Source organism: Nitratireductor luteus (assembly GCF_026162365.1).
Taxonomy (GTDB): domain Bacteria; phylum Pseudomonadota; class Alphaproteobacteria; order Rhizobiales; family Rhizobiaceae; genus Chelativorans; species Chelativorans luteus.
Window position 1 is genome coordinate 1 of record NZ_JAOANW010000017.1, and the last position, 105531, is coordinate 105531.

109 protein-coding genes and 3 tRNA genes are annotated in these 105531 nt (G+C 62.3%); 55 read left to right on the forward strand and 57 right to left on the reverse strand.

The window, feature by feature from the left end:
- The 6 genes from N1058_RS20570 to N1058_RS20595 form a co-directional block, all read right to left on the reverse strand.
- On the reverse strand, window positions 1-198 hold a 198-nt coding region (locus N1058_RS20570), incomplete at its 3' end, for a hypothetical protein (protein ID WP_265519478.1).
- A gap of 611 nt (window positions 199-809) precedes the next feature.
- Window positions 810-1484 (reverse strand): hypothetical protein, encoded by a 675-nt coding sequence (locus N1058_RS20575; protein WP_265519479.1) that lies wholly within the window; start codon window positions 1482-1484, stop codon window positions 810-812.
- 96 nt (window positions 1485-1580) lie between these two features.
- Window positions 1581-2009, reverse strand: a complete 429-nt coding sequence (locus tag N1058_RS20580; RefSeq protein ID WP_265519480.1) for a hypothetical protein — start codon at window positions 2007-2009, stop codon at window positions 1581-1583.
- Between the two features lie 2 nt (window positions 2010-2011).
- Window positions 2012-2284 (reverse strand): hypothetical protein, encoded by a 273-nt coding sequence (locus N1058_RS20585; RefSeq protein ID WP_265519481.1) that lies wholly within the window; start codon window positions 2282-2284, stop codon window positions 2012-2014.
- A gap of 347 nt (window positions 2285-2631) precedes the next feature.
- Window positions 2632-2982, reverse strand: a complete 351-nt coding sequence (locus tag N1058_RS20590) for a hypothetical protein (RefSeq protein ID WP_265519482.1) — start codon at window positions 2980-2982, stop codon at window positions 2632-2634.
- Window positions 2983-3131: 149 nt separating this feature from the next.
- Window positions 3132-3584 (reverse strand): hypothetical protein, encoded by a 453-nt coding sequence (locus tag N1058_RS20595; protein ID WP_265519483.1) that lies wholly within the window; start codon window positions 3582-3584, stop codon window positions 3132-3134.
- A 95-nt stretch (window positions 3585-3679) separates the two neighbouring features.
- Between N1058_RS20595 and N1058_RS20600 the strand changes: the two genes are divergently transcribed.
- Window positions 3680-4261, forward strand: a complete 582-nt coding sequence (locus N1058_RS20600; RefSeq protein WP_265519484.1) for a hypothetical protein — start codon at window positions 3680-3682, stop codon at window positions 4259-4261.
- A 93-nt stretch (window positions 4262-4354) separates the two neighbouring features.
- On the opposite strand, the gene N1058_RS20605 is transcribed toward N1058_RS20600, so the two are convergent.
- From N1058_RS20605 to N1058_RS20690, 18 genes are all read right to left on the reverse strand, one after another.
- Window positions 4355-4549, reverse strand: coding sequence for a hypothetical protein (locus tag N1058_RS20605; RefSeq protein WP_265519485.1), 195 nt, complete (start codon window positions 4547-4549; stop codon window positions 4355-4357).
- Between the two features lie 113 nt (window positions 4550-4662).
- A complete protein-coding gene (locus tag N1058_RS20610; RefSeq protein ID WP_265519486.1) occupies window positions 4663-5622 on the reverse strand; it encodes a hypothetical protein in 960 nt (319 codons plus the stop codon).
- Window positions 5623-5676: 54 nt separating this feature from the next.
- A complete protein-coding gene (locus tag N1058_RS20615; protein ID WP_265519487.1) occupies window positions 5677-6120 on the reverse strand; it encodes a hypothetical protein in 444 nt (147 codons plus the stop codon).
- A gap of 76 nt (window positions 6121-6196) precedes the next feature.
- Window positions 6197-8509, reverse strand: a complete 2313-nt coding sequence (locus N1058_RS20620) for a tape measure protein (RefSeq protein ID WP_265519488.1) — start codon at window positions 8507-8509, stop codon at window positions 6197-6199.
- Window positions 8510-8518: 9 nt separating this feature from the next.
- Complete coding sequence (locus N1058_RS20625) at window positions 8519-10138, reverse strand: terminase large subunit (protein ID WP_265519489.1); 1620 nt, start codon at window positions 10136-10138, stop codon at window positions 8519-8521.
- Entirely contained in the window at window positions 10138-10542 is a 405-nt protein-coding gene (locus tag N1058_RS20630; RefSeq protein ID WP_265519490.1) for a phage terminase small subunit P27 family, read from the reverse strand. The genes N1058_RS20625 and N1058_RS20630 overlap by 1 nt, the downstream gene beginning before the upstream one ends.
- Window positions 10539-10853 (reverse strand): phage head closure protein, encoded by a 315-nt coding sequence (locus tag N1058_RS20635; protein ID WP_265519491.1) that lies wholly within the window; start codon window positions 10851-10853, stop codon window positions 10539-10541. Before N1058_RS20635 ends, N1058_RS20630 begins: the two co-directional genes overlap by 4 nt.
- A 1-nt stretch (window position 10854) precedes the next feature.
- Window positions 10855-11274, reverse strand: a complete 420-nt coding sequence (locus tag N1058_RS20640; protein ID WP_265519492.1) for a DUF3168 domain-containing protein — start codon at window positions 11272-11274, stop codon at window positions 10855-10857.
- Complete coding sequence (locus N1058_RS20645; RefSeq protein ID WP_265519493.1) at window positions 11271-11696, reverse strand: HK97-gp10 family putative phage morphogenesis protein; 426 nt, start codon at window positions 11694-11696, stop codon at window positions 11271-11273. The genes N1058_RS20640 and N1058_RS20645 overlap by 4 nt, the downstream gene beginning before the upstream one ends.
- Window positions 11686-11967: a head-tail connector protein gene (locus N1058_RS20650; protein WP_265519494.1), complete on the reverse strand. Its 282-nt coding sequence runs from the start codon at window positions 11965-11967 to the stop codon at window positions 11686-11688. Before N1058_RS20650 ends, N1058_RS20645 begins: the two co-directional genes overlap by 11 nt.
- A 61-nt stretch (window positions 11968-12028) precedes the next feature.
- Complete coding sequence (locus tag N1058_RS20655; protein WP_265519495.1) at window positions 12029-12571, reverse strand: hypothetical protein; 543 nt, start codon at window positions 12569-12571, stop codon at window positions 12029-12031.
- Window positions 12568-12906 (reverse strand): HNH endonuclease, encoded by a 339-nt coding sequence (locus N1058_RS20660; protein WP_265519496.1) that lies wholly within the window; start codon window positions 12904-12906, stop codon window positions 12568-12570. The genes N1058_RS20655 and N1058_RS20660 overlap by 4 nt, the downstream gene beginning before the upstream one ends.
- Complete coding sequence (locus N1058_RS20665; RefSeq protein ID WP_265519497.1) at window positions 12903-13532, reverse strand: hypothetical protein; 630 nt, start codon at window positions 13530-13532, stop codon at window positions 12903-12905. Before N1058_RS20665 ends, N1058_RS20660 begins: the two co-directional genes overlap by 4 nt.
- 3 nt (window positions 13533-13535) lie before the next feature.
- Window positions 13536-15065: a phage major capsid protein gene (locus N1058_RS20670; RefSeq protein ID WP_265519498.1), complete on the reverse strand. Its 1530-nt coding sequence runs from the start codon at window positions 15063-15065 to the stop codon at window positions 13536-13538.
- Window positions 15062-15457 (reverse strand): gene transfer agent family protein, encoded by a 396-nt coding sequence (locus N1058_RS20675; RefSeq protein ID WP_265519499.1) that lies wholly within the window; start codon window positions 15455-15457, stop codon window positions 15062-15064. Before N1058_RS20675 ends, N1058_RS20670 begins: the two co-directional genes overlap by 4 nt.
- Window positions 15458-16702, reverse strand: a complete 1245-nt coding sequence (locus N1058_RS20680) for a phage portal protein (RefSeq protein ID WP_265519500.1) — start codon at window positions 16700-16702, stop codon at window positions 15458-15460. It lies immediately after the preceding gene.
- A 117-nt stretch (window positions 16703-16819) separates the two neighbouring features.
- Window positions 16820-18385, reverse strand: a complete 1566-nt coding sequence (locus tag N1058_RS20685) for a site-specific integrase (protein WP_265519501.1) — start codon at window positions 18383-18385, stop codon at window positions 16820-16822.
- A gap of 92 nt (window positions 18386-18477) precedes the next feature.
- Window positions 18478-18553, reverse strand: a tRNA-Val gene (locus N1058_RS20690).
- Between the two features lie 216 nt (window positions 18554-18769).
- On the opposite strand from N1058_RS20690, the gene N1058_RS20695 reads away from it, so the two are divergent.
- Window positions 18770-18846 (forward strand) — tRNA-Asp (locus N1058_RS20695).
- Window positions 18847-18994: 148 nt separating this feature from the next.
- Here the strand turns inward: N1058_RS20695 and N1058_RS20700 are convergent.
- Together N1058_RS20700 and N1058_RS20705 are read right to left on the reverse strand one after the other, a co-directional pair.
- A complete protein-coding gene (locus N1058_RS20700) occupies window positions 18995-19645 on the reverse strand; it encodes a hypothetical protein (RefSeq protein WP_265519502.1) in 651 nt (216 codons plus the stop codon).
- Window positions 19646-19854: 209 nt separating this feature from the next.
- Window positions 19855-21150, reverse strand: coding sequence for a winged helix-turn-helix domain-containing protein (locus tag N1058_RS20705; protein WP_265519579.1), 1296 nt, complete (start codon window positions 21148-21150; stop codon window positions 19855-19857).
- Window positions 21151-21593: 443 nt separating this feature from the next.
- On the opposite strand from N1058_RS20705, the gene N1058_RS20710 reads away from it, so the two are divergent.
- The 22 genes from N1058_RS20710 (at window position 21594) to N1058_RS20815 (ending at window position 44194) form a co-directional block, all read left to right on the forward strand.
- Window positions 21594-21959: an NADH-quinone oxidoreductase subunit A gene (locus N1058_RS20710; protein WP_265519503.1), complete on the forward strand. Its 366-nt coding sequence runs from the start codon at window positions 21594-21596 to the stop codon at window positions 21957-21959.
- Window positions 21950-22525 (forward strand): NuoB/complex I 20 kDa subunit family protein, encoded by a 576-nt coding sequence (locus tag N1058_RS20715; RefSeq protein WP_265519504.1) that lies wholly within the window; start codon window positions 21950-21952, stop codon window positions 22523-22525. The genes N1058_RS20710 and N1058_RS20715 overlap by 10 nt, the downstream gene beginning before the upstream one ends.
- Before the next feature lie 9 nt (window positions 22526-22534).
- Window positions 22535-23137: an NADH-quinone oxidoreductase subunit C gene (locus N1058_RS20720; RefSeq protein WP_265519505.1), complete on the forward strand. Its 603-nt coding sequence runs from the start codon at window positions 22535-22537 to the stop codon at window positions 23135-23137.
- 17 nt (window positions 23138-23154) lie between these two features.
- Window positions 23155-24345, forward strand: coding sequence for an NADH-quinone oxidoreductase subunit D (locus tag N1058_RS20725; protein WP_265519506.1), 1191 nt, complete (start codon window positions 23155-23157; stop codon window positions 24343-24345).
- The gene (locus tag N1058_RS20730) at window positions 24345-25616 is read left to right on the forward strand and encodes an NADH-quinone oxidoreductase subunit E (RefSeq protein WP_265519507.1); all 1272 of its coding nucleotides are present in this window, start codon (window positions 24345-24347) and stop codon (window positions 25614-25616) included. Before N1058_RS20725 ends, N1058_RS20730 begins: the two co-directional genes overlap by 1 nt.
- A 10-nt stretch (window positions 25617-25626) precedes the next feature.
- Window positions 25627-26931, forward strand: a complete 1305-nt coding sequence (gene nuoF, locus N1058_RS20735; RefSeq protein ID WP_265519508.1) for an NADH-quinone oxidoreductase subunit NuoF — start codon at window positions 25627-25629, stop codon at window positions 26929-26931.
- 4 nt (window positions 26932-26935) lie between these two features.
- Window positions 26936-27250 carry a pentapeptide repeat-containing protein gene (locus N1058_RS20740; RefSeq protein ID WP_265519509.1) on the forward strand — a complete coding sequence of 105 codons (315 nt, stop codon included), beginning with the start codon at window positions 26936-26938 and terminating at the stop codon, window positions 27248-27250.
- Window positions 27250-29331 carry an NADH-quinone oxidoreductase subunit NuoG gene (nuoG, locus tag N1058_RS20745; protein ID WP_265519510.1) on the forward strand — a complete coding sequence of 694 codons (2082 nt, stop codon included), beginning with the start codon at window positions 27250-27252 and terminating at the stop codon, window positions 29329-29331. Before N1058_RS20740 ends, nuoG begins: the two co-directional genes overlap by 1 nt.
- A gap of 10 nt (window positions 29332-29341) precedes the next feature.
- On the forward strand, window positions 29342-30385 hold the full coding sequence (nuoH, locus tag N1058_RS20750; RefSeq protein WP_265519511.1) for an NADH-quinone oxidoreductase subunit NuoH: 1044 nt from the start codon (window positions 29342-29344) through the stop codon (window positions 30383-30385).
- Window positions 30386-30425: 40 nt separating this feature from the next.
- Window positions 30426-30917 carry an NADH-quinone oxidoreductase subunit NuoI gene (nuoI, locus tag N1058_RS20755; protein ID WP_265519512.1) on the forward strand — a complete coding sequence of 164 codons (492 nt, stop codon included), beginning with the start codon at window positions 30426-30428 and terminating at the stop codon, window positions 30915-30917.
- 118 nt (window positions 30918-31035) lie between these two features.
- Entirely contained in the window at window positions 31036-31656 is a 621-nt protein-coding gene (locus tag N1058_RS20760; protein ID WP_265519513.1) for an NADH-quinone oxidoreductase subunit J, read from the forward strand.
- A gap of 2 nt (window positions 31657-31658) precedes the next feature.
- Window positions 31659-31967 (forward strand): NADH-quinone oxidoreductase subunit NuoK, encoded by a 309-nt coding sequence (gene nuoK / locus N1058_RS20765; protein WP_265519514.1) that lies wholly within the window; start codon window positions 31659-31661, stop codon window positions 31965-31967.
- Between the two features lie 11 nt (window positions 31968-31978).
- On the forward strand, window positions 31979-33976 hold the full coding sequence (gene nuoL / locus N1058_RS20770; RefSeq protein ID WP_265519515.1) for an NADH-quinone oxidoreductase subunit L: 1998 nt from the start codon (window positions 31979-31981) through the stop codon (window positions 33974-33976).
- Between the two features lie 3 nt (window positions 33977-33979).
- A complete protein-coding gene (locus tag N1058_RS20775; protein ID WP_265519516.1) occupies window positions 33980-35485 on the forward strand; it encodes an NADH-quinone oxidoreductase subunit M in 1506 nt (501 codons plus the stop codon).
- A gap of 16 nt (window positions 35486-35501) precedes the next feature.
- Window positions 35502-36938 (forward strand): NADH-quinone oxidoreductase subunit NuoN, encoded by a 1437-nt coding sequence (nuoN, locus tag N1058_RS20780; RefSeq protein ID WP_265519517.1) that lies wholly within the window; start codon window positions 35502-35504, stop codon window positions 36936-36938.
- A 5-nt stretch (window positions 36939-36943) separates the two neighbouring features.
- Window positions 36944-37768 (forward strand): biotin--[acetyl-CoA-carboxylase] ligase, encoded by an 825-nt coding sequence (locus N1058_RS20785; RefSeq protein ID WP_265519518.1) that lies wholly within the window; start codon window positions 36944-36946, stop codon window positions 37766-37768.
- Between the two features lie 181 nt (window positions 37769-37949).
- A complete protein-coding gene (locus N1058_RS20790; protein WP_265519580.1) occupies window positions 37950-39557 on the forward strand; it encodes a ribonuclease J in 1608 nt (535 codons plus the stop codon).
- 14 nt (window positions 39558-39571) lie between these two features.
- Window positions 39572-39976 carry a methylmalonyl-CoA epimerase gene (gene mce / locus N1058_RS20795; protein ID WP_265519519.1) on the forward strand — a complete coding sequence of 135 codons (405 nt, stop codon included), beginning with the start codon at window positions 39572-39574 and terminating at the stop codon, window positions 39974-39976.
- Window positions 39977-40085: 109 nt separating this feature from the next.
- The gene (locus N1058_RS20800) at window positions 40086-40355 is read left to right on the forward strand and encodes a DUF1467 family protein (RefSeq protein WP_265519520.1); all 270 of its coding nucleotides are present in this window, start codon (window positions 40086-40088) and stop codon (window positions 40353-40355) included.
- 535 nt (window positions 40356-40890) lie between these two features.
- Window positions 40891-42219: a proline--tRNA ligase gene (gene proS, locus N1058_RS20805; RefSeq protein ID WP_265519521.1), complete on the forward strand. Its 1329-nt coding sequence runs from the start codon at window positions 40891-40893 to the stop codon at window positions 42217-42219.
- On the forward strand, window positions 42216-43511 hold the full coding sequence (locus tag N1058_RS20810) for a lipoprotein-releasing ABC transporter permease subunit (protein ID WP_265519522.1): 1296 nt from the start codon (window positions 42216-42218) through the stop codon (window positions 43509-43511). Before proS ends, N1058_RS20810 begins: the two co-directional genes overlap by 4 nt.
- The gene (locus N1058_RS20815; RefSeq protein ID WP_265519581.1) at window positions 43511-44194 is read left to right on the forward strand and encodes an ABC transporter ATP-binding protein; all 684 of its coding nucleotides are present in this window, start codon (window positions 43511-43513) and stop codon (window positions 44192-44194) included. The genes N1058_RS20810 and N1058_RS20815 overlap by 1 nt, the downstream gene beginning before the upstream one ends.
- A gap of 433 nt (window positions 44195-44627) precedes the next feature.
- On the opposite strand, the gene ggt is transcribed toward N1058_RS20815, so the two are convergent.
- Both ggt and lipB read right to left on the reverse strand, forming a co-directional pair.
- The gene (gene ggt / locus N1058_RS20820; RefSeq protein ID WP_265519523.1) at window positions 44628-46400 is read right to left on the reverse strand and encodes a gamma-glutamyltransferase; all 1773 of its coding nucleotides are present in this window, start codon (window positions 46398-46400) and stop codon (window positions 44628-44630) included.
- Window positions 46401-46436: 36 nt separating this feature from the next.
- Window positions 46437-47180 carry a lipoyl(octanoyl) transferase LipB gene (gene lipB / locus N1058_RS20825; RefSeq protein WP_265519524.1) on the reverse strand — a complete coding sequence of 248 codons (744 nt, stop codon included), beginning with the start codon at window positions 47178-47180 and terminating at the stop codon, window positions 46437-46439.
- Window positions 47181-47437: 257 nt separating this feature from the next.
- Here lipB and N1058_RS20830 point away from each other — a divergent pair.
- Window positions 47438-47522: transfer RNA gene (locus N1058_RS20830), tRNA-Leu, on the forward strand.
- A gap of 342 nt (window positions 47523-47864) precedes the next feature.
- Window positions 47865-49238 (forward strand): magnesium transporter, encoded by a 1374-nt coding sequence (mgtE, locus tag N1058_RS20835; RefSeq protein WP_265519582.1) that lies wholly within the window; start codon window positions 47865-47867, stop codon window positions 49236-49238.
- A gap of 8 nt (window positions 49239-49246) precedes the next feature.
- On the opposite strand, the gene N1058_RS20840 is transcribed toward mgtE, so the two are convergent.
- The gene (locus N1058_RS20840; RefSeq protein WP_265519525.1) at window positions 49247-50491 is read right to left on the reverse strand and encodes an MFS transporter; all 1245 of its coding nucleotides are present in this window, start codon (window positions 50489-50491) and stop codon (window positions 49247-49249) included.
- A gap of 412 nt (window positions 50492-50903) precedes the next feature.
- Here N1058_RS20840 and N1058_RS20845 point away from each other — a divergent pair, with 412 nt between their 5' ends.
- Window positions 50904-51290, forward strand: coding sequence for a MerR family transcriptional regulator (locus N1058_RS20845; RefSeq protein WP_265519526.1), 387 nt, complete (start codon window positions 50904-50906; stop codon window positions 51288-51290).
- Here N1058_RS20845 and N1058_RS20850 read toward each other — a convergent pair whose 3' ends face one another.
- Both N1058_RS20850 and N1058_RS20855 read right to left on the reverse strand, forming a co-directional pair.
- Complete coding sequence (locus N1058_RS20850; RefSeq protein WP_265519527.1) at window positions 51291-51770, reverse strand: methyltransferase family protein; 480 nt, start codon at window positions 51768-51770, stop codon at window positions 51291-51293.
- Window positions 51771-51938: 168 nt separating this feature from the next.
- Window positions 51939-52823 carry a heparan-alpha-glucosaminide N-acetyltransferase gene (locus N1058_RS20855; RefSeq protein WP_420848025.1) on the reverse strand — a complete coding sequence of 295 codons (885 nt, stop codon included), beginning with the start codon at window positions 52821-52823 and terminating at the stop codon, window positions 51939-51941.
- A 189-nt stretch (window positions 52824-53012) separates the two neighbouring features.
- Here N1058_RS20855 and N1058_RS20860 point away from each other — a divergent pair, with 189 nt between their 5' ends.
- The 3 genes from N1058_RS20860 to N1058_RS20870 all read left to right on the forward strand — a co-directional run bounded on the left by N1058_RS20860 (window position 53013) and on the right by N1058_RS20870 (window position 55976).
- Complete coding sequence (locus N1058_RS20860; RefSeq protein WP_265519529.1) at window positions 53013-53843, forward strand: aldo/keto reductase; 831 nt, start codon at window positions 53013-53015, stop codon at window positions 53841-53843.
- A gap of 193 nt (window positions 53844-54036) precedes the next feature.
- The gene (locus tag N1058_RS20865; protein ID WP_265519530.1) at window positions 54037-55110 is read left to right on the forward strand and encodes a GGDEF domain-containing protein; all 1074 of its coding nucleotides are present in this window, start codon (window positions 54037-54039) and stop codon (window positions 55108-55110) included.
- A gap of 203 nt (window positions 55111-55313) precedes the next feature.
- A complete protein-coding gene (locus N1058_RS20870) occupies window positions 55314-55976 on the forward strand; it encodes a YiaD family glycine zipper/OmpA-like lipoprotein (RefSeq protein ID WP_265519531.1) in 663 nt (220 codons plus the stop codon).
- Window positions 55977-56034: 58 nt separating this feature from the next.
- On the opposite strand, the gene N1058_RS20875 is transcribed toward N1058_RS20870, so the two are convergent.
- On the reverse strand, window positions 56035-56952 hold the full coding sequence (locus N1058_RS20875) for a pseudouridine-5'-phosphate glycosidase (RefSeq protein WP_265519532.1): 918 nt from the start codon (window positions 56950-56952) through the stop codon (window positions 56035-56037).
- Between the two features lie 20 nt (window positions 56953-56972).
- Window positions 56973-57914, reverse strand: a complete 942-nt coding sequence (locus tag N1058_RS20880) for a PfkB family carbohydrate kinase (RefSeq protein WP_265519533.1) — start codon at window positions 57912-57914, stop codon at window positions 56973-56975.
- Between the two features lie 244 nt (window positions 57915-58158).
- Here N1058_RS20880 and recA point away from each other — a divergent pair, with 244 nt between their 5' ends.
- Window positions 58159-59259 carry a recombinase RecA gene (gene recA / locus N1058_RS20885; protein ID WP_265519534.1) on the forward strand — a complete coding sequence of 367 codons (1101 nt, stop codon included), beginning with the start codon at window positions 58159-58161 and terminating at the stop codon, window positions 59257-59259.
- 179 nt (window positions 59260-59438) lie between these two features.
- The gene (gene alaS, locus N1058_RS20890) at window positions 59439-62099 is read left to right on the forward strand and encodes an alanine--tRNA ligase (protein WP_265519535.1); all 2661 of its coding nucleotides are present in this window, start codon (window positions 59439-59441) and stop codon (window positions 62097-62099) included.
- 91 nt (window positions 62100-62190) lie between these two features.
- Here alaS and N1058_RS20895 read toward each other — a convergent pair whose 3' ends face one another.
- Together N1058_RS20895 and N1058_RS20900 are read right to left on the reverse strand one after the other, a co-directional pair.
- Window positions 62191-63402, reverse strand: a complete 1212-nt coding sequence (locus N1058_RS20895; protein WP_265519536.1) for an NADP-dependent isocitrate dehydrogenase — start codon at window positions 63400-63402, stop codon at window positions 62191-62193.
- 148 nt (window positions 63403-63550) lie between these two features.
- Window positions 63551-63994 (reverse strand): helix-turn-helix domain-containing protein, encoded by a 444-nt coding sequence (locus tag N1058_RS20900; protein WP_265519537.1) that lies wholly within the window; start codon window positions 63992-63994, stop codon window positions 63551-63553.
- A gap of 79 nt (window positions 63995-64073) precedes the next feature.
- On the opposite strand from N1058_RS20900, the gene N1058_RS20905 reads away from it, so the two are divergent.
- From N1058_RS20905 to murI, 3 genes are all read left to right on the forward strand, one after another.
- On the forward strand, window positions 64074-65270 hold the full coding sequence (locus tag N1058_RS20905; protein WP_265519538.1) for an MFS transporter: 1197 nt from the start codon (window positions 64074-64076) through the stop codon (window positions 65268-65270).
- A gap of 114 nt (window positions 65271-65384) precedes the next feature.
- Window positions 65385-66197, forward strand: coding sequence for an RNA methyltransferase (locus N1058_RS20910; protein ID WP_265519539.1), 813 nt, complete (start codon window positions 65385-65387; stop codon window positions 66195-66197).
- The gene (murI, locus tag N1058_RS20915; protein WP_265519540.1) at window positions 66194-67015 is read left to right on the forward strand and encodes a glutamate racemase; all 822 of its coding nucleotides are present in this window, start codon (window positions 66194-66196) and stop codon (window positions 67013-67015) included. The genes N1058_RS20910 and murI overlap by 4 nt, the downstream gene beginning before the upstream one ends.
- Window positions 67016-67091: 76 nt before the next feature.
- On the opposite strand, the gene N1058_RS20920 is transcribed toward murI, so the two are convergent.
- Together N1058_RS20920 and N1058_RS20925 are read right to left on the reverse strand one after the other, a co-directional pair.
- Window positions 67092-68000, reverse strand: coding sequence for a LysR substrate-binding domain-containing protein (locus tag N1058_RS20920; RefSeq protein ID WP_265519541.1), 909 nt, complete (start codon window positions 67998-68000; stop codon window positions 67092-67094).
- Window positions 68001-68345: 345 nt separating this feature from the next.
- Complete coding sequence (locus N1058_RS20925) at window positions 68346-68909, reverse strand: cysteine hydrolase family protein (protein WP_265519542.1); 564 nt, start codon at window positions 68907-68909, stop codon at window positions 68346-68348.
- Between the two features lie 279 nt (window positions 68910-69188).
- On the opposite strand from N1058_RS20925, the gene rpsD reads away from it, so the two are divergent.
- Together rpsD and ttcA are read left to right on the forward strand one after the other, a co-directional pair.
- Window positions 69189-69806 (forward strand): 30S ribosomal protein S4, encoded by a 618-nt coding sequence (gene rpsD, locus N1058_RS20930; protein WP_265519543.1) that lies wholly within the window; start codon window positions 69189-69191, stop codon window positions 69804-69806.
- 93 nt (window positions 69807-69899) lie between these two features.
- Window positions 69900-70769 carry a tRNA 2-thiocytidine(32) synthetase TtcA gene (gene ttcA / locus N1058_RS20935; protein ID WP_265519544.1) on the forward strand — a complete coding sequence of 290 codons (870 nt, stop codon included), beginning with the start codon at window positions 69900-69902 and terminating at the stop codon, window positions 70767-70769.
- Here the strand turns inward: ttcA and N1058_RS20940 are convergent.
- The 4 genes from N1058_RS20940 to N1058_RS20955 all read right to left on the reverse strand — a co-directional run bounded on the left by N1058_RS20940 (window position 70753) and on the right by N1058_RS20955 (window position 73771).
- A complete protein-coding gene (locus N1058_RS20940) occupies window positions 70753-71952 on the reverse strand; it encodes a multidrug effflux MFS transporter (RefSeq protein ID WP_265519583.1) in 1200 nt (399 codons plus the stop codon). The two genes, ttcA and N1058_RS20940, sit on opposite strands and share 17 nt — an antisense overlap.
- A gap of 338 nt (window positions 71953-72290) precedes the next feature.
- Complete coding sequence (gene grxD / locus N1058_RS20945; protein ID WP_265519545.1) at window positions 72291-72626, reverse strand: Grx4 family monothiol glutaredoxin; 336 nt, start codon at window positions 72624-72626, stop codon at window positions 72291-72293.
- A gap of 193 nt (window positions 72627-72819) precedes the next feature.
- Window positions 72820-73053: a BolA family protein gene (locus tag N1058_RS20950; RefSeq protein WP_265519546.1), complete on the reverse strand. Its 234-nt coding sequence runs from the start codon at window positions 73051-73053 to the stop codon at window positions 72820-72822.
- A gap of 118 nt (window positions 73054-73171) precedes the next feature.
- Window positions 73172-73771 carry a TetR/AcrR family transcriptional regulator gene (locus tag N1058_RS20955; protein WP_265519547.1) on the reverse strand — a complete coding sequence of 200 codons (600 nt, stop codon included), beginning with the start codon at window positions 73769-73771 and terminating at the stop codon, window positions 73172-73174.
- 88 nt (window positions 73772-73859) lie between these two features.
- Here N1058_RS20955 and N1058_RS20960 point away from each other — a divergent pair, with 88 nt between their 5' ends.
- Window positions 73860-74360: an anthrone oxygenase family protein gene (locus N1058_RS20960; RefSeq protein WP_265519548.1), complete on the forward strand. Its 501-nt coding sequence runs from the start codon at window positions 73860-73862 to the stop codon at window positions 74358-74360.
- 52 nt (window positions 74361-74412) lie between these two features.
- Here N1058_RS20960 and purL read toward each other — a convergent pair whose 3' ends face one another.
- Together purL and N1058_RS20970 are read right to left on the reverse strand one after the other, a co-directional pair.
- Window positions 74413-76617 (reverse strand): phosphoribosylformylglycinamidine synthase subunit PurL, encoded by a 2205-nt coding sequence (gene purL, locus N1058_RS20965; protein WP_265519549.1) that lies wholly within the window; start codon window positions 76615-76617, stop codon window positions 74413-74415.
- 123 nt (window positions 76618-76740) lie between these two features.
- Window positions 76741-78162, reverse strand: a complete 1422-nt coding sequence (locus N1058_RS20970) for an aminotransferase-like domain-containing protein (protein WP_265519550.1) — start codon at window positions 78160-78162, stop codon at window positions 76741-76743.
- A gap of 145 nt (window positions 78163-78307) precedes the next feature.
- Here N1058_RS20970 and N1058_RS20975 point away from each other — a divergent pair, with 145 nt between their 5' ends.
- Window positions 78308-78475, forward strand: a complete 168-nt coding sequence (locus N1058_RS20975) for a DUF1127 domain-containing protein (RefSeq protein ID WP_265519551.1) — start codon at window positions 78308-78310, stop codon at window positions 78473-78475.
- A 19-nt stretch (window positions 78476-78494) separates the two neighbouring features.
- Here N1058_RS20975 and N1058_RS20980 read toward each other — a convergent pair whose 3' ends face one another.
- The 5 genes from N1058_RS20980 to purC form a co-directional block, all read right to left on the reverse strand.
- Window positions 78495-79127 carry a Pr6Pr family membrane protein gene (locus tag N1058_RS20980; protein WP_265519552.1) on the reverse strand — a complete coding sequence of 211 codons (633 nt, stop codon included), beginning with the start codon at window positions 79125-79127 and terminating at the stop codon, window positions 78495-78497.
- A gap of 117 nt (window positions 79128-79244) precedes the next feature.
- Window positions 79245-79631, reverse strand: a complete 387-nt coding sequence (locus N1058_RS20985) for a hypothetical protein (protein WP_265519553.1) — start codon at window positions 79629-79631, stop codon at window positions 79245-79247.
- 56 nt (window positions 79632-79687) lie between these two features.
- Window positions 79688-80356, reverse strand: coding sequence for a phosphoribosylformylglycinamidine synthase subunit PurQ (gene purQ / locus N1058_RS20990; protein WP_265519584.1), 669 nt, complete (start codon window positions 80354-80356; stop codon window positions 79688-79690).
- Window positions 80357-80379: 23 nt separating this feature from the next.
- Window positions 80380-80622, reverse strand: coding sequence for a phosphoribosylformylglycinamidine synthase subunit PurS (gene purS / locus N1058_RS20995; protein ID WP_265519554.1), 243 nt, complete (start codon window positions 80620-80622; stop codon window positions 80380-80382).
- Window positions 80623-80651: 29 nt separating this feature from the next.
- Entirely contained in the window at window positions 80652-81443 is a 792-nt protein-coding gene (gene purC, locus N1058_RS21000) for a phosphoribosylaminoimidazolesuccinocarboxamide synthase (RefSeq protein ID WP_265519555.1), read from the reverse strand.
- 263 nt (window positions 81444-81706) lie between these two features.
- On the opposite strand from purC, the gene N1058_RS21005 reads away from it, so the two are divergent.
- Together N1058_RS21005 and N1058_RS21010 are read left to right on the forward strand one after the other, a co-directional pair.
- A complete protein-coding gene (locus N1058_RS21005; protein ID WP_265519556.1) occupies window positions 81707-82027 on the forward strand; it encodes a DUF1476 domain-containing protein in 321 nt (106 codons plus the stop codon).
- Between the two features lie 8 nt (window positions 82028-82035).
- Window positions 82036-82824 (forward strand): HpcH/HpaI aldolase family protein, encoded by a 789-nt coding sequence (locus N1058_RS21010; protein WP_265519557.1) that lies wholly within the window; start codon window positions 82036-82038, stop codon window positions 82822-82824.
- On the opposite strand, the gene N1058_RS21015 is transcribed toward N1058_RS21010, so the two are convergent.
- Window positions 82821-83372 carry an RBBP9/YdeN family alpha/beta hydrolase gene (locus N1058_RS21015; protein WP_265519585.1) on the reverse strand — a complete coding sequence of 184 codons (552 nt, stop codon included), beginning with the start codon at window positions 83370-83372 and terminating at the stop codon, window positions 82821-82823. The two genes, N1058_RS21010 and N1058_RS21015, sit on opposite strands and share 4 nt — an antisense overlap.
- Before the next feature lie 238 nt (window positions 83373-83610).
- Between N1058_RS21015 and N1058_RS21020 the strand changes: the two genes are divergently transcribed.
- On the forward strand, window positions 83611-84417 hold the full coding sequence (locus N1058_RS21020) for a VOC family protein (RefSeq protein ID WP_265519558.1): 807 nt from the start codon (window positions 83611-83613) through the stop codon (window positions 84415-84417).
- Between the two features lie 22 nt (window positions 84418-84439).
- Here N1058_RS21020 and purB read toward each other — a convergent pair whose 3' ends face one another.
- From purB to N1058_RS21045, 5 genes are all read right to left on the reverse strand, one after another.
- Window positions 84440-85741 (reverse strand): adenylosuccinate lyase, encoded by a 1302-nt coding sequence (gene purB, locus N1058_RS21025; RefSeq protein ID WP_265519559.1) that lies wholly within the window; start codon window positions 85739-85741, stop codon window positions 84440-84442.
- Window positions 85742-85840: 99 nt separating this feature from the next.
- Complete coding sequence (locus N1058_RS21030) at window positions 85841-86368, reverse strand: hypothetical protein (protein ID WP_265519560.1); 528 nt, start codon at window positions 86366-86368, stop codon at window positions 85841-85843.
- A 19-nt stretch (window positions 86369-86387) separates the two neighbouring features.
- The gene (locus tag N1058_RS21035) at window positions 86388-87116 is read right to left on the reverse strand and encodes a DUF2259 domain-containing protein (protein WP_265519561.1); all 729 of its coding nucleotides are present in this window, start codon (window positions 87114-87116) and stop codon (window positions 86388-86390) included.
- 18 nt (window positions 87117-87134) lie between these two features.
- Window positions 87135-88148: a P1 family peptidase gene (locus N1058_RS21040; RefSeq protein ID WP_265519562.1), complete on the reverse strand. Its 1014-nt coding sequence runs from the start codon at window positions 88146-88148 to the stop codon at window positions 87135-87137.
- Window positions 88145-89215: a branched-chain amino acid ABC transporter substrate-binding protein gene (locus N1058_RS21045; RefSeq protein ID WP_265519563.1), complete on the reverse strand. Its 1071-nt coding sequence runs from the start codon at window positions 89213-89215 to the stop codon at window positions 88145-88147. Before N1058_RS21045 ends, N1058_RS21040 begins: the two co-directional genes overlap by 4 nt.
- Before the next feature lie 175 nt (window positions 89216-89390).
- On the opposite strand from N1058_RS21045, the gene N1058_RS21050 reads away from it, so the two are divergent.
- From N1058_RS21050 to N1058_RS21080, 7 genes are all read left to right on the forward strand, one after another.
- Window positions 89391-89885 (forward strand): flavin reductase, encoded by a 495-nt coding sequence (locus tag N1058_RS21050; protein WP_265519564.1) that lies wholly within the window; start codon window positions 89391-89393, stop codon window positions 89883-89885.
- Window positions 89886-89895: 10 nt separating this feature from the next.
- Entirely contained in the window at window positions 89896-90825 is a 930-nt protein-coding gene (locus N1058_RS21055) for an AAA family ATPase (protein WP_265519565.1), read from the forward strand.
- Between the two features lie 128 nt (window positions 90826-90953).
- Complete coding sequence (locus tag N1058_RS21060) at window positions 90954-92219, forward strand: vWA domain-containing protein (RefSeq protein WP_265519566.1); 1266 nt, start codon at window positions 90954-90956, stop codon at window positions 92217-92219.
- A 22-nt stretch (window positions 92220-92241) separates the two neighbouring features.
- Complete coding sequence (locus tag N1058_RS21065) at window positions 92242-92568, forward strand: XdhC family protein (RefSeq protein WP_265519567.1); 327 nt, start codon at window positions 92242-92244, stop codon at window positions 92566-92568.
- 4 nt (window positions 92569-92572) lie between these two features.
- The gene (locus N1058_RS21070) at window positions 92573-93280 is read left to right on the forward strand and encodes an XdhC family protein (protein WP_265519568.1); all 708 of its coding nucleotides are present in this window, start codon (window positions 92573-92575) and stop codon (window positions 93278-93280) included.
- Window positions 93277-94896: a molybdopterin-binding/glycosyltransferase family 2 protein gene (locus tag N1058_RS21075; RefSeq protein ID WP_265519569.1), complete on the forward strand. Its 1620-nt coding sequence runs from the start codon at window positions 93277-93279 to the stop codon at window positions 94894-94896. The genes N1058_RS21070 and N1058_RS21075 overlap by 4 nt, the downstream gene beginning before the upstream one ends.
- Window positions 94896-95771 (forward strand): alpha/beta hydrolase family protein, encoded by an 876-nt coding sequence (locus N1058_RS21080; RefSeq protein ID WP_265519570.1) that lies wholly within the window; start codon window positions 94896-94898, stop codon window positions 95769-95771. Before N1058_RS21075 ends, N1058_RS21080 begins: the two co-directional genes overlap by 1 nt.
- 6 nt (window positions 95772-95777) lie before the next feature.
- Here the strand turns inward: N1058_RS21080 and N1058_RS21085 are convergent, their stop codons facing one another.
- Complete coding sequence (locus N1058_RS21085) at window positions 95778-96809, reverse strand: DUF1176 domain-containing protein (RefSeq protein WP_265519571.1); 1032 nt, start codon at window positions 96807-96809, stop codon at window positions 95778-95780.
- 184 nt (window positions 96810-96993) lie between these two features.
- Between N1058_RS21085 and N1058_RS21090 the strand changes: the two genes are divergently transcribed.
- Window positions 96994-97437, forward strand: coding sequence for a hypothetical protein (locus tag N1058_RS21090; RefSeq protein ID WP_265519572.1), 444 nt, complete (start codon window positions 96994-96996; stop codon window positions 97435-97437).
- Here N1058_RS21090 and N1058_RS21095 read toward each other — a convergent pair.
- Window positions 97418-98815, reverse strand: coding sequence for an MATE family efflux transporter (locus tag N1058_RS21095; RefSeq protein ID WP_265519586.1), 1398 nt, complete (start codon window positions 98813-98815; stop codon window positions 97418-97420). The two genes, N1058_RS21090 and N1058_RS21095, sit on opposite strands and share 20 nt — an antisense overlap.
- A 315-nt stretch (window positions 98816-99130) precedes the next feature.
- Here N1058_RS21095 and N1058_RS21100 point away from each other — a divergent pair, with 315 nt between their 5' ends.
- The 3 genes from N1058_RS21100 to N1058_RS21110 all read left to right on the forward strand — a co-directional run bounded on the left by N1058_RS21100 (window position 99131) and on the right by N1058_RS21110 (window position 102025).
- Window positions 99131-100180 (forward strand): aldo/keto reductase, encoded by a 1050-nt coding sequence (locus N1058_RS21100; protein WP_265519573.1) that lies wholly within the window; start codon window positions 99131-99133, stop codon window positions 100178-100180.
- A gap of 184 nt (window positions 100181-100364) precedes the next feature.
- Complete coding sequence (locus N1058_RS21105; protein ID WP_265519574.1) at window positions 100365-101318, forward strand: alpha/beta fold hydrolase; 954 nt, start codon at window positions 100365-100367, stop codon at window positions 101316-101318.
- 242 nt (window positions 101319-101560) lie between these two features.
- Complete coding sequence (locus tag N1058_RS21110; RefSeq protein WP_265519575.1) at window positions 101561-102025, forward strand: aminoacyl-tRNA deacylase; 465 nt, start codon at window positions 101561-101563, stop codon at window positions 102023-102025.
- 60 nt (window positions 102026-102085) lie between these two features.
- On the opposite strand, the gene N1058_RS21115 is transcribed toward N1058_RS21110, so the two are convergent.
- A complete protein-coding gene (locus N1058_RS21115) occupies window positions 102086-102646 on the reverse strand; it encodes a type 1 glutamine amidotransferase domain-containing protein (RefSeq protein ID WP_265519576.1) in 561 nt (186 codons plus the stop codon).
- A gap of 269 nt (window positions 102647-102915) precedes the next feature.
- Here N1058_RS21115 and N1058_RS21120 point away from each other — a divergent pair, with 269 nt between their 5' ends.
- Both N1058_RS21120 and N1058_RS21125 read left to right on the forward strand, forming a co-directional pair.
- Window positions 102916-103911, forward strand: a complete 996-nt coding sequence (locus N1058_RS21120) for a glycoside hydrolase family 25 protein (RefSeq protein ID WP_265519577.1) — start codon at window positions 102916-102918, stop codon at window positions 103909-103911.
- A gap of 22 nt (window positions 103912-103933) precedes the next feature.
- On the forward strand, window positions 103934-104221 hold the full coding sequence (locus N1058_RS21125; protein WP_265519578.1) for a GIY-YIG nuclease family protein: 288 nt from the start codon (window positions 103934-103936) through the stop codon (window positions 104219-104221).
- The last annotated feature ends 1310 nt before the right edge of the window (window positions 104222-105531 follow it).

Consider the following 105531-nt stretch of genomic DNA (forward strand, 5'->3'; position numbering starts at 1 on the left):
GAGGGTGACGCTGCGCGTTGCCGTGTCGGGCGCGCCGAACAGCGGCGCCGTCACCAGGAGCCTTTCCAGCACCGTCACATCGCCGTTCGTCTGCGTCGTATCGGAAGCCTGATCCTCTTGTGCGAATGCCGCCTCGGCAAGGCTGACAGCGATAGATGTTAAGACAAAAAGCTGGACAAATGACAAACCAGTCCTCACGTCCCCCTCCTTTAAGAACAGAATGAGGCGCTGGCTGACTGGTTTCTAAGCTGGTTGGCTGGCGCAGAAAAAACCGGCTAAATCGCCGGAACGCGCCTAGTTACCGGCGTCCCTCATAAAAGACAAGCCAATGCATGCTCTTTGAAACGGCTATCCTTGTTCCGAATCCCCAACTCCTTGTCATCAACGACTGGCCGAAGCTCCTTCGGGATGACCAGCCGGGCGAAACAGCATCATTTCGATTAAGCAGATGAGGGGCCTTGCCGGCCATTTGGAGCGTCCAATTGCAACTGATTTTGTAACATCAGAATGGACACAACGCTTTGGAAGCCATGGTTTCCAGAGATTTCAAAGGATTGGAATGGTGGGCGATGAGAGACTCGAATTGTCAAATCTCTCATCGGAAATGGAGTTAAGGTGTGGAAATATATCTATAATTTGTGAAGGAATAAAGTCCTATTGTGACATTGTGACGAGCCAAAAAATGGGTGTTGGAGGGTCATTTCATTTTTTTGGTGGTCGTGGATTTGGCACTGGCGTAGTCGTTAAGGTCAAGCCGTTTTGAATGTGCACTCCCGGCCGGCCACTGGGCTTGGGTTTTTGCGGTTTGCTCATTCTAAGTTTTCTCCATCCTGCGTAGGTTCGGTTTCCGGCTTGGGGGCTGGCTGCGGCAAGGGTATTGGCAACATTGGTGGCGATATAGGAGTTACCCCCGTCTCATCTGGCGGGTAGCCTTCATCTGTAGGCAAAGGCCAAACGATATCACCATCATCTACCACTGCTGTCTGTTTTTCAGCCTGGGCTTCCGCCGAGCGAGCATTTGCCATCGCGAAAACCAGAAGGAATATGGCCCCAGCAGCAAAGAAGACAATGGCGAAACCATTCAGAGCTCGTGTTAGATGAAGCCAAAGTCCGCCCTCGTCCGTGCTAAGTTTTCCTTTCAACATTTCCTTATCCATCTTTTTTATAACAGAAGCAGCAGCAAGTGCACTTGTGCCATATGAAAATAGATTAAATGTTATGCACGCGAGAAATAGACTCCATGAGATTACAAGAGATTTAGTGTCAACTAAATTTCCTTTCTGCGCAAAGGTCGAAATCAGGAGAATCGACAAGCCGAGTGCACCAGTGGACATTGTAAGTATCGCTTTGTCGAACGTGTTGATCTGATTAGTTCGCAGTTCGTCAATATGCTTCCGGTGATTGATATAGACTTCCCAATTGCGTTCGTGGTCATCCGCAGCTTTTTTTCCGTTATCGCTGTTCGCTTCGGCTCGATTAATCAACGTAGCTCCCTCCCGAGCCTAAAGTGGTATACATTTCTGGCAGCGAGCAGCTTCAGAACCTCTAGATCAAAACATCGAGCGAACGCGCCGTATTGGTCACGGACGCATCAGGCGATTCATCGTGCGCGAGATATCAATGAAGCCAAACTTCTTGGCCATTACCTGTGCGAGCTTGCGAGCGCCTCCGGTTGCCGAATAGGAGATACCATCTTGTGCACTGGAATTTTTGGAATCACCGGCCCAATGCAACGAGAAACCAGCGTATTTTCCACGCCCGATAACCTGAAACTGATCTTCGAAAGGTCCGCTAAAATAAAAGTTGAATATGAATGATGGAAGATCGTCAAAAACGATGCTAGCGTCATCATCTCTAATGCTTTTATTGCTATCGATAAATTCTTTTTCTAGCTTTTCTTTAAGCGCGTTCTTCGGAAGTGTCATGAAATGCTTCTTGACATTGCCGCAGAGCATATTTAGGCGCACAGCGTCATCATTTATTTCTTTGCCAATTAAAAACCCAAACATGTTCAGTTCCCCAAATACATTTGTATTAGCTGCACGCGACGTTTTGCGCGGAACCACCACCCGCCCGATTCTTCCAAGGCTTCGAGGCGCACAAGGATTTCTATCGCAATCTCTGAATCATGCGATTCTTCGCGGGTCAAAAGGCGTTGGCCCATGAGGTGATTTGTTTCGGCAAGCAACTGTTCGGCTTGGGCCTTTAGCTCGGCTCGATCTTTGGCGGACGCATGGTCCACCACTGCTTGCGCCGCGTCCTGATCCGCCCGAGATAACGACATTTCTAACCCCTCCGCACGCATTGTAGGCTAAAAGAGCAATATCCAAAACAGAAGAGCACGCCGGGCGAGCGGCATGTCGGCATATGGGTGAGTGGTTGCGCCAACTGTTGGCCGTCTATCCGTTGGTAGGGGACTCGCTAATTCCCTCCCTATTAGGAAGAAACAACAGAAGGCAACGCCAATGACACTAACCCTTTCATTTGCTGTATCACTCGCAATCGACGCTCGCTTGCTCCTGGGCTTCGCCCTGCTGGCAAGGCTTCTGCAGTAGTCGAAATAGAAGAGGGCGCGGATTTAACCGCGCCCTCTTTGTTATGGTGCGCCGGGTGAGCGGCGGGCGTTGGCGTCTAGTCGCGCCATTCACGTCGCGAGACAGGCATGCGAGCTTCAGCAGTGCGCCAAGGCTTGGAGCCGCGATTTCCTCTCAAAGCTGGATTACCGGTCGGGTCGGTAACGACAACAGTATGAGGTAGAATATTCCGGTAAGCCTGGTTTTTATCCCATTCCCATTCAAAGCTAACGGTGTCGTTCTGAAACACCCATTTCTTCGTTCCTAGTGCGTAGAATGTATAACTATCTCCCGAGATGTCCAAAACATGCAAATGCCATGCGCGGGTATTTCCGCCCTTGCTGGGAGGTCGATACTTATCTTGTAAGAATGTCCGATAGCGGTCAACGGTGGCGTTCTGTATTCTCATTGATCGGCAACCCCCTGTGTCAAGCACGGGCGATGATACCGGACGAATCACGATGTGCAAAAGCCGTCGGGTAAGCGGCGGGCGCTAGATGACCAACCAGCCGAGCGGGCGAACCAGTCCGGTGCATTAAATCGGAACGCGGCCCACCTTCAGCCTGTCCTCATCAGGCAATAGGCCGTGAGCGCCGAGCCAAGTATGCAAAGCGCCGAGAAGATGCCGGCTGCGACGCCGCTCCAATGCGTCCGGTTGATCCATCGGTTTGTGCCATCATCAAATTTTGGCCAGTGCGCATCATCGTAGATCATGCCGGGATTCACGGCCTCATAGATGCGAGCGTGAAAGCTCCAATTCGCCCACACAAGAAAACCGCATAGAAAGGCCAGAAGCAGCCCGGTGACATGCCACCAGAACACTGAAGGCAGGACCGCGCTAGATAGCCGATCGTTCTGAGTGAGGAATACAATCGAAGCGCCATGGACCAGCAAGAGAGAGGCTATCAGCCATCTCCCATAGTCGGCATTTAGCTGGAATGCGTGCCGCTTGCTTTTCTGGTAATCCTCATAGGTGAGCTTCCGAACTTCGATGGCTTCTTCGCGCGTCATTGGCATGCTCGTCCCCTCCGCTCCGAATCTATGATTGACGCAACAACAGCCAAAAGAAAAGGTGGGCACAGGCGAAGCGCGGGATGTTAGAATCTATGAGCAAACGAGAACGGACGAAAACCTTCGGTCTGAAGACGCCGACAGACCTTTACCAGAAGCTGCTGTTCGATATCGAACGGCTACGGTCGGCGCGGTCATCCGAGGAAGCGCGATATGCCGCGTTCGATTGCGCTGTAGATTCTTGGCATCTTGTGGATTGGACACTTCATTTCGTCGATAGCGATAGACATGAGCTTCTATCTGGCCGGAAACGTCCCGGCCCTCCAGGAAAAGGCCGTCTTACCGTCGAGGCCAGCTTTGCACACGCGCAAAACAAACGCCTTCCTGCGCTGAAGTTTTGCCATATCCTCGCAAACAGCGTGAAACATCGCGAGGTCCGCAACGACTTGATGCCAAACCTTTGGACGGGAAGCACTGGAATTTTATCATGGTCGGAGCCTGCGAAAGACACTGGCGAGCGCGCGGTAACGGGCATTAGCCTGCTCACCTATCTCGAAATTGATGGCGAACGATATAAGGCCGTCGAGCTCTTTGAAGACATGGCTGACCAATGGCGGGCGTTCCTCATTGAGGAAGGGCTGTTTGAGTTCCGCACCGAACCACTTGAACACGAATAAGTCCGCCGGGTGAGCGGCGGACTTCTGGTAGGTCGGCGAGGATCGACCGTTCACGCGGCTTCGCTGTAGTCTCCCGGCGCAAGGTCGAAAGCCTCACCCTTCGCGGATCGATGCCCGCCAAATATCTAGCTGCTCGCCGAGTGCAAGCTTGATGGCGTCGAGATCAACATCCGGTAGCTTGAGCTCCAGTGTCTCGCCGGTCAGCATCTTGAACGTTACTTTCTGATTGCACCGCGCCGCGATCTTCTCAACGAGGTCGGCGTAATCTTGGTCCTGAAGGAATGCCATTCTGCTTGTTCTCCTGAAATAAACTGACCGGCGAGTTATGAAACGTATCGCCGGCCTTTGTCGAGCGAAAAATATCATATAATCAAAGAGTTAGGTCAGTAATGACTGACTGCCTATTGATCTAACTGACTCAGAACATGCAGGATTTTCTTGTGCTGGCCGCTGTAGATTTTTCCTGCGGCTGAGCGGACTTCATTCGACGCATAGACCCAATCGCCATTGATCGGCCGGGAACGATTTGCAAAGCGGCCCGTCAACGGCCGCATGAAGATCGCCTGCTTCGCCGCATAGAAGCTCCAGACAGCCGATGGCTGCTGTTTCGTGTGAGCTTGATGTTGCCGAACTTCAGCCCATTCACCGCCGGCGAGGCGAAGGGCTTTGCGGGCGGCCGGCAGTTCATCTTCGGCAATGGTAAGCTCGCCATGAGCATGCAGGTTATCTTCGGCATTGACCTCGAACCCGAACCAGAAAGGGACGGTGCGCCCAAGCGCTTCCTTCAATCGCCGGGCAATACGCTTCGACAACCAGCCGGCCGATGATGCCGCGTTCCTAACCTTGGCCTCCGTGTCGGCGTCCAGGCGCAGTGTGAAGGTCGAGAAGGGGCCGCTGGCGCGCGTGGCGTAGTGGAACCACTCAAGGGAAGCCTCGTCGCTAAGATCGCGCCACGGGGCCGCCTTTTGGAAGGCTCGGGGATAGTGGTTGAGTTCGACAGCGTATTGCCGCCAGAAGCGCGCCGCCCGGATTTCTTCTTCCACTGATAGGCGCTCAGGCAGGAAGGACGGGGAGGGTGATAGGGGTAGGTGTTTGGTCGTTAGGTGAAGGGTGGAGAAGCGGGGATGCGAGGGGGCGTGATAGGTAACTGAAGTCCTGCCATTGGCTGCTGCTGCTTCAAGCTCCGCGACCGCCTGGAAAACCGGGCGGAAGAGCGCATCGCGATAGACGGATTTAACCCGTGTGCGATTTACGTTTTTGTCAGAATTACCACCGTCCTCTTTTGCAGGAATAGGAATAATTTCTTCAGATTCCTGGCGACGCTCGATGCTGAAATTGCTATAATGATCCTTGTCAGCCAATGACATTCTCCTGAGTCCGGTCGCGTCGGGATACGTGGCCGGACTTTTTACATTCTATTCGGCAATCGCCTCACGGATCAGGCGGGCAAGGTCCAGCGCGACGGATGGCGCGAAGGTGCGGGCCTCCCCGGTGTGGATATTGCGAAGCCGGATCGACGGGCCGACGCGGGCAATCTCAACACCCGCATCAACGTCAAAAACGTTTGATGCCTTCTTACGGTTCGCCAATGCCTCAATCGTTTCCGCAACAAAAGTGGCAACTGCTACCTTCCATTGAAAATTGCCGAGACGAGCGGCCGATAGGGCAATCGTCCCGTCCTCAAGCTTGGACGCATCAGCAGAACCGCCAATGCCCAAACTGTCGGTGATGGCGAGGCGCTTGGCTTCCACCGTGACAAGCTCACCGATCAAATCGGAAACGGAAACACTCTTGTGAGCGGCGACGGCCTTCAGTTGGTCGGCGCGTTCGGTGGGGATGCGAAGGAGCGTGGTAGACATAGGATATCCTGCTTGCAATTGACTTGTTAACAGGATGTAGTGATTCGATGTTGTTTATTCAAGGCCAGCGGAAGGATCAACGTCCGCGTTGATTGGCGAAGTTGCCCGGCCGCGTAGCCTTGCGCATCTCGTCGCTGACCACGCCGCGCACGGTGGTTTCCATCTGCTTCGCCATCTTCTGCGCAAGCTCGCTGTTTTGTTCCGGTGTTCCCGCCGATCCGTTCACGGTCACGGGCGCATTGATGCTGATTTGTTGGACGGGTGCGGCGTTCTGGTTCGCCGGCACATGCATGCGGCGAACGGCAGGGGAGTTGCCGACATAGCCGCCTTCGGCAAAGCCGGGAACGCGGGCGCTATTGAGGGTATCGAGCGCGGGAACGCCGATCCGGCGGGTCGCTTCCTGATTAAGGACATACTCACCACGATGGACGACGCCGGCGGGCTGATACTTGCCACCGTGGCCGGTGTAGCCGCCACGCGCGAAGCCCGGCGCATCGCCGGTCACTAGGCCACCACCGCTGAAGCCGAGGAAGCCGCTAAACATATTCATGAGCGGCTTCACAACAAGCATCTGCACAACCATGTCAATCAACCTGTCGGTGATCTTGCCAAGCGCATTGGCGAAGGCTTCCGACGCTGTCTTGCCCTGCCGAAGATCGGAGAGGAAGCCGGACGCAAGCGAGCCGCCGAAATTCGCCCATTCTTCGGCCTGCTGCTGCGCGTCCTCCTGCTTGTCGGCGAGTTCCTGCGCTTCCCGTGAGGCGTCGGCGTAACTCCGCGCCAGCGCATCAATCTGCGCCTCTAACTCTGGCGTGACGGCAATGCCGGCCTTCTGTGCTGCTGTAAGCAGCTCATGCTTCATGCGCGCCTGTTCGACGGCCGCAGCCTGTTCCTCATAGGTGCCGGTCGCGTTGCGGCGGGCCTCGCTTTCGGCGTGCATTGCAGTGATGCGTTCGCGGATTTGCTCAACCTCGCGCTCATAGGCATTTTCGCCGCTGCCACGGCCGGAACGTCCCTTGCGACCGCTGCCACTGCCGGCCGGCGGCGCATAATCGTTGATGGATACCGGCTTGACCTTCGCGCGCCGCTTGCCGCCGCGTGATGACGGCCCTTGCTGAAACGAGACTGCACCCTGCTCAGTCGTCAGGGGCTCGCCGGTGATAGGATGGTTTTGCTGTGTGAGCGGCATATCCGCCATTGCCGCACGCACCTGGGCGAGCTTTGCAACAACCTCGTCCAGCCGCGCCAGTGCTTCGGTGTTGTCAAATCCAAGCTCGCTGTTTTTCTCAATCGTCGCCTGTAGAAGCTCTACTTCGCGTTCAAGCGACTCGGCTTCCTCTTTGGCGGCCTTGGCGTCGAGATTGACGAGGTTGCCTTCCTCGTCGATGACGTCGAGCATCTGACCGAGGTTCTCCACAATGCTCTTGAAAACCTGAGAGTTGCCGATTTCGTCCAGGAACTTCACAACGGCATTGTGGGCGGCTTCGATCTCGCCAATGAAGCCGGACACGTCGAAGTTGGAAATCACGTCCGCAACCGTGGTGATGCCGTCCGCGAAGCGCTGGCTGGCGCCGGTGGACTTGTCGAATTCGCCGGCAACATCGATAAGGCTATTACCAAGGCGGGTGAACGCCTGCGAAATGGTGATCCGCGAATTCTCCGCCTGCTGCTGAAGGGTGACGCTGCCGGCCTGAAATGCCCGAAAGAAGGCTTCGCTGGAAATCTTGCCGTCAACCACAAGCTTGCGAAGCTGGGCAACGCTGCCGCCGGCTTCCTTCAGGCCGCGCGCGACGGTGCGGGCAATCGTCGGCGTGCCCTCTAAGATGCTGTTGAATTCTTCAGCACGCACCACGCCGCCGCCGAGCGCCTGACTAAGCTGAAGCAGGGAACCGGAAGCGGATTGCGCATCGGTGCCGGCAACGCGAAGGGCGGTCGCCACGTTGTCGGCGAAATCAAGAAGCTCTTCGGTCGAAACGTTCAATTCGGCTTGCGTGAGCGAGACCTTACTGAAGAGGTCGGTCAGCGCACCCATGGGTGCCGCGTTCTTCTGTGCCGACGCGAAAAGCCGCTGATAGACCTTGCTCAGCTTGTCGCCCTCAAGACCGGCGTTCTTCAGGCTGTTCTGTATCCGCGTGGCTGCGTCTACGAGCCGCTGCGCGCCACGCACCGTTGCACTGCCGGCAACGGCAAGCCCAAGGTTCCGGAAAACCCTGCCGATATTCACGGCGCTACCGCGCAAGCTGCGCTCCATGCGGTCGCCGGCCTGCTTGGCGCGCTGTTCCATCCGGCCGAAGTTCCTGCCGGTCACCTGCCTCGCGCGCGCCATATCGCGCTCATACTTGTCCATCTTTGCGACAAGCGTGACCAAGAGCTGTTGCTGGTCGTCCATCTGAATATCCTATGCTGCGTCCGCCGTGAGGCGGTCGAATTCGTCGGGGTCCATTTCGAGGAAGGATTTGCGGTTGTCGTTCGCAGCCGCGCGCGTCACGGCCATGACGGCAGCTACCGCGCCGTCAATTCGGTCGGTCTTCTTGCCTTTGTGCATGCGCACAAGGCCAGTGTCGTTCCGGCTGGCGACAACGGAATCGAAGTGATGGCGAAGGGCCGGGTGTCCACTATGGCGAAGCGCCCGGCCATTCACGACGCGCTCAAGGATGCCGATTGCCGGCCCCATGGTGAGCGGCCCTTGCCGCATCTCGACGGCCGGCAAGCCATCGTCATGCAGGTGCTGCATCGTCATGCGGGCAAGGTGAGGATCGAAGGCGATCTCGCGCACGTCGAAGCGGGCGCAAATCTCGCGAATGTGCTTTTCGACTTCTTCCGGTTCGATCACCGGCCCGTCGATGACGGTGACTAGGCCTTCATCGCGCCATTGCTCATAGGGAACGCCATCGCGTTCGGCACGGCCCTTGAGGTCTTCACCGGGCACGAAAAACCACGGATGCACGGTGATCGTGCCATCATCGTTTCGCCACGCGGCGACAACGGCGGTGAGGTCGCCATTCACCGACATATCGACGCCAAGGAAGCACGGGACTTCCTCAAGGTCGGCGAGGTCGAGCGGGATCTTGCCGGCGTCATAGACGGCCATGTCAAAAAGCGGGTCGCGGGAATGCGCCTGCCAGATATTCAGGTTGAATTGCTTGAAAGCCGCACGCTCGGCGGGCCGGTGCTCCGCTTCCTTGGCGGCCGAGCGCAAAGCATTGAGGTTCGGGAAGCCATACTTCAGGCCAGGATTGACGCGGTGCCATAGGGCTTCGTCCTGCCAATCGTTATCATTCGCGGCTTCAAAGATGATCGGCAGGAAGGCCGGATTGTCTATCTCGCCCAGCGCCACGCGGCGGGCATAGTCGTATTGATCGAAGCCGATGTTTTCCGAGCCGCGCCCAGCCGTGGTGGCGATCACCATAAGCGTGCCGCTGGTCTTCACCATGCCGGACTTTAGGGCTTCCCAAAGGTCGCGGCCCTTCCATACATGGATTTCATCGACCAGCACGAAAGCCGGCGTCTTGCCGTGCTGGGCCGCGCCGTCGCTGGAAATCGCCTGAAGCTCGACGCCTTGCGCCTTGAAGACGATCTTCTTTGCGCTGTTATGGGCGTCATAGATACGTGTGGCGGCGACAAGCCGTTTGTCCATGCGCACGATGTTCGCGGCTTCCTTGAAGCCGATGCCGGCTTGATCGCGGTCGGACGCTGCAAAGATCACCTGCCCGGCCGGAACACGTTCCGGCCCGATGGTATGGAGCAATGCTAGCGGCGCGGCGAGGCTGGTCTTACGGTTCCCGCGAGGGATCATCCAAAAGACGGTTTCCACGACGCGCCGGCCGTCTGCGTGGCGCGGCCCATAGATGCGGCGCACAATCCGTTCCTGCCAGTCGTAAAGCTGGAAAGCCGATTTCGGTGCGGTGCTGTTCGGGTGCTTCAGGCGGCGAAGGAATTCAACCGCCCGCTCGCCATGGCCTAGCGGGTCGTCAATCGGGGAGCCGTCGAAAATCCATGCGGGATAGGTGCTCGCCATCACGTCACCGCAAGCGGGTTGTCGTCGGCATCGTCATCGCCACCGATCATGGCGGCGCGCGAGCGGGCCGAAGGCGTCAAGCCGAGTTCCCCGGCGCACCGAAGTTGTTGCTGCTGCATGGCGGTGAGGATGCCGACCGCCGGGTGCCGCTTGCCGTTCGGCAGCACATAGCCTTCGGCCTGAAGCAGCGCGTGCATCTCGCGCATGGTGCCGCTGGCAATCACGAAATTCTCAAGGGCGGCGAGGTCCGCGACCGTAAGCACCTTGCGCTCGCGCACAAGGATCGGTGCCACGCGCCGCCATTCGGCCTTGGCTTCCTTGGATAGGTAGGCCGGCGCAGACGGCACGCGCGCAACTGGCGAGGTGCCGGGAACGATGGTCGAGGGCTTCAGGCCGCGCGTCATGACGTTGCCACCGCGCGAAGCTCAAGGCCACGCCTGCGGCCGATTTCGGTCACTTCTTTCAGGTCATAGGGCGCACCGGCATAGCTCACGCGGTCGGCGGTCGTGATGCCGGCAAGGTAACGAATGCGGAAAACGATGGTGCCGCTTTCAGCCTCGCCGAAGCCGGTCAGGAATTCGGATGCGGATTGCGTCACGACTTCCGCGCGCACCGTGGCAAGATTCGTCCAGGCGATGACAACCGAACCGGTCGGCGTCACGGTTTCGGTGAGGCGTTCAATAGATATGGTGCGATCAAGCTTGCCGGCGCGCATGTCAGAAGCTCCACCGCATGACCGCTTCCACCGTAAGCACGCCGTGGGTGTAGGATATTTCCGGGTCGGGATCGCGCATCCATCGGACGGCCGGCAGGCCGAATTCATCGAAGCTGAAGCCGGCCGCGTCCGGCGCTTCTTTCAGCGTGTTGCAGACGGCAAAGCCGATAGCCTTGGCCGTGTCGGAGCCGTCTTCCAGTGCCCACACATGCAGGTCGAGGAAGACGCGGGCGATATATTGCGAGCCGGATGCGTTGCCGAGAAAGATGGTCTGCCCGCCACTCATTATAATAGAGGGCAGATTGTCGGGTCGCGTCGAGCCGGCCCGGATATGAGCGGCAGGCACAAGCGCGGCCACTTCCGACGAGGCAATGAGCGCCGAACGAATAGCGGTCTGAAGGGCAAGGGTCGGCTCTATCATTTGGCGTTCCAACCGTCCTTGACGGCCTTCTTTGCGGCCCGGTTGATGCGGTTCTGAAGGCGCTTTTGGAGCAGGCGGAAGGCAGGCCAGAAGAACGGCTGCGCTTCGGTCTTGGCGGTGCCATGCTCGACAAGGTGTGGATAGCGCACGTCGCTGTTGCCGGCCGTCACCAGCACTTCGGTTTCGCCGGCCACGCGGGAACCGCCGGGCTGTGAATAGGGCGGCGTTGATTGGCCGGGCGGCGTGACTTCGATGCTGTCAGCAAGCGCGCCGGTGATCTTCGGCGCAATCGCCTTCTGTGCATTGGCAAGCTCATGGGCGGATTTCAGAAGCGCTGGCATGATGGCCTCGCGCGGTGCCTTCCTCGCCCGGTCGAAAGCGGCGAGCGTCGAGGCAAGCCCGTTGTCGGTCTTACCCGCCATCGGTCGCCCCTTCCTCACCGAACCAGTTTTCACGGTAGGAATCGGCAATGCTGGTTACGCCGTAGGGCGCAATTCGCATGGTGATGCCGAAGGCGACGGCCTCGCGCTGCTCAAAATAGAATGCGACCAGCTTCAGGACCGCGAGCTTCAAATCGTCCGGCAGCGGGTCGAGCGTCGAAAGCGGCGTGCCGATGTAGTTGCCGAGCCACGTTTCAGCAGCGCCAAGATAGAGCTGGATCAGCTCGTCATCGGTGTTTGTGTCGATATTCATGTGCGCTTTCGCAAGCGCAGGGGTCACGATGCTCATGCGTTTTCGGCCTTTTCGGGAAAAGTTATTTCGGGCCGCTCTTGTGCGGTGCTCCGGTTCCCTTTGAACCCTCTAAGTCGCAAGAGACCCCCCGCCACCTGCCGCTAGGCATGGCGAGCGCTTCCGCGAGCGTGCGGCCGTTGAACATGCGTGCAATCAAGGTGTCGTATTTGATGTCGACGTGCTTCGCCCACTCGGCGAGCGTCTTCGATACGCCATTGACGGTATGTTGCTGGGCACGAGCGCGAGGCTTCATCGTAAGCGCCTGCTCAATTGCCATGCCTGAGCGAATGCGGCGTGCGAGGGTCTGATAATCAACGCCGCAACAGGAAGCCCACTCGCTGAGCGACTTGCTTGCACCGTTGTAGGTGTAGAGCTTCGGTTTGCGGCTGGGGCGCGGGCGAGTGTTCAGGCTAGGCGGCGGCTCTTTGCCGATCCACTCGGCTACTCGCGCGGCTGCTTGCTGCCGGCGAGCTTCCGCACGGTGCAAGGCACGCTCGCGTGCGGCGCGGCACTCGGCTTCGTATTCCTGTCGGTCGATATGGCGGGCGCGTTCGGCGGGCGTCATTGGCCGCGCTCCTGCCGCTGCTTCACGCTGTTATGGCAGCGCGTGCATAGGGGTTGCCAGTTGCTGCGATTCCAGAACAAGGCGCGGTCGCCACGGTGCCGCACGATATGGTCAACGGTCGTGGCCGGGTTGCCGCACATACGGCAATATGGATGCGCGGCGAGATATTCGTCGCGCGCCTTCCGCCATACGTGATCATAGCCGCGCTGGCGTGCTGTCGGCCGGCGTGCATCGTGGCGCGCATTGCGCTCGTGGGTGGTCTGGCGCTGGCATTCGCAGCGGACGCCATACGGCACGACATTGCCACACTGGCACAAATGCGGTGGCCTGCTCATGATGCCCTCGCAATCTTCGCCTTGAGCGCGCGAAGGCCACCGCGATCAAAGGCGGGGTCGGAAGCTTGTGCATCGATCTGGCGAAGCTGTTCAGGCGTGTAAGGGGCAGATTGCTTGTCCTCGCCATCACCTTCCGGTGAGCCGTGGATGGCTTTCAGCTTCGCCATATGGCCGGCGAAGGCTTCGTTGATTTCGGTCGGCGTGGCGTTCCATGCGGTTTCGGGCGTCCAGCCGAGCCAGCCGGTCGCGGTGCGGTAAAGCTCGCGATAGACTTCCGGCCAAGGCATCGGCTTGGCGGTCGGATCGGTCTTGGCGGTGTCGTCGGGTGCGGGAATGAATGACGCGACAAGCGTGAGGATCGGCGCGGCGATGGTGTCGGCGACGATCTTCAAAGGGGTGGCGTCAAGCCGGGCAAGGAAGGCGCTCGCCTCATGCCGGTCGGTCGCGGCGGTCATGATGATGGCGCGGACGGTGCCAAGGTGGAAATCGGCAACGCGCCGGAACAGGCCGGCGAAGCCATCATGCAGCCGCTCAAGGTAGGAAGCAGCCCGCAATGACGGGCGCAGACGCACGGTGCTGACTCCGAGCGCAAGCGTGATCTCGTCATTTGCGGACTGCAAGGTCATGGCTTAGGGCACTGCGTTGATTAGGAGCTTGATCAGGGCTTCACCCATGACCACCTTGCCGCCGACACGGCGACGGCCGCCGAACACAACAATGTCCTCGCCAAAGCGGGTGCTGTAATCAGCATGGGGTTCAAAGGTGACGCGATCGGTGATCGTGTAGCCGCGCGCGAAATCGCCGAAGATGATCGGCGTTGCGTCTTCGGCAGCATCCGGCATGTAGTCACATTCATAAACCGGCTTGCCAAGCAATAGGCCCGGCTGGCCAGCCTGAAGGCCGGACTGCCAAAGCAGATTGCCGTCACTGTCGCGAAGACCGCGCACGACGCGCATGGTCTTCCGGTTCATCAACCAAGCGCCATTCAGCGCATAGGCCGACTTGACGCCATAGAAGGTATCAAGCAGGGCGTCGGTATCGATTGCGGTTGCTTCGACATTCTCGACTTCCGTCGAGGTAAGAACACCTTCGGCCTGCGTCGTGCCGTTGCCGGTGACGAACCATTCGCTTTCGAGCGTGCCGAATTCTGAAACGATATGCGACTGAAGGAAGTCCACCAGATTAACCGCGCTGTCCTCAAGGGCGGTGCGCGAAACGGGCGTCATGACACCCATGGCGAAATTCTTGATATCGATCTGTTCGAAGGTCGGTTCGGACTCCGGCTTCTGCTGCACTTCGGTTACACTGCCGGGCACAACGCGGTTAACCAGGCGTGGAATCTGGAGAAGCGAGCTTCCGACCGCGACGACGCGCGCAAGCTGCCGAACCGGCGAGGCAGGGCGAATCTTCTCAAGAATGGTCGCTGAAAAGTCGTCACGGACAAGATTGCCGGCGGTTCCGGGCGTGGCAACCGTCAACGCCTTCTTTTCAAGTAGAGACTCCCGAAGCTCCGCTTCGAACGCCTTCATGTTGTCGTTTGCGGCGGCCGGATGGTTGTCGTTGGCGGCAACCGGACGATTGGCCTTTGCCTCAAACTTGTCCATGCGGGCCTTGAGGGCGTCGAAGTCCTTCTTCTCAATCACCGGATCGGCCTTGGCTTCCGGTGCATTCTCAATCTCATCTTCCATTCTTTCAGTCCTTTCGTGGGATGCCGTGCCATCGGCGGCTTTGATCGACGTGATTTGCGCGCCCGGATGGCAAGGGACCGCGACAACTGAGATTTCATGGAGGGCGAGCGCCGTAATGGTCCGCCCGCGCTGGCGAGGCTTGGCGCTCTTGGTGACAAAGCCGATAGAAAGGCCGGTGACGGCCTTCGCCTTGATCAGTGCGTGAACCTCGCGGGCGCGCGCTACCTCATCGATAAGCAAGCGGCCCTTCACCGTGAGACCTTCGGCCGTTTCGGAGATGCTGTCCCAAACGCCGATGGACTGCGCTTGATCGTGTGCAAACAGCATCGGGACGATTGCCGGGGCGGTGATCGCGCCCTTTTCGATCACGTCGCCGACGCGATCCGGAGAGCCGAAGGGCCATGCGATGCCGGAAATCTCGCCGGCATCGTCAACGGTGAGCGTGGCCTTGATTTCGAGACGTTCGGTCATGCCGGCACGTCCGCGTAAGCGTCACGGATCGCGGCGGCGAGGTCGCCAGTCGCTGCGGCTTGTCGTAACTCGTCCTGGGCGTCATCGGCCGATGCCGGGCTGCCGCTCCATCGAGCTTCAAGAATGTCGAAGGCAAGGCCGAAGACTTCCACAACCGGCGTGGGCTTGGCGTAGGCATCAATGAGTGCCTGCGCTTCTTTGGGTGTCGTGCCGCCGCCGATTAGGCCGAGCCGGATCACTTCCAATATGTCGGCATAGCGAAACTGCCCGGCGAGGAACTGCTGATAGATCGCGCCGAAGCCGATGCCGGCCTTGCGCTCAAGCTCAAGAATCTGATCGGAGGGGAGGGCGAAGGTCTGTTCGCCATCGCCGAAAAAGGCGGTGTGCTTCATCTATGCTGCTTCCTTCGCCGGTTTGGCGTTGTCGTTGTCGCCGGCCGGCGGCGTGGTCGAGGTGTAGGGATTGGCAAGTTCGTCGCCGCCTTCCATGGCCGGAAGGTTCATGGCGGCGCGGACTTCGTTCGGCGTCATGGCGCGCATGGCGACCAGCTTGCCGAAGATTTCGGCCCGGCCGGCCGCGTCGGCGCGCTGAAGGTCGTCAATGACGAATTCGAAATAGAGGCTGTCGCGCTCGTCTTCGGTCAGAAGCACAGTGGCGTAAGCGTCTTGCCAGCGGTCGAGCCAAGGCCGCAAACAGAGTTGCAGGAACGACGCTGCTAGCTGCTCGGCATTGGACCATGTGGCGCGCTCAAGCTGATAGAGCATGGAGGGCGGCACGCCGAAGATGCGGGCGATCTCATTAATCTGCTCAAGCCGGTTCTCAAGGAATTGAGCATCCGTGCTAGGCATCGTCTGGGCCGTGTATTCGCGGCCACCGTCGAGCACCAGCGGGTCGCCGTTGTCATTGGCCTGCCACTTGCGCCACGACTTCAGGATATTGTTGATGGTGGTCGCGCCGGACGCATCGCCGGGAATCTTGTTCTTGTCAGTGATGACGCCGGACGGGCGAGCACCGGAACCGAAGAATTTTGAAGCGTGGCGCTCAAGCACCATGCCAACGCCGATGGCATCTTTGCCGAGCGTGACTGGCGAGACGCCGCCGAAGGCCGGAAGGTAAAGAACATCGCGGTAGGACAGGCGGACCTGCTTCCGGCCCTTCACATTCACGAGGTAATAGGGTTCACCGTCATCTTCGGTGCGGCGCTGCACGGTGCCGGGCGCGAGGCGGTGAAGCTCATAGGGTCGGTCGTCACCGACGCGGACAACCTGCGCATATCCAGCGCCGTGCAAGAGGGCATCGACGGTGAGGTCAACGCGAACCTGCCCGGCGCTGGTCCAAGGGTTGGCACGGTTGTGAACGATCCGATTGCCGCCATGGTCGTTGGCGGCTTCCTTGCTGTCGCCTTCGTCGCGATAGAGCTTGCAGGGAAGCGAGCCGACCGTTTCGGAGATCAGGCGGATAGCGTGAAGAACGGCCGGCACGCGCAAGGCGGTGCTGGCAGTAACGGTAACACCTGAAGCGGTAGGGAAGACGCCAAATAATTCAGCAATGGCAGGATCGGAAAGAGGCAATGCCTTCTGTTCCGATCCGAAACCAAGCGACTTCTTTACACTGCCGAACGCATTACCAAGCAACAAGAGATTACACCTAAGAGTGAACTTAGGAATATTGTCTCATGGATCGGTTTAGGAAAATAGTCTTAAATATCAACTATTTCGTCAGTCAGCTTTATTTATGCTGACTGACAAACTTTCTTACGCAATGGGAATTGGCTTTATCCTGTCCATGGCGTCGGCGAGGCCGGGAAGCATCACTTCGCTTCGCCCATAGTGCTCATGCGAGTGCCCAGACGTTCGGCCGGTGAGGTAGTTGCGGGCGTCGTCTTGCATGCCATCACGCCGGCACAAATCTTCAAACAAGTGCCGCCAGCCGTGGTTGGGGGATAGCTCCGGGCGCTTCTCAAACGGAACCAGTTCGCGAACCCATGAGCTAATGCGCGGCTGCACGTTGATTTCTTCCTTGCTCTCACCACGGAACAGCCGGCCGGCGTCGGCACGCTCGACAAGCTCAACCAAGCCTTCCGCGACAAGGGCCTTGTGGACCGGAATGCGGCGCTCGCTGCTGGCGTTCTTGAGGGATCGGTTGCCGGCGGTCGTCACCTTCCAAAACCAGCGGTCGCCCACCTTGAAGAAATCTTCCTTCCGCAGGCTAGCGGCCTCGCTGACACGCATGCCGGAATAGGCGCATAGCCACGGAATCCAGCGCAGCATTTGCTTAGTCTCTTTACGGGCAGCCGCAAGCACAACCTTTGCTTCGTCCATGGTGAAGGCGCGAAGGTATGAGGGCGTGGTGGTGTAGTCGGGTGTCTTGATGCCGGTGAGGGGATTGCCGGTCGGCAGGAAGTTTTCGGGGTCGTTCTGGCGTCCCCAATTCAGCACAGTGCGGACGTTCTGAAATTTCATCTTCACTGTGCGGTTGCCCAAGTGGCCGGCATCCTGCATGGCCTCAATCCAGTTCTTGCCTTCGACTGCCGTCACCGCCGCCGCATTCTTGGAATTGCGGAATGTGGCAAACTCGACCGCAGCATCGCGATACTTCTTCACGGTGCGGTCGGGGAGGGGCTTCGCATTCTTGCCGCGCGCCCGCAGCTTCACCTCGGCGTCAATGATGTCGTCGAAGGTGATGGGCGCGGCGGATTCCTCTTCAGTCGTTTCGCCCGCTAGCATCGGATGAGACGGCCTGCCGGTGAAGTCGCCGTGGTCGCGCTCATCCTGCCGCGCCATGGCCTCATAGTTGGCGAGGCAAAGCGCCTGGGCGGTTGCACGCCATTTAGGCGAGCCTTTCGCAGCCGATGTGTTGCCGGTCGTCTGTAGGCGCGCGATGCGGTCGCCTACTAGTTCTTCAAGTTCGTCGTCGGACAGGGAGCCGGAGAAACCATCTCGCAATCGCTGCGCCCGGTCGACGTCAACGCCAAGCATGGCGTAACGGTGATCGTGCTGGCGTATCTCGGCATCAAACTCTATCTGAGCTTCATACTCGCGGCGGGCGATCTCTTCGACGGAAAGAGGATAGCGCCCCGACGCCATGGCCTTGCCGTCCGCGTTGGCCTTCTGCTCTGCCAAGCCGATCTTGTATTGAAGGGTGGCAACGGCGGCAGCATGCTTCCTGATTGCTGTCCGCCTGTCGCCTCCAAGCTGGACCTCAAGCTCGCTTTTATCTGTATCGGGTGGCGGTAGAAACGGCCGCAAACGCGGCGGCACGACTATGCGAGCCGAATAACGGCCATTCCGTTCCTTCCAATACCGAATCTTTCCAGCCACCCAAGCACCCATTTTGTGACGAATTTTGTGACGCCAGAATGGGCGGAAAGCCTTGCGTGTCAAGGGCTTCTAACGATTTCAATGGGATAGGGTGGTGGGCGATGAGAGACTCGAACTCCCGACATCTTCGGTGTAAACGAAGCGCTCTACCAACTGAGCTAATCGCCCTTTGAGGCCGCAGCCCGTAAATGGACTGCCCTTCAAGCACGTCCGTTTAGGCGTTTCGCTCCGCAACCGCAAGATCAAATTGCCGCTTTGCGGCGGGTTTTCATCCCTGCCCGAAATTCATCCGGCAAAGCGTCACGGATGCGCTTGACAGCTTGGGCAATACCCCCTAATTCACCGCCACGACGCCGAACGAAGCATCGTTTGCGCGTCGCCCACGCGGGTGTAGCTCAGTTGGTTAGAGTGCCGGCCTGTCACGCCGGAGGTCGCGGGTTCGAGCCCCGTCACTCGCGCCACTTCTCAACGACTTGGAGAAGTGGCGCTCGCAAAAAGTCTGAACGCCTGTTCGACAATCAAATCCTTTTTCATGATCTGTTGGCCCCAGGGACGCCCGACCGTGCTTGCGGCATTCACCGGAGTTGAGCCGCCCGCGGGTCCTTGCCGCTAGAAGCGATAACGCAAGCCGATCGTGCTTGCGTTCGAGCCTTCGCCGAAATTGCCAAATGTCCCGTCTCCGCCCGACCTATGGTGAAGCCGGTAGACGAGTTCGAGATTCGGCGCCTGCCGGAACCTGAGCGCAATTTCCGGACTGACGAAGCCCAGAAAGGTCGCATCGCCATTGTAACGTTCTTCGCGTCGGCGCTCGATTTCGGTCGGACCGGTAACGACGCTGAAGCCGGCCGCCAGCCCCGGTGCAATTGCCACGTCGCCAACGACCAGGCCCTGATGGCGGAGTCTGAGGCCGGCCCAAAGCTCGCCGCTCGCATCCTCTTCGTCGCCAAAGCGGATCGCGGCACCTGCCACGCCGCCGAGCACGAAGCCCAGTCCGAGCTCGCTAAAGTCACGGCCCAAAGCTGCGCCAACCGTATAATTGTCCGCGTATTCAGCCTCCCAGAAACGGAGAGCACCGCCGAAGGTGTCTTCGGCAAAGACGCCGCCGAACAGGTGGACATCATTCTTTGTGGCCGGTGTCTCGGGGCTGACGAAAGGGTCGGTTGTCGCGAAATAGAGGAACCGATCGTCGTCCCCAGCACGCCCCGTACCGACTGACGCCGCCAGCAAGATTGCTGTGAGCGTGAATTTGATCTTGCTCATTTGCCCCCCTTCGAATCGCGCGTCAATAAAAAGCAGAGATCAAATTGGTAACTGCGGAAAGCTTCTCAAGGAAGGACTTTCAGAGATCTCGTTCATCAAGCCGGTTTGGTGTCATCCTGGCATGGACCAGGAATGCTGCGCTTGAATATCAGTTACGGGTGCTCACTTGGAGCCCGGTTGAAAACCAGGACGGACTTTTCACTGCCTCGCTATTGACCGATAAAAGTCCCGCGCCGACTCTCAATCTCCGAACTTTTGGTCGGGCTTTTATGGGCAAGTCGCTTTCCAGGAGCTTCGAAGTCAGAGGCTGCAGCCTTGAGATCTGACGCGAGATCGCCCCGGTCGCGGATCTCAACCCTTTCGAGCCCAAGCCAGGAAGCCATCTGCGCCAGTTCCTCGAAGAGTTCGACGGCTGTTTCAGGTGGAGCGTTGCTTTCCGCGAACGCACTCTGCACCTGCAGTGCGCCGCCTTGGCGGTCTGCCTTGAGGTCGACCCGGGCGACGATTCGTTCTCCCATGACAAACGGGAACACGTAATAGCCGTAAACGCGCTTTTCGGCAGGCGTGTAGATTTCGATCCGGTAGTGGAAATCGAACAGGCGCTCGGTGCGCGAACGCTCCCAGATCAGCGGGTCGAACGGCGCAAGCAGCGCCCGCACATCGACCTTGCGCGGCAGACGGGCGTCCCGGTGAAGATAGGCCTGCTTCGCCCAGCCCTTCACCGTGACCGGAACGAGCATGCCTTCTTCCACCAGTTCGTCAACTCGCGGGTGCGCATCGTCGGGAGCGAGACGGAAATAGTCGCGCAGATCGCTTGCCGTCGCCACGCCATGCGCCCTTGCCGCGATCTCCATCAGTTTGCGCTGCGCGTCCGCAGGGGAGGGCGTGGGGCGGGACGTGATATGCGGCGGCAACACCCGCTCGGGCAGGTCGTAGAGCCTCTCGAAATTGGGTCCGCGCGAATGTGTGGTCACCAGACCGGCCCAGAATAGCCATTCGAGCGCGCGCTTCGGTTCGCTCCATTCCCACCAGCCGCTGGCGCCCTTGTGGCCGTCGATGTCGGCGGCTGCGAGCGGGCCGTTTCGGTCCACCTCCCGCAGCACCTCGTCGATGACGGCGCGACGCTCGCGGCCGAATGTCGCGAGGCCGCCATAGATGCCGCGACCCTCCCGCGCGCGCTGCATGCGCCAGCGTAGCAGGGGTTCCATTTCCACCGGCAGCAGCGATGCTTCATGGGCCCAATATTCGAACAGCGCGCGCGGCCGCCGCGATTGGGCACGGTCGAGGATCGCCGTGTCATAAGCGCCGAGGCGGGAAAAGGCCGGCATATACTGGGCCCGTTGGGCGACATTGACGGAATCGATCTGGAACAGGCCGGTGTGGTCGAGAACCCGCAGCAGATGGCGGCGCTCCACCTGGCCGGCAGGCTTCCTTGCCGCAAAGCCCTGAGCGGCCAGAGCGATGCGCCGCGCCCGCAACTGCGTCAATTTTTCCTGCCCGGCCATCACGATCCCTTCCAGAAGGCTGCAAGCTAGCGCGGTGAAGTCCGGCAAACCACCCGTTTTGCAGGTCGCGGCGAATACTGCTGACATATCGGAAAGTGCAGGAGGGAGGGTTCACGCAACCGCTTCGCATTCCTAGATAAGCAGTTGTCGGCACACGCCGCCGATGAGCGCCGTCGATCAACGCTGCGTCGCCGCAGGCCAGGCTGGCATCTGTCGGAACATGCCCGCTTTCGGAACCGCGCGTGAAAGGCAATCGAGTGAGGCTGAGTGGAAACTTATGCCCCATTCTTGCCAAGGTTTGACTTGCGTCGCCAGACTGCCTGCGCTAACCCTCGCCGCGTTGCAACATGGGCTGTGCCGGGCCGCGTTTCTTGCCATCGCGGGACTGTGCGACACGCCCCAGTACGGAGCCTCGCATCAGGCGGGCAACGGAAAGTCGGACAATGAACGATCTCTTGAGTTCATATCTACCTATCATCATCTTCATGGGCGTTGCGTTGGGAATCTGCCTGGTGCTGATCGCCGCACCCTTCGTGGTGGCCTATAAGAATCCGGATCCGGAGAAGCTGTCGGCCTACGAATGCGGCTTCAACGCCTTCGACGATGCCCGCATGAAGTTTGATGTGCGCTTCTATCTGGTCGCCATCCTGTTCATCATCTTCGATCTCGAGGTGGCGTTCCTGTTTCCATGGGCGGTTTCGTTCGGCGCGGTAGGTTGGCTCGGTTTCTGGTCGATGATGGTATTCCTCGGTGTGCTGACAATCGGTTTCATCTACGAATGGAAGAAGGGAGCGCTGGAATGGGATTGAAGGACAACACCCTCGTCGCACCCGCGCCCAGAGGTATTCTCGACCCCAATACCGGCAATCCGGTGGGGCAGAACGATCCGTTCTATGCGGACATCAATTCGGAGCTGTCCGATAAGGGCTTTCTCGTAACCTCGTCGGAGGCGCTGATCACGTGGGCGCGCACCGGCTCGCTGATGTGGATGACCTTCGGGCTTGCCTGCTGCGCCGTGGAGATGATGCACGTCTCCATGCCGCGCTACGACGCCGAACGCTTCGGCATCGCCCCGCGCGCCTCTCCGCGCCAGTCCGACGTGATGATCGTGGCGGGCACCTTGACCAACAAGATGGCCCCCGCGCTGCGCAAGGTCTACGATCAGATGCCGGAGCCGCGCTACGTGATCTCGATGGGTTCCTGCGCCAATGGCGGCGGCTATTACCACTATTCCTATTCGGTGGTGCGCGGTTGCGACCGCATCGTGCCGGTCGATATCTACGTGCCGGGCTGCCCGCCTACGGCTGAAGCGCTGCTCTACGGCATTCTTCTTCTCCAGAAGAAGATCCGCCGCACCGGCACCATCGAGCGCTAGGAGACTTGCATGAGCGAAGCGCTTAAGGACCTTGCAGCCTACATCACCGAAAAGCTGGACGCCCAGATCCAGGACGCACTCATCGCCTGTGGCGAGCTGACGCTTCTGGTGGACGCGGGCGACATTGTCGACGTGCTGAACTTCCTGAAATCGGACGTCCAGTGCCAGTTCATCTCCTTCATCGATATTTCGGGCGTCGACTACCCGTCGCGAGACAAGCGCTTCGAGGTCGTCTACCATCTCCTGTCGCCCCGGCAGAACCAGCGCATCCGCGTCAAGATCTCCACCGACGAGGAGACGCCGGTGCCCTCCGTCGTAGACGTCTTTCCTGGTGCGGATTGGTTCGAGCGCGAGGTCTACGACCTTTACGGCGTGCTTTTCACCGGTCACCCGGACCTGCGTCGGCTGCTTACCGACTACGGCTTTGAAGGCCACCCCCTGCGCAAGGATTTCCCGCTGACCGGCTTCGTCGAAGTCCGCTATGACGGCGATGCCAGACGTGTGGTCTACGAGCCTGTCGAGCTTCGCCAGGAATTCCGCAATTTCGATTTCCTCTCGCCCTGGGAAGGGACGGAATACGTGCTTCCGGGCGATGAGAAGGCGAAGCAGTGAATGGTGGTTGCCGCTAAATGACCGAGCATTCCGTCCGCAATTTCAATATTAATTTCGGCCCGCAGCATCCGGCCGCGCATGGCGTTTTGCGCCTTGTGCTGGAGCTTGATGGCGAAGTGGTCGAGCGCGTCGATCCGCATATAGGTCTTTTGCATCGCGGCACCGAAAAGCTGATCGAGGCCAAGACCTATCTGCAGGCCATACCCTATTTCGATCGTCTCGACTATGTCGCGCCGATGAACCAGGAGCACGCCTTCGCGCTCGCCGTCGAGCGCCTCCTGGAGATCGAGGTGCCCATCCGCGGGCAGCTCATCCGCGTGCTCTACTCCGAGATCGGCCGCATCCTCTCGCACCTGTTGAACGTCACCACGCAGGCAATGGACGTCGGTGCGCTGACACCGCCGCTCTGGGGCTTTGAGGAACGCGAGAAACTGATGGTGTTCTACGAGCGCGCCTCGGGATCGCGCATGCACGCGGCCTATTTCCGCCCCGGCGGCGTGCATCAGGACATTCCGGACAAGCTTGTCGAGGATATCGGCAAGTGGATCGACCCGTTCCTGAAGACGGTCGACAATCTCGACGAGCTTCTGACCGGCAACCGCATTTTCAAGCAGCGCAATGTCGACATCGGCGTGGTGACGCTGGAGGACGCCTGGGCCTGGGGCTTCTCCGGCGTCATGGTGCGCGGCTCGGGTGCCGCATGGGACCTGCGCAAGAGCCAGCCCTACGAGTGCTACCGGCAGATGGAATTCGATATTCCCATCGGCAAGAACGGCGACTGTTACGACCGCTATCTGATCCGCATGGAAGAGATGCGCCAGTCGGCAAAGATCATGCGGCAGTGCGTCGACCGGCTTCTGGGCAAGAACCGCACCGGCCCCGTCTCCAACACCGACGGCAAGATCGTTCCGCCCAAGCGCCCTGCCATGAAGCGCTCGATGGAAGCGCTGATCCACCATTTCAAGCTCTACACCGAAGGTTATCGCGTGCCCCCCGGCGAGGTTTACGCCTGCGTGGAGGCGCCCAAGGGCGAGTTCGGGGTCTATCTCGTGGCCGACGGCACCAACAAGCCTTATCGCTGCAAGCTGCGCGCGCCGGGATTCGCCCATCTCCAGGCCATGGATTTCATGTGCCGTGGCCATCTCCTGGCCGACGTCTCCGCCGTGCTCGGCTCCCTCGACATCGTGTTTGGTGAGGTAGACAGATAATGTCAGTCCGCCGTCTCGCAGACGAATCCCTCCAGCCCGCTTCCTTTGCCTTTTCCCGCAATATGAGCTCGGAGGCGAAGCGCTGGATCAAGAAATACCCGAAGGGCCGCGAGCACTCGGCGGTGATCCCGCTTCTCATGCTCGCGCAGGAGCAGGAAGGCTGGGTGACGCGTCCTGCGGTCGAGCACGTGGCCGAAATGCTGGACATGCCGCTCATCCGGGTCTTGGAGGTGGCGACCTTCTACACCCAGTTCCAGCTCGCCCCCGTCGGCACCCGCGCCCACGTCCAGGTTTGCGGCACCACGCCCTGCATGCTGCGCGGGGCGGGCGAGCTCATTGATCTTTGCAAGTCGAAGATACATCCCGAGCCCTTGCATACCAACGAGGCCGGTACGCTCTCCTGGGAAGAAGTTGAGTGCCAGGGCGCCTGCGTGAACGCGCCCATGGTCATGATCTTCAAGGATACCTATGAAGATCTCACGGTGGAACGGCTTGAGGAGATCATCGACGCTTTTGAGGCCGGCAAGGGGGATACGGTCAAACCCGGACCGCAGATCGACCGCTTCTATTCTGCTCCCGCTTCCGGACTGACCAGCCTGACGGACGAGAAGGCCGTCACCCGAATGGCGGCAGACGGCCGCAAGCCTGCATCCAAAGCGCGCGGGGCGGCGGTGCCGCCGGCTCGCGCCGCCAAGCCCGAGACGGAGGCGCTGGAAACCGACGCAGCGATAAGGTCGCCATCGCCCGTAAAGGTCTCCAGCAACGGCGAGAAGAAGGCCAGCGTCAAGCCGCCGAAGGAGGACCCGACGCAGGCCGACCGGGTTGCGGAAGAAGCCGAGAAGACGACCCGCACGCGCCGCCATTCAGGCAAGCCGAAGTCGCCAGAGCCTGCAATGCGCGCGCCTGAGCTGAAGAAGGCCAAGGCATCGGCCGAGATGGAAAAAGGCCCCGAATCGCCTGCTCGCGGCAAGGAGCCCAGGCCTTCGCTGGAAGACAGGAACCGTCCGAAGGCCAAGCCCCGTCCGGCGCAGCCCGACGACCTGAAGATGATCTCCGGCGTCGGCCCCAAGATCGAGGGTATTCTCAACGATATCGGCATCTACACCTACGCGCAGGTCGCATCCTGGAAGAAGGCCGAACGCGAGTGGGTGGACGGCTATCTGCGCTTCAAGGGGCGCATCGAGCGTGAAGACTGGGTGAAGCAGGCCAAGGCGCTCGCCAAGGGCGGTGCCGCCGAATATGAGCGCGTCTTCGGCAAGAAGCCGCGTTGAGGAGAGTGTGATGCTGCAAGATAAAGACCGCATCTTCACCAATATCTACGGCCAGTTCGACAAGTCGTTGAAGGGTGCGATGGCGCGCGGCCATTGGGATGGCACCAAGGGCCTCATCGATAAGGGCCGCGACTGGATCGTCGGCGAGATGAAGGCTTCCGGCCTGCGCGGACGCGGCGGAGCGGGCTTTCCCACCGGTCTCAAATGGTCGTTCATGCCCAAGGAACCGGGCGAGCGGCCGCACTATCTCGTCGTAAACGCCGACGAATCGGAGCCCGGCACCTGCAAGGACCGCGACATCATGCGCCACGACCCGCACACGCTGGTCGAAGGCTGCCTGATCGCCGGCTTCGCCATGGGCGCCCACACCGCCTATATCTATGTGCGCGGCGAATTCATCCGCGAGCGCGAGGCGCTGCAGCGTGCCATCGACGAATGCTATGACGCCGGTCTCCTGGGCAAGAACAACAAGAACGGCTGGGATATGGACGTATTCGTCCATCACGGCGCCGGCGCCTATATCTGCGGCGAAGAGACGGCGCTGCTCGAGAGCCTGGAAGGCAAGAAGGGCCAGCCGCGCCTCAAGCCGCCTTTTCCGGCCAATGTCGGCCTCTATGGCTGCCCGACCACGGTCAACAACGTCGAATCCATCGCCGTCGCGCCGACTATACTGCGCCGCGGAGCATCCTGGTTCTCCTCTTTCGGTCGCGAGAACAACAAGGGCACCAAGCTCTTCTGCATTTCCGGCCATGTGGAAAACCCGTGTACGGTGGAAGAGGAAATGTCGATCCCGTTCCGCGAGCTGATCGAGCGCCATTGCGGCGGCATCAGCGGCGGCTGGGACAATCTCCTGGCCGTCATTCCGGGCGGTTCCTCGGTGCCGCTGGTGCCGGCCGATCAGATCATCGACACGCCGATGGATTTCGACGCGTTGCGCGACCTTAAATCCGGCCTGGGCACGGCGGCCGTCATTGTCATGGACAAATCCACCGACATCGTGAAGGCCATTGCCCGGCTCTCCTATTTCTACAAACACGAAAGCTGCGGCCAGTGCACGCCGTGCCGCGAGGGCACCGGCTGGATGTGGCGCGTGATGGAGCGGCTGGTGCGCGGCGAGGCGCAGAAGCACGAGATCGACATGCTGCTCGATGTGACGAAGCAGGTGGAAGGCCACACGATCTGCGCGCTTGGAGACGCTGCTGCCTGGCCGATCCAGGGCCTGATCAGGCATTTCCGCCCGGAAATCGAGCGGCGCATCGACGAGTTCACGCGCAACGCGCACCGTGCCGAACCGGCGCTGGTGGCGGCGGAGTAGGGCGATGGTCAAGGTTCACGAGACACGCGAAGGATTGGATGTGCGCGATGCATCCTGCGCCAATTCGACTTTTGACGATGTCAATCTGTCGAACTCTGCGTTCAACAACGTCAACCTGTCGGCTGCGCGGTGCACGCAAGTCAATCTGAGCAATGTGCGGGTGGAGGACGCGAACCTCTCCAACACGCTGTTCGTCAATGTGAACATGAGCAACGTGAAGATCGAAAACGCACAGATCGCGGGCATGCTGATCAATGGCGTCAAGGTCGAAGAGCTTTTCCGAGCTTACGAGGCGTCACGCCTGTCGGGAGTCGAATGATGGCTAAACTGAAAGTCGACGGCACGGAGATCGAGGTTCCCGATCACTACACGCTGCTGCAGGCCGCCGAGGAGGCGGGCGCGGAGGTGCCGCGCTTCTGTTACCATGAGCGTTTGTCCGTTGCCGGCAATTGTCGGATGTGCCTGGTTGAGGTGAAGGGCGGACCGCCCAAGCCCGCCGCCTCCTGCGCCATGGGCGTGCGCGATCTGCGCCCCGGTCCCAATGGCGAAGTGCCAGAAATCTTCACCAAGACGCCGATGGTCAAGAAAGCCCGCGAGGGCGTGATGGAGTTCCTGCTCATCAACCATCCGCTCGACTGCCCGATCTGCGACCAGGGCGGCGAGTGCGACCTGCAGGACCAGGCGATGGCCTATGGCGTGGATTCCTCGCGTTTCCACGAGAACAAGCGTGCCGTCGAAGACAAATATATCGGCCCGCTGGTCAAGACGATCATGACTCGCTGCATCCATTGCACGCGCTGCGTCCGTTTCACCACCGAAGTGGCGGGCATTTCCGAGCTTGGCGCCACCGGGCGCGGCGAGGACATGGAGATCACCACTTATCTGGAACAGGCGATGACGTCGGAGCTTCAGGGCAATGTGATCGACCTGTGCCCGGTCGGCGCGCTCACCTCCAAGCCCTATGCCTTCCAGGCACGCCCATGGGAGCTCGGCAAGACGCAGTCGATCGACATCATGGATGCCGTGGGCTCCGCCATCCGCGTCGACACGCGCGGCCGCGAGGTCATGCGCATCCTGCCGCGCGTCAACGAGGCGGTGAACGAGGAATGGATTTCCGACAAGACCCGCTTCGTTTGGGACGGGCTGCGCACGCAGCGTCTCGACCGGCCTTACGTGCGCAAGGGCCAGCGCCTGCAGCCGGCCACATGGCGCGAGGCCTTCGAGGCCGTCGCCGGGGCCGTTTCCAAGGCCGCGCCAGAGAAGATCGGCGCCATTGCCGGCGATCTGGCCGGTGTCGAGGAGATGTTCGCACTCAAGAAGCTGATGCAGTCTCTGGGCTCGCCCAATTACGACTGCCGGCAGGATGGCGCGGCCCTCGATCCGTCGCTGGGGCGGGCAAGCTATGTCTTCAATCCCACTATCGAGGGCATCGAAGATGCCGATGCTCTTCTGATTGTGGGCGCCAATCCGCGTTTCGAGGCTTCCGTCATCAACGCCCGCATCCGCAAGCGCTGGCGCATGGGCGACTTTCCCATCGGCGTCATCGGCGAGGCCGGCGATCTGCGCTACGATTACGAGGCGCTGGGCGCCGGCGCGGACACGCTCAAGGAGCTGGCTGGCGGTAGCGGCAAGTTCTTCAACACGCTCAAGAAGGCAAAGCGTCCGATGATCCTCGTCGGCCAGGGCGCTCTTGCGCGGCCGGACGGCAAGGCTGTCCTCGGGCAGGCGGCCAAGCTCGCCGTGGCCGTGAAGGCGGTGACCGAGGACTGGAACGGCTTTGCCGTGCTGCACACGGCTGCCGCGCGGGTGGGCGGCCTCGATATCGGCTTCGTGCCTGAAGATGGCGGCGCCGATGTCGCCGGCATGATGGGCAAGATGGACGTCATGTTCCTGCTGGGCGCCGACGAGATCGGCATGGAGAAGCTGGGCGGCGCCTTTACCGTCTATATCGGCACCCATGGCGATGCCGGGGCACACCGCGCCGATGTCATCCTCCCGGCCTCGACCTACACGGAAAAGACGGCGACGTATGTGAACACCGAAGGCCGCGTCCAGATGACCAACCGCGCCGGCTTCGCGCCGGGCGAGGCGAAGGAGGATTGGGCGATCCTGCGGGCGCTGTCCGAGGTGCTGGGCCGCAAGCTGCCCTTCGATTCGCTGGGCGCGCTGCGGGCCGCGCTTTACGAGGATCATCCTCACCTGGCCGCAGTCGATGCGATCGAGCCGGGCGATCCAACGGCTATCGCCAGGATGGCCAGCCTGGGCGGGCGTCTGTCCTCCGCGGCTTTCACCTCTGCGGTGAAGGATTTCTACCTCACAAACCCCGTCGCACGCGCATCCGCGATCATGGCCGAGTGCTCGGCCCTTGCCCGCGGCGAATTGAAACAGGCGGCCGAGTAGAGACGAGACCATGGAAACATTCTTCACCCTCTACGTGCTTCCTGGGCTGATCATGCTCCTGAAATCGGTCGTGCTGATTTCGGTGCTGTTGATCTTCGTGGCTTATATTCTCTATGCCGACCGCAAGATCTGGGCGGCGGTGCAGTTGCGCCGCGGTCCCAACGTTGTTGGCCCGTGGGGGCTGCTGCAGGCTTTCGCCGATCTTCTGAAGTTCGTTTTCAAGGAGCCGGTGATCCCCTCAGGCGCCAACAAGGTGGTGTTCCTGCTGGCGCCTGTCGTGGGCGCCGTGCTGGCGCTCGCGACCTGGGCGGTCATCCCGGTGGCCGAGGGCTGGGCCATCGCCGACATCAATGTCGGCATACTCTACATCTTCGCGATAGCCTCGCTGGAAGTCTATGGCGTCATCATGGGCGGCTGGGCCTCCAACTCGAAATATCCGTTCCTTGGCGCGCTGCGCTCCGCCGCGCAGATGGTCTCCTATGAGGTCTCCATCGGCTTCGTCATCGTCACCGTGCTCCTGACGGTCGGCTCGCTCAACCTGACTGACATCGTGCTTTCGCAGGGCGATGGCCTCGGCACCATGCTCGGTCTGCCGAACACGTTCCTGGATTGGAACTGGCTCGCCCTGTTCCCGATGTTCATCATCTTCTTCATTTCCGCGCTTGCCGAGACCAACCGCCCGCCCTTCGACCTGGTCGAAGCCGAGTCGGAACTCGTCGCCGGCCACATGATCGAATATTCCTCGACGCCGTTCCTGCTGTTCTTCCTCGGCGAATATGTCGCCATCGTGCTGATGTGCGCTCTCACCACCATCCTGTTCCTTGGCGGATGGCTGCCGCCCTTCGATTTCGCGCCCTTCACCTGGGTGCCGGGCGTCTTCTGGTTCGTTTTCAAGGTTTGCATGGTCTTCTTCATGTTCGCGCTGGTGAAGTCCTTCGTGCCGCGCTACCGCTACGACCAGCTCATGCGCCTTGGCTGGAAGGTGTTCCTGCCGATCTCGCTTTTCATGGTGGTGGCGACCGCGGCCTTCCTGAAGTTCACGGGGTTGGCGTAATGGCGCGCCACTTCCAACCCATTCAAGCTGGAGAATGACGATGTCAGCTCTTGCCCAGGCGGCCAAATCACTGCTCCTCAAGGAGTTCGTTGGCGCCGTTGTCCTTTCCATGAAGCAGTTCTTCGCGCCCAAGGCGACGCTGAACTATCCGCATGAAAAGGGACCGATCTCCCCGCGCTTCCGCGGCGAGCACGCGCTACGCCGTTATCCAAACGGCGAGGAGCGCTGCATCGCCTGCAAATTGTGCGAGGCCATCTGCCCGGCGCAGGCAATCACCATCGAGGCCGGCCCCCGCCGCAACGACGGCACGCGCCGCACGGTGCGCTACGACATCGACATGGTGAAGTGCATCTATTGCGGCTTCTGCCAGGAAGCCTGCCCGGTCGACGCCATCGTCGAGGGGCCGAATTTCGAGTTCGCGACCGAGACGCGCGAAGAGCTTTATTACAACAAGGAAAAACTGCTCGCCAATGGCGACCGGTGGGAGCGGGAGCTTGCGCGCAATATAGCGCTGGACGCGCCCTACCGTTGAGGGGACAGGAGTGGACGGGGGCGGGGCCCTCGTCTAAAGACACGACAAATTTCACGCCCCGGCGGGGTGGACGGATGAGCCGGCAGAAGGCCGGCTCGGCTAGGTACCGAGGGAACCCATGCTGACAGGACTCGAGGCGATATTCTTTTACCTGTTCGCCTTCATTGGAGTGGCGGCGGCCTTTATGGTGATCTCCGCGCGCAATCCGGTGCACTCGGTGCTCTATCTGATTGTCACCTTCTTCAACGCGGCAGCACTTTTCCTTCTCACAGGCGCCGAGTTCCTGGCGATGATCATGCTGGTCGTCTATGTCGGCGCCGTGGCGGTGCTGTTTCTCTTCGTCGTCATGATGCTGGACGTCGACTTCGCCGAATTGAAGCAGGGCGCGCTGCAATATGCACCGATCGGCGCCATTGTCGGCATTGTCCTGGCTGCCGAATTGGTAGTCGTGCTGGGCGGCTATGCCTTCTCGCCTGAGCTTGCGGGCGAGATTGCCAAGCCCACCCCTGATATCGCAATCCGACACAACACGGCCGCGCTGGGCGATATCCTCTACACCGACTACATCCACTTTTTCCAGATCGCCGGCCTCGTGCTTCTGGTCGCCATGATCGGGGCCATCGTGCTCACGCTGCGCCATAAGGAAGGCGTGCGCCGCCAGTCGATCCCTGCGCAGGTCGCACGCACGCCGGAAACGGCAATCGAAATCCGCAAGGTCGAATCGGGCGAGGGCATCTGATCATGGAAGTCGGCATCGCACATTTTCTCACGGTCTCCGCGATACTGTTCACGCTCGGCGTGTTCGGAATTTTCCTGAACCGCAAGAACGTCATCATCATCCTGATGTCGATCGAGCTGATCCTTCTGGCCGTCAACATCAATTTCGTGGCTTTTTCGGCGGTGCTGGGCGATCTGGTCGGTCAGGTCTTCGCGCTGTTCATCCTGACTGTGGCCGCCGCGGAGGCAGCGATCGGCCTCGCCATTCTCGTCGTCTTCTTCCGTAATCGCGGCACCATCGCCGTCGAAGACATCAATATGATGAAGGGCTGAGGCCGCCATCCATGTACCACGCGATCGTTTTTCTCCCCCTCATCGGCTTTCTGATTGCCGGCCTTTTCGGCCGGTCGATAGGTGCCAAGGCATCTGAATACATCACCTCCGGCTTTCTGGTGATTGCCGCCCTGCTTTCCTGGGTGGCCTTTTTCCAGGTGGCCTTCGGCGAAGGCGAAGCCTTCACCGTGCCGATCATGCAGTTCATCGCCTCCGGGGCGCTCGAGGTGGACTGGGCTCTGAGGATCGACACGCTCACCGTAGTGATGCTCGTCGTTGTCAACACCGTCTCGTCGATCGTGCATGTCTATTCCATCGGCTACATGCACCACGATCCGCACCGGCCGCGCTTCTTCGCCTATCTGTCTCTTTTCACCTTCGCCATGCTGATGCTGGTGACGGCCGACAATCTGGTGCAGATGTTCTTCGGCTGGGAAGGGGTGGGCCTGGCTTCCTACCTGCTTATCGGCTTTTGGTACAAGAAGCCGTCGGCCAACGCCGCGGCCATGAAAGCCTTCATCGTCAACCGCGTGGGCGACTTCGGCTTCATCCTCGGCATTTTCGGCGTATTCGTCCTGTTCGGCTCGATCAATCTCGATACGATCTTCGCCGCCGCGGCCAGCTATCTGCCGGTGGAAGGCGCGGGTGAGGGGGCGGCGGCTGCCGAGCCGGTTCTCACCTTCCTTGGCTATTCGCTCGACAAGGCCGGCGCGCTGACGGCGGTCTGCCTGCTCCTGTTCCTGGGCGCCATGGGTAAGTCGGCGCAGGTGCCGCTGCACACCTGGCTTCCCGACGCCATGGAAGGCCCGACGCCCGTTTCGGCGCTCATCCATGCCGCGACCATGGTCACCGCCGGCGTCTTCATGGTGGCGCGGCTATCGCCGATCTTCGAGCTGTCGCCCGATGCCCTGATGGTCGTCACCGCCGTCGGCGCCTTCACGGCGTTTTTCGCCGCAACGGTCGGTCTTGTCCAGAACGACATCAAGCGCGTCATCGCCTATTCGACCTGCTCCCAGCTCGGCTACATGTTCGTGGCGCTGGGCACCGGCTTCTACAGCGCCGCAATCTTCCACCTGTTCACCCACGCCTTCTTCAAGGCGCTCCTGTTCCTGGGGGCCGGCTCGGTCATCCATGCCGTATCCGACGAGCAGGACATGCGCCGGATGGGCGGGTTGAGGAAGCTCATTCCGCAGACCTATTGGCTGATGATCGTCGGCACCGTCGCGCTGACGGGTGTCGGCATTCCCGGCACCATCATCGGCACCGCCGGCTTCTTCTCGAAGGATGCCATCATCGAGGGCGCGTTCGCTGCGCATAATGTGGTTGCTCCCATCGCATTCGTTCTGCTCACCGTGGCGGCCGTGTTCACCAGTTTCTATTCCTGGCGGCTGATCTTCATGACCTTCCACGGCAAGGCGCGCGCTTCCGCCGATGTGATGCACCATGTGCATGAATCGCCGCTGGTCATGCTCGTGCCGCTGTTCATTCTCGCCGCCGGCTCGCTGTTTGCTGGTGTGATCTTCCATGAATATTTCATTGGCCACGATTACGAGCACTTCTGGAAGGGCGCCCTGTTCACCCTTGCCGGGAACGAGATCCTGGAAGAGTTCCACCACGTGCCGCTCTGGGTGAAGCTGGCTCCCTTCGTGGCCATGCTTCTCGGACTGGCCGTCGCCTGGCTGTTCTATATTCAAGACCCCGAGCGCCCGAAGGCGCTGGCCAGGCAGCATCGCGGCCTTTATGCGTTCCTGCTCAACAAATGGTACTTCGACGAGCTTTACGACTTCCTGTTCGTGCGCCCGGCCAAGCGCCTCGGCACGTTCCTCTGGAAAGAGGGTGACGGCAGGGTCATCGACGGGCTGGGGCCGGATGGCATTTCCGCGCGCGTCGTCGATGTCACCAACCGCATCGTCAAGCTGCAAAGCGGCTATCTCTACCACTACGCCTTCGCGATGCTCATCGGCGTCGCGGCCCTTGTGACCTGGATGATGCTCGGGAGCTCGTTTTAGAACATGACCGATTGGCCCATTCTTTCCACGGTCACCTTCCTGCCGCTCGTCGGTGCTTTCCTCATCCTCTTGATCAGGGATGACGGAGAGGTCGCGCGCAGGAATATCCGCAACGTCGCGCTGCTGACCACCGTTTTCACCTTCATTCTGTCGCTGTTCGTCTGGATCGGTTTCGACAACACCGTGCCTGGTTTCCAGATGGTGGAAAAGCACGAGTGGCTCTCCTCCGGCATCAGCTACCACCTGGGTGTGGACGGCATTTCCATGCTGTTCGTCATTCTGACGACCTTCCTCATGCCGTTGTGCATCCTGGCCAGCTGGGAAGCGGTGGACAAGCGGGTGAAGGAATACATGATCGCGTTCCTGATTCTGGAAACGCTCATGATCGGCGTGTTCGTGGCGCTCGACATCGTGGTCTTCTACGTGTTCTTCGAAGCCGGCCTCATCCCGATGTTCATCATCATCGGCGTGTGGGGTGGCAAGCGCCGCGTCTATGCCAGCTTCAAGTTCTTCCTTTACACGCTTCTGGGCTCCGTCCTCATGCTGCTCGCCATGATGGCGATGTATCTGCAGGCCGGCACCACCGACATCCCGACATTGCTGACGCATGTCTTCCCGACCGGCATGCAGTACTGGCTATGGATCGCCTTCTTCGCCTCCTTCGCGGTGAAGATGCCCATGTGGCCGGTGCACACATGGTTGCCGGATGCTCACGTGGAGGCGCCGACGGCGGGCTCGGTCATCCTGGCCGGCATACTGTTGAAGATGGGCGGCTACGGGTTGCTGCGCTTCTCCCTTCCCATGTTTCCTGTCGCCTCGATAGAGCTGGCGCCGCTGGTGTTCGCCCTTTCGGTCATCGCGATTATCTACACCTCCCTGGTGGCGATGATGCAGGAGGACGTCAAGAAGCTGATCGCCTACTCCTCCGTCGCCCATATGGGGTTTGTGACGATGGGCATCTTTGCGCTCAACACGCAGGGTATTCAGGGCGCCATTTTCCAGATGCTCTCGCACGGACTGGTTTCAGGAGCGCTGTTCCTCTGTGTGGGCGTGATCTACGACCGCATGCACACCCGCGAGATCGCCGCCTATGGCGGGCTGGTCAACAACATGCCGAAATATGCAGTCGCCTTCATGGTCTTCACGATGGCCAATGTCGGCCTGCCAGGCACCAGCGGTTTCGTCGGCGAGTTCCTGACGCTGATGGCCGTCTTTCAGGTGAACACATGGGTGGCGTTCTTCGCCGCCACCGGTGTCATCCTGTCGGCGGCTTATGCTCTCTGGCTCTACCGCAGGGTCGTTTTTGGCGCGCTGACAAAGGAGAGCCTGAAGGGGCTCACCGACCTGTCGCTGCGCGAGAAGACGATCCTCTATCCTCTTATCGTGCTTGTGATTTTCTTCGGCGTCTATCCGGCGCCGCTGCTGGATGCGACGGCGGCTTCCGTCGAGGCCCTCATCAATCAGGTCGGCCTGTCGGTCGAACTGGCCCAAGCCGCCGCGGCAAACTGAACGGGAACGCATTGACATGACGTTTGATCTGACATCGAGCCTGATCCTCGCCGTTCCCGAACTGGCGCTGGCCATTGGTGCCATGGCGCTGTTGATGATCGGCGTGTTTTCGGGAGATCGCGCGGATACCACCGTGACCGGCCTCGCCGTCGCGCTGTTCCTTGCGGCGATTGCCTGGATCGTCATCTTCCCGACCGATGGTCCTGCTTTCGAGAACGCCTTCATTTCCGATGCATTCTCGCGCGTGATGAAGCTTCTGACGCTGGTCGGCGCGGCGGTCACGCTGATCATGTCGGTCGGCTTCGCCAAGGCCGAGAAGTTCGACAAGTTCGAATATCCCGTGCTCATCATGCTTTCCACGCTGGGCATGATGCTGATGATCTCGGCCAACGACATGATCGCGCTCTATCTTGGCCTTGAGCTTCAGTCGCTGGCCCTCTACGTGGTCGCCGCGATCAACCGGGACAATGCGCGGGCGACCGAAGCGGGTCTCAAATATTTCGTGCTGGGCGCGCTTTCTTCGGGCATGCTGCTCTACGGCGTCTCGCTGGTCTACGGCTTCACCGGAAATACCGGTTTCGAGGCGATTGCGGCGGCACTGTCCGGCGGCGAGCGTCAGCTTGGCCTCGTCTTCGGCCTCGTTTTCGTGCTTGCCGGCCTTGCCTTCAAGATCTCGGCCGTCCCGTTCCACATGTGGACGCCCGACGTCTATGAAGGCGCTCCAACGCCCGTGACGGCTTTCTTCGCGGCGGCTCCCAAGATGGCGGCCATGGCGCTGCTGGTGCGGGTTACGATGGGGGCGTTCGAGCCCGTCGCGCTCGACTGGCAGCAGATCGTCGTCTTTATCTCCATCGCCTCGATGCTGCTCGGCGCCTTTGCCGCTATCGGCCAGCGCAACATCAAGCGCCTGATGGCCTATTCCTCCATCGCCCATATGGGTTTCGCGCTGGTGGGACTTGCGGCGAATTCGGAAGCGGGCGTACGCGGCGTGGTCATCTACATGCTGATCTATCTCGCCATGACGCTAGGCACTTTCGCCTTCATCCTCGCCATGCGCCGCAACGACAACAATCTCGAGCAGATCGACGACCTTGCGGGCCTTTCATCGACCAATCCGATGATGGCCACGATCATGACCATCCTCATGTTCTCGCTGGCCGGCATTCCCCCGCTGGCCGGCTTCTGGGCCAAGTGGTACGTCTTTCTGGCCGCCATTGAAGCCCAGCTCTACTGGCTCGCCGTGATCGGCGTTGTTGCTTCGGTGGTCGGAGCGTTCTACTACATCCGCATCATCAAGGTGATGTGGTTCGACGAGTCGGCTGGCGGCTTTCAGCCCATGGCGGGCGAGCTGCGCTTCGTGCTGCTCCTGTCGGGCACCTTCGTATTGTTCTACATGCTGGTGGGCGCTCCCGTGGAGCTGATGGCGGGCGCGGCCGCGGGCTCGTTCTTCTGAGCGCGATGTTCGCCCTTGCGCCTTCGGCTGAAGCCGCCGGGTACCGGCTGGAAGCGCATGACAGTGTCGGCTCGACCAATGCTATGGCCCTGGAGCGGGCGCGGCGGGGCGATCCTGGCAAGCTGTGGATCACGGCATTGCAGCAGACCAGCGGCCGCGGAAGACGCGGTCGCGATTGGGCGACGCCCCACGGCAATCTGGCCGCGACGCTGCTCCTGTCGGATGGCATGGCCGTCAATGATGCCGCCGTGCTCGGCTTCGTCGCGGGGCTTTCTCTTTCTGATGCTCTGTCGGCCGTCGTGCCGCAATCGGCTCTGAAGGTCGGGATCGATGGCGGCGACGTGGCCCAGGCATCCGGGCGTTTTGCTTTGAAATGGCCGAACGACGTTCTGGCCGACGGCGCCAAGCTTGCCGGCATACTTTTGGAATCGTCGCTCCTCGGCCCGGACAGGCTGGCATTGGCGATCGGCATCGGCGTCAATGTCGTGGCTCATCCCGAAGGGCTTCCCTATCCAGCGACCTCGCTGAAGGCGCTTGGCGCGGGCGAGGATGCGGCAAGGCTGTTCCTGGCGCTCAGCGATGCCTGGATGGAAAACTACGCACGCTGGCAGGGTCCGGGCGGCAAGGCCGCGATCCGCGACCGCTGGCTACGGCAGGCCGCGGGTCTTGGCTCGGAAGTTTCGGTCAAGGCGGATGGCCGTGTGGTAAGAGGCATATTCGAGACGATTGACGAGGCATGCCGCTTCGTGATTCGCGAGGAAGACGGTTCGCGGTTCTATATAACCGCCGGCGACGTGCATTTCGGGGCTGTGGCGTCGGTGCGCACTTGAAAATCATAGAGCGCCGTGCGTCCGTTCGGGCGCTACAATGGGACGCTCTGTCTATTTGTTTTTCCGCATTTATGCGGACGTCAGGTGATCCCACCTGACCGCAGATACTATAGGAGACGACGTGGCAGGCGATAAAGCGGAGCTGGTATTCTGTCCCTTGGGCGGGGTTGGCGAAATCGGGATGAATTTGGGCCTTTACGGCTACGGCCCGCCGCGCAAGCGCCAGTGGATTGTCGTCGATTGCGGCGTCACGTTTCCGGGGCCGGATCTGCCCGGCGTCGATCTGATCCTGCCCGACATCCGCTTTCTGGAAGAGCAGATCGACAATCTCAAGGGCATCGTCATCACCCATGCCCATGAAGACCACTATGGCGCGCTGCTGGACCTTTGGCCGCGCCTCAAGGTCGATGTCTGGATGACGCCTTTCACGGCGGGCCTGCTGGAATCGAAGCGCCAGGGCGAGCACAACGCGCCGGATATCCCGGTGACGATCTTCAAGCCCGGCGACACTTTCAATGCGGGACCTTTCTTCATAGAGGCGATCGCCGTCACGCACTCGATTCCGGAGCCCGTGTCGCTCGCCATCACATCGCCGCTGGGTACCGTGGTCCACACCGGCGACTGGAAGATCGATCCCGCACCGTCTCTCGGTCCGGTCACCGACGAGGCCCGCTTCCGCGCCGTGGGCGACGCGGGTGTTCTGGCGCTGATCTGCGATTCCACCAATGCCATGCGAGAGGGCGAATCGCCCTCGGAGGAGGCGGTGGGCGAGGGTCTGAGGGGCGTCATCGAAAAGGCGAGTGGACGCGTCGCCGTTACTACGTTCTCTTCCAATGTGGGGCGTATTCGCTCCATCGCCGAGGCCGCCCGCGACACCGGCCGGCAGGTGGTGGTGCTCGGCCGCTCCCTCAAGCGCGTGATCGATGTCGCGACCGACCTCGGCTATCTGGAGGGGTTGCCGCCTTTCCTCCCCGAAGACGATTTCGGCTATATTCCCCGCGAGAACGCGGTGATCCTGTGCACCGGCAGCCAAGGCGAGCCGCGCGCCGCGCTAGCCAAGCTTGCCCGTGATGAAATGCGCAACGTCGCCCTGTCGCCGGGCGACACGGTCGTCTATTCCTCGCGCGTCATTCCCGGCAATGAAAAGGCCATCCTGGAGACCAAGAACCTGCTCATCGAGCAGGGTATCGAGATCATCGAGGATACGGACGCGCTGGTTCACGTCTCCGGCCACCCGCGCCGCAGTGAGCTCAAGAAGATGTATGAGTGGGTGCGCCCGCAGATTCTGGTCCCCGTCCATGGCGAGGCGGCGCATCTCGTCGCCCACGGCTCGCTGGGCGCGATGGCCGGCATTCCGGACGTTGCTCAAATCCGCAACGGCGACATGCTGCGCCTGGCTCCCGGAGCGCCGGAGATCGTCGACCAGGTGGCCTTCGGCCGCATGTTCCGCGACGGCAAGATTATCGGTGACGGCAAGGAAATCGGCATGGTGGAACGCCGCAAGCTTTCCTTCGCCGGTCATGTCGCCGTCAACGTCGTACTCGACGACCGCAACGATCTTGAAGGCGACCCGGATCTGATCGCGCTCGGCGTGCCCGAGTTCGATGCGCGGGGCAAGCTGATGGAGGATCTGATGATCGCCGCGGCGGTAGAGGCCTTTCGCAGCATTCCGCGCCAGCGCCGCAAGGATCTCGATCTGGTTGCCGAGGCCGTGCGCCGCGCCGTGCGCGCCGCCGCCAACAGCGCCTGGGGCAAGAAGCCGGTCGTCACCGTCTTCGTGACCCAGTAGGAGGAGAGCGGCAGATGCTGGGAAGGCTCAACCACATCGCTATCGCCGTTCCGGACTTGGCAGCCGCCACGGCCATCTATCGCGACACGCTGGGCGCTGCGGTCTCGCAGCCGCAGAGCCTGCCAGAGCACGGCGTGACCGTGGTCTTCGTCGAGCTTGCCAATACCAAGGTGGAGCTGCTGGAGCCGCTCGGCGGGGAATCGCCCATCGCGGCATTTCTCGAAAAGAGCCCCTCCGGCGGCATGCATCATGTCTGCTACGAGGTGGACGATATCCTTGCGGTACGGGACCGGCTGAAAGCCGCCGGTGCTCGTGTGCTGGGCGACGGAGAGCCGAAGATCGGCGCGCACGGCAAGCCGGTGCTTTTCCTGCATCCCAAGGATTTCGCCGGCACGCTTGTCGAGCTCGAACAGGTGTGACCGCACGCCGCGCGGGCAGGGGCCTGAAATCAGATGCGCCGCGCGTTACTAGGTGTCCTGGGAAATCGGCGGCACGCGCCGCAGAAAGATGTAGGACAGGGAAGACGCAATGACCTGGATATCGCTGGCGGCCGTTTTCGTCATCATCTGGTGGATCATGCTGTTCGTGTCGCTGCCGTTCGGCTTGCGCACGCAGGATGAAGATGGCGAGATCGTGCCCGGCAGCACCGAGAGCGCGCCGCGCGGCCCTCACATGCTGAAAGCCCTGATCCGCACCACCATCCTCACGCTGATCGTCTTCGCGATCTTCTATGTGGTGACACGCGTTCTCGGCTACAGCTTCGACGACATCCCGCGCATCGCGCCGGAGTTCTACTGAGCCCGCTCGTCCAGGCTTTAAATCTTCCAAGATTCAGGTATGGGCGAGGCGAAAGTGCCGAACCTCAGCCAAAAAAAATGCAAGGCACAAGGCCTTGCAACTAAACGCGTCCGATCCGTTTCCGTATGTTTTACGGCGGCGGCGAGTGCCCGCGCCAGGATCGTATCCTCCCAAGACTTTTGACCGCGTAGTGAGAACGAATTGAATTTCGCCCTCTTGTTTTGTGATGGGCACATTAGACTAAACTTTGTCGGGATGTCACGAAAAATTTTGCGCCAAATCAGATATGTTACCGAAACGTTCGGTTCGTGAACGACAGCAGGGACGGCGACGCGCCTTTTGGCGCAGGTCAAGAGCGAGGATGAGTTCACCTGGCGTGTGGTGTGCGGAGGAGGGGAAGGACAATAGGGGGCGTCTGATCGCCCTGGACGGGTTTTAGCGCCGGGTTTTCATTCGGTCACGAAATGGCTAAGAAGCCGGATCATATGCATGAGTGGTGCTGATTCCACTTTCCCTTTTTCTCACGGATATGTTCATGCGACTGTCGCGCTACTTTCTGCCCATTTTGAAGGAGAATCCTCGCGAGGCCGAGATCGTTTCGCACCGGCTGATGCTGAGGGCGGGCATGATCCGGCAGCAGGCGGCGGGCAGTTTCTCCTGGCTGCCGCTTGGCAAGCGCGTGCTCGACAAGGTCAACCGGATCGTCCGCGAGGAGCAGAACCGGGCCGGCGCGCATGAAATCCTCATGCCCACCATCCAGTCGGCCGATCTGTGGATGGAAAGCGGACGCTACGACGACTACGGCAAGGAGATGCTGCGCATCACCGATCGCCACGAGCGCGCCATGCTCTACGGTCCGACCAATGAGGAGATGGTGACCGATATCTTCCGCGCCTATGTCAAATCCTACAAGGACCTGCCGCTCAACCTCTACCACATCCAGTGGAAGTTCCGCGACGAGGTGCGCCCGCGCTTCGGCGTGATGCGTTCGCGCGAATTCCTGATGAAGGACGCCTATTCCTTCGATCTCGATTTCGAAGGGGCCAAGGCGGCCTACAAGCGCATGTTCGTTGCCTATCTGCGCACCTTTTCCCGCATGGGCCTGCAGGCGATCCCCATGCGCGCCGACACCGGCCCCATCGGCGGCGATCTCAGCCATGAGTTCATCATCCTGGCCTCGACCGGGGAAAGCGAAGTCTTCTGTCATCGCGATTTCCTCCAGCTTCAGGTGCCGGGCGCCGACGTCGATTTCGGCAATGACGAGGAGATCGCCGGCATCGTGAAGACCTGGACGACGCCCTATGCAGCGACGGACGAGATGCACGACGAGGCCGCATGGAGTGCGGTCGCCGACGACGAGAAGGTCTCGGCCCGCGGCATCGAGGTCGGCCATATCTTCCACTTCGGCACCAAATACTCCAAGCCGATGAATGCCAGCGTCAACGGGCCCGACGGCAAGGAGCATCTGGTTTCCATGGGTTCCTACGGCATCGGCCCCAGCCGGTTGCTGGCGGCCATCATCGAGGCGAGCCACGATGAGAATGGCATCATCTGGCCCGAGCAGGTGGCCCCCTTCGACATCGGGCTCATCAACATGAAGGCCGGCGACAGCGAATGCGACCGCGTTTGCGAGGAGCTTTACGCAGGGCTGACCGCAGCCGGCCGCGACGTCCTTTACGACGACACAGACCAGCGCGCCGGTGGCAAGTTCGCAACGGCCGATCTCATCGGCCTGCCATGGCAGGTGATCGTGGGGCCGCGCGGCGTCGCCGCCGGCGAAGTCGAGGTGAAGAACCGGGCCACCGGCGAGCGGGAAACCATGCCGATGGCGGCGCTGATCCAGCGTTTCGGCGGCCGTCCATGAACGTGTCCGCCAGCGTGTCCTCCACGCGGCCCGAGGGGGCGGGGCCTTTTTCTCATTTCGAGCGCCTGGTCGCCTGGCGCTATCTGCGTTCGCGGCGCAAGGAGGCGGTCGTTTCCGTCATCGCATCGATCTCCTTCGTCGGCATCATGCTGGGTGTGGCGACGCTGATCGTGGTGATGGCGGTGATGAACGGTTTTCGCGCCGAGCTTCTGACCCGTATCCTGGGGGTCAACGGGCATCTGGTGGTGCAGCCGATTGACATGCCGCTGAGCGACTATGACGCCATCGCCGACCGGCTCGCCGGTATAGAGGGTGTGACGCTCGCAGCCCCGCTCATTCAGGCGCAGGTGCTGGCCTCTGGCCGCAGCGGCAGTGGCACGGGCGCGCTCGTGCGCGGCATGCGCCCGGAAGACCTGACCCAGATGGGGCTCGTTTCCGACAATGTCCGCCACGGCTCACTCGTGGGCTTCGCCACTGGAGAGGGCGTGGCTGTCGGCTCGCGGCTGGCGCAGAATCTCGGTCTGACGATTGGCGACAACATCACGCTCGTCTCGCCGGAAGGCGACGTAACGCCCCTCGGCACGACGCCGCGGGTCAAGTCCTATCCCATCTCGGCGATCTTTGAAGTGGGCATGTCGGAATACGATTCGACGCTGGTTTTCATGCCGCTCGAGGAAGCCCAGCTCTACACGAATACCGAGGGTATCGTCCAGTATATCGAGCTTTTCGTGAGTGACCCCGATGCCGTGGACGCATTGCGTCCGCTTGTCGAGGAGGCGGCGCAGCGGCCCGTCCAGATCACCGATTGGCGTCAGCGCAACCAGACCTTCTTTTCGGCCCTGGAGGTCGAGCGCAACGTCATGTTCATGATCCTGACCATGATCGTTCTGGTAGCCGCGCTCAATATTATCTCGGGCATGATCATGCTGGTGAAGGACAAGGGCCACGACATCGCCATCCTGCGCACCATGGGGGCGACCAGCGGCAGCATCATGCGCATCTTCCTGATGGCGGGCGCCACCATCGGTGTAGCCGGGACGTTCGCCGGCTTCGCTCTCGGCACGCTGCTGTGTCTGAACGTCGAGTCGATCCGCCAGTTCTTCACTTGGCTCTCGGGCACGACGATTTTCGATCCCGAAGTCTATTTCCTGTCCACGCTGCCCGCCGACATGGATAGCGGCGAAACAGTTTCGGTCGTGCTCATGGCGCTGGTTCTCTCCTTCCTCGCGACGCTCTTTCCCGCCTGGCGCGCCTCGCGCCTCGATCCCGTCGAAGCTTTGAGATACGAATGATGGCCGCCAACGTCCTTGAACTGAATGCGGTCGAGCGGCGCTTCACCCAGGGTCCGAAGACGCTGACCATCCTGGACGGCGCCGATTTTGCGCTGCAATCGGGCGAGATGGTCGCGCTTGTGGCGCCGTCGGGCACCGGCAAGTCGACACTGCTGCATATCGCCGGTCTTCTCGAGCATCCCGATGGGGGCGATGTCATCGTCAACGGCCGGCCTTGCCAGGGCCTGTCCGACGACAACCGCACGGCCATCCGACGCGGCGAGATCGGCTTCGTCTACCAGTTCCATCATCTTCTGCCGGAGTTCACAGCGCTGGAAAACGTGATGATGCCGCAGCTCATTTCCGGCCTCGACCGGAAGGAAGCGAGCGACCGCGCTGCGCAGTTGCTCGACTATATGAAGATTGGCGAGAGGGTGCATCACCGGCCGACCGAACTCTCCGGCGGCGAGCAGCAGCGCGTGGCAATTGCCCGCGCCGTCGCCAATGCGCCGCTGGTGCTTCTGGCCGACGAACCCACCGGCAATCTCGATCCCGTCACCGCCAGCTATGTGTTCGAGGCGCTGGAAGCGCTGGTGCGCCAGTCGGGCCTCGCCGCCCTCATCGCTACCCACAATGAAGGCCTCGCGGCCCGCATGGACCGTCGCGTGACGCTGGAAGGCGGCAAGGTCGTGGCAATGGCCTGAGCGCGGTAGGCGCCACCGCCGCCTCGGTTGCCCTCGCGCGCTTGGCCGCAATCGCCTTGAACACGATGCGTCGGAACCAGGTGATTCTGCCTAGCCACCGAACGCCGTAGCTGTCTGCCGCTGTACCGGCCGCTGCATTCTCCGGCAAACCCGCTCCTCTCTCCCATATACTTTCCGTTAACCCAAAATGTCAGGAGACATCGCCTGTTCCAAATGCGCCAATTGACGCGAACATAAATAGAACATAAAAGGATCATATCAAGATTTAACAGCGCTTATGCACAGGAGAGTGGATATGACCGATCTGGTTCAGGACGTTGTTTCGCTGGTTGCCGTGAGCTCCTTCATCGTCGCCGCCGCCACATGGATTGGCGCACTCTGAAACAAAAAGGGCCGCGCGAGGCGGCCCTTTGCACATGTCGGGGAGGCTGGATCAGTCGCCAACGGCAACGCCTTCCCGGCGCGGGTCCGCACCGCCTTCAAGACCTTCCGGCGTGAACGCTACGCCATGAATGCCGGAGGTGAGGTCGGTGATGTTGACGTTGAAGCCCAGGGCTGAAAGGTCCTCCGCGAGCGTCTCCGCACCGGTGCCGGCCTCCAAATCGTAGCGACCGAACCTGTTGGTAAGGTTGGGCAAGGATATGGCTTCCTGGATGTCCATCTCCCAGTCGATCAGCGCAATGACCGTCTTGGCGACATAGGGAATGATGTTGCTGCCGCCGGGCGAGCCCAGCGCATAGGCCGGCTTGCCATCCTTTAGGATGATGGTCGGCGACATGGACGAGCGCGGGCGCTTGCCCGGCTCTACCCGATTTGCCACGGCCTGACCGTCGCTTGTCGGCCGGAAGGAGAAATCGGTAAGCTGGTTGTTGAGCAGGAAGCCAGCAGCCATCTGCCGCGAACCGAAAGCGTTTTCGATGGAGGTCGTCATCGATGCGACATTGCCGTCGGCATCGACGATCACGAAGTGCGAGGTCGAGGGCTGCTCCAGCTCGATGCCCGGAAGCCGCAGTTCGGCTTCATCCCAGGGCGGCGTACCCGGCTTCGCCTCATCCTCGCCAAGCGCGGTGTCGCGCCGGATGAGGGCCGCGCGCTCGGCGAGATAGGCTTCATTCAGGAGCCCCTTCGGCATGTCGACGAAATCGGAGTCGGCCATGTAGAGGCCCCGGTCGGCGAAGGCGAGACGGGTTGCATCGCCGATTATGCGCCAGGATTGCGGGTCGTCCGGCCCGAGCGCGCCCCCAGATGCGCCAAGGTCGAAATGCGAGACCTGACCCAGTATCTGGCCGACGGTCAGCGCTCCGGAGGAGGGCGGCCCCATGCCGCACACCTCATAGCCGCGATAGGGTTGGCACACGGCCGGCCGCTCTTTCGCTTCATAGGCAGCGAGGTCGCTCGTCTCGAGAAGCCCCGGATTTTCTTCATGGGCCTTCACGGCCTCGACGATGGCCTCGGCGATCGCGCCTTCATAGAACGCCTCCGCGCCCTCATCGGCGAGCGTCGTCAGCGTCTTCGCATAGTCGGGGTTCTTCAAAAGCGTGCCGACCGGCAGCGGCTCGCCTTCCGCATCGTAGAAATAGGCCCGCGCGGCGGCTTCCTCGTTTAGCTTGCCCCGATCCTCGGCCAGAAGGGCGTTGAGCCGCGGCGATACTTCAAAGCCCTGTTTTGCCAGGTCGATGGCCGGCTGCAGGGTCTGCGCCCAATCGAGTTTTCCATGGGCCTTGTGCACCTTTTCCATGAGCCGGACCACGCCCGGCGTACCGACCGAACGGCCGCCGATCACGGCGTCGAAGAAGGCGAGGGGCTCGCCCTTTTCGTCGAGGAAAAGTTCCGGCGTAGCCGCCATGGGCGCGGTTTCGCGCCCGTCGAACGTGGTGACCTCGCCGCTTTCGGCGTCGTACCAGACCAGGAACGCGCCGCCGCCGATGCCGGAGGATTGCGGCTCGACGAGGCCGAGCACAGTCTGCACGGCGACGAGCGCATCGGCAGCGCTCCCCCCGGCCCGCAGCATTTCCAGGCCGGCCTCGGCCGCCAGCGGATTGGCCGCCGCGACCATCTGGCGCTCGGCCTTCACCACCTCCCTGGCTTCGACGCCGCTGGCGATTTCGGGCGCGACGGCGTCCGCCGCCTGCTGCGTCATCGCGGGCGCGGCCCAGACAAGCGCCGCCCCCAAAGCCCAAATGCCCGGTCCCTTCAAAACTGTCATATCCCACTCCTCGATGCGCCCCCACGCCCGAAAAAATCACTCGGCGGCGATCGGCATCTGTCCGGATATCCTTTCAGCCGGCCCGAAAATATTTTCGAACGCCCGTTGCAGCGCCAGGTCGAAGTCCGCCATCGTTACGGGCAAGCCGAGATCGACCAGGCTGGTCACGCCGTAGCCGGCAATGCCGCACGGCACGATGCCGGAGAAATGCGAAAGGTCCGGCTCCACATTCACTGCGATGCCGTGGAAGCTCACCCAGCGGCGCAGCCTGATGCCGATGGCGGCGATCTTGTCCTCCATCGGGCTGCCGTCGGGCAGGGGTGACTTGTCAGGGCGGGCAACCCATACGCCGACCCGGTTCGCCCGCCGCTCGGCGCTGACGTTGAAATGCGCCAGGCTGCGGATGATCCACTCCTCGAGCGCAGCCACAAAGGCGCGCACATCCTCCCGCCGCCGCTTCAGGTCCAGCATGACGTAGGCCACGCGCTGCCCCGGTCCATGATAGGTGTACTCGCCGCCGCGGCCCACATGGTGCACGGGAAAGCGCTGGGTGTCGAGGATGCCCTCCGCCCTGGCGCTGGTGCCTGCCGTATAAAGCGGTGCATGTTCCACCAGCCAGATCAGCTCGCGCGCTTCGCCTGTACGGATATCCTCGGCCCGCTCTTCCATATACCGGACGGCCTCCTCGTACGGCGTGAGGCCGGGTTCGATGCGCCATTCCACGGCGGGGCCCGGCTCTGCCGGAAAGAAGGCTCCGACCTTGGCTATGCGTTCGCTCATCAAGCGCTCCTGATATCCGGCGAGGCGGAATAGGGACGTAGAGACTGTTTGAGAATTCGCTGCGACATCTGCCCGCCGAGTAGAATTATCGAACGGTCTCTTATGACTCCACAAGCCCCGCGACGTCCAGCCACCTGTTTGGTGCCCCTGATCGCAAGCTGCGAAAGATTTGCGTATTTCGGTGTTTCACAGGCTTGTTTCACCAAGGGCTATTTGCTACATGCGCCGTGGCCGGTGCGAACCGGCTTTCGTTGCGTGCGGTCGTGGCGGAATTGGTAGACGCGCAGCGTTGAGGTCGCTGTGGGGCAACCCGTGGAAGTTCGAGTCTTCTCGACCGCACCAATTTTCTCTCCCTCACCTATTTCATATCTCTGTCCTGCCTCGCGGGCGCCGGCCTCCGCGGTGGGTAAAAACATCTTGTGATTGGGCGCAGGCCGACTTTGTCATTGGGGGTCAGGCGCGCTACAGCTGCGTGGACCGGTCGCGCCAGAGCGCCGTGCGTCTGTTCGGGCCAACCAAGGGGCGTATCTTCTTGTTTTTCCGCATATATGCGGGCGGCAGGTGATTCCACCTGATGGCAAAATGCTATAAGCGTCGATATCGGCGAACGTGTCGGCGGAGACTGAGGGGAGCGTGCCGTTGAACGAGACGGAGCACCACGACGAGGAGCATGGCAAGGCCGAGATGCCGGACAACGGTGTCTACGGCGAAGCTGGCGCTATTTCTTCGGCATTCCTCGCCCGTATCGGCGCTGCCATCGCCGACCGCGACACGCTGACCCTGAAAAGCGACGTGGCGGGCCTGCATCAATCGGAAATCGGCGACCTGCTCCATGCTCTGATGCCCGAGCAGCGCCGCTCGCTTGTCGAACTAATGGGCGACGAGTTCGACTTCACCGCCCTTACCGAGGTCGACGAGGCGATCAGGCTCGATATCGTCGGCAGCCTGCCGAATGCGCAGATCGCCCAGGCGGTCCAACAGCTGGATTCCGACGATGCTGTCTATATCCTCGAGGATCTGGATCCTGCCGACCAGGACGAGATCCTGTCGGAGCTGCCCTTCACCGAGCGGGTCCGGCTGCGCCGCTCGCTGGGTTATCCGGAAGAGACCGCCGGCCGGCGCATGCAGACGGAGTTCGTCGCCGTGCCGCCGTTCTGGACTGTGGGCCAGACGATCGATTATATGCGCGAGGACAAGAACCTGCCGGATAGCTTTTCCCAGGTCTTCGTCATCGATCCCACATTCCGCCTCGTCGGCGCGGTCGATCTCGACCGCATTTTGCGCACCCAGCGCAATGTGAAGGTGGAGGACGTGATGCGCGAGACGCGGCACGCGATTCCCGCCACGATGGACCAGGAAGAAGCGGCGCAGATCTTCGAGCAGTACGATCTCCTGTCGGCTGCCGTGGTCGATGAGAACGAGCGGCTTGTCGGGGTTCTCACCATCGACGACGTGGTCGACGTCATCCAACAGGAGGCGGAGGAGGATCTGCTGCGCATGGGCGGCGTCGGCGACGAGGAATTGTCCGATACCGTCATGATCGCCGCCAGGTCGCGCGTGCCGTGGCTCCTGGTCAACCTGATCACTGCATTTCTCGCCGCATCCGTCATCAGCCTTTTCGATGCGACCATCGAAAAGATCGTGGCGCTTGCCGTCTTGATGCCCATCGTCGCTGGCATGGGCGGCAATGCCGGATCGCAGACCATGACGGTCACCGTCCGCGCGCTCGCCACCCGTGACCTCGACATCTACAATGCCGGCCGCATCATCCGGCGCGAAATGGGCGTGGGGCTGCTCAACGGCGCCATCTTCGCCACGCTGATCGGCCTCGTCGCCGGCTTCTGGTTCCATGATCCCAATCTCGGCGGCATCATCGCCGCGGCGATAGTCATCAACATGTTCGTCGCCGCTGCCGGCGGCATCCTCATTCCATTGCTGCTCGACAAGGTGGGCGCCGACCCCGCCGTCGCCTCGGCGGTTTTCGTGACGGCGGTGACCGACGTCGTCGGCTTCTTCGCCTTTCTCGGCCTGGCCACCTGGTGGTTCGGGCTTTTGTAGATTTGCCGTCAGGCGGCCGCTTCGCGAACCCGCCTGCCGCGCAAAAGGATCAGAACCATCACCGAGATGTTCAGCAGGTTCCAGCCGATGCCGTTGAGGAATGCGGCGTTGTAGGAGCCGGTCATGTCGTAGATCCACCCCGACATCCAGCCGCCCAATGCCATGCCGACGATGGTCGCCATGATGACGATGCCGACCCGCTGTCCCGCCTCACGCGCGGGCAGATATTCGCGCACGATTATCGCATAGGAAGGCACGATGCCTCCTTGCGACAGGCCGAACACCAGCGACACGATATAGAGCGAGGCGAGCCCGTCGAAGGGGATATAGAGGATCAGCGCCAGGCACTGCATCACCGAGCCGATGATAAGGGTGCGCACGCCGCCGATATGATCGGCGAGGAAACCCGAGGCCAGGCGGCTGACGATGCCGCCGGCCAGCATCAGCGACAGCATTTCCGCCCCCCGTGCGATCCCGTAGCCGAGATCGACGCAATAGGCCACGATATGCACCTGAGGCATGGACATGGCCACGCAACAGCCAAGCCCCGCAACGATCAGCAGCCCCTGCAATGTGTTGGGGGAAAATGGCTGGGCGCGGCGCGGTCCGCCGGACGGAATTGCGGCAGGCGGGGCGGGATCTATACCGCCTGGAGGCCGCGTTCTCAAAAGCAGCGACAGCGGCACCAGTGAGACGATGCAGAAAATGCCGATCCACAGAAAGGTCAGCCGCCATCCTGTGCCCGCCAGGAGGAGCTTGATCACCGTCGGCCAGACCACACCGGCCACGTAATTACCGCTCGCCACCGCTGCCACTGCAATGCCTCGCCGCTTCTTGAACCAGTGCGAGATGTCGGCGATCAGCGGACCGAAAGTGGCCGAGGCGCCGACGCCCACCAGAAGGCCCTGGGCGAGCGCGAACTGCCAGATGGTCTGGGAAAACGAGGAAAGGATATAGCCGAGCCCCAGCATCGTGCCGGCAATCGCCACCGGCAGGGCGACGCCGATGCGGTCCGCAAAGCGGCCGATCACGACGTTGCCGAAGGCGAACCCGATCATGACGGTCGTGTAGGGCAGGGAGGCCGCCGCCCGGTCCACGCCGAAGTCCGCCTGTACCCGCGGCAGGACGACGATATAGGCCCATAGCGCCACGCTGCCGATGGTCCCCAGCAGGATGCAAAGCGCCAGCCGCACCCACGACTGGGCGCTGTCGAGACGCTCTGCATCTGACAAGGATGCACCGCCACTGCGCATTTCAGGCTCTCCTTCCGCGTCGGACACAAAATGGCGGCCCCGGCGCGTCTCCGATCAAGCGATGGGTAGCCCGATCGCGTATGGAAAGCGTAGGGCCAGCCCGTTTCTTTGATTGGCCGGCCCGATTCCGGGTCGCGATTTGGCGCTCCCTATCTCGCCGGCGCGCTGGCGCCCGACCCGGGAGCCGCGAAACAGCCATCAGCAGCATTCCAATTTCACGGCTGGTGCTGTAGCCATTGTCGTCCGCACGGCTTGGTCCCAAAGCCTGATCCCTAGATGGTGATGACGATCCAACCAAACGTCCTCATGCTGTGGGTACCGAAAGCGAGGAAATGCGTGCGGATGCGGCAGATGAATTGACTTTTACGTAAATCAGGTGACACAGTCACCGAAACAACGAGAGCTGGGGTCTATGCGGGAATATTACACGATCACGGAACTGACCCGCGAATTCGGCATTTCTACCCGCACCTTGCGGTTCTATGAGGACGAGGGCCTTATTCATCCCATTCGCAAGGGCCGCACCCGCCTCTACCGTCCTTCCGACCGGCATCTCGTGCGCCAGATATTGCGGGGGCGCAGGATCGGCTTCTCGATTTCCGAAATCCGCGAGATCATCAGTGTCTACAAGGCTCCGCCCGGCGAGGTCGGCCAGTTGCAGCTCATGATCGCGCGCATCGAGGAAAAGCGTTCCAGCCTGCGCCAGAAGCGCCGCGACCTGGAAGATACGCTGGCCGAACTCGACCAGGCCGAGGAAGCTTGTGTCGAGCGCCTTGCCGAACTCGGCGTGAAGACCTGATCAGAACCAGCGCCGAACTTTTTTCTGATAATCCCGATAATGCTTGCCGAAGCGCTGCGCCAGATGCCGCTCTTCCGGGGCGATGGCCAGCTTGTGCGTCGCGAACGCGGCAGCGAAGCCGAAAGCCACGAACCACGCGTTGCCCATGATCAGCCCGATGGCCAATACGATCATCGTGTTGCTGAGATAAAGCGGGTTGCGGCTGAAGGCGAACGGCCCGCGCGTCACCAGATGCTCCGATGCCCGGTGCGGCAGGACGGTTGTCCCCACCTTGCGCATCGCGCGGATGGCTGCGACGTCGATGGCTAACCCTGCCGCCACCATGAGCCAGCCCATGGCGAACAGAAGATCGGAAAGCGGGCGGGGGAGCCATGGCACGGGGAGGAGAAAACCGGCGATGAGCGCGAGGCAGATGGCGGCGAGATAGATGATCGGCGGCCAGGGCAGTCGGCTGGGCGGTGCGTCGCGCGGGTCTGTCATGGGCTTCCTCCGCATTGCCGTTCATTTCGCCGGCAATGATTGCGCCAGCAGCCATTGCTTCGCAACCCTGTTCGCTGTCGCTTCTGGGCATGATGCCGAAAAAGTCGGTTTTCGGAAAAGATCATGCTGAAACAAACAAATGGATCAAGGTGACTGCTCGACGTTACGTCACTGTGACCTGGCACAGAATGCAATCGTATCCTGCACCCAGCGTGTCGCCTCCTCGTCTTCCGCGCCGCGCGCCAGCACCTGCGTCCGCTCCGCCGCCCGGGCTTCCTCGACGATGCAGCCGCAATAGCTCTCGCACAGCGCTTGCTCACGGCTTTGCACGCACTGGTTCGTGCACATCCGCATGAAACCCGCTTCAACGTCGGCTGCATCCAGCGATGGTGGATAAAGTTGCGCCATGATCCAGACGCAGGAAATCAGCACCGGCTGGTGCACGAGATAGAAGGCCAGGCTGTGCCGCCCCGCCCATCCGAGCACCGGGATGCGTAAGCCAGGCCGCCACGCGGCCAGGCGGTCGATGAACCCGGTGGATTGAGCGACCTTGGCCGCGGCCATTCCAGATAGGACGGCGCCGAACCACGGAAAGATCGGTATGTAATCGTTGGAAGCCGGCACATTTCTCGACAGGCCGATCCACCACAGAACCGGCTGGTCGAGAAACGGCCAGTGCACATAATGCGGTGCGGCGACGACAAGGACCGCGAGCGCCGCCAGAAGCGTGGCGGGAAAGTGAAGGAGCAGAAGCCCGAGCACACTCGCCACCGCAATATGGTGCAATATGCCGAAAAAGATGAATTGCTCCGGCATCAGCAACCACGTCACCAGGGAAATGGCCGCTGCCGCGCCCGCTATCATGACGAGACGTTTGGCGAAGGGGCCAGCCTTGAACGAGCGCGCATGCGCCAGAACAAGGCTCACTCCCACCAGGAACAGGAAGGAGCTGGCGATGCAGCGCGCGAACAGCTTCCACCCGCCCGTCACCGATGTGAAAGGCTGGAGATAACCGAAGAATTCGAGATCCCAGGTAAAGTGATAGATGGCCATCGCCACCAGCGCGAGACCACGTGCGCCATCGATCGGTTCAATACGCCTGTGTTGTTCTGCTGCGGTCTGCAATTCTTAGCCCCCGGACCCGCAAGCGATCCACGATCGCCGACGGTATTGACGGTAACGCCATCTCGATCAGATGGTTAACTGTTATTCGATATATCATTCAAGGATAAGGAAGGCGTTATGAAGTTCATCGAGGCAAACGGCGCGCGGATACCGGCGCTTGGCCTTGGGACCTGGACCTTGGCCGGGGCCACCTGTGCTGATCTCGTGTTGAGCGCGATCGAGACCGGCTACACGCACATCGACACCGCTGCCATGTATGAAAACGAGGAGGATGTCGGCCGTGCCGTCGAGCGTTCAGGGGCAAGGCGCGCCGATCTCTTCGTCACCACAAAGGTCTGGTGGACCGATCTTGCGCCTGATGATCTGCTGCGATCGGCCCGGCACAGCCTCGAGCGGTTGAAGCTGGAATACCTGGATCTGCTGCTGATCCACTGGCCCAACCCCGCCGTCCCCCTTCAGGACAGCATCGAAGCCCTCAACGAGGCGCAGCGGTCGGGCCTGACCCGCCATATCGGCGTTTCCAATTTCCCGACAGATCTGCTTGCCAGGGCCGTTGCATGCTCAGCCGCGCCGCTTGTCGCCAACCAGGTCGAGCATCATCCCTATATCGACCAGACCAAGGTGCATCAGGCCTGCCGCAGCCATGGCATGGCCATGATATCCTACTGTCCGCTGGCACGGGGTGGGGGGCTCTTTGGCGAACCGGCGGTCGTTGCGGCTGCCAAGGCCCATGCCAGGTCGCCCGCCCAGATCGTGTTGCGCTGGCACGTGCAGCAGGATGGCATCGGTGTGATCCCACGCACTACAAAGGCCGAGCGACTCGCGGAGAACGCCGCGGTTTTCGACTTTGCGCTGAGCGAGGGTGAAATGGCGTCCATAAGCGCGCTGACCCGGGCGAATCAACGCATTTGCGACTACGGCTTCTCGCCCCGCTGGGACGCACCATAGATGGGAAACCTGCCACCAGTCGCATCCGGCCTCTCTCTGCACGGAATCCGTGTAGTTAACCCTGCGTTAGCTTGCATATACTATTGTTTCCCTTCGAACGATCGGGTAATGGCTGCCGCGGGGACCGGTGGCCGCTTCGATGCATGATATCGCGCCGCGGCGTTGGCAGTTCGAGCGGAGGGTTATGGGGCGCATGTTGCAGACCGCGAGTGTGCAGGAGGGCAATCCCGACATCGCAGCCTCTATTGCGGCGACGATGCGCAGGATGGGAGTCATGGGGCTCCCGCGCAACTATGAGTTGTTCTACGAGGTCATGACTGGATCGATCCGCGAATTGTCCGACGAGTTCGCCGCTCTCGGCAGCAGGCCCGCCCAGGCAGCGCTCGATGCACTCTCGCGGAAATATTTTGCCCAGAGCAGTCGTCACGCAATCGTCGAGAACGCGCAGGAACAGATTGCCGTGCGGGCAGAGGAAATCCTCACGCTACTGGGCCGCGAGCAAAGCTCGCTTGAGAAGTTCGGGCTCATCCTCGGCCAGACGTCCGGCGGGCTGGACAGCCGCCATGCCATGTCTCGCGAGCTCCTGCAAAGGGTCGTCGGCATCATGGCAACCGCTACCCAGACCACGCTGGATCAGGGCAAGCAGATCACCAAGGCGATGGTCGAAAAGACCGAGGAACTGGAAAAGGTCAGGTCCAAGCTCGAGCAGTACAAGAAGCTGGCCGATACCGACCCGCTGACCCGTATCTGGAATCGGCGGGCCTTCGACCGCAAGCTGGCGGAAATCTTCACCGACGAGCGCTCGGTCATGTTCCATTCGCTGGTTCTTGCCGATATCGACGGTTTCAAGGCCTTCAACGACCGCTACGGCCATCCGGTCGGCGACCGGATATTGCAGATGGTGGCGCAGATTATCCAGAAGAAGAGCGGCTCCAACAGTTTCTGCGCCCGCACGGGCGGCGAGGAATTCGCCATCATCTTCGATGGTCTGTCGGAGGATGTGACTTTCAATGTCGCCGACGCCGTGCGCACTGCCATTGCCGAGGCGGAATTCGCGATTGGCGCGTCGTCGAATAATTTCGGCCCCATCAGCATTTCGATGGGCATGTGCATGGCTTCCGACGCGGCCGACGGCGATGATCTGTATGTCAAGGCCGACCGGGCTCTCTATTCCTCCAAGGTCGGTGGTCGCGACCGTCTTACCCGCTTCTCAAAGATTGCACAGGGAAAGCTGACCAAGAACTGGCTGCTTTACCGCAGCGAGTAGAGCATCTGCCAGGATTGCCTTTTTTCGCCGCAATTGTATCGGAACCCTGCGCCTCGGTTCGTTAAACGATACCGTAAGCCGTTGAATTCACGCATCGTGTTCTCCGAAAATCGATTCCGATTCTTCGATCGATGCTGTAGAACGGCGGCAGGGGCGATGAATACGCAGCCGGATTGCCGGCTCTCAGGAGAGGATAGGATTTCATGTTGAAGAAGATTGTGGCTGTCACCGTCATTGCCGGGTTTGCTGCCGGCTGTGTCACCTCGACCGATCCCTATACGGGCCAGCAGAAGATTTCGAACACGGCAGGCGGGGCGGCCTTGGGGGCGCTCGCAGGCGCGGGCGCGGGCCTTCTGGCCGGTGGCGACGACCGCCGTAACGCCTTGATCGGCGCCGGCATCGGGGCGCTCGCCGGCGGTTCGATCGGTGCCTATATGGACCAGCAGGAAGCCCAGTTGCGCGGCCAGCTCCAGGGCACCGGCGTCAGCGTCACGCGCCAGGGCGACTACATCGTCCTCAATATGCCGTCGAACATCACATTCACCACCGATTCGGCTTCGATCCAGCCCGCCTTCTATCCGACACTCAATTCCGTCGCTCTGGTCCTGAAGAAGTACAACCAGACCTTGGTCGACGTGTACGGGCATACCGATTCGACCGGCTCCGACCAGCATAATCTGGATCTGTCCAGGCGCCGTGCGGCTTCGGTCGCCGACTATCTCGTCGCGCAGGGCACATCCGGCCAGCGCTTTGCTGTGATCGGCGTCGGCGAGGCCCAGCCCATCGCCTCCAACGCGACGCCCGAAGGCCGGGCACAGAACCGCCGCGTTGAAATCCGCCTCTCGCCGCTGCGCGCGGCCGGCTGATTCCGGCAGCATCGGCGACAGGGCGCTGGTGCTGTAGGCGCGGCGGCGTTCGTCGCCGCTACACCGAAAGCGAAGCTGCAATGCGCGCCGCCAGGCGCGCATTGTTTTTCACCAGCGCGATATTGGTCTGAAGACTTCTGCCGCCGGACAGTTCGAGGATGCGGCCAAGCAGATAGGGTGTCACGGCCTTGCCGGCAACACCGGCCCCTTGCGCATCGGCTTGGGCCTGCGCGATGAACCCTTCCATGACATCGGCGGCGATCTCGTCCGCCTTCGGCACCGGATTGGCAATCAGCATGCCACCGCCGATGCCGAGCCTGTCGCGCATGCGCTGGAAATCGGCGATGCCCTCCGCCGTGTCCAGCCGCAGCGGAGCCGGCGCTGTGGAACGGCGCGACCAGAAGGCGGGCACGACATCGCTGCCATAGGCGACGACCGGCACGCCCCGCGTCTCCAGCACTTCCAGCGTCTTTGGGATGTCCAGGATCGCCTTCGGACCGGCCGAAACCACGATGACCGGCGTGCGCGCCAGTTCGTCCAGATCGGCCGATATGTCGAAGCTCGTCTCCGCTCCCTTGTGGACACCGCCGATGCCGCCCGTGGCGAACACGCGGATGCCCGCCATCCGCGCCCCGATCATGGTGGCGGCGACGGTCGTGCCGCCGGTAAGGCCCTGCGCCATCGCAAAGGCAAGGTCCGCGCGCGACAATTTGAGCGCGTCCGTCGTTTGCGCCAGCTTCATCCGCGCCTCAGTGGCAAGGCCGACCTTGAGCCGCCCATCGATCACGGCGATCGTGGCCGGCACCGCGCCTTCCGCCTCGATGATGGCTTCGACCTCCGCCGCCATGGCCTCGTTCTGGGGGAAAGGCATTCCATGGGTGATGATGGTGCTTTCCAGCGCTACCACGGGCCGCCCCGCTTTCAGGGCTTCCGCAACGGGCGCATGAACATCCATCAGGTCTTCGGGAACGGGCATGGGAACTCCGATTGGTATGGTTAGTCTAGCTGCACGGCTGCGGGCACGCGGGCAAGCGCTTGTTCGAAGAAATCTTCCCGCAGGACGGGCGCGGCTTGTGACGCTTCAAGGGCAAGGCCGGCCGCCGCGATACCTTCCCGAACGGCCCCGGGAAAGCTCTTGCCATTCATCAGGGCCGCCGCCGTCGCTCCCGCCAGCGCATCGCCGGCCCCGGTGACGTCGGCGATATGGTAAAGCGGCGGCACCTCGAAGCGCCAGCGCTGGCCGGCCTGGAAACCGATCGCCGGCCTCGATCCGGACGTGATGACGCCGCCTTTCAAGCCCAGCGCCGAAAGCGCCTCCGCCAGTTCTTCCAGTCCCGCCGCCTCGGCAAGACCCGTAAGCCGCAGGGCTTCTCTTCTGTTCATGAACAGGCAGGAGACCCGTTCCAGCACCGGCGCGAAGCGCACCACCTTGGCGGGCGAGACGGCGATGGCGAAAAGTGGCTTATCCACGCTGGCCGCGCAAAGGCGCAGGATCGCTTCTTCGGGCAGGTTGGCATCGCACAGGACCGCATCGGCGCCGGCCGCGGCGTCCCTTATCTTACGCCGGCGCATCTGCTTGCCGAAGGCGGCCTCATAGAGTTCCATGTCGGCCAGGCCGGTGATGAGATCGCCCTTGGCGGTCAGGATCGCCGTATAGCTAGGGGTCGCGCGGTCCATATAGGTTGCAGACAAGTCTTCGATGCCCGCCGCCGCCACCGCTTCTTCCACGTTTCTCCCGGCAAGGTCGCCGCCCCGCAGCGAAAAAAGCGCGCCGCGCACCCCGCGCTGGACAGCCATGCTCAGGGCATTGAAGGCTCCGCCGCCGACATCCTCGCGCATCGCTCCGGGGTTGGAGGCTTCCGCAATGTGGTCGTCGCGTACGCGGCCGCGTCGGTCGAGATGTGCGCCGCCGACGGCGAGGAGCAACGGGTTCGTCATCGTCATGCTTCCGGTCCGCTCGAATCGCCCTTGCGCGCTAGTGGCCTGCCCGAACGGGGGGAGCGAAAATTCCGGTAACCGGCCGTTCCGTGCCGGGATATCTGGAATAAACTGGGAACAAAAATGAATTAATATTTAAAAACAGCATGTTAATTCCTATTGCAAAATGAGAACAAAGCATGTACATAAAAATAACCTGTATTGGCCGCCGAGGCCTCCATTGACGACGAAGGGGTGTTGTATCATGGCTCAGAATTCATTGCGGCTGGTAGAGGAAAAATCGGTGGATAAAACCAAGGCATTGGACGCGGCGCTTTCGCAGATCGAGCGTGCTTTCGGCAAGGGTTCGATCATGCGGCTGGGCGCTAACGACAAGGTCGTCGAGATCGAGACTATTTCCACCGGCTCCCTTGGCCTGGACATCGCATTGGGCGTGGGCGGCCTGCCGCGCGGCCGCATCATCGAGATTTACGGACCGGAGAGCTCGGGCAAGACCACGCTTGCCCTGCACGCCGTTGCCGAGGCGCAGAAGAAGGGCGGCATTTGCGGCTTCGTCGATGCCGAGCATGCGCTGGACCCGGTCTATGCGCGCAAGCTGGGCGTCAATCTTGAAGACCTCCTGATTTCCCAGCCCGATACGGGCGAGCAGGCGCTGGAGATTTGCGACACACTGGTGCGCTCGGGCGCGCTCGATATCATCGTCATCGATTCGGTCGCCGCGCTGACGCCGCGCGCCGAGATCGAGGGAGAGATGGGCGATTCCCTGCCGGGCATGCAGGCCAGGCTGATGAGTCAGGCCCTGCGCAAGCTGACGGCCTCCATCTCGCGTTCCAACACGATGGTCATCTTCATTAACCAGATACGCATGAAGATCGGCGTCATGTTCGGTTCGCCGGAGACGACGACGGGCGGCAATGCGCTGAAATTCTACGCCTCGGTCCGTCTCGATATCCGCCGCATCGGCTCGGTCAAGGATCGTGACGAGGTGGTCGGCAACCAGACCCGGGTGAAAGTGGTCAAGAACAAGCTGGCGCCACCCTTCAAGCAGGTCGAATTCGACATCATGTACGGCGAGGGCGTGTCCAAGCTTGGCGAATTGGTCGATTTGGGCGTCAAGGCCGGCGTGGTGGAGAAATCCGGCGCCTGGTTCTCCTATAATTCGCAGCGCCTCGGCCAGGGCCGCGAGAACGCCAAGCAGTTCCTGCGCGAAAATCCGGAGACGGCGGCCGAGATCGAATTGTCATTGCGGCAGAATGCGGGCCTCATCGCCGAGCGGTTCCTTGAGGATGGCGGCCCCGGCGAACAGAATGATGAGGCACCCGAAGGCAACGCCGCGGAAGGTTGAGACGCTTCGCAATCTGCTTCGACCTGATAGGGAGCGCCGCCGGCTGATGCCGGCGGCGTTTTCCTTTTACGGTCCGGTGCGCAGCCCAGTGCTGATTTCTGGACAGGCAGGGGCGTGAACGCTAAAAGGCAGCTTCCGTTTCCCGCCCTTTCGGCGGGCTCTCTCGCAAGGGCAAATACATGAGTGGCGTCAACGACATCCGGTCGACATTCCTCGACTATTTCAAGAAGAACGGGCACGAGATCGTGGCTTCCGGTCCGCTCGTTCCGCGCAACGATCCCACCCTCATGTTCACCAATGCCGGCATGGTGCCGTTCAAGAACGTCTTCACCGGCATGGAAAAGCGCGATTATGTGCGCGCCACCACGGCTCAGAAATGCGTACGCGCTGGCGGCAAGCACAACGATCTCGACAATGTCGGCTACACCGCGCGCCACCACACCTTCTTCGAGATGATGGGCAATTTCTCCTTCGGCGACTATTTCAAGGACGTCGCCATAGAGCTTGCCTGGAACCTGGTGACCAAGGAATTCGGCCTCGATCCGAAGCGGCTTCTGGTCACGGTCTACCACACCGACGACGAGGCCGCGGGCCATTGGAAAAAGATCGCCGGGCTCTCCGACGACAAGATCATCCGTATCCCGACCAGCGATAATTTCTGGGCGATGGGCGATACAGGCCCTTGCGGCCCGTGCTCGGAGATTTTCTACGATCATGGCGAGGGCATTCCCGGCGGCCCGCCCGGGAGTCCCGATGAGGACGGCGACCGCTTCATCGAGATATGGAACCTCGTTTTCATGCAATTCGAGCAGGTCTCCGCCGACCGGCGCGTCGACCTGCCCCGCCCCTCCATCGACACGGGCATGGGGCTGGAGCGCGTCGCGGCTGTGCTTCAGGGGGTGCACGACAATTACGAGATCGACCTTTTCCGCGCGCTGATCCGCGCCTCCGAGGAGGCGACCGGCGTCAAGGCCGAAGGCGCAAACCACGCCAGCCACAAGGTCATCGCCGATCATCTGCGGGCCACGAGCTTTCTCATCGCCGATGGCGTCCTGCCGTCGAACGAGGGGCGCGGCTATGTGCTGCGGCGCATCATGCGCCGCGCCATGCGCCATGCCCAGCTTCTGGGCGCTGCCGACCCGCTGATGTGGCGGCTTGTGCCGGCGCTGGTGCGGGAGATGGGGCAGGCCTATCCCGAGCTTGCGCGCGGAGAGGCACTGATCACCGAAACCCTGAAGCTCGAGGAGACCCGGTTCCGCAAGACACTGGCGCGCGGTCTCAACCTGCTTTCGGACGCGACCCGGGGCATGGACGAGAGCGCGGAACTGGATGGCGAGACGGCCTTCAAGCTCTACGACACCTATGGCTTTCCGCTTGATCTCACCCAGGATGCCCTGCGCCAGCGCGGCATCGCCGTCGATCTGGAAGGGTTCAAGGCCGCCATGGAGCGCCAGAAAGCCGAGGCGCGGGCCAATTGGGCCGGCTCCGGCGAGGCTGCCACGGAAGCGGTCTGGTTCCAGGTCAAGGACAAGGTCGGCGCGTCGGATTTCCTGGGCTACGAGACGGAGGAAGCTGAAGGCGTCGTCACGGCCATCGTCAAGGATGGCGCCATGGTCGACCGCGCTGAAAAAGGCGAGGCGGTTGCGGTAGTGACCAACCAGACGCCATTTTATGGAGAATCCGGCGGGCAGGTTGGCGACACCGGGCTGATCGAGGGCGACGGCTTCCGGATCGCCGTCTCCGACACGCAGAAGAAGGGCGAGGGTCTGCTGGTGCACTACGGCACCGTGGAAGAAGGCAAGGTAAATGTGGGCGCGGAGGGCGCGCTGCACGTTGCCCATGCCCGCCGCACGCAGATCCGCGCAAACCATTCCGCCACGCACCTGGTGCACGAGGCGCTGCGCGAGGTGCTGGGCACCCATGTCGCCCAGAAGGGTTCGCTGGTGGCGCCGGACAGGCTGCGCTTCGACTTTTCCCATCCCAAGCCGATTTCCGAGGCAGAGCTGGAGCGCATCGAAGACATCGCCAACGAGATCGTGCTGCAGAATTCCCCCGTCAACACGCGCCTGCTGAGCGTGGACGATGCCATCGCAGAAGGCGCGATGGCGCTGTTCGGCGAGAAATACGGCGACGAGGTGCGTGTCGTTTCGATGGGTACCGGCATCGAGGGCGAGAAGGCCGGCAAGACCTATTCGCTGGAGCTTTGCGGCGGCACCCATGTGAAGGCGACCGGCGATATAGGCCTGGTGCGCATCGTGTCGGAAGGGGCAGTCGCCGCCGGCGTGCGCCGCATCGAAGCGCTGACGGGAGCGGCTGCCAGGCGGTATCTCGAGGAGCAGGAAAAGCGCCTCAAGAACGCGGCCGCCGTTCTCAAGGTCTCTCCCGCCGATGTCGTCCCGCGGCTGGAGGCGCTGGTCGACGAGCGCCGCAGGATGGAACGCGAGCTCTCGGATGCCCGCCGCAAGCTGGCGCTGGGCGGCGGCGGCAAGGAGGCTGAAGGCGGCGCCGAGAAGGTCGCCGGCATCAACTTTCTCGGTCGTGTCGTAAGCGATATTTCGCCCAAGGATCTCAAGCCGCTTGCCGATGAGGGCAAGCAGTCGCTCGGCTCGGGCGTGGTCGCTTTCGTCGGCACCTCTGAGGAGGGCAAGGCGAGTGTCGTGGTCGGCGTCACGCAGGATCTCACCGACCGCTTCAGCGCCGTCGACCTCGTCCGCGCGGCCTCGATCGCCATCGGCGGCAAGGGTGGCGGCGGCCGTCCCGATATGGCCCAGGCTGGAGGCCCGGATGGCGACAAGGCCGCCGCCGCGATCGAAGCGGTCAGGGCGGCGTTGGCCGGATAGGCATTTTCGCGCAGCGGATAAGCCGCGAGGAAGTTACAAAAAAGGCCGCGGAGCGATCCGCGGCCTTTCGCATTCAGCGGTCGTGGCAGATCTATGCCATTGCCTTCTGCAGGTTCTCGTCGATCTTGTCGAGGAACCCCGTTGTCGAGAGCCAGGGCTGGTCGGGGCCGATGAGCAACGCCAGATCCTTGGTCATGTGGCCAGATTCCACCGTGTCGACGCAGACCTTCTCCAGCGTGGCGGCGAATTTCGCGAGCTCCGCGTTGTCGTCCAGCTTGGCACGGTGCGCAAGACCCCGCGTCCAGGCGAAGATGGAGGCGATGGAGTTGGTCGAGGTTTCCTCGCCCTTCTGGTGCTGGCGGTAATGGCGGGTGACGGTGCCGTGGGCGGCCTCGGCCTCCACCGTCTTGCCGTCCGGCGTCATCAGCACCGAGGTCATGAGGCCCAGCGAGCCGAAGCCCTGCGCCACCGTGTCGGACTGCACGTCGCCATCATAGTTCTTGCAGGCCCACACATAGCCGCCCGACCATTTGAGTGCGGAGGCGACCATGTCGTCGATCAGCCGGTGCTCGTATGTGATCCTGGCTTCCTTGAACTCGGCCTCGAACTCGGCCTCGTACACTTCCTGGAAGATATCCTTGAAGCGCCCGTCATAGGCCTTGAGGATGGTGTTCTTGGTGGACAGGTAGCACGGCACCTTGCGCATCAGCGCGTAGTTCATCGAGGCGCGCGCGAAATCGCGGATGGAATCATCGAGATTGTACATGGCCATGGCGACGCCAGAAGAGGGGGCGTCGAAAACCTCGTGCTCGATCTCCTTGCCGTCCTCGCCGACGAATTTGATCGTCAGCTTGCCCTTGCCGGGAAACTTGAAGTCCGTGGCGCGGTACTGGTCGCCGTAGGCATGGCGGCCGACGATGATGGGCTGCGTCCAGCCGGGCACCAGGCGGGGCACGTTCTTCATGATGATCGGCTCGCGGAAGATCACGCCGCCCAGGATGTTGCGGATCGTGCCGTTGGGCGAACGATACATGCGCTTGAGGCCGAATTCCTCGACGCGCGCCTCGTCCGGCGTGATCGTGGCGCATTTCACGCCCACGCCATGTTCCTTGATCGCGTTGGCCGCATCGACCGTGATCTGGTCGTCGGTCGCATCGCGCGCCTCGATGCCCAGGTCGTAATATTTGAGGTCGATGTCGAGATAAGGGTGGATCAGCTTCTCTTTGATGAACTGCCAGATAATCCGCGTCATCTCGTCGCCGTCGAGTTCGACGACCGGATTGTCCACCTTGATTTTGCCCATGAAAATGCTCCGCGATCGAATTGTAGAGGGATTGCCTGAAAGCCCCCGGACAGGAGGTTGGCGCCCCTATAGCACCGGCGCGCAAAAGCGCAAAGCGGCGAGCACCGAAAGCGCCACCATCAACTCCGCTCACAGGAGCGTCGGCTCGTCATTTTGTTTTACCAGCGCCGCGAACCGCCCGAGATCGGGGCAGGGGCCGGCCGCGGCGGCTTCCGATGTGGAGCAGGCGGCGGAAGGTGGGGCATTCCATATGAGATAGCGCCGGGCAGTCTGCGACATGACGGAGCGCCTCGCGCAACTTCGTGAGTTCTCGGATGTGGCGGTCTATCTCGTCCGCACGGGCACGAAGCTCGGAGCGTGGCAAATCCGGCTGGCCATCGGCACCGAATATTCCCCGGATGTCGTCCAGCGAGAACCCGGCTGACCGGCCAAGCTGGATCAGCGAAATCTGCAAGATCGTCTGAGTATCGAACTGCCGCCGCAGCCCCTTTCGCCCGATCGACGCGATGAGCCCGATTTCCTCGTAATAGCGCAAGGTGGATGGCGACAGGCCCGTTTGCACAGCCACCTCGCCGATGTCGAGGATCTTCATGATTTTTCCTGTTGACCTCAAGTTGGCTTGAGTTCGTAGCATGCGCGTCCTGCTCGAAATCTGCAAGAGGAACGAAGCTATGTCGTCCGAAATGATCGTGGATCGTGGTGCCGTGTTGAGCGACCCGCGAGCACTCGCCCTGTTGTTCGCCGCCTCGCTCACCACTATGGCCAACGCCACGATCAGCCCTGCGCTGGGCGGGCTTTCTGAGTTGTTCGCCGATCACCCCAATGCGCGATTTCTGACGACACTGCTGGTTCCGGCCCCTTCTCTCACCGTCATCTTCTGCGCCCCGCTCGCCGGGTTGGCGGTGGATTGTTTCGGCCGACGCTGGCTCCTGTTGATCGGCATCCTGTTGTTCGCGATCACGGGAAGCGCCGGCCTCTACCTTGCCGATCTGACGTCCATCCTGGTGAGCAGGCTCGCCCTTGGCCTCGCGGTAGCGATGATCATGACGGCGCAAACCGCGCTGATTGGGGACTACTACGAGGGCAGCGCTCTGAAACGCCTTGCGGGTCTGCAGGTCTCGGCGCGAAACTTTGGCGGGTTCACTTTCATCACGCTCGCCGGCTGGCTTGCCGCGACCTCGCCGCGTTTGCCCTTCGCGGTCTATGCCCTGCCTATTCTGCTTTTGCCGCTGGTTTGGAGAACGGTCGCAGAGCCGGCCATTCGGCGCGGCCGCGCTGCGCCGTCGGGTCAATCCCTCGCATCTCTTGGCGAGAAGTGGATTGGGCCGATAATGAGACTGGCAGCACTCCAGATGGCGACGACGGCGCTCTTTTTCATCATGCCGACGCAGCTTCCCTTCCTTCTGGATGCACGCGGCTACGACAGCGCATCCGGGACGGGCATCGTTCTTGGTGCGCTCACACTGGCGGGCGGACTGGCCGCGCTAACCTATAGCCGGGTAAGCGGCCGGATCGGCGCGATCGGCGCTTTTGCGGCCGGATATCTGCTAATGGCACTTGGTTTCGCGGGCCTTGCTTCAAGCGCACAGTTCGGGGCAATGCTTGCCGGCGCGATTGCCATCGGGTTGGGCTTTGCTCTCGTGATGCCGAATTTTGTCACGCTGGCTCTCACGATTGCCCCCGCTGAGCGCCGCGGCGTGGCCGGTGGTATTCTCACGACATCCGTTTTCGTCGGCCAGATCGTCTCGCCATTTGCCACAACGCCGATGATCCATACGGTCGGATATGCCTGGACATACGCGGCCGCGGCAGGTCTCGTACTTTGTCTGGCTATGGCGAGCGGTGCGATCGCGCTGCTGCGGCGTTAGCAGAGCAGGCCAGGAAAAGTGGAAACCGGTTCTCGGTCGGGAATTGCGTGGAAATTGACTGTTAGATCATTTCATCGTTTCCGTGAAACGATGAAATGATCTAACAGCGTTTTCATGGCAGGAACGGACAAAAAGCGCGAGTTGCTCGCCGAAGGACCCGCAATCGTTCTCGTCGAGCCCCAACTCGGCGAAAACATCGGCATGGTGGCCCGCGCCATGGCCAATTTCGGCCTCGGCGAACTGCGGCTGGTGAATCCGCGCGACGGCTGGCCCAATGAGAAGGCCCGCGCCGCCGCCAGCCGCGCCGACCACATAATAGACGGCGTCGCGGTCTTTGAAAATCTGGGCGAGGCGGTCGCCGACCTTAATTTCGTCTATGCCACGACGGCCCGTCCGCGCGACAATTTCAAGCCGGTGCGCGGCCCGCAGGAGGCGGCCGGCGAACTTCACCGCCGTTTCGCGGCAGGCCAGAAGACCGGCATCCTGTTCGGTCGCGAACGCTGGGGTCTCACAAACGAGGAAGTGGCGATGGCCGACGAGATCGTCACCTTTCCCGTCAACCCGGCCTTTGCCTCCCTCAACATCGCTCAGGCCGTGCTCCTGATGTCCTACGAGTGGATGCAGCAGGCGGGTGCGGGCAGGGCGGTCGCGCCCGAGGGGCCGGACCTGACGCCGGCCAGCCGCGAACACATCAACAGCCTGATGGATTATCTGGACCGGGTGCTGGGCGAACGCGGCTATTTCCGCCCCGACGATAAGAAGCCGAAGATGATGGACAATCTGCGCGCCGTCTTCACCCGTCCAGGCTTCACCGTTGCGGAACTGGCGGTCCTGCGCGGGGTGCTCATATCGCTGGAGAAATTCTCGCCGAAAAACCCCCGCGGGGCCGGCGCGCCGGAAGCCCGGGGCGGGGACCGTCCGGAATGAAAACACAGGGCGGCATCCTCTTCTTCGATTCCGGCATAGGCGGCCTTTCGGTAGTGAAGGAGGCGCGCATCCTTCTTCCCGATCATGACTATATCTATGTCGCCGACGATGCGGCCTTCCCCTATGGAGCGTGGGAGGAGGACGCCCTGCGCGCGCGCCTGGTGGATCTTTTCGGCGGCCTTTTGGCCCGCTTCGCCCCGTCCCTTGTGGTGATCGCCTGCAACACCGCTTCGACGCTGGCCATAGCCGACCTGCGCAAGGCCTTTCCCGGCCAGCCCTTCGTCGGCACGGTGCCCGCCATCAAGCCGGCGGCTGAGCGGACCCGCTCCGGCCTGGTTTCGGTGTTGGCGACGCCAGGCACCGTCCGGCGGCAATATACGCGCGATCTCATCCGCGACTACGCCGGCAAGTGCCACGTGCGCCTCGTCGGCAGCGAGAACCTGGCGCGGCTGGCCGAGCAATATATGCGCGAGGGTCACGTCGACGAGGCAGCCGTCCGGGCCGAGATCGAGCCCTGCTTCGTCGAGCAGGATGGCCGGCGCACCGACATCGTGGTGCTTGCCTGCACTCATTATCCCTTTCTCGTCAATCGTATGCGCAAAATGGCACCCTGGCCGGTCGACTGGATCGACACTTCCGAAGCCATCGCCCGCCGCGCCCTGGCCCTTGCGGTGGAATTGCCGCCGAGCGGGCGGGCTTCCGGCCGCGACTTCGCGCATTTCACATCCGGCGCGCCAGCCGAGGCGTTACGCCGGTTTGCCAAAGGCTTCGGATTCGCGGCCGGTCAGAGCATTTTGCAGTCAGGTGGAATCACCTGACGTTGCACAAATGCAGTGAAAACAAGTAGCTAGAGCAGAACAACGTTTCAGTGAATGATCTGCTCTAGAAACGTCGCTACCTGCTCACCGACCGCACGTCTTCGGCGACGGCCTTCAGTATCCAGTCCCGGAATGCCTTGACCTTGGGCGCGTTGGCGCGTCCTTCGGGATAGACCAGCCAGTATCCCGACCCGTCGGAGCACAGGCGCGGAAACGGCTGGATCAAAAGCCTGTTTTCAAGCTCGACGCGGTAAAGGGCGGGCGTAAGAATGGCCACGCCCCGACCGGCGATTGCCGCCCGCGCCACCATCGACTGTGCACCCAGTTTCGCGCTCGGCTCGTGCTTTCGTGCGTCGAATGCAACGCCATGCGCCTTGAACCAGATACTCCACCAATCGTCGCCGGAGTCGAGGATCGTGAGGCGCAGCAGGTCTTCCGGGCTGGTGGGCATTCCCGCCGATTCGGCCAGTCGGGGGCTCAGCATGGGTGAGAAATCGGCCATCATCAGCAGGTGGCGCGACAGCCCCGGCCAAGGCCCAACGCCGCCCCGAATGGCCACGTCCACGTCTTCCGCCTCGAAGGCCGCGAGCCGCTGCGAGGATTCCATTCGCACGGTCAGGGCCGGGTAGAGCGCCTGGAACTTGTCGAGATTCTCCACCAGCCAGTTGGCCGCGAATGTCTGCGCGGTGCTGATGTTGAGGCTGCCTTCCATCGTGCCGCGCGCATCGGCATAGGCGGCGGCAAGGCGCTCGAAGGCGTCGCTGACGGCAGGCGCGAGCCGCTGCCCCGTTTCTGTCAGCGTCACCTGTCGGGGACGGCGGACGAACAGCGGGGTGCCGACCCGGTCCTCCAGCACCTTGATCTGGTAGCTGACGGCGGCCTGCGTCATGCCGAGCTCTTCCCCGGCCTTGGTGAAATTGCCATGGCGCGCAGCCGCCTCGAACACTCTCACGGCCGTCAGCGGGGGCAGGGGAAGGATCGACATGGATAAAAGCTCCTTATGCCAGCCCACCCATAATCGATTGGAAATGAGCCGGCAAGCGAGCGACTATGCCCGAGAACAATCGATGCGTCCCTGGATGGAGTAGATCAGATGAACGAGTGCATATCCCGGCGCGAAAGCGACACTTCCCGCCTTTGGCACTTCCTGCGCCTCCTGAAGATGCCAAGGCTCAGGCGTCGAAAGACACGCATACTGGACCCGCGCGACCTGCCGCCCCACCTGCTGCGCGACATAGGCTTTTGTGATGCGAAGCCCTCGAAGTCGATTAAGTGGTATCGGTGACGACGGGTCTGGCGTGTCTCATCTCGGCTCTTGGTTTGCTCTGAGCTAGATAGCACTGAGGGTCCTGCTGATCTGAGAAACAGTGGCGACCTTTGCGATTTTCCCATTCATGTAGTCCAGGGAGACGCGCTCATGCTCCTCGTCATAGGAGCCGATGCATTCCGCCGCCAAGATGACCCGGAAGTCCCGCTGATAGGCGTCGATCGCGGTCGTGCGGATGCAGGCATGCGTGTTGACGCCGCACAGAACCAGTTCACCGACACCAAATTCCATGAGCATCTGGTCAAGCTCCGTCTTGAAGAAGGCGCTGTAGCGCTTCTTGACAATGGTTGGATCCACCGAATGCCAATCAAGCCCAGAGTGAAGCTGGGCACCTGGCGTGCCCTCAATCGCGATTGCGATGCGCTTATCACGCATCTCTAGAAATGCGTCGCTGAGATCACGGCGGAATTCCTGCCGCACCCAGATTACCGGAAGATGTAATCTTCTGAAGGCGCTGATTAAGCTATTGGTATTTTGGACCAGTCGGCGCACTTGGTCTGCATCCCGGTCGTCGAGATAGTCGTTGAGCAGGTCAATGATGATGAGACAGTATTTGGTCACTACCATGATATACAGAATACTGATCGCGGCTTTGTGACACTGGGCGAACCAAAGACCTGCACACCGCGAATCCATCGCCCGCGTTGACTTTCCCCCGGTCATCCACTAAGAGCCCATTCATGCGCGCTGGCTTTGCGGTCGGCGCGCATTTTGACGTGTCCCGTGGACATTGCCTCCAGCGTGCGGCGATGTCCTGTCAGGCTTCGAAAAAGGAAGCCAGAGGAGGGCGCGTTTCCTTCACCTGAAACATGAGGTTTCGGGTGTATTTGTTTGAAAGGGAATGCGATGAGCAAACGCCACTCAGCGAAATACAAGCTCGACCGCCGTCTTGGCGAAAACATCTGGGGCCGTCCGAAATCCCCGGTCAACCGCCGTGAATACGGCCCAGGCCAGCATGGCCAGCGCCGCAAGGGCAAGCTGTCGGACTTCGGTCAGCAGCTTCGCGCCAAGCAGAAGCTCAAGGGTCACTACGGCGACATTTCGGAAAAGCAGTTCCGCAAGACCTATGACGAGGCCAACCGCCGCAAGGGCGACACCAACGAGAACCTGATCGGTCTCCTGGAATCGCGTCTGGATGCGCTGGTCTACCGTGCCAAGTTCGTTCCGACGATCTTTGCCGCGCGCCAGTTCGTCAACCATGGCCACATCCAGGTCAATGGCCGCCGCGTCAACATCCCGTCCTTCCGCTGCAAGCCGGGCGACGTGATCGAGATCCGCGAGCGGTCGCGCCAGCTGGCCATCGTTCTGGAATCGGTTCAGCTCGCAGAGCGCGACGTGCCCGAATATCTCGAGGCCGACCACAACAAGATGACCGCGCGCTATGTCCGCGTGCCGGGCCTGTCGGACGTGCCCTTCGCCGTCCACATGGAGCCGAATCTGGTCGTCGAGTTCTATTCGCGCTAATCGTCGCGAAACCTCGCAGGTTTCAAAAGGCCGCGTTTGCGCGGCCTTTTTCTTTGCCGTTTTCAGTTCGCCCATGACGGGTTAATCAGGGGCATGACTCTCGCCGAACCGCAAACCTCGACCCCCGATACCGAAGCCTCCGCCGGCGCCCACCCGCTCTTTGCGGATGCGCCGTCCTCGGTGGAGTTCAATAAGCTGCGCAAGCGGCTGCTGCGGCTCACCCGCCAGGCGATCGAGGATTTCGCCATGGCGCGGGCCGGCGAGCGCTGGCTGGTGGCGCTGTCGGGAGGCAAGGATTCCTACGGCCTCCTGACCATCCTGCTCGACCTGAAATGGCGGGGCCTCCTTCCGGTGGAATTGTTGGCCTGCAATCTGGACCAGGGCCAGCCGAACTTCCCCAAACACATCCTGCCGCAATACCTGACGAAACTGGGCGTCGCCCATCGCATCGAGTATCAGGACACCTATTCGGTGGTGACGGACAAGATTCCCGAAAACCGCACTTACTGCTCCCTGTGCTCACGGCTTCGGCGCGGCCATCTCTACCGCATCGCGCGAGAGGAGGGCTGCTCGTCGCTCGTGCTGGGGCACCATCGCGACGACATTCTCGAAACCTTTTTCATGAACCTGTTCCATGGTGGTCGGCTCGCCGCGATGCCGCCGAAGCTCCTTAACGACGAGGGCGATGTCATGGTGCTGCGGCCGCTCAGCTTCTGCGCCGAGAACGATCTGACGAGATTCGCCGACGCCATGCGCTTTCCGATCATCCCCTGCGATCTATGCGGCAGCCAGGACGGCCTGCAGCGCAACGTCATGAAGGCGATGCTGGCGGATATCGAAAAGCGGATGCCCGGCCGAAAGGATACGATGATCCGCGCTCTGGCCAACGTGCGGCCCTCGCACCTGCTGGACCGCAATCTGTTCGATTTTGCCGGCCTCGCGCCGACTACACCTGTGGATTGACGGTCCGGAAGAGCTTGCCCCGCTCGGCGATCAGCACCAGCACCAGCCCCACCGCCGAAACGATGAAGTAGCCGGCCGCCAGCGGCGTCAGCGTGCCGTCGAAGGCCTGCCCGATCATCGCGCCCAGAAGTCCGCCGCCCAGCGTGGTCGTGAAGCCGAGGACTGAGGCCGCGGTGCCCGCGACATGGCCAAGCGGCTCCATGGCGATGGAATTGAAGTTCGGCCCGATCCAGCCGAACATGAACATCGACGCTGAAAACAGTACGAAGAACAGCGGAAACGGAACCGGCCCGATCAGCGAGACCGTCAACCACAACGCGTTGGTCACCAGGAATGTCAGCAACGCCCCATGCGAAAGCCGGCGCATGCCGAAACGGCCGACGAAACGCGAGTTGGTGAAGGACGACAGGGCCATCAGGCCGGCGCCGATCGCGAACAGGATCGGAAACCATGCGCCGAGGCCGTAGATGTCGACATAGATCTGCTGTGCCGAATTGATGAACCCGAACAGCGCCCCGAAAATCGCCGTCGTGGCGAGCGTGTAGCAAAGTGCGATGCGGTTGGTCACCACGAAGCGGAAGCCTTCCACGATGACTTTGAGCGAAAAGGCGCGGCGGTGGTCGGGGTCGAGCGTCTCCGGCAGCCGCAGCCACGCCCAAAGCGCGACGACGAGCGCCAGCCCCGCCATAAGTATGAATATCTCGTGCCAGTCGCCGAAGATCATGATGAGCTGGCCGAGGCTGGGGGCCACCACGGGGATGGCCATGAACACCATCATGACCATGGAAAGCACTTCCGCCATCCGGCGTCCGCCAAAGACGTCGCGAATGGCCGACACCGCGATCACGCGCGTGGCCGCCGCCCCGATGCCCTGCAGGACGCGCAGCGCCAGAAGCAGCTCGAAGGACGGCGCGAAGGCCGCCGCAACCGCCGCGCCGACATAGACGGCAAGCCCGATAAGCAGCGGTCCCCGCCGCCCGAAACTGTCGGTGATTGGCCCGTAGAAGAGCTGGGCGCCGCCGAAGCCGACCAGATAGGCGGTGATGACGAACTGCCGGGAGTTCTCGTCCTCCACCCCCAGCGCCGCGCCGATCTGCTGCAGCGCCGGCAGCATCACGTCGATGGCGAGCGCGTTGAGCGCCATGAGCGCAGCCGCGAGCGTGATGAATTCGGCCCGGCCGATTTTCAGGCTGATTTCGTCGCGGGTGCTGGCAGCTGGCTGTTCCATCGAAAGCGCTCCGTCGAACCGCGCGCTTTCGGGCGGCACGGCCTGTCTGATCAGATGGCCCCAGTCTGGACCCTCACTTGCTGCCCTGGAAATGAGTCACAGGCATTAAAAGCGTCGGCCAGGAGCCGACGCGACGCTACCGCATCGGCCCGAAAATCGGAATCGATTTACGGAAAGCACGATGCGTAGATTTCAACGCTTTACAGCGTCCTTTATGCGTCCGAACGGATGGACGGGCTGTAGGCAATGACCTTGATCGTACACTATTGAAATGCCGACACTGCGGCGGCATGTCAGGCCGCGCCGCGTGTGCTGACGCCCTTTTCCGACATGAACGTCTGCAATTCGCCCGCCTGGAACATCTCGCGGATGATATCGCAGCCGCCCACGAAGTCGCCCTTTACATAGAGCTGGGGGATCGTCGGCCAGTTGGAATATTCCTTGATGCCCTGCCGCAATTCGTCCGAAGTCAGCACGTTCACGCCATGATAATCGACGCCCAGATAGTCGAGAATCTGAACGACCTGGCCGGAGAACCCGCACTGCGGAAAACCGGGCGTGCCCTTCATGAAAAGCACGACCTCGTTGCTCTTTACCTCGTTCTCGATGAATTCGTTGATGCCGCTCATCTATCTATCCTTTCGTTGCCGGCCTTTGGAGCATGATCCCGAAAAGTCGCAGACTTTCCGGAAAGGGATCATGCGCCCGACTGCAAACCGTTAACCCGGTATGTATTGCACACACCCTCGCGACGCAATGCGGTGAAGGAAAATCCGCCCGTCCCCATAGCGAGCGCGGGCATATGAGAAGCCATACTAAAGGTCAGTCCGGCACACTCGTCTGCAGCGCAAGGGCATGCAGGACGCCGCCCATCCTGCCTTTCAGCGCATCGTAGACCATCTGGTGCTGCTGAACGCGCGACTTGCCGCGAAAGCTCTCTGCCACCACTTCGGCCGCATAGTGATCGCCGTCGCCGGCGAGATCCCGAATCGTCACCTTGGCGTCGGGGATGCCTTCCTTGATCAAGCGTTCGATGTCGGCGGCGTTCATGGCCATGGCGTGCGCTGTCTCCAGGATTGCTCTTGAACGAGATATGACGGTTAGGGCGGACGAGGTCAATTGTGGTCGGCGACAAACCCCCGCTTCCTGAGCCCGTTCTTGGAAGCGGGACCGGTCAGGCGGAGCAGAGTTTCCTGAATGCCGCGACCGCCCCGGCGGCATGCGATTCCGCATCCGTTTCGGAAGGCGGGGGAATCGCTCCGATGGCGCGCCTGATCTGCCGGTCGCCGATCAATAGGCTCAGGAACCATTCGGTGGCCGCGTGGGCCGAGGGGGCGGCGAGCGTTCCGCCCGCAATGGCCCGTCCAATCAGTTTCTCGATCAGGGGGAATAAGCGGTCGCGGCCCGCGGCGGCGATGGTTTTGCCCAATTCTCCGCTTTCGTCGGCCGCTGCCGCCCGGTTCAGCGCTATGGCCTTCTCGCCCAGCAGCATCGAAAGCAGGATCGGGGCGATCTCCTCCAGCGCGCTCACAGGATCGGCGCCGCTGCTCAATGCCGCCTCAAGCCTTGCTTGCGTCTCGCTGGCGTTGCGTTCGACCATCGTCTTGAACAGTCCGCGCTTGCCGCCGTACCAGCGGTATAGAGTCTCGTTGGAAGCCTTGGCTTCCTTGGCAATTGCCAGCATGGACGTGGCCCCATAGCCGCGCTCCTGCACCAGCCTGTAGGCCACCTTCTCGATTTGCCGATGCCGTTCGAGCCGGGATTCCGCGCGCATGAACATCTCCGTAATGTCTTGACCAAATACGTACATATTTGTACGGATAAGTAAATACGTACACGAGAGTACGATTTTGGAGGCGGTCATGCCGAGATTGTTGTCAGCGCTGTCGATCCTGTCTTTGGTCTTTTGTGGAGCGATATTCGGATTCTTCTACGCTTGGATCTGCTCCACCATGTGGGGGCTCGATCAGGTCGACCCGCGCGTTGCGATCGAGGCCATGCAGGCGATGAATGCCTCGGTTCGCAATGCGGTGTTCTTTCCCGCGTTCTTCCTGACGCCCGTGGTGTTGGCGCTAACGGCGGCGGTTTCGCACTATCTGGGCCAGAGGTCGGCCGCGCCATGGTTCCTGCTGGCCGCCGTCGTCTATCTCGTGTTCGGGCTTGCCCTCACCATGGCGGTGAACGTGCCGATGAACCAGGCACTGGCCGCCAGACCCGTTTCTGCCGACATGGAGATCGCGGGCGAAATCTGGCAGGACTATTCGGGACGGTGGCAGTTCTGGAACCAGATGCGAACGGTGGCGTCAGGCATCGCCCTGGCGCTGGCGGGGTTTGCAGTCACGAGATTGCGGCCCGCCGTTTAGCGCCTCCGATAAGACGGAAAGGGCGGCTGGCGCTCCGGCTGTCGCCGGACGTCTATCCGTCCATGAAAGCCGGAAACCAGCCTTCGTGGACTGCCTTCAACTCCGAGACCGGCACGGCGCGTGCTTCGCCGAGCTTGAGGTCCGTTCCACCCGTCACGCCAAGGACGTGGGCGGAAACGCCAGCCTTCCGGGCTTCGGCAACCACCGCGTCGCGCATGTCCGATGCCACCGCGACGATATAGCGGCCCTGGTCCTCGCCAAAGAACGCCTCGGCCGTGGCGTCGCCGGGCTCGGCGATCGTCGCGCCGATACCCGAAGCCATCGCCATCTCGGCAAGCGCGACGGCTAGGCCGCCGTCGGAGCAGTCATGCACGCTCGTGGTGCGCCCAGCCCGGATGAGCCCGCGCACGAAATCGCCGGTCCGCCGTTCCGCGTCGAGATTGACCGGTGGCGGCGGACCTTCGACACGGCCATGGATGTCGCGCAGATAGACGGACTGGCCCAGATGCGTGCCCCAGCCATCAGGCCCGCCCAGCAGCAGGACTGTCAGGCCCTCGCCCGCAAAGGCGATCTTGGCCATTCGGCTCCAGTCGGGAATAAGCCCGACCCCGCCAATCGTCGGCGTGGGCAGGATGCCCTGTCCGAGCGTCTCGTTGTAAAGCGACACGTTGCCCGAAACGATGGGAAAGCCCAGCGCCTCGCAGGCTTCGCCCACTCCCTGCACCGCGCGCACGAACTGGCCCATGATCTCGGGCCGCTCGGGATTGCCGAAGTTGAGATTGTCGGTGGCCGCCAGCGGCTCCGCCCCCGTCGCCGTCAGGTTGCGCCAGCATTCGGCGACCGCCTGCTTACCGCCTTCGAACGGGTCCGCCTCGCAATAGCGCGGCGTCACGTCGGAGGAGAAGGCAAGCGCCTTGGTCGGATGATCCTCGACGCGTACCACGCCGGCATCGCCGCCCGGTATCTGCAATGAGTTGCCCTGGATCAGCGTGTCGTATTGCTCCCATACCCAGCGCCGCGACGAAAGGTCGGGCGAGCCTATGAGCTTCAACAGCGCATCGGCCGCGTTCGTCTGCGGCACCGCACCAAGGGGCGCGGGCGCCGCAGGCACGATCCAAGGCCGGTCATATTCGGGAGCCTCGTCGCCGAGCTCCTTGATCGGCAGGTTCGCCACTTCTTCGCCCAGGTGCAGGATGCGGAAACGCAGATCGTCCGTCGTCTTGCCGACGACCGCGAAATCGAGCCCCCATTTGCGGAAGATGGCCTCCGCTTCGCCGCGCTTGTCCGGCCGCAGCACCATGAGCATGCGCTCCTGGCTTTCCGACAGCATCATCTCGTAGGCGCTCATGCGCTCCTCGCGCACCGGCACATGGTCAAGGTCGAGCTCGATGCCGAGGTCGCCCTTGGCGCCCATCTCGACCGCCGAGCAGGTGAGCCCCGCCGCGCCCATATCCTGGATCGCGATGACCGCGCCCGTCTTCATCAGTTCCAGGCATGCTTCCAGCAGGCATTTTTCGGTGAAGGGGTCGCCGACCTGCACAGTCGGGCGCTTTTCGTCGATATCGGCGTCGAATTCGGCCGAGGCCATCGTCGCGCCGCCCACGCCGTCGCGGCCCGTCTTGGCGCCCAGATAGACGACCGGCAGGCCGACGCCTTCGGCCTTCGAGTAAAAGATGGCGTCCGTGTTCGCCAGTCCGGCCGCAAACGCATTGACCAGGATATTGCCATTATAGCGGGCGTCGAAATTCACCTCGCCGCCGACAGTCGGCACGCCGAAGGAATTGCCGTAGCCGCCGATGCCGGCCACCACGCCCGCCACCAGATGCTTCGTCTTTGGATGGTCCGGCGCGCCGAAGCGCAGCGCGTTCATGGCCGCGATCGGCCGCGCGCCCATGGTGAAGACATCGCGCAGGATGCCGCCTACGCCCGTCGCGGCGCCCTGGTACGGCTCGATATAGGACGGGTGGTTGTGGCTCTCCATCTTGAAGACGACGCACTGCCCGTCGCCGATATCGACGATCCCGGCATTCTCGCCCGGCCCCTGGATTACGCGCGGCCCGGAGGTGGGCAGCGTGCGCAGCCATCTCTTGGAGCTCTTGTAGGAGCAATGCTCGTTCCACATCGCCGAGAATATGCCGAGCTCTGTGAATGTCGGCTCGCGGCCGATCAGGTCGAGAATGCGCTGATATTCGTCCGGTTTCAGCCCATGGGCGGAAATCAGGTCGTCGGTGATGCGGATCACATTTGGGATGGTCATCGGATGTCCGGGAAACTGTTGCGATAAGAGGCATCCCTTTAGCGCACCTTGGCGCGCGTTACACGGCCTAAAGCACAAAAAATTGGGGGCAGGGCCCGTCAGAGGCGCGTATCAAGCGGTCTCTTAGTCGTAGCTGGTGTATCCGGCGCTGCCTTCCTCCAGCAGTCGCCGGATCGTGGCGAGGCCCTTCGACACGTCCTCGCGCCGCGGTGCTGCGGATATACCGAGCCGCACGTGATGGAACACCTGCTCGGAACGCCCCGCCTTGAACTCGTCCGCGTCGTCTATGAGCAGGCCTCGGTCGGAGGCCGCCTGCTTGAACGTGCTGGAAAGCCACGGATCGGGAAGTTCGAGCCATATGAAGGGGATATTCGTCCGCGATTGCGCATTGAACCCTGCCAGAGCGTCGCGGGCGAGCGCCAGCCGGGCATTGATTTCGTCCTTGCAGCGTTCCCGGATTTCGGCAGCCTTGCCCGAAAGCACCAGCCGCGCGCAAATTTCCGCAAGCAGGAAGGGCATGCCGCCTGTCACCATGCGGTGTGAGATGCGCACGCGGCGCTCCAGATGGCTCGGGCAGCAGATCCAGCCGCCGCGCACGCCTGCCGCTACCGATTTCGAAAGGCCGCCCACAAGAAAAGTCCGCTCCGGCGCCAGTTCGGCAAGGAGCGGATTGTCATCGTCGGCCATCGCTCCGTAGAGATTGTCCTCCACCAGCCATACATTGTGGCGCCGGGCGATCTCCGCAATCTCCTGGCGCCGGGCCACCGGCATTGTGCTCGTGGTCGGATTGTGGGCCGATGGCATCAGGAATGCGAGCTTCGGATGGCGCTGCGCGCAAAGCCGCTCGAAATCCTCCGGCACCACACCAAGCTCGTCGGATTGGATCAGCGTCACCCGCCTGCCGATCAGCCCGGCGCTGCGCGCCACATGGGAATAGGTCAAGTGCTCGAAGGCGACGTGGTCGCCGGGCGATGTCATGGCCGCGATGATCGCCACCACGCCCGCATGCGCGCCGAGCGTGGGGACGATCCGCTCCGGCGGGGGCTGAAATGCGCCTTTGGCGAGCCACTGGCTGCCTGCCTCGAACCAATGGTCGGGAAAGAGCCGGGCATAGCCCACCACATCGTAGGAGTGGTTGGACATGATCCCAGTCACGATGTCGCCGATGATTTCGCCCTGGCCGACCGAAGGGGCGGCGGTGCTGTCGAAACGCAGCTTGTCGGCTGGCGCGTCCATCTCACGCGTGCCGCCGAAATCTCCCGGAGCACTCGCATAGCCGGGATGGGCGAGGGCGCCTTGCGCGCGGTCCACCACATAGGTGCCGCGTCCCACTTCGCCGCTCACCAGCCCGCGCTCGCGCGCCACCGCATAGGCCCGGCTGACCGTGCCGATGGTAACGCCGATATCGAAGGCAAGATTGCGCTGGGGTGGCAGTTTGGTACCCGCCGGCAGCACGCGGTGCTCTATATCCTCCTCTATCTGGTCCGCCAGGCGGAGATAGAGCGGTCCGGTTCCCCGCGATAGGTCAGGCATCCAATTTGTCATCGTAGCAATTATGTATCTTGCCTCAATGATGCAGTCAATGCAGTAAGAACCTATGCAATTTAAGGTTCAATGAGGAAGAAAAATGGGTACAATTAATGCAATATCTCCTCATTCCCGCACGGCACCCTCACAGAGCAAGGGCGGATTGCACCTGGGTACGCTTCTGCTTGCAGTCGTCAGGCGCATTGATCAGATGGACCAGCGGCGGCGCAGCCGGATCGCCCTGCAGGAACTGAGCGACGAACAGCTCAAGGACATCGGGATCTCGCGCGCTGACGCCTTTCGCGAAGCCGCCAGACCGTTTTGGGACTAATGCCGGGAGGAGTGGCCGGTCAGCGCATCGCCCTGGCCGCCTTTCGGCGCACGCCCACCACGCGGTCCGCCATCACCGTGACGGCGCTCAGCAGGACAAACAGCAGGGCAATTCCTCCAATGATCAGCAAGACCTTGCCGATACCCAGAACACCGACGTCCAGGAACACATAGGGTACCTCGCCGGCAATTGGCGCGCGTGCAAGCAGATAGAGCAGATACAAGACGGGGTAGGCCAGCCAATAAAGGATGTCGCGCCAGCGCAAGCTGCCGTCCGCGCCGGCCAGCAGCCACCATGTCAGGAACAGCGCCGGCGTTACATAGTGCAGCAGAAGATCGCAGAGCAGAAACAGGCCCTGCGGCCGCCATAGATCGGAGAGCAGTAGGTAATAGACGAGGCCGACCGCGGCGATTGCCACGGCCACGCCGCCGCGCGCGCGCGCGCGGCGGAAGAAGGCCGGACGTCCGATGAGTGCCGCCAGATGTGTCAGCACCACGAGAATATTCGTGAGGATGGTGAAGAACGAAAAATAGTAGACGATCGAGCCGCCGAGGCTGTGACCTGCCGCCATCGAAACCGGCATGAGGATCACGAACTGCAGCACCAGCGCGAAAACGCCGATGACAAAGCCGGTAAAGTTGAGGATCAGCATCACCGTCTCAGAGCCCTTCTGAAAATGGATCAGGCCGAGTTAAAATAGTGTTTTCGAGCATCGGAGCGCAGGAAATCGCCATTTTCAGGCCGGCATCAGCCATTTTCACACGGAACCTCAACTCCTGCAGTCTGCGCTGCCTCCGGACCAGCGCATGATATCGGCGTTCACCCGTCCGCCGGTCGAAGTCGTGGCAAGCGGCCCGTAGGTCTCGATCTTCACGGGCGAACCGGAGGCCTCGATGACGAGGACCGGCAGGCCCTGCGCCCTTTTCGCATGTACCAGCAGAAGGCGCGGGCTGCCGGCCGTGTCGAGTTCGGGAACCAGCCGCAGATCGCGGAACGCCCGGTCTCGTGTCCGCATCCAGCACCGCGCGCCCTTCTCGTTGATGTGCTGGAGAGCAATGGTCGGGGTTTCGGCCTCCACCGTCAGCGCGAGCGGGCCGCCCATGGGCTCCGGTGTGCAGCCGGCGGCCGAAAGGGCCAGCAACAGGGCGCCCGCCATCGGCGTTGCGCCACGCCCCCACCGGCCGCGAGGCCGTGGATGGGCAGGAAGGCGAATCACGCGGCCTTGCCCAGAACGCTTTCGAAAAGCGCCCGACCGTCATCGCCGCCATGGGCCGCTTCGATCAGATTTTCGGGATGTGGCATCAGGCCAAGGACATTGCCGCTTTCGCTGACGATGCCGGCGATGTCGTTCATCGAGCCGTTGGGATTGGTGTCCTCAGTATAGCGGAACACCACCTGGCCTTCGCCCTCGATCCGCTCCAGCGTCGCATCGTCGGCGAAGTAGTTGCCGTCATGGTGGGCCACCGGGCAGCGGATGATCTGCCCCGGCTGGTAGGAACGGGTAAAGGCCGTGTTGGCGTTCTCGACGCTGAGCTTCACTTCCCGGCAGACGAATTTCAGCGATGCGTTGCGCATCAGCGCGCCCGGCAGCAGACCCGCTTCAAGCAGGATCTGGAAACCGTTGCACACGCCCATGACCATCACGCCCTGCGCCGCCTTCTCGGCGACCGCCCGCATCACGGGCATGCGTGCCCCGATCGCCCCGCAGCGCAGATAGTCGCCATAGGAAAACCCGCCGGGGATGACGATCAGGTCGACATCGGGTAACGCCGTCTCCGTCTGCCAGACCAGATGCGGCGCGTGGCCGGAAATCTTGGTCAGCGCGGTGATCATGTCGCGGTCACGGTTGAGGCCTGGAAGCTGAATGATGGCTGCTTTCATGGTCATTGCCCCGATGCCCCGCCTCAGGCGATCTCGATCGAGTAGTCCTCGATCACCGTGTTCGCCAGAAGCTTCTCGCACATGGCCTTCAGCTGTGTCTCGGCCGCCGTCCTGTCGTTCGTTTCGAGCTGCAGGTCGAAGACCTTGCCCTGGCGTACATGGTCGACGCCCTCGAAGCCGAGGCCGCCGAGCGCGCCTTCGATGGCTTTCCCTTGCGGGTCGAGCACGCCGTTCTTCAAGGTGACGGTCACACGGGCTTTCAGCACTTTATCGATTCTCCTGGCCGCGCTGCAGTTCAGTGACGGGTTTCATCGTCGGGTTTGGAGGACACGAGCACAGGTCCGGTCGGCTTTCCCGTGTCGTTCTCGTTCATGATGCCGAGCCTGCGGGCCACTTCCTGATAGGCTTCGACGAGCCCGCCCATGTCGCGGCGAAACCGGTCCTTGTCGAGCTTTTCCTTGCTTGTGATATCCCAAAGCCGGCACGAATCGGGTGAGATCTCGTCGGCCACGACGATCCGCATCATGTCGCCCTCGAACAGCCGTCCGCATTCGATCTTGAAGTCCACGAGTTGGATGCCGACGCCGAGGAACAGGCCGGAAAGGAAATCGTTGACGCGAATGGCCAGCGCCATGATGTCGTCGATCTCCTGCGGGCTCGCCCAGCCGAAGGCCGTGACGTGTTCTTCCGATACCATCGGGTCGTCCAGCGCATCGGCCTTGTAGTAGAATTCGATGATCGAGCGCGGCAGCATGGTGCCTTCCTCGATGCCGAGCCGCTTGGCCAGCGATCCCGCCGCCACGTTGCGCACCACGATCTCGAGCGGGATGATCTCCACTTCCTTGATCAACTGCTCGCGCATGTTCAGCCGGCGAATGAAATGGGTCGGAATGCCGATCCGGTTGAGATGCTCGAAAATATACTCGGAGATGCGGTTGTTCAGCACGCCCTTGCCGTCGACGACCTCGTGCTTCTTCTTGTTGAAGGCGGTCGCGTCGTCCTTGAAAAACTGGATGAGCGTCCCGGGCTCCGGCCCTTCATAAAGAATTTTGGCCTTGCCCTCATAGATACGGCGGCGACGGTTCATAGCGTTCTCTGGTCTGTTGCGCCGCGTCTTGATAGGCAGGGCACAAACCGGCGCGGCAAAAGAAATGGCCCAAGCTTCAGCGGTCTCTAGCGCAAAGCGTCATGCACCTCAATCGCCATTTGTCGCAACCCTGTCGAATTGCACCGCCAATGCGCGCGCGGATATTGACCCGGAACACGCCTTCTGGTTTGACCTTGCCAACCATATCGAACGGGACAGCGCCATTGCGCACCCAGCGGGCACCGATCCGGAGGACTAAACGCATGAGCAGCATGAACGACCGCGAAAAAGCATTCGAGAACAAGTTTGTCCATGACGAGGAGATGAAATTCCGGGCGATCTCGCGTCGCAACAAGCTGCTCGGCCTGTGGGCCGCCGAAAAGCTCGGCAAGACCGGTGACGAAGCTGCCAAATATGCCATCGAGGTCGTCAAGGCCGACCTGGAGGAAGCTGGCGAGGAAGACGTCTTCCGCAAGGTGCGCCGGGATTTCGACGCCGCCGGCGTCGCCCAGTCCGACCACCAGATACGCCGCGAGATGGCCGAACTCCTTCTTGCCGCGATCGACCAGGTCAAGGCCGAGTAGGCCTTGCCATGGCTGACAGAACGCTCGACCAGCGCATGGCCGCCGGGGAAGCCCTTCTTTCCGCATGGTCGGCCATTCCCGAACCGCTAACGACGGAAGCTGTCGCCCGGCTCGGCTTTGATGCCGTGACGCTCGACATGCAGCATGGCGGCCACAGCGACGAAAGTGTCCTGCGGGCCATTCCGGCAATTCGGACGGGTGGTCCACACTCCATCGTGCGTATTCCCGTAGGCCGTTTCGATATGGCGAGCCGCGCGCTCGATTTCGGCGCCGAATGTATCATCGCGCCGATGGTCAACACCATCGAGGATGCCCGCCGCTTCGCTGCGGCCATGAAGTATCCGCCGCAGGGGGAGCGTTCGTGGGGCGCGACCATTGCCATGTTGCGCGCCGGCGCCGAGGCCGGCCAGGACTGGCTCGAAACCCAGAATGCGCGCACCCTCGCGCTGGCGATGATCGAAACGCGCGAGGCACTTGCGATCGTCGACGACATACTGGCCGTTGACGGCATAGACGGCGTCTTCGTCGGCCCCTCGGACTTCTCCATCGCATGGACCAACGGCGCCAGCATCGATCCATCGCTCGAAGAAATGATGGAAGCCATCGGAACGATAGCCGCGAAAGCCACTGCCGCCGGCAAGCACGCCGCGATCTACACGGTCGATCCGGCCCTGGTGGGGCGTTGCTATGCCATGGGCTATCGCCTTTTCGCGCTCGGAAACGAATACGGCTATCTCACCCACGGTGCGCGCAGCTTCATCCAGAAGGCCCGCGACAGTCTGGAATCGAACACCTAATCCAGATGCGAAATGAATTTGGCGAAGGTCATTGAGCCCTCCGGCCATGGGCCGAAGCCTGATTCTGCGTTGATATGCCCCGCCTCGCCGGCGTCGAAGAACAGCGATCCCCACGCGCCGGCGATGTCTTCCGCCACGTCGTAGCCGCAGAAATGATCGTTGCGGCTGGCAATGACGATGGAGGGAAAAGGCAGCGGTTCGCGCGGGTAGGGGCCGAAGGTCATCAGGTGCTTCGGCCGGATTTTCGGGTTTGCCACATCCGGCGGCGCGACGAAGAAGGCGCCTGCGATCCGGTTGCGGTACTCCGGTATGGCCTGCACGGCGGCCGCCACGCCCAGCGAATGCGCCACCAGAACGACCGGGCGCTCGGCTCCGTTCACCGCCTCCGTCACCTTCGCCACCCAGTCTTCGCGCACCGGCTTCGACCATTCGGCCTGCTCGACGCGCCGCGCGGTCGCGATGCGCTTTTCCCAGCGCGTCTGCCAGTGTTCCGGGCCCGAATTGGTGTAGCCGGGTATGATGAGGATGTCGGCGTCCTTGGCTTTCATGCCGCGGCATTTAGCGATGGATGCCGGCATGTGCAACCCGCCGCATCGCCCGTTGCGTAGGTTCCAAAGAGTGAACAGCGTGTCAGCGATCCCTTCTCTTGTGCACGCTGCGTCCGAACGGCACATTCAGCCCATCGATATGGGCACCCCATCGATGTGGGCAAAAGGCCCGCTTCATGGATGGCGCCTTGCGGACGGGCCGACTCTTCTTATCCGCCCGCCGCCACAGGAGATTGAAATGACTGTACTTCCCTTTTCGGCCACGACGCCTGTCAGCATTGGCGAAGTCGGCCTCAAGGCCCGGGACGCCGACAAGCTGGCCGCCTTTTACAGCGCGGTCGTGGGGCTCGAGATCCTGGAGCGCGATGGCGGCACCATTCGCCTTGGGGCCGGCGGCCGTCCACTGCTGACGATCGAGGAAGACCGGCAGGCCCGTCCCGACGACCCGCGCGAAGCCGGCCTCTTTCATACCGCCTTCCTGCTGCCCGACCGGGCAAGTCTGGCGCGCTGGGTGCGGTTCGCCGCCGCCCGCGGCGTCGCCCTTGAGGGCGCTTCGGATCATCTGGTCAGCGAGGCCGTCTATCTGAGCGACCCTGAAGGCAACGGCATCGAAATCTATGCCGACCGCGACCGCGACGAGTGGCAATGGGATGGCGACCATATTGCGATGACGACACTGCCGCTGGACCACCGGGCCCTGCTATCGGTTTTGGGCGACAATGATGCGGGCTGGCGCGGCGCGCCCGAAGGTACCGTGGTCGGTCATATCCATCTGCGTGTCGGCGACCCGCGCGCGGCGGAAGCCTGGTGGAACGAGACCCTGGGCCTCAAGACCATGGCTCGCCGCAGCGAGGCTGCCGTTTTCCTGGCGTCGGGCGGCTACCACCACCATGTCGGCGCAAATGCCTGGCGCAGCGCTGGCGCCGGCACTCGCGATCCCGGCAGGGCCGGGCTCGCGTGGGTAAAGCTTATCGACACCGCCGCCGACGGCGAAAAAGTGCTGCACGATCCCTGGGGAACGGAAGTGCGCGTCGCAACGGCCTGAGCCGAAGGACGCGGACATCCCATCAGCCGAACACGCGCTCGAAGATTGTGTCGACATGCTTCGTATGATAGCCGAGGTCGAACTTCTCGCGGATCTGCTGTTCCGACAGTGCCGCGCGGACATCCTTGTCCGCGAGGAGTTCCTCAAGGAAATCAGCGCCCTGTTCCCACACTCTCATGGCGTTGCGCTGAACGAGACGGTAAGCGTCCTCGCGGCTCACTCCGGCCTGCGTGAGCGCCAGCAGAACGCGCTGTGAGTGAACCAGGCCGCGGAACTTGTTGAGGTTCTTTTCCATCGTCTCGGGATAGACGACGAGCTTTTCCATCATGCCCGTCAGCCGCTGCAGCGCGAAGTCGAGTGTCACGGTGGCATCCGGGCCGATCATGCGCTCGACCGAGGAATGCGAAATATCGCGCTCGTGCCACAGTGCCACGTTCTCCATCGCCGGCAGCGCATAGGCGCGCACCATGCGGGCAAGCCCGGTGAGATTTTCCGAAAGCACCGGGTTGCGCTTGTGCGGCATGGCCGACGAGCCCTTCTGCCCCGGCGAGAAATATTCCTCCGCCTCCAGCACTTCGGTGCGCTGCAGGTGCCGCATTTCCGTTGCCAGCCGCTCGATTGACGAGGCGATGACGGCAAGTGTCGCGAAATACATGGCATGGCGGTCGCGCGGCACCACCTGCGTGGACACCGGCTCTGCCTTTAGCCCCAGCTTCTCCGCGACATGGGCTTCCACGCTCGGGTCGATATTGGCGAAGGTGCCGACCGCGCCGGAAATGGCGCATGTGGCGATTTCCTCGCGCGCGTTGACGAGCCGGGCCCGGCAGCGTTCGAACTCGGCATAGGCTTGCGCCAGCTTTACGCCGAAGGTGGTGGGCTCGGCGTGGATGCCATGGCTGCGGCCGATGGTGACCGTATCCTTGTGCTCGAAGGCCCGGCTTTTGAGCGCCGCCAGCAGCGCATCGAGATCCGCCAGCAATATGTCGGTCGCCTTGACGAGTTGTACGTTGAAGCAGGTATCCAGCACGTCGGAAGACGTCATACCCTGGTGGACGAAGCGCGCTTCCGGCCCGACGATCTCGGCCAGATGCGTCAGGAAGGCGATCACGTCATGCTTGGTCTCGCGCTCGATCTCGTCGATGCGTTCGATGTCGAACTCGACGCCTCCCGCTTTTTCCCAGATCGTTCTGGCGGCTTCCTTCGGGACGATGCCGAGCTCGGCCATTGCGTCGGCCGCATGCGCCTCGATTTCGAACCAGATGCGGAACTTCGATTGCGGGGACCAGATTTCCGCCATTTCCGGCCGCGAATAACGAGGGATCATGCCGTGTTGCCTGCCTGTTTGGAGATTGTCCGCAGCCTCCTACCACCCGAGTGCTGTCAGGAAAAGCCGGTACCGGCCTCTCGACCGAAATCGCACAGGTTAACAGTCTGGCCGCGCAGCCCGAGCAAACCACAGGCTGAAGACGAATATAGCCGCAAATCCGATGGGAAAGTAGAACCGCATCCCGATGACGGCGAACTGATAAAGCGCATTGGCCATGGTGAAGAAGAGCTGGAGGCCCCAGACATAGGAAAAGGTCTCGGCATGCCACTCCGCATAATAGGTCCGGTATTCGAGCCCGAACAGAAGCGCCGTGATGCCTGTTGTGGCAAGGGCAAGCGAAAGGAACATGGCGGCGAACCGGCCGGTGGCGTCCGCTCGCCTTCCGCTGAGGAACCGGGCGGCGAACAGCGCCGGTGCAAAGGCCGTGAACCCGCCCAAAACGAACAAGGTCGTCACCTCGGCCTGATGGCTGGCTGTCTCCCAGTGCCGGATATTGAGAAACGCGCCGGCGCCGGCGAACGTCGCCCATACCGACGATCCCGCGAGGCTCACGCCCAGGGACGGCAGGGACGTCCGGCCGTGCGCCACCACCGCTCCCAGCCGCCCCCGCGTCATGATCCGCATATGCCTTCGCACATCGGTATCATAGCCGTCCCGTCACGGCGATGAAGTGGTAGTCGGAGCCCTCGAACCCCACCGCCTCGATGGCGATCATCACAGCGAATACGGGCGTCCCACTGGGCGGGTAGAAGGTTTGCACGCCTGCAATGGCGTAAGCGAGCGGGCATCCGCGGCTTGAGGGAATTCCGCTATCGGCATGAATCATTTGCGCTTCTTGCCCCTCTGCAGTTCCAAGCCGCAGCAGCTTGAAGCCCATGGTCTGGCCGAAATCGCTGCAAAACTCCTGCCCCTGCAGCGAAATCTCCTCCAGGCTGAAGGCAAGCGGGTCCTGCGCCGAGAGCGGCGACATGGCGGGCTGTGGCAACACCGCCATCAGATGTGGATTGGCGGTGAGTTCCGTGACGGCGTTCCAGCCTGCCGTATGGCCTTTGTTGGCATTGAGCTCGTCCCCCGGCACGATCGCCTCACCTTGCTGCCGGGCCTGCTGGCGGGTGGCTTGCAGGCTCGCCCCATCCTCCTCCAGCCTCACCCGCACGGGTGTGCCCGCCAGAAAACTGTCCGTCGCTGTGTCGATGTAATAGCGGTTGGCGTAGGGAAATCCGGAACCGTCCTGGACGCCATATTCCTCGAAGGCGAACACGTCGCCATCGGCGCTGAAGCCGAGTATCTCGACCGTGGCCATGTCGCCCGCCCGCGCAGGGAGCGGAATCAGCAATAGGATGAGGGCTGCAATTCTCGTGAGACTCGGCATCGTCGTGCTCCCTTCGTTCTATGGGTTCCACCGGTCCGACCATGCGGGCATCGTGTCGCCCGGCGCATGGATCGCGGCGAAAACGCCGCGTGCAATAGCGCGCGCCATTGTCGCCGTTGCCGCCGCGTAGAGCTCTATGCTGGCTTCCAGGGTTAATACGTCTTCCCGGCGGCAAGTCGCCAGCCCGAAGACGAGGTCGCCGTCGAGAGGCGTGTGCGCCGGCCAGATGGCGCGGGCAAAACCGTCATGGGCGGCGATTGCCAGCCGCTTGGCTGCGGCTTTGCTCAGCTTCGCATCCGTCGCGACAACCCCGATGGTGGTGTTCGCCCCGGCTTTGGCCAGCCCCAATTTGGTGACCACTTCGTTGGCGTCCGGGGGCAGGGGCGAAGGCAGGCCGTGCCCGCCGAACTCATCCCCGATCTCGAACGGCGCCGCCCAGAAATGGCGGCTGCCGCCGACCGTGACGGAGCCGACCGCGTTGACCGCCACCAGCGCTCCGACGGTGATGCCGTTCGGCAGAACCGTCGAAGCAGAACCGAGCCCGCCTTTCAGCCCCGCAGTCAGCGCGCCTGCGCCGGCGCCGTGGGAGCCGACGTCGAAGGTGTCGCCGGCCTTTTCCGCCGCTGTGAAACCCAATTCGCGATAGGGCGGGTATCGGCCCCAATCCTTGTCGCCGCCATTGGCAAGGTCGAACAGGATTGCCGCCGGAACGATTGGGACGCGATGTCCCGCCACCTCGAAGCCGCGTCCGGCCTCGCGCATCGCGGCCTGCACGCCCGACGCCGCGTCGAGCCCGAAGGCCGAGCCGCCGGACAGCGCAATCGCGTCGATGGCCTCGACGACATTGTGCGGGGCAAGCAGATCGGTCTCCCGTGTTCCCGGCGCCCCGCCCAACACCTGCACGCTGGCCACCGCAGGCGTCTCGCACACGATCGCCGTCACGCCTGACTTCAGCCGTGCATCGTCGCTGTTGCCCACCTTGAGGCCGGACACATCGGTAATCAGGTTCCGTTTCCCCGGGCGGAAGCTCATTCGGCCTTCACGAATTCGTCTCCGTCGTAGCGGAAGAGATCATAAAGCGGGCGCGCAAGGTCACCCTTTTCATCGAAGCGCACAATACCGATAGCCGTGTCGAAGGCATAGGAATCGAGCGCCTCGACAAGACCGACTTCCGTCTCAGCCGCCCGCGCGGCTGCACCGGCGGCCATTTGCAGGGCGGCGAAACCGGGCAGCACATAGCCTTCGGCCTCGATGTTTCTGTCCGCGAGAAACTCCAGCGTGCGCTCGGGCGCGAATTCCCTCCACTCCGGCAGGCCGATCATGAGCACGCCCTCGGGCAGTTCCACGCTACCGTCCTCCGCCCGCAGCGCTTCGCCGCCCGCAATCGTCAGGTCATAGCCGAGATTTGCCGCGTCCCTTGCCATGATGGCAATGTCAGCCCGGTCCCCGCCGACGAAGACATGCGTCGCGCCGGCCCGGCGCAGGCGTCCGACCAGCCCGATCTGGTTGTCGAGCTGCGGGCGGAACGTATCGAAGAAGACCGGCTCCAGCCCCGCGAGCTCGGCCTCGGCGCGGAAATGTTCGGCAAGCTCGCGGCCATAGATCGTTCCGTCGTCGACGATGGCGAAGAGGTTCTCCCGCCAGCGTGCGGTGAGAATTTGCGCCACCGCATCCTGTTCGGCGTCGGCGCGCGGCGCCAGCCGATAGATCGGCCATCCCGTCTTCGCGCGCTCGTCGGTCAGGCTGTTGGTGCGCACCGGCGTTATCACCGGGATACCGGCCTGGGCGAGTATCGGCATGGCCGCGTCGACGGCAGGCGTGCACAGGAAGCCGATCACGATCGAGACATTGGCCTCCACGAGGCTGCGTGCCGCGCGTTCGCCTCCTTCTTCCGAACAGGCATCGTCCACGGCGTACAGGGCTATATCGCTGCCCGGCAGCGTTTCCGCGGCGGCCTCCGCTCCCGCAACCCACTGCCTGCCCAGCCGCTCGAAGCCATCAGAGAGGGGAGCGGCAATGCCGACCGCCAGCCCGGCGGCGCGGGCCGGCGGACCGGCCCAGAGGCAGGCAAGCAGAATGAGGATTGCGGCAGAACGCATGGATTTAGACTGGGTACCTGACTCGATGTTACAGGGTGTAGCACACACGCCACTGGTAAATGGTGGCGCGGCGAGGCGCAACACGCTACAGCGTGCCGGCGTCGTAACGAACGTTAAGCGATCATGTGGTTGCGAACGCCGACATAGCACCTATATCGACCGGGCGAGGACATCCGTGCTGAAGACCAATGAAATAGCCCCCCAGGATTACCGTGACGCCATGGCCCACTTCGCCGGTGCCGTGCACGTCGTCACGACCGACGGCCCGGCCGGCCTGCGCGGCGTTACCGCCATCGCCGCCTGTTCGGTTTCGGACGATCCGCCCATCGTTCTGGTTTGCCTCAACAGGCATAACCCAAACAACGACCTGTTCCTTCAGAACGGGGTTTTCTCCCTCAACACGCTCTCCGCCGGCCAGGAAGAGCTCTCCAACGCCTTTTCGGGCCTCACCGGCCTGCCGCCGGAAAAGCGCTTCGCGCTCGCCCGATGGGAAACCCTGTCGTCCGGCGCCCCATGCCTGAAGGACGCCATCGCGGTCTTCGACTGTCAGGTGATGGACACCAAGGATCTGGCCACCCACCGCATCTATTTCGGGAAGGTGACAGGCCTGCGTGTGGGCGCTAACCTGAAACCGCTCCTCTATCACAACCGCGGCTACCGCACGCTCTAGCGGAGGAAAAATGTCCGAAATCGCGCCGCGCCCTCTGCCTGCATCCATAGACGAGACGCTCGAAATGCTCGGGCGGGCGGATTACGTTGCCGATCGCTCGCTCGCTACGGTGCTGTTCCTCAGCCTCAAGATGAAGCGGCCTTTATTTCTTGAAGGCGAGGCGGGCGTTGGCAAGACCGAGATCGCCAAGGTTCTGGCCGCTTCGCTTGGCCGCCGCCTCATCCGCCTGCAATGCTACGAGGGTCTGGACGTTTCGTCCGCCGTCTATGAGTGGAACTACGCCGCCCAGATGATCGAGATCCGCATGGACGAGGCCACCGGCGCGGCGGACCGCGACATGATGGAGCGCAACGTCTTTTCCGAAAAATACCTGATCCGCCGCCCGGTACTCGAGGCGCTTGGCGGGGCGGCGGGCGCGGCCCCCGTCTTCCTGATCGACGAGCTCGACCGCACGGACGAGGCCTTCGAGGCGTTCCTTCTTGAAATCCTTTCCGATTATCAGGTGACGGTCCCCGAGCTCGGCACCATCCGCGCCGAAGAGCCGCCCATCGTCATCATCACCACCAACCGCACCCGCGAAATCCACGACGCGCTCAAGCGGCGCTGCCTTTATCACTGGGTCGATTATCCGGACGCTGCCCGCGAGCTGGAAATCGTCGCCCGCAAGGTGCCGGACGCCAACAGGCGCCTTTCGCGCGAGATCGTTCATTTCGTGCAGCGCCTGCGTGAAATGGACCTCTTCAAGGTGCCGGGCGTCGCCGAATCGATCGACTGGGCCAGCGCCCTGACCGAACTCGACAAGATCGCGCTCGACCCCGAGACCGTGTCCGACACGCTCGGCGTGCTCCTGAAATACCAGGACGACATTGCGCGCCTCGGCGAAGGCGAGGGCGCCCGCATCCTGAAGGAAGTGAAGGCGGAGCTGGCGGAGGCGGAGTAGGAGCTGAGAGTCTGTTTTGAAAGTCATCAGGGCGAGTCGAAAATGGTGTTTTTCGAGCACCGGAGCGGAGCGTACATTAGGTACGTGAGCACCGGAGCGCAGAAAAACGCCATTTGCAGGCTGCCATCATGACTTTTAAAACAGGCTCTGACATGCAGACCGCCGACCCCGAAGGCCGCCTCGCCGACAATATCGTCTATTTCGCCCGCGTCCTGCGCAAGGCGGGCCTGCGCGTCGGCCCGGCCTCCGTTACGGACGCCATCGAGGCGGTGCTGGCCGCCGGCATCGGCACGCGCGAGGACTTCTACTGGACGCTGCACGCCGTCCTGGTCAACCGGCACGAGGATCACGCGGTCTTCGACGAGGCGTTCCGCCTTTTCTGGCGGTCGCGCGAACTGGTCGAAAAGATGCTCGCCATGTTCTCGCCCGTCGCGCCCGACACCCGCCAGAAGGAAAAGCCGCGCGCTGCCGAAAAGCGCGCCGGCGATGCCCTGTTGAACGGGCGGGACGATCCGCGCTCGCGCCGCGACGAGCCGGAGATCGAGATCGACGCCCGCTTCACCCTGTCTGCCAGGGAGGTGCTGCGCCAGAAGGACTTCGCCCAGATGACGGCGGACGAGCTGGCCGGCGCAAGGCAGGCGATGTCGGCCCTGGTCATGCCCCACGATCTGGTCACGACCCGGCGTTTCCGGCCCCAACCGCACGGGGTCCGCGTCGATCCGCGCGCCATGATGCGCTCCAGCCTGCGCACCGGCGGCGATCTCATCCTGCCGCGTTTCCGCTCCCCGCGCCGCATCCATCCGCCGCTTGTGGTGCTGGCCGATATTTCCGGCTCCATGAGCCAGTACACTCGCATTTTCCTGCATTTCCTCCATGCGCTGACGGAAAAGCGCCGCCGCGTGCATTCCTTTGTGTTCGGCACCCGTCTCACCAATCTCACGCGCCAGCTTCGGCACCGCGATCCCGACGAGGCGCTGGCCGAATGTGCGGGCGCGGTCGCCGACTGGTCGGGCGGCACGCGCATCGGCGAGGCGCTGCACGAATTCAACCGGCTCTGGTCGCGCCGGGTGCTGGGGCAGGGCGCGGTGGTGCTTTTGATCACCGATGGACTCGAACGCGACAATATCGAAACGCTTTCGCGCGAGATGGAGCGGCTCAACAAATCCTGCCGGCGGCTGATCTGGCTCAATCCGCTCCTGCGCTTCGACGGGTTCGAGCCGCGGGCCCGCGGCGTGCGCGCCATACTGCCTCATGTCGATGAACTGCGCCCGGTCCACTCGCTCGCCGCGCTGGGGGATTTGTGCGAGGCGCTGTCCCGCACACCCCGCAGGGTTCGCCTTCTCCATCCGCAAGCCGATGCCCTTGGCAACGACGCCGGCAAGCGCCCATATTGAGGGCATCGACGGAGGAAAAGTCATGACCGCCATCCAGACACGAGACCCGCTGCAGATCGCCGAAAGCTGGATGGGCGAGGGTAGGGACGTCGCCATCGCTACCGTGGTGGAGACTTGGGGTTCCGCCCCGCGCCCCGTAGGCAGTCATCTGATCATCGACGCCGACAGCCATTTCGAAGGCTCCGTGTCGGGCGGCTGCGTGGAAGGCGCGGTGGTGGCCGAGGCGGCCGATGTCCTGGAAGACGGCAAGCCGCGCATGCTGGAGTTCGGCGTCGCCGACGAAACCGCCTGGGAGGTGGGCCTGTCCTGCGGCGGCCGCATCAAGGTCTATGTCGAGAGGCTGGGATAAGTCCATGGATCCTTATTCTCTCAAGAAGCTGAATGCCTTGAGGAAGGAGCGCCGCGCCGCCATCCTGCTTACCGATCTGGGCGACGGGCGCGACCGCGTGATCGCCGAGGGCGATGCCGTCGCCGGCGCGCTGGGCGAGGCGGTGGCGAAAGCCTTCCGTTCCGGCAAGTCCGGAACGGTGGTGGCCGACGGCCGCACCTTCTTCCTCAACGTTCACCTTCCGCCACCCCGCCTGGTGATGATAGGCGCGGTGCATATCAGCCAGGTGCTGGCGCCCATGGCCCGGCTTGTCGGCTTCGACGTGCACATTGTCGATCCGCGCACCGCCTTCGCCTCGCCCGAGCGCTTTCCCGAGGTGAGGCTCGATGCCGAGTGGCCGGAGGATGCGCTGGCCCGGACGCCGCTCGATCCTTATTGTGCACTGGCTGCGCTCACCCATGACTCGAAGATCGACGACCCCGCCATCCGCCGCGCGCTCGATGCTGGGTGCTTCTATATCGGCGCGCTCGGCAGCCGGAAGACCCATGCCAAACGCATCGAACGCCTGACCGCTGCCAGCCTGTCGCAAACGGCCATAGATACGATCCGCGCACCCATCGGCCTGCCCATCGGCGCGGCCAGCCCGGCCGAGATCGCCGTCGCCATTCTTGCCGAGATCATTGACGCGCTGCGTTCGCGTGGGATCGAACCGCGGAAGGGAGAAGCGGCGTGAAGTTTGGGCCCGTAGCGCTCGGCGAGGCCGAAGGCGCCATCCTCGCCCATTCCTTGCAGGCCGGCGGCAGGCGCCTGCGCAAGGCTCACCGCCTTACCGCCGCCGATATCCGCGATCTGCGGGACGCCGGCGTTGAAGAGGTGATCGCCGCCGCCTTGGAGCCCGGCGATCTCGACGAAGACGCCGCCGCCGCCCGCATCGCCGAAATTCTTGAGGCGCCGGGAGCCGAAATCCGCCCGCCCTCCACCGGCCGGGTGAACATCCACGCCGCGAATCCCGGCCTCTTCACCGTCGACAAGCGCACCATCGACGCGATCAACGCCGTCGACCCCGCCGTCACCGTCGCCACCCTCGCGAATCTCGCACCGGTGGAAGCCGGCCAGATGGTCGCCACGGTCAAGATCATTCCCTTTGCCGTAAGCGCGGGAATTATCGCGCGCATAGAGGCCGCGGTCGCCGCCGCCCGTCCCTTCGCCATCGAGCCTTTCAGGCCGCATCGCGTGGGCCTGATCCAGACGGTTCTACCGAACGTCAAGGAGAGCGTGCTGGACAAGACCGCGCGCATCACCGCTGACCGCCTGTCCCGTTCCGCAAGCCGGGTCACCGAGGAAGACCGTCCTCCGCACGACACCGCCAAGCTCGTGGAGGCTATATCCGCTCAGGTCGCCCGCAACGACATGGTGCTGGTGTTCGGCGCATCGGCGGTCTGCGACTTCGACGATGTGATCCCCGCCGCCATCCGGCAGTCGGGCGGCGACGTTCGGCGCACCGGCATGCCGGTCGATCCGGGCAATCTGCTGGTGCTCGGTTTCATCGACGGCAAGCCGGTCATCGGTGCGCCGGGATGCGCGCGCAGTCCCAAGCTCAACGGTTTCGACTGGGTTCTCGACCGGCTTCTGGCCGGTCTCGACATATCCGGCGACGACATTGCCGGCATGGGCGTGGGAGGCCTGCTGATGGAGATCCCGACGCGTCCCCAGCCGCGCGAAAAGAGCGCAAAGCCCGCTCGTGCGAACCCGTGGGTCGTGCTGCTTGCCGCCGGCCAGTCCCGACGCATGGGCGCCACCAACAAGCTGCTGGCCGATTTCGCGGGCCAGCCCCTGGTGCGCCGCACCGCCGAACGTGCCGTCTCCTGCAAGGCGGATGGCGTCGTCGTCGTGCTGGGCCATGAGGCTGAGGCTGTTTCCTCCGCGCTCGATGGCCTCGATGTCAAGAAAGCGGTCAACGCCGATTATGCCCAGGGCCTTTCGACATCGCTGAAGGCCGGCATTCGAGCGCTGCCGCCAATGGCGTCCGGCGCGCTCATCATGCTGGCCGATATGCCGGGCATTACCACCGAAGTCCTGAACCGGCTGGTCGATGCCTTCACCGCCTCCGGCGGCAAGGCCATCGTCCGCGCCACCCATGGCGGCAAGCGCGGCAACCCCGTGGTCCTGCCGGGCGCGCTGTTCCCCGAGATCGAGCGCCTGGAAGGTGACACCGGCGCGCGCCATGTCGTGGAAAGCGCGCCCGTCGAGATAATCGACGTGGAGGTGGGAGCGGCCGCCAGCCTTGATGTCGACACGCCCGAAGCGCTGGTCGCTGCCGGTGGCGTCCCGGCGGGCGGCGAAGGCTGATGGCCGCCGGCATCTTCCGCCTCGTCCTGCTGCTGTTCTTCGCCCTCCCGGCAAGCGCCGGTGCCTTCGAGTTGCCCCCATTCAAGGACCGGCTGTTTGCATATCCGGGCATACTCTCGCAAAAGGACGGTGGCGATTACCGCGTCGTCGACTACCGCGAGATGCGCGACATCAATGGCCGCGACGCAGTACCGGAGCGCCGCGTCAAGGGAAGCTATGTCGACACCGGCGTGCGGCGCGCGCAGCAGGATCTGGCGCTGAAAACCGGCAGCGGCCTGATCCGCCACTTCGCGGTTGGGCGAACCGAACGCGCCAACCTCATCGTCGTCTATCTCCACGGTCAGGGCGGCAGCCGCAGGCAGGGCGTCGACGACTTCACCTTCGGCGGCAATTTCAACCGTATCAAGAACCTGATGGCGCGAAACGGCGGGCTCTACCTCGCGCCCGACATTACCGATTTCAGCGATAAGGGAACCGCCGAGGTGGCGGCACTCCTGTCCCACTACGTATCGGTTTCGCCGGGCGCGCCCGTATTCCTCGCCTGTGGCTCGATGGGCGGGGCACTGTGCTGGCGTCTGGCGCGGGACGAGAGGCTTCTTCCGCGCCTCGGCGGTCTGCTGCTTTTGGGCTCCGTGTGGGACGAAGGTTTCATCGGCTCCAAACCCTTCGAGCGCCGCCTGCCTGTCTTCATCGGGCACGGCAGCAACGATACCGTTTTCCCCGTCGAGCGGCAGGAAGCCTTCTACACATCGGTTCGCCGCGCCGTGCCCGGCTACCCCATACGCATGGTCCGCTTCCAAACCGGCACGCACGGCACGCCCATCCGCATGACCGACTGGCGCGAGACACTCAACTGGATGCTTTCGCTCCGCTGACGCCGTTTACGGCCCGCTGAAATAATCCAGCATCGTCTCCGGATTGATCTCGCCGTCATAGCTTGCATCCACGTCATATTTCACCAGCTGGAACGTACCCGAGCGGAAGAGCCATGTGCCGCTGGACGAAGCGTCGCCAACACCGCGCCATTTGGCATGGGAGGTGATCGTCAGCGTTTCGGGATCGTAGCTGGAATTGACGAGGAGATCGCTGGCCGAATAGCCGATGATGCGAAGGTCCTCGACGGGCGCGCTTGTGTCGTCGTTCTCATACCGGATGTCGAGTTCGGGCACGGCGAAACGCAGGGGCAGAACCTCGTTGTCTTCATTGGCAAGGAAATATGCGTGGTTCTCGTTATAGGCGCCACGACCACAGAAGAACCGGAACAGCCGAGCCTCTCTTTTGGGGGCATCGGCTTCGTCATACGGATAGTTGAAGCGGATCGTATAGCTTTCAGGGGCACCCGGTTCGCTCTGGCCGGCCGGGCACACGCCGTCATAAAGGGTTGCGAACCGCCTGCTGGCCGTTTCCATCAGCGCGTCGCGCGTCTCGGCCGGGGGCCCGTCGCCGCATTGGGCGGGAAGCGCGGTCTCCAGCGGCTCATCGGTCGGCGTCAGTTTTCCTTCCTCGATATGAAGCGGCGTGAAGGGCGTGGTCTGGATCAGCGGATTGGCCAGCCGCAGGCTGTAGCACCCGGCGAAGACCTTCTCCGTACCGTCCGTATCGCGCGCGCTGATCGCGACCGGCAAATTGTAGAAGATGCTGCCCGCCGCGCCTTCTTCGCTGGCCGTCCCGGTTTCCACATCCACATTATCCGTGTCCGCATAGCCTTCGGCATATGCGTCGAGGGTCTCGGCCGGAGGCGATCCGAAATAGGCGTATGCCCGCGCATATTCCTTGCGGTTGATGGCGTTGTAGAGCGAACGTACCAGCGCTTCCGGGCTGGACCGGTCGTCGAGATAGGCGGGTTCGGCTGAAGCGCTCGGATGGGAGGCAAGAACGAGGGTGGTGATCGCCGCGAGTCTTGCGAATTTCATCGATTCCGCCCTTTCGGGAGTTTGTGTCTGCTGGATCGGATGACGCCGACAGCACAACATCTTACCCCTTCATGTAAGAGCCTTTCGTCTAAAATTGGAACGGCCCTTTCAGACCTTTGTTAAGAATGGCTGGATAGGTTGAACGAATGCCGCTCGCTGGCGGCATGCGCATATGGGGGCCGGAATGAGCGCGGGCGAAAACCGTGATTTTGCAAGTCTTCTCGATGAACTTCTGGCCGAAGCCGCAGAGCCCGAACAGGGCGCGCGCCGCATCAACCTCGATTATCTGTCGGTCGTCGAGGAGCTTCATTCGGGCCGGATAAATTTCACCGACGAAAGGGCTGCCGCCGAATATCGGGCCAATGTCTCCGAAAAGGCTGCAAGGCAGCCATTGGCCGAAACTGTTGTCCCGCCTTCCGTCGATCCGGACGAGATCGCCCGCGAACTGGGCCTGGCGCGTCAGGCGGCGGTCACGGACCTTGACCGGCTGCGCCGCGAATTCGCCTTCCGCAACCATCCGGACCGGGTTCCGGAGCATCTGCGCGCCCGCGCCATGATCCGCATGCAGGTCGCCAACACGTTGATCGACGAGGCTAAGCGCCGCCGCTTCAGGCCGAAAAAGACATAAGCTTTCCGCGATTGAGCCAGCGCCCGATCAGCATCACGGATACGATCGCCAGCCCCGAGAACAGCCCCAGCCACACGCCCACGCCGGCGAGGCCGAAGGGAAATGCCAGCGCCACGCTGAGCGGCAGGCCGACGCCCCAATAGCCGAGCGCGGCATAGATCATCGGCACGGTCGTGTCGTGCAGCCCGCGCAGCATGCCGGCGGCCACGGCCTGCGCACCGTCGACGATCTGGAAAAGCGCCGCGCAGGCTAGGAAGCTGACCGCCATCGCGATCACCGCAGCGTTTTTGGGATCGGCGAGGTTTACGAACGCTCCGATGAGCAGATGCGGCGCAGCGAGCATGAGGAGCGCCATGCAGGCCATGAAGCTCACCCCCATGACGAAAGCCGTCCAGCCCGCGCGCGTCACCGCTTCCGCGTTCATTGCGCCATAGGCACGGCCGACGCGCACCGTCACCGCCTGGCTCAGCCCCATCGGCACCATGAAGCTGATCGACGCGATCTGGATGGCGATCGCATGGGCGGCGAGCGAAACCGCGTCGATCAGGCCCATCAGGAAGGCGGCGGCGTTGAAGATCGACACTTCGAAAGTGAGGATGCCGGCGACCGGCAGCCCCAGCCTCAAGAGCCCGAAGAAGCGCGGCCAGTCCGGTCGCCAGAAGCGGCCGAAGAGCTGGTAGCGGCGGAAATTGCGATCGAGGACGACGACGAGCACCAGCCCGCCGAACATCATCGCGCTCGCAAGCGTGGTGGCGATACCGGAGCCGACGATGCCGAGCGCGGGAAAGCCCAGATGGCCGAACATCAGCGCCCAGTTCGCGAGCACGTTGAAGGCTACGCAGACAAAGGCGATGATCAGCGCCCAGCCTGGCCGCTCCAGCGCCGAGATGAACGAGCGCAGCACGATGTAGCCGAAAAAGGGCAGGGCGGCCCATTGCAGCGCACCGATATAGCCCGCCGCCATACGGCTGAGCTCTGGCTGCTGGCCCATTGCATTCAGAATGGCTTCGCCGTGCCACAGGAAGAACCAGATGGGCACGCACACGGCGATGGCGAGCCACAGCCCCTGGCGCACTGTGCGGCGTACATCGCGCAGCGAGCGCTGCCTGCGCCCCAGTGCGCTCGCCATCATGGGCGAGGTGGCGAGCATCAGCCCAAGCCCGAAAATGATCGGCAGGAAGTAAAGGTTGTGGCCGAGCGTGCCGGCCGCGAGCGCTTGAGGCGAAAGCCGCCCCATCATCATGACGTCGGTGGCCGTCATCGCCGTCTGGGCGAGGTTGGTCAATATCATCGGCCACGCCAGCGCCAGCATCGCGCGTGCTTCCGCAAACCAGGGATTGACGGGCGGCGCACCGGCGCCCGAGACCAGCGCAGTCATGACTTCGGCTTTCGTGTTTAACGCATCGGCCGAAGACCCGAATCGGTTTTCGGCATGCACGATGCGCAGGCTGTAAACGGCGGAAATGGTTCGTCCAGAAAGGATGCGCGGCGGTCCGCGCATGCCGCCAGCCTCGGCTATTACCCATGGTTGTGTCCGAAACAAGACAAATTTGTTTCTGCAATCATCAAGGAAGTTGATTACCAGCATTTGGTTGGCGGCTCCGCCTTGGCGGAAACGCTCTGGTTGTCCTATACTGCTGTTCTCTCACTGCGGCGCGCATGCGCCAAAATCCCAATCGATGGAGAAAATGCGATGGAAAAGCGCCGCCTTGGCCGCTCCGGCCTGTCCGTGTCGAAAATCTGCCTCGGCACCATGACCTGGGGCCAGCAGAACACCGAAGCCGAAGGCCACGAGCAGATGGACCGCGCGGTCGCTAGCGGCGTCAACTTCTTCGACACGGCCGAGCTCTATTCGATCCCCGGCAAGCCCGAGACCCAGGGTAGCACCGAAACCATCATCGGCACCTGGTTCAAGGAGCGCGGACGGCGCGACGATATCGTGCTGGCCACCAAGGTGGTGGGCCGCACGAACGATGAATGGTTTCGCGGCGGCCGGCCCTCTAAGCTCGTGCGCGCCGACATCATGGACGCTGTCGAAAAATCGCTGAAGCGGCTTCAGACCGATTATATCGACCTCTACCAGATCCATTGGCCCGAGCGCGAAATCCTTTTCGGCTCGAACCCGGTCCGCGTTACCGAAATTTCCCCGCCGCTGCCCGACGAAACGCCCATCGCCGAAACGCTGGCCGTATTCGACGAACTGGTGAAGGCCGGCAAAATCCGCCATTTCGGCCTCTCCAACGAAAGCACATGGGGTCTGATGCGCTACCTCGCGGCGGCCGATAATGGCATCGGACCCCGCGTCCAGTCGATCCAGAATGCGTACAATCTGGTCAACCGCACTTTCGAGGTCAATCTGGCCGAAGCCTGCACGCGCGAGGATGTCAGCCTGCTTGCCTATTCGCCGCTGGCGCAGGGCTATCTCAGCGGCAAATACGATAACGGAGCGCTGCCGGAAGGCTCGCGCAAGCAGCTTTTCGACCGGCTGCAGCGCTACGAGAAGCCCCACGCGCGCGAGGCGATCCAGGCCTATAACGAGCTCGCCCGGCAATTCGGCCTGACGCCGGCATCCTTCGCGCTCGCCTTCGTCAATTCACGTCCCTTCCTCACCTCCAACATCATCGGCGCGACCACGATGACCCAGCTGGAAGAAGCGCTCGCCTCCGTCGATGTCGCCTGGACCGGCGAGATGCAGGAGGCGGTCGACGATCTTCACCAGAAAGTCGGAAATCCCTGTCCCTGACCCGCACTTCGCGGTGGATTTTTACAAAGGCCGTGTCGGAAGATGCGGCCTTTCTTCGTTCTTGAGGCAAGAGCCCCGCAGCATCGGCCCGAAATCGGGATCGATCTTCGGAAAGCACGATGCGCAGATTCAACAGTTTACAGCGCCCTTTGGCGCAATGTTGGCGAACACCGGAGGACGAAACATGATCAGGACCACAATGCTTGCCATCGCCGCATCCGCGCTTGCGGCTTTCGCATTGCCCGCCAAGGCTGAAAACGGAGAGAAAACCGCCATGCAGGAACAAGCCACTCAACTGCAAGCCCCCTCGAAAAGCGGCCATGTCGAGGCCAACGGGCTCAACTACTACTATGAGATCCGCGGCGAGGGCGAACCGCTTCTGCTGCTCCATGGCGGGCTCGGGCAGATCGAGATGTTCGGCCCGGTTCTGGCAAGGCTGGCGACCGAGCGCCAAGTGATCGGCGTCGATCTGCACGGACACGGCCGTACGCGCCTCGGCGACCGGCCCATCGACCTGAAAGACATCGGCGACGACCTTGCCATTATCCTCGATAGGCTGGGCTACGGCACGGTTGACGTGATGGGCTATTCGTTCGGCGGGGGCGCGGGCTTCCGCCTGGCGGTCCAGCACCCCGAAAAGGTGCGCCGTCTGGTGGTCGTGTCCGGCGGCTTTGCCCAGGATGGCTTCTACCCGGAAATGCTGCCCATGCAGGCTTCCGTTTCGGCCGAGATGGCGCCGATGATGAAGGACACGCCCATGTACCAGTCCTACGCAGCCGTAGCGCCCGACCCGGAGGAATTCCCCGCGCTGCTCGACGCCATGGGGGCGTTCATGCGCAAGCCGTACAACTGGGCCGAGGACGTCAAGACGCTGGAGATGCCGGTCATGCTGGTCTACGGCGACAGCGACATGTTCCGCCCCGAACATATCGTGGAGTTCTACCAGCTTCTGGGCGGCGGCCTGAAGGATGCGGGCTGGATGCGCGAGCACATGTCGCAAAACCGGTTGGCGATCCTGCCGAACCTCACGCACTACGAAATCGGCCTCGCCCCCGTGCTGGCCGAGACGGTGCTGCCTTTCCTGAACGGCGAAAACCGGGTGAAGAGCTGGGCCGAGCAGGTGGAAGGCGCGAAGTAGGGGCGCTTGAAGGATGAAAACAAGAAAGGGCGATCGGCTTGCCCGATCGCCCTTGGAGGAAGGCTGTTTTCTTGTCGCGGAAGGGCGACAGGTGTATCCTCAGGCATCTGAATGGCCAGCAAGCGGGCTGACGTGGCGCTGGTTTCGCAAAGGACGGTGGAGGCCGCCTTGCCCACGATCCCCCGTCGGAGCGCATCGGCAGCGCGCTTGTGCCGTGATGTGACGGGAAAAGGACGAGACTCATGGGTATCGCGATGACAATGCAGGAATATCTGGAGGACAGCCATGTCCTCTACGATATCGCCAAACACAACAGGACCAGCAATTCCGAGATGACGGCGCGGGTGAGCCACGTGCCGAACAACGCACTCGCCAAGGGGGTGGTGCTGAAATGGGACGGCGGCTACCTGCTGGCCGTGGTGCCGGCCTCGCGCCACGTGGATCTGAAGAAGGTGCGCGAGATCGTCGGCGAGAAGGTGGAGCTTGCCAGCGAAGAGGAGGCCGTGGCCCTTTTCCCTGACTGTGCGGAAGGCGCGGTGCCCATTTTCGGCGCGCCCTATCATCTGCCCTGCGTGGTGGACCAGGGGCTCGAGACAAGCGACGACGTCTATTTCGAGGGCGGCGATCATCGCACGCTGGTCCATGTCAGCCATGACGCTTTTGAGCGGCTGATGTACGGCATCCCGCGCCGGCAGATCAGCGGGTGAAACCCGAAAGGCTGATCGAACGACAGGTCGTGCAGAGCGCGAGGCAGGACGGGGGCTGCATCATGCAGCGCGGCGCTCATGCGGGCCCTCGCGTATCTCTTCGGTGAGTTTGGCGCAGAACGCGTCGAGGTCGCCCGGATTACGGCTGGTGACGAGGCCTTCATCGACTACCACCTCACTATCCTCCCACTTGCCGCCGGCATTGACGACGTCGGTTTTGATCGACTTGTAGGAGGTGACGCAGCGGCCCTTGACGATGCCTGTCTCTATCAGAAGCCAAGGCGCATGGCAGATTGCGCCGACCACCTTGTTCGACGTCCAGAAACTTTTGACGAAATCGAGCGCCTTTTCCTCCACACGCAGGAGATCAGGGTTGATCTGGCCGCCCGGCAGCACCAGCGCGTCGTAATCTTCCGCGCGCGCCTCATCCAGCTTCTTGTCGACCGGGACGGGATTTCCCCAGTCCTTCTTGTCCCAGCCCTTGATCTCGCCGGTCTCCGGCGCCACCACCTGCACCTCCGCCCCGGCCTGGCGCAACTGCTTGAGAGGCACCTCCAACTCGGATTGCTCGAAGCCGTGGGTGGCAAGGATGGCGACGCGTTTGCCTGAAATATCGTGCATGGTTCTCTCCTTTCCGGGTTCACTGCCAAAACGGAGACAGGGCGCGTGTGTTCCTTTCTGGAGGGCGGCTACGGGGAAGGGGGCAGTTGGCCAAGGAAATGTGCTGCGGTGTGCGGCAACCGCGCAGGCCATTCGCGGAACGGCGCGCAGCCGAGAAGTTAACATTCTGATTCAAACTTTATTGTCGACTTTCCGCTAAACTTGGCGACTTGTCCGGCGAAAGGCATGGCTGCGCCTTCGAGCCGCTTCGTTTTGCGTACAGGTCGTCCATGCGTTTGCCCGTCATTCATGCCCTTCTCTTCACCTTTTTTGGCCTTGCCGGTTGCTCCGGCGGGGCGAGTGTGGACGCGCTGCAGATCGCCGAGCCCTCGCGCGAGACGACCGGCTCCATCGTGCGGCCCGATGTCGGGATTCCGGGTGCGGGCAGCGGCGAGGTCATTGCATCCGCCACCGAGGCCGGCATGAGCGCGCTCGCCGAGACAGAGCATGTCAACGCACCGGCATTCGAGCAGGTCGCGCTGAACATGCCGCCGAAACCGGCCCTGCGGCCGGCCGGAAAGCCCTCGGGCGGCAAGGTCTACAGCCAGAAGTTCCGCGACGCCAAGCCGGTCAATTTCGGCAAGGTCACGCCGCAGCATCACGCCGTGCACGGCGTCGACGTCTCGCGCTGGCAGGGCGAGATCGATTGGGCGACGCTGCGCGGGCAGGGCGCCAATTTCGCCTATATCAAGGCCACCGACGGCGGCGACCATCTCGACCCGATGTTCCGCAAGAACTGGGATGCCGCGGCGCGCGCCGGCCTCAGGCGCGGCGCCTACCACTTCTTCTACTGGTGCCGCACGGCGGCCGAGCAGGCCGACTGGTTCATCCGCAACGTGCCGAAGGTGAAGGGCGCGCTGCCGCCGGTGATCGACGTGGAATACAATCATCAATCCGACTGCAAGCGCCGCTGGCCGCGCGCCGACATTCTGGAGAAGATGCAGGTCTTCATGGACCGGCTGGAGCGGCACTACGGCCAGCGCCCCATCATCTACACCGCCCCCGATTTCTACGGCGACAATCTGCAGGGCGCCTTCCCCAACCACCCCTTCTGGCTCCGCGCCGTGGCCGAGCACCCCTCCAAGGTCTATCCGGGCCGCGACTGGGTCTTCTGGCAATATTCGGGCTCCGGCCTCAGCCAGGGCGTGAACGGCAAGATCGACCTGAACGTGTTCCGCGGGGATGAGCGCGCCTGGTGGAACTGGGTGGGCCAGGTGGCGGGCTAGGGCCGTCCAGGGCCCCAGTGCGATGACCGGCTATGTCTACATGGTCGCCAGCCAAAAGCGCGGCACGATCTATATCTGCGTGACGAACGATCTCGGCCGCCGCATTCCCGAGCACAAGGAAGGCATGGGCTCGCGCTTTACCAACCGCTACGGCGTGCAGCGGCTCGTCTGGTACGAAGAACATTTCGACATGCGGGATGCGATCCAGCGGGAGAAGTCGTTGAAGCGCTGGCCGCGACAGTGGAAGATCGAGTTGATCGAGAAGACCAACCGGGAGTGGCAGGAATTGTTGCGGGGTTGGGGATGGTGAGAGGCCATCAGGGGCTGCTTCCCGCGACGGAACCGTCAGCGCCAGCGCTTGCCAGCAGGAGCCACCAACGCCAGTGCCACCATCACCCACCTTCGCCGGCGCAAGCGTTCGCACCACCCCCTCCGCTTCGTCATCCTCGGGCTCTTGACCTGAGGATCCATGCCGTGACGGCAATGAGGCGTGCGGCGTTTCCGGCATGGGGGGCCCGGTGCCGGAAGCGTCGGGCGCGGTCGGAGAAAGAACGGCATGAATCCTAGGGCCTGCGCCTCGCTTCGCTCGGCTTCGCCCTAGGATGACGAAGGGAGATGCGGTTGTGTTGGCGGGCGAGGATGGCGGCAACGTCAGCGGGACACCGCGTCAGCAACTGCCCTCGACTTCCAAGGGACGCGCGCCATCCCCCTCCGCTTCGTCATCCTCGGGCTCTTGACCCGAGGATCCATGCCGTGCCGGCGATGAAGCGTGCGCCGCTCCCGGCATAAGGCGCCCGGTGCCGAAAGCGTCGGGCGCGGTCGGAGAGGGAACGGCATGGATCCCAGGGTCACCACCTCGCTCCGCTCGGCTCCGCCCTGGGATGACGAAGGGGATGGGACGCTGCTTTCATGATGGAACCGCCAGCGCCACCATAGCCCGCCTTCGACGGCGCAAGCGTTCGCGCCATCCCCCTCCGCTTCGTCATCCTCGGGCTCTTGACCCGAGGATCCATGCCGTGCCGGCGATGAAGCGTGCGCCGCTCCCGGCATAAGGCGCCCGGTGCCGGAAGCGCCGGGCGTAAGTGGAGAGGGAACGGCATGGATCCCAGGGTCTCCGCCTTCGGCTCCGCCCTAGGATGACGAAGGGGGAGGTGGCTTTGTGTAGCCGTCGACGCTGCGGCTGGCGTGATTGCCTCGCTCGTACCACCCTCCGCTTTGGCATGCTTTCGCGCCTAGCCTCCCGCGCGACGTCGGCGCCCGCCCCTCCGCGTCGTCACGAGGGCGCCACCCCTCCGCTTCGTCATCCTCGGGCTCTACCCGAGGATCCATGCCGTGACGGTGACGGAGGGGGCGCCGTTTCCAGCATGGGGCGCCGGGTGCCGGAAGCGTCGGGCGTGAGGGGAGAGGGAACGGCATGGATCCCAGGGTCTCCGCCTTCGGCTCCGCCCTGGGATGACGAAGGGGAGGTGGGGCCGTGTAACCGTCGACGTTGCCTTTCACTTACCCATAAGTTGGGTTGGGCTTAGCTTTGGGGTTTGGAAACCTATGACAAGGTCGGCAAGGCGAGAGAAGCCGCGCCATATGACGGTTGTTCCTGGTGGATCATCCCCAGCACGGTTG

Bases quoted from the DNA above. Each gene is read 5' to 3' on its own strand.
- N1058_RS20580 (WP_265519480.1), bottom strand. From the start codon at position 2,009: ATGTTTGGGTTTTTAATTGGCAAAGAAATAAATGATGACGCTGTGCGC.
- N1058_RS20585 (WP_265519481.1), bottom strand. From the start codon at position 2,284: ATGTCGTTATCTCGGGCGGATCAGGACGCGGCGCAAGCAGTGGTGGAC.
- N1058_RS20590 (WP_265519482.1), bottom strand. From the start codon at position 2,982: ATGAGAATACAGAACGCCACCGTTGACCGCTATCGGACATTCTTACAA.
- N1058_RS20595 (WP_265519483.1), bottom strand. From the start codon at position 3,584: ATGACGCGCGAAGAAGCCATCGAAGTTCGGAAGCTCACCTATGAGGAT.
- N1058_RS20600 (WP_265519484.1), top strand. From the start codon at position 3,680: ATGAGCAAACGAGAACGGACGAAAACCTTCGGTCTGAAGACGCCGACA.
- N1058_RS20605 (WP_265519485.1), bottom strand. From the start codon at position 4,549: ATGGCATTCCTTCAGGACCAAGATTACGCCGACCTCGTTGAGAAGATC.
- N1058_RS20615 (WP_265519487.1), bottom strand. From the start codon at position 6,120: ATGTCTACCACGCTCCTTCGCATCCCCACCGAACGCGCCGACCAACTG.
- N1058_RS20620 (WP_265519488.1), bottom strand. From the start codon at position 8,509: ATGGACGACCAGCAACAGCTCTTGGTCACGCTTGTCGCAAAGATGGAC.
- N1058_RS20625 (WP_265519489.1), bottom strand. From the start codon at position 10,138: ATGGCGAGCACCTATCCCGCATGGATTTTCGACGGCTCCCCGATTGAC.
- N1058_RS20630 (WP_265519490.1), bottom strand. From the start codon at position 10,542: ATGACGCGCGGCCTGAAGCCCTCGACCATCGTTCCCGGCACCTCGCCA.
- N1058_RS20635 (WP_265519491.1), bottom strand. From the start codon at position 10,853: ATGCGCGCCGGCAAGCTTGATCGCACCATATCTATTGAACGCCTCACC.
- N1058_RS20640 (WP_265519492.1), bottom strand. From the start codon at position 11,274: ATGATAGAGCCGACCCTTGCCCTTCAGACCGCTATTCGTTCGGCGCTC.
- N1058_RS20645 (WP_265519493.1), bottom strand. From the start codon at position 11,696: ATGGCGGGTAAGACCGACAACGGGCTTGCCTCGACGCTCGCCGCTTTC.
- N1058_RS20650 (WP_265519494.1), bottom strand. From the start codon at position 11,967: ATGAATATCGACACAAACACCGATGACGAGCTGATCCAGCTCTATCTT.
- N1058_RS20655 (WP_265519495.1), bottom strand. From the start codon at position 12,571: ATGACGCCCGCCGAACGCGCCCGCCATATCGACCGACAGGAATACGAA.
- N1058_RS20660 (WP_265519496.1), bottom strand. From the start codon at position 12,906: ATGAGCAGGCCACCGCATTTGTGCCAGTGTGGCAATGTCGTGCCGTAT.
- N1058_RS20665 (WP_265519497.1), bottom strand. From the start codon at position 13,532: ATGACCTTGCAGTCCGCAAATGACGAGATCACGCTTGCGCTCGGAGTC.
- N1058_RS20670 (WP_265519498.1), bottom strand. From the start codon at position 15,065: ATGACCGAACGTCTCGAAATCAAGGCCACGCTCACCGTTGACGATGCC.
- N1058_RS20675 (WP_265519499.1), bottom strand. From the start codon at position 15,457: ATGAAGCACACCGCCTTTTTCGGCGATGGCGAACAGACCTTCGCCCTC.
- N1058_RS20700 (WP_265519502.1), bottom strand. From the start codon at position 19,645: ATGAGCAAGATCAAATTCACGCTCACAGCAATCTTGCTGGCGGCGTCA.
- N1058_RS20705 (WP_265519579.1), bottom strand. From the start codon at position 21,150: ATGGCCGGGCAGGAAAAATTGACGCAGTTGCGGGCGCGGCGCATCGCT.
- N1058_RS20710 (WP_265519503.1), top strand. From the start codon at position 21,594: ATGAACGATCTCTTGAGTTCATATCTACCTATCATCATCTTCATGGGC.
- N1058_RS20715 (WP_265519504.1), top strand. From the start codon at position 21,950: ATGGGATTGAAGGACAACACCCTCGTCGCACCCGCGCCCAGAGGTATT.
- N1058_RS20720 (WP_265519505.1), top strand. From the start codon at position 22,535: ATGAGCGAAGCGCTTAAGGACCTTGCAGCCTACATCACCGAAAAGCTG.
- N1058_RS20725 (WP_265519506.1), top strand. From the start codon at position 23,155: ATGACCGAGCATTCCGTCCGCAATTTCAATATTAATTTCGGCCCGCAG.
- N1058_RS20730 (WP_265519507.1), top strand. From the start codon at position 24,345: ATGTCAGTCCGCCGTCTCGCAGACGAATCCCTCCAGCCCGCTTCCTTT.
- nuoF (WP_265519508.1), top strand. From the start codon at position 25,627: ATGCTGCAAGATAAAGACCGCATCTTCACCAATATCTACGGCCAGTTC.
- N1058_RS20740 (WP_265519509.1), top strand. From the start codon at position 26,936: ATGGTCAAGGTTCACGAGACACGCGAAGGATTGGATGTGCGCGATGCA.
- nuoG (WP_265519510.1), top strand. From the start codon at position 27,250: ATGGCTAAACTGAAAGTCGACGGCACGGAGATCGAGGTTCCCGATCAC.
- nuoH (WP_265519511.1), top strand. From the start codon at position 29,342: ATGGAAACATTCTTCACCCTCTACGTGCTTCCTGGGCTGATCATGCTC.
- nuoI (WP_265519512.1), top strand. From the start codon at position 30,426: ATGTCAGCTCTTGCCCAGGCGGCCAAATCACTGCTCCTCAAGGAGTTC.
- N1058_RS20760 (WP_265519513.1), top strand. From the start codon at position 31,036: ATGCTGACAGGACTCGAGGCGATATTCTTTTACCTGTTCGCCTTCATT.
- nuoK (WP_265519514.1), top strand. From the start codon at position 31,659: ATGGAAGTCGGCATCGCACATTTTCTCACGGTCTCCGCGATACTGTTC.
- nuoL (WP_265519515.1), top strand. From the start codon at position 31,979: ATGTACCACGCGATCGTTTTTCTCCCCCTCATCGGCTTTCTGATTGCC.
- N1058_RS20775 (WP_265519516.1), top strand. From the start codon at position 33,980: ATGACCGATTGGCCCATTCTTTCCACGGTCACCTTCCTGCCGCTCGTC.
- nuoN (WP_265519517.1), top strand. From the start codon at position 35,502: ATGACGTTTGATCTGACATCGAGCCTGATCCTCGCCGTTCCCGAACTG.
- N1058_RS20785 (WP_265519518.1), top strand. From the start codon at position 36,944: ATGTTCGCCCTTGCGCCTTCGGCTGAAGCCGCCGGGTACCGGCTGGAA.
- N1058_RS20790 (WP_265519580.1), top strand. From the start codon at position 37,950: ATGAATTTGGGCCTTTACGGCTACGGCCCGCCGCGCAAGCGCCAGTGG.
- mce (WP_265519519.1), top strand. From the start codon at position 39,572: ATGCTGGGAAGGCTCAACCACATCGCTATCGCCGTTCCGGACTTGGCA.
- N1058_RS20800 (WP_265519520.1), top strand. From the start codon at position 40,086: ATGACCTGGATATCGCTGGCGGCCGTTTTCGTCATCATCTGGTGGATC.
- proS (WP_265519521.1), top strand. From the start codon at position 40,891: ATGCGACTGTCGCGCTACTTTCTGCCCATTTTGAAGGAGAATCCTCGC.
- N1058_RS20810 (WP_265519522.1), top strand. From the start codon at position 42,216: ATGAACGTGTCCGCCAGCGTGTCCTCCACGCGGCCCGAGGGGGCGGGG.
- N1058_RS20815 (WP_265519581.1), top strand. From the start codon at position 43,511: ATGGCCGCCAACGTCCTTGAACTGAATGCGGTCGAGCGGCGCTTCACC.
- ggt (WP_265519523.1), bottom strand. From the start codon at position 46,400: ATGACAGTTTTGAAGGGACCGGGCATTTGGGCTTTGGGGGCGGCGCTT.
- lipB (WP_265519524.1), bottom strand. From the start codon at position 47,180: ATGAGCGAACGCATAGCCAAGGTCGGAGCCTTCTTTCCGGCAGAGCCG.
- mgtE (WP_265519582.1), top strand. From the start codon at position 47,865: ATGCCGGACAACGGTGTCTACGGCGAAGCTGGCGCTATTTCTTCGGCA.
- N1058_RS20840 (WP_265519525.1), bottom strand. From the start codon at position 50,491: ATGCGCAGTGGCGGTGCATCCTTGTCAGATGCAGAGCGTCTCGACAGC.
- N1058_RS20845 (WP_265519526.1), top strand. From the start codon at position 50,904: ATGCGGGAATATTACACGATCACGGAACTGACCCGCGAATTCGGCATT.
- N1058_RS20850 (WP_265519527.1), bottom strand. From the start codon at position 51,770: ATGACAGACCCGCGCGACGCACCGCCCAGCCGACTGCCCTGGCCGCCG.
- N1058_RS20855 (WP_420848025.1), bottom strand. From the start codon at position 52,823: ATGGCCATCTATCACTTTACCTGGGATCTCGAATTCTTCGGTTATCTC.
- N1058_RS20860 (WP_265519529.1), top strand. From the start codon at position 53,013: ATGAAGTTCATCGAGGCAAACGGCGCGCGGATACCGGCGCTTGGCCTT.
- N1058_RS20865 (WP_265519530.1), top strand. From the start codon at position 54,037: ATGTTGCAGACCGCGAGTGTGCAGGAGGGCAATCCCGACATCGCAGCC.
- N1058_RS20870 (WP_265519531.1), top strand. From the start codon at position 55,314: ATGTTGAAGAAGATTGTGGCTGTCACCGTCATTGCCGGGTTTGCTGCC.
- N1058_RS20875 (WP_265519532.1), bottom strand. From the start codon at position 56,952: ATGCCCGTTCCCGAAGACCTGATGGATGTTCATGCGCCCGTTGCGGAA.
- N1058_RS20880 (WP_265519533.1), bottom strand. From the start codon at position 57,914: ATGACGAACCCGTTGCTCCTCGCCGTCGGCGGCGCACATCTCGACCGA.
- recA (WP_265519534.1), top strand. From the start codon at position 58,159: ATGGCTCAGAATTCATTGCGGCTGGTAGAGGAAAAATCGGTGGATAAA.
- alaS (WP_265519535.1), top strand. From the start codon at position 59,439: ATGAGTGGCGTCAACGACATCCGGTCGACATTCCTCGACTATTTCAAG.
- N1058_RS20895 (WP_265519536.1), bottom strand. From the start codon at position 63,402: ATGGGCAAAATCAAGGTGGACAATCCGGTCGTCGAACTCGACGGCGAC.
- N1058_RS20900 (WP_265519537.1), bottom strand. From the start codon at position 63,994: ATGAAGATCCTCGACATCGGCGAGGTGGCTGTGCAAACGGGCCTGTCG.
- N1058_RS20905 (WP_265519538.1), top strand. From the start codon at position 64,074: ATGTCGTCCGAAATGATCGTGGATCGTGGTGCCGTGTTGAGCGACCCG.
- N1058_RS20910 (WP_265519539.1), top strand. From the start codon at position 65,385: ATGGCAGGAACGGACAAAAAGCGCGAGTTGCTCGCCGAAGGACCCGCA.
- murI (WP_265519540.1), top strand. From the start codon at position 66,194: ATGAAAACACAGGGCGGCATCCTCTTCTTCGATTCCGGCATAGGCGGC.
- N1058_RS20920 (WP_265519541.1), bottom strand. From the start codon at position 68,000: ATGTCGATCCTTCCCCTGCCCCCGCTGACGGCCGTGAGAGTGTTCGAG.
- N1058_RS20925 (WP_265519542.1), bottom strand. From the start codon at position 68,909: ATGGTAGTGACCAAATACTGTCTCATCATCATTGACCTGCTCAACGAC.
- rpsD (WP_265519543.1), top strand. From the start codon at position 69,189: ATGAGCAAACGCCACTCAGCGAAATACAAGCTCGACCGCCGTCTTGGC.
- ttcA (WP_265519544.1), top strand. From the start codon at position 69,900: ATGACTCTCGCCGAACCGCAAACCTCGACCCCCGATACCGAAGCCTCC.
- grxD (WP_265519545.1), bottom strand. From the start codon at position 72,626: ATGAGCGGCATCAACGAATTCATCGAGAACGAGGTAAAGAGCAACGAG.
- N1058_RS20950 (WP_265519546.1), bottom strand. From the start codon at position 73,053: ATGGCCATGAACGCCGCCGACATCGAACGCTTGATCAAGGAAGGCATC.
- N1058_RS20955 (WP_265519547.1), bottom strand. From the start codon at position 73,771: ATGCGCGCGGAATCCCGGCTCGAACGGCATCGGCAAATCGAGAAGGTG.
- N1058_RS20960 (WP_265519548.1), top strand. From the start codon at position 73,860: ATGCCGAGATTGTTGTCAGCGCTGTCGATCCTGTCTTTGGTCTTTTGT.
- purL (WP_265519549.1), bottom strand. From the start codon at position 76,617: ATGACCATCCCAAATGTGATCCGCATCACCGACGACCTGATTTCCGCC.
- N1058_RS20970 (WP_265519550.1), bottom strand. From the start codon at position 78,162: ATGACAAATTGGATGCCTGACCTATCGCGGGGAACCGGACCGCTCTAT.
- N1058_RS20980 (WP_265519552.1), bottom strand. From the start codon at position 79,127: ATGCTGATCCTCAACTTTACCGGCTTTGTCATCGGCGTTTTCGCGCTG.
- N1058_RS20985 (WP_265519553.1), bottom strand. From the start codon at position 79,631: ATGGCGGGCGCCCTGTTGCTGGCCCTTTCGGCCGCCGGCTGCACACCG.
- purQ (WP_265519584.1), bottom strand. From the start codon at position 80,356: ATGAAAGCAGCCATCATTCAGCTTCCAGGCCTCAACCGTGACCGCGAC.
- purC (WP_265519555.1), bottom strand. From the start codon at position 81,443: ATGAACCGTCGCCGCCGTATCTATGAGGGCAAGGCCAAAATTCTTTAT.
- N1058_RS21005 (WP_265519556.1), top strand. From the start codon at position 81,707: ATGAGCAGCATGAACGACCGCGAAAAAGCATTCGAGAACAAGTTTGTC.
- N1058_RS21010 (WP_265519557.1), top strand. From the start codon at position 82,036: ATGGCTGACAGAACGCTCGACCAGCGCATGGCCGCCGGGGAAGCCCTT.
- N1058_RS21015 (WP_265519585.1), bottom strand. From the start codon at position 83,372: ATGAAAGCCAAGGACGCCGACATCCTCATCATACCCGGCTACACCAAT.
- N1058_RS21020 (WP_265519558.1), top strand. From the start codon at position 83,611: ATGACTGTACTTCCCTTTTCGGCCACGACGCCTGTCAGCATTGGCGAA.
- purB (WP_265519559.1), bottom strand. From the start codon at position 85,741: ATGATCCCTCGTTATTCGCGGCCGGAAATGGCGGAAATCTGGTCCCCG.
- N1058_RS21030 (WP_265519560.1), bottom strand. From the start codon at position 86,368: ATGCGGATCATGACGCGGGGGCGGCTGGGAGCGGTGGTGGCGCACGGC.
- N1058_RS21035 (WP_265519561.1), bottom strand. From the start codon at position 87,116: ATGCCGAGTCTCACGAGAATTGCAGCCCTCATCCTATTGCTGATTCCG.
- N1058_RS21040 (WP_265519562.1), bottom strand. From the start codon at position 88,148: ATGAGCTTCCGCCCGGGGAAACGGAACCTGATTACCGATGTGTCCGGC.
- N1058_RS21045 (WP_265519563.1), bottom strand. From the start codon at position 89,215: ATGCGTTCTGCCGCAATCCTCATTCTGCTTGCCTGCCTCTGGGCCGGT.
- N1058_RS21055 (WP_265519565.1), top strand. From the start codon at position 89,896: ATGTCCGAAATCGCGCCGCGCCCTCTGCCTGCATCCATAGACGAGACG.
- N1058_RS21060 (WP_265519566.1), top strand. From the start codon at position 90,954: ATGACTTTTAAAACAGGCTCTGACATGCAGACCGCCGACCCCGAAGGC.
- N1058_RS21065 (WP_265519567.1), top strand. From the start codon at position 92,242: ATGACCGCCATCCAGACACGAGACCCGCTGCAGATCGCCGAAAGCTGG.
- N1058_RS21070 (WP_265519568.1), top strand. From the start codon at position 92,573: ATGGATCCTTATTCTCTCAAGAAGCTGAATGCCTTGAGGAAGGAGCGC.
- N1058_RS21080 (WP_265519570.1), top strand. From the start codon at position 94,896: ATGGCCGCCGGCATCTTCCGCCTCGTCCTGCTGCTGTTCTTCGCCCTC.
- N1058_RS21085 (WP_265519571.1), bottom strand. From the start codon at position 96,809: ATGAAATTCGCAAGACTCGCGGCGATCACCACCCTCGTTCTTGCCTCC.
- N1058_RS21090 (WP_265519572.1), top strand. From the start codon at position 96,994: ATGAGCGCGGGCGAAAACCGTGATTTTGCAAGTCTTCTCGATGAACTT.
- N1058_RS21095 (WP_265519586.1), bottom strand. From the start codon at position 98,815: ATGACTGCGCTGGTCTCGGGCGCCGGTGCGCCGCCCGTCAATCCCTGG.
- N1058_RS21100 (WP_265519573.1), top strand. From the start codon at position 99,131: ATGGAAAAGCGCCGCCTTGGCCGCTCCGGCCTGTCCGTGTCGAAAATC.
- N1058_RS21105 (WP_265519574.1), top strand. From the start codon at position 100,365: ATGATCAGGACCACAATGCTTGCCATCGCCGCATCCGCGCTTGCGGCT.
- N1058_RS21110 (WP_265519575.1), top strand. From the start codon at position 101,561: ATGGGTATCGCGATGACAATGCAGGAATATCTGGAGGACAGCCATGTC.
- N1058_RS21115 (WP_265519576.1), bottom strand. From the start codon at position 102,646: ATGCACGATATTTCAGGCAAACGCGTCGCCATCCTTGCCACCCACGGC.
- N1058_RS21120 (WP_265519577.1), top strand. From the start codon at position 102,916: ATGCGTTTGCCCGTCATTCATGCCCTTCTCTTCACCTTTTTTGGCCTT.
- N1058_RS21125 (WP_265519578.1), top strand. From the start codon at position 103,934: ATGACCGGCTATGTCTACATGGTCGCCAGCCAAAAGCGCGGCACGATC.